97 protein-coding genes and 2 tRNA genes are annotated in these 105,925 nt (G+C 52.7%); 55 read left to right on the top strand and 44 right to left on the bottom strand.

The window, feature by feature from the left end:
- Positions 1-46: 46 nt before the first annotated feature.
- From IEV97_RS04565 to IEV97_RS04555, 3 genes are all read right to left on the bottom strand, one after another.
- Positions 47-538, bottom strand: a complete 492-nt coding sequence (locus tag IEV97_RS04565; protein WP_188500292.1) for a dihydrofolate reductase — start codon at positions 536-538, stop codon at positions 47-49.
- A gap of 116 nt (positions 539-654) precedes the next feature.
- Complete coding sequence (gene fmt / locus IEV97_RS04560; protein ID WP_188500291.1) at positions 655-1,581, bottom strand: methionyl-tRNA formyltransferase; 927 nt, start codon at positions 1,579-1,581, stop codon at positions 655-657.
- A gap of 4 nt (positions 1,582-1,585) precedes the next feature.
- Positions 1,586-2,815, bottom strand: coding sequence for an exo-beta-N-acetylmuramidase NamZ family protein (locus tag IEV97_RS04555; RefSeq protein WP_188500290.1), 1,230 nt, complete (start codon positions 2,813-2,815; stop codon positions 1,586-1,588).
- Between the two features lie 111 nt (positions 2,816-2,926).
- On the opposite strand from IEV97_RS04555, the gene IEV97_RS04550 reads away from it, so the two are divergent.
- Together IEV97_RS04550 and IEV97_RS04545 are read left to right on the top strand one after the other, a co-directional pair.
- A complete protein-coding gene (locus IEV97_RS04550) occupies positions 2,927-4,141 on the top strand; it encodes an ABC transporter permease (RefSeq protein ID WP_188500289.1) in 1,215 nt (404 codons plus the stop codon).
- Positions 4,142-4,159: 18 nt separating this feature from the next.
- Complete coding sequence (locus IEV97_RS04545) at positions 4,160-5,215, top strand: hypothetical protein (protein WP_188500288.1); 1,056 nt, start codon at positions 4,160-4,162, stop codon at positions 5,213-5,215.
- Positions 5,216-5,372: 157 nt separating this feature from the next.
- Here the strand turns inward: IEV97_RS04545 and IEV97_RS04540 are convergent, their stop codons facing one another.
- From IEV97_RS04540 to IEV97_RS04530, 3 genes are all read right to left on the bottom strand, one after another.
- Positions 5,373-6,221, bottom strand: a complete 849-nt coding sequence (locus tag IEV97_RS04540; RefSeq protein ID WP_188500287.1) for a mechanosensitive ion channel family protein — start codon at positions 6,219-6,221, stop codon at positions 5,373-5,375.
- A gap of 91 nt (positions 6,222-6,312) precedes the next feature.
- The gene (locus IEV97_RS04535; RefSeq protein WP_188500286.1) at positions 6,313-7,014 is read right to left on the bottom strand and encodes a peptidoglycan DD-metalloendopeptidase family protein; all 702 of its coding nucleotides are present in this window, start codon (positions 7,012-7,014) and stop codon (positions 6,313-6,315) included.
- 46 nt (positions 7,015-7,060) lie between these two features.
- Positions 7,061-7,615: an HNH endonuclease gene (locus IEV97_RS04530; RefSeq protein WP_116543081.1), complete on the bottom strand. Its 555-nt coding sequence runs from the start codon at positions 7,613-7,615 to the stop codon at positions 7,061-7,063.
- 258 nt (positions 7,616-7,873) lie between these two features.
- On the opposite strand from IEV97_RS04530, the gene IEV97_RS04525 reads away from it, so the two are divergent.
- From IEV97_RS04525 to IEV97_RS04515, 3 genes are all read left to right on the top strand, one after another.
- Positions 7,874-8,959: a ferredoxin--NADP reductase gene (locus IEV97_RS04525; protein WP_188500285.1), complete on the top strand. Its 1,086-nt coding sequence runs from the start codon at positions 7,874-7,876 to the stop codon at positions 8,957-8,959.
- A gap of 131 nt (positions 8,960-9,090) precedes the next feature.
- The gene (locus tag IEV97_RS04520; RefSeq protein WP_229733791.1) at positions 9,091-10,803 is read left to right on the top strand and encodes a M3 family oligoendopeptidase; all 1,713 of its coding nucleotides are present in this window, start codon (positions 9,091-9,093) and stop codon (positions 10,801-10,803) included.
- 188 nt (positions 10,804-10,991) lie between these two features.
- Positions 10,992-12,116, top strand: a complete 1,125-nt coding sequence (locus tag IEV97_RS04515) for an META domain-containing protein (RefSeq protein ID WP_188500283.1) — start codon at positions 10,992-10,994, stop codon at positions 12,114-12,116.
- Between the two features lie 112 nt (positions 12,117-12,228).
- On the opposite strand, the gene paaD is transcribed toward IEV97_RS04515, so the two are convergent.
- The 5 genes from paaD to IEV97_RS04490 all read right to left on the bottom strand — a co-directional run bounded on the left by paaD (position 12,229) and on the right by IEV97_RS04490 (position 15,954).
- Positions 12,229-12,714 (bottom strand): 1,2-phenylacetyl-CoA epoxidase subunit PaaD, encoded by a 486-nt coding sequence (gene paaD, locus IEV97_RS04510; RefSeq protein WP_188500282.1) that lies wholly within the window; start codon positions 12,712-12,714, stop codon positions 12,229-12,231.
- A gap of 112 nt (positions 12,715-12,826) precedes the next feature.
- Entirely contained in the window at positions 12,827-13,582 is a 756-nt protein-coding gene (gene paaC, locus IEV97_RS04505) for a 1,2-phenylacetyl-CoA epoxidase subunit PaaC (protein ID WP_188500281.1), read from the bottom strand.
- Positions 13,579-14,214 carry a phenylacetic acid degradation b gene (locus IEV97_RS04500; RefSeq protein ID WP_188500280.1) on the bottom strand — a complete coding sequence of 212 codons (636 nt, stop codon included), beginning with the start codon at positions 14,212-14,214 and terminating at the stop codon, positions 13,579-13,581. The genes paaC and IEV97_RS04500 overlap by 4 nt, the downstream gene beginning before the upstream one ends.
- 99 nt (positions 14,215-14,313) lie before the next feature.
- On the bottom strand, positions 14,314-15,300 hold the full coding sequence (gene paaA, locus IEV97_RS04495) for a 1,2-phenylacetyl-CoA epoxidase subunit PaaA (RefSeq protein ID WP_188500279.1): 987 nt from the start codon (positions 15,298-15,300) through the stop codon (positions 14,314-14,316).
- An 81-nt stretch (positions 15,301-15,381) separates the two neighbouring features.
- Positions 15,382-15,954 carry a TetR/AcrR family transcriptional regulator gene (locus IEV97_RS04490; protein ID WP_188500278.1) on the bottom strand — a complete coding sequence of 191 codons (573 nt, stop codon included), beginning with the start codon at positions 15,952-15,954 and terminating at the stop codon, positions 15,382-15,384.
- Positions 15,955-16,341: 387 nt separating this feature from the next.
- Here IEV97_RS04490 and IEV97_RS04485 point away from each other — a divergent pair, with 387 nt between their 5' ends.
- From IEV97_RS04485 to IEV97_RS04440, 10 genes are all read left to right on the top strand, one after another.
- A complete protein-coding gene (locus IEV97_RS04485) occupies positions 16,342-17,115 on the top strand; it encodes an enoyl-CoA hydratase/isomerase family protein (protein WP_188500406.1) in 774 nt (257 codons plus the stop codon).
- A 44-nt stretch (positions 17,116-17,159) separates the two neighbouring features.
- Positions 17,160-17,669, top strand: coding sequence for a sterol desaturase family protein (locus IEV97_RS04480; RefSeq protein WP_188500277.1), 510 nt, complete (start codon positions 17,160-17,162; stop codon positions 17,667-17,669).
- Positions 17,642-18,529, top strand: coding sequence for a MerR family transcriptional regulator (locus tag IEV97_RS04475; RefSeq protein WP_188500276.1), 888 nt, complete (start codon positions 17,642-17,644; stop codon positions 18,527-18,529). The genes IEV97_RS04480 and IEV97_RS04475 overlap by 28 nt, the downstream gene beginning before the upstream one ends.
- Positions 18,530-18,738: 209 nt before the next feature.
- Complete coding sequence (locus IEV97_RS04470) at positions 18,739-19,248, top strand: RNA polymerase sigma factor (protein ID WP_188500275.1); 510 nt, start codon at positions 18,739-18,741, stop codon at positions 19,246-19,248.
- A 36-nt stretch (positions 19,249-19,284) separates the two neighbouring features.
- Positions 19,285-20,793 (top strand): bifunctional phytoene desaturase/3,4-desaturase, encoded by a 1,509-nt coding sequence (gene crtID / locus IEV97_RS04465; protein WP_188500274.1) that lies wholly within the window; start codon positions 19,285-19,287, stop codon positions 20,791-20,793.
- A 15-nt stretch (positions 20,794-20,808) separates the two neighbouring features.
- Positions 20,809-21,642 (top strand): phytoene/squalene synthase family protein, encoded by an 834-nt coding sequence (locus IEV97_RS04460; protein WP_188500273.1) that lies wholly within the window; start codon positions 20,809-20,811, stop codon positions 21,640-21,642.
- 4 nt (positions 21,643-21,646) lie between these two features.
- The gene (locus tag IEV97_RS04455) at positions 21,647-22,183 is read left to right on the top strand and encodes a hypothetical protein (protein ID WP_188500272.1); all 537 of its coding nucleotides are present in this window, start codon (positions 21,647-21,649) and stop codon (positions 22,181-22,183) included.
- Between the two features lie 6 nt (positions 22,184-22,189).
- Positions 22,190-22,888, top strand: a complete 699-nt coding sequence (locus IEV97_RS04450) for a lycopene cyclase domain-containing protein (protein WP_188500271.1) — start codon at positions 22,190-22,192, stop codon at positions 22,886-22,888.
- A 6-nt stretch (positions 22,889-22,894) separates the two neighbouring features.
- The gene (locus IEV97_RS04445; RefSeq protein WP_188500270.1) at positions 22,895-23,746 is read left to right on the top strand and encodes a 4-hydroxy-3-methylbut-2-enyl diphosphate reductase; all 852 of its coding nucleotides are present in this window, start codon (positions 22,895-22,897) and stop codon (positions 23,744-23,746) included.
- 133 nt (positions 23,747-23,879) lie between these two features.
- Positions 23,880-24,569: a fatty acid desaturase gene (locus IEV97_RS04440; RefSeq protein WP_188500269.1), complete on the top strand. Its 690-nt coding sequence runs from the start codon at positions 23,880-23,882 to the stop codon at positions 24,567-24,569.
- Between the two features lie 192 nt (positions 24,570-24,761).
- On the opposite strand, the gene IEV97_RS04435 is transcribed toward IEV97_RS04440, so the two are convergent.
- From IEV97_RS04435 to IEV97_RS04425, 3 genes are all read right to left on the bottom strand, one after another.
- Positions 24,762-25,112, bottom strand: coding sequence for a heavy-metal-associated domain-containing protein (locus IEV97_RS04435; RefSeq protein ID WP_188500268.1), 351 nt, complete (start codon positions 25,110-25,112; stop codon positions 24,762-24,764).
- An 86-nt stretch (positions 25,113-25,198) separates the two neighbouring features.
- Positions 25,199-27,421, bottom strand: coding sequence for a TonB-dependent receptor (locus IEV97_RS04430; RefSeq protein WP_188500267.1), 2,223 nt, complete (start codon positions 27,419-27,421; stop codon positions 25,199-25,201).
- Between the two features lie 81 nt (positions 27,422-27,502).
- Entirely contained in the window at positions 27,503-27,922 is a 420-nt protein-coding gene (locus tag IEV97_RS04425; protein WP_229733789.1) for an HYC_CC_PP family protein, read from the bottom strand.
- Positions 27,923-28,315: 393 nt separating this feature from the next.
- Between IEV97_RS04425 and mraZ the strand changes: the two genes are divergently transcribed.
- The 13 genes from mraZ (at position 28,316) to ftsZ (ending at position 43,744) form a co-directional block, all read left to right on the top strand.
- Positions 28,316-28,783 carry a division/cell wall cluster transcriptional repressor MraZ gene (gene mraZ, locus IEV97_RS04420; protein WP_188500266.1) on the top strand — a complete coding sequence of 156 codons (468 nt, stop codon included), beginning with the start codon at positions 28,316-28,318 and terminating at the stop codon, positions 28,781-28,783.
- A complete protein-coding gene (gene rsmH, locus IEV97_RS04415; RefSeq protein ID WP_188500265.1) occupies positions 28,783-29,685 on the top strand; it encodes a 16S rRNA (cytosine(1402)-N(4))-methyltransferase RsmH in 903 nt (300 codons plus the stop codon). Before mraZ ends, rsmH begins: the two co-directional genes overlap by 1 nt.
- Positions 29,686-29,748: 63 nt before the next feature.
- A complete protein-coding gene (locus tag IEV97_RS04410) occupies positions 29,749-30,177 on the top strand; it encodes an FtsL-like putative cell division protein (RefSeq protein ID WP_308419845.1) in 429 nt (142 codons plus the stop codon).
- Positions 30,167-32,266 carry a PASTA domain-containing penicillin-binding protein gene (locus IEV97_RS04405; RefSeq protein ID WP_188500263.1) on the top strand — a complete coding sequence of 700 codons (2,100 nt, stop codon included), beginning with the start codon at positions 30,167-30,169 and terminating at the stop codon, positions 32,264-32,266. The genes IEV97_RS04410 and IEV97_RS04405 overlap by 11 nt, the downstream gene beginning before the upstream one ends.
- Positions 32,266-33,732, top strand: coding sequence for a UDP-N-acetylmuramoyl-L-alanyl-D-glutamate--2,6-diaminopimelate ligase (locus IEV97_RS04400; RefSeq protein ID WP_188500262.1), 1,467 nt, complete (start codon positions 32,266-32,268; stop codon positions 33,730-33,732). The genes IEV97_RS04405 and IEV97_RS04400 overlap by 1 nt, the downstream gene beginning before the upstream one ends.
- A 40-nt stretch (positions 33,733-33,772) precedes the next feature.
- On the top strand, positions 33,773-34,993 hold the full coding sequence (mraY, locus tag IEV97_RS04395) for a phospho-N-acetylmuramoyl-pentapeptide-transferase (RefSeq protein ID WP_188500261.1): 1,221 nt from the start codon (positions 33,773-33,775) through the stop codon (positions 34,991-34,993).
- A gap of 5 nt (positions 34,994-34,998) precedes the next feature.
- Positions 34,999-36,342 (top strand): UDP-N-acetylmuramoyl-L-alanine--D-glutamate ligase, encoded by a 1,344-nt coding sequence (gene murD, locus IEV97_RS04390; protein ID WP_188500260.1) that lies wholly within the window; start codon positions 34,999-35,001, stop codon positions 36,340-36,342.
- A gap of 26 nt (positions 36,343-36,368) precedes the next feature.
- Positions 36,369-37,517, top strand: coding sequence for an FtsW/RodA/SpoVE family cell cycle protein (locus IEV97_RS04385; protein WP_188500259.1), 1,149 nt, complete (start codon positions 36,369-36,371; stop codon positions 37,515-37,517).
- A complete protein-coding gene (murG, locus tag IEV97_RS04380) occupies positions 37,510-38,622 on the top strand; it encodes an undecaprenyldiphospho-muramoylpentapeptide beta-N-acetylglucosaminyltransferase (protein WP_188500258.1) in 1,113 nt (370 codons plus the stop codon). The genes IEV97_RS04385 and murG overlap by 8 nt, the downstream gene beginning before the upstream one ends.
- Positions 38,619-40,013 (top strand): UDP-N-acetylmuramate--L-alanine ligase, encoded by a 1,395-nt coding sequence (gene murC / locus IEV97_RS04375; RefSeq protein ID WP_188500257.1) that lies wholly within the window; start codon positions 38,619-38,621, stop codon positions 40,011-40,013. Before murG ends, murC begins: the two co-directional genes overlap by 4 nt.
- Positions 40,014-40,062: 49 nt before the next feature.
- Positions 40,063-40,776, top strand: a complete 714-nt coding sequence (locus IEV97_RS04370; RefSeq protein ID WP_229733788.1) for a cell division protein FtsQ/DivIB — start codon at positions 40,063-40,065, stop codon at positions 40,774-40,776.
- A 12-nt stretch (positions 40,777-40,788) separates the two neighbouring features.
- A complete protein-coding gene (ftsA, locus tag IEV97_RS04365) occupies positions 40,789-42,081 on the top strand; it encodes a cell division protein FtsA (RefSeq protein ID WP_188500255.1) in 1,293 nt (430 codons plus the stop codon).
- A gap of 46 nt (positions 42,082-42,127) precedes the next feature.
- On the top strand, positions 42,128-43,744 hold the full coding sequence (gene ftsZ / locus IEV97_RS04360; protein ID WP_188500254.1) for a cell division protein FtsZ: 1,617 nt from the start codon (positions 42,128-42,130) through the stop codon (positions 43,742-43,744).
- A 433-nt stretch (positions 43,745-44,177) separates the two neighbouring features.
- On the opposite strand, the gene IEV97_RS04355 is transcribed toward ftsZ, so the two are convergent.
- The 6 genes from IEV97_RS04355 to IEV97_RS04330 form a co-directional block, all read right to left on the bottom strand.
- The gene (locus IEV97_RS04355; protein ID WP_188500253.1) at positions 44,178-44,432 is read right to left on the bottom strand and encodes a hypothetical protein; all 255 of its coding nucleotides are present in this window, start codon (positions 44,430-44,432) and stop codon (positions 44,178-44,180) included.
- Positions 44,433-44,463: 31 nt separating this feature from the next.
- Entirely contained in the window at positions 44,464-44,988 is a 525-nt protein-coding gene (locus tag IEV97_RS04350) for an NADPH-dependent FMN reductase (RefSeq protein ID WP_188500252.1), read from the bottom strand.
- Positions 44,989-45,135: 147 nt separating this feature from the next.
- Positions 45,136-45,888: a succinate dehydrogenase/fumarate reductase iron-sulfur subunit gene (locus tag IEV97_RS04345; protein ID WP_188500251.1), complete on the bottom strand. Its 753-nt coding sequence runs from the start codon at positions 45,886-45,888 to the stop codon at positions 45,136-45,138.
- A gap of 123 nt (positions 45,889-46,011) precedes the next feature.
- A complete protein-coding gene (locus IEV97_RS04340; protein ID WP_188500250.1) occupies positions 46,012-47,946 on the bottom strand; it encodes a fumarate reductase/succinate dehydrogenase flavoprotein subunit in 1,935 nt (644 codons plus the stop codon).
- Between the two features lie 19 nt (positions 47,947-47,965).
- Positions 47,966-48,646: a succinate dehydrogenase cytochrome b subunit gene (locus IEV97_RS04335; protein ID WP_188500249.1), complete on the bottom strand. Its 681-nt coding sequence runs from the start codon at positions 48,644-48,646 to the stop codon at positions 47,966-47,968.
- Between the two features lie 98 nt (positions 48,647-48,744).
- Positions 48,745-48,918 carry a hypothetical protein gene (locus IEV97_RS04330; protein ID WP_188500248.1) on the bottom strand — a complete coding sequence of 58 codons (174 nt, stop codon included), beginning with the start codon at positions 48,916-48,918 and terminating at the stop codon, positions 48,745-48,747.
- Between IEV97_RS04330 and IEV97_RS04325 the strand changes: the two genes are divergently transcribed.
- The 3 genes from IEV97_RS04325 (at position 48,905) to fabD (ending at position 53,220) form a co-directional block, all read left to right on the top strand.
- The gene (locus tag IEV97_RS04325) at positions 48,905-51,637 is read left to right on the top strand and encodes a T9SS type B sorting domain-containing protein (RefSeq protein ID WP_188500247.1); all 2,733 of its coding nucleotides are present in this window, start codon (positions 48,905-48,907) and stop codon (positions 51,635-51,637) included. The two genes, IEV97_RS04330 and IEV97_RS04325, sit on opposite strands and share 14 nt — an antisense overlap.
- On the top strand, positions 51,637-52,065 hold the full coding sequence (locus IEV97_RS04320) for a thiol-disulfide oxidoreductase DCC family protein (protein WP_188500246.1): 429 nt from the start codon (positions 51,637-51,639) through the stop codon (positions 52,063-52,065). Before IEV97_RS04325 ends, IEV97_RS04320 begins: the two co-directional genes overlap by 1 nt.
- Before the next feature lie 273 nt (positions 52,066-52,338).
- Positions 52,339-53,220: an ACP S-malonyltransferase gene (fabD, locus tag IEV97_RS04315; protein ID WP_188500245.1), complete on the top strand. Its 882-nt coding sequence runs from the start codon at positions 52,339-52,341 to the stop codon at positions 53,218-53,220.
- A 127-nt stretch (positions 53,221-53,347) separates the two neighbouring features.
- Here fabD and folK read toward each other — a convergent pair whose 3' ends face one another.
- A complete protein-coding gene (gene folK, locus IEV97_RS04310) occupies positions 53,348-53,842 on the bottom strand; it encodes a 2-amino-4-hydroxy-6-hydroxymethyldihydropteridine diphosphokinase (RefSeq protein WP_188500244.1) in 495 nt (164 codons plus the stop codon).
- Positions 53,835-54,692, bottom strand: a complete 858-nt coding sequence (locus tag IEV97_RS04305; RefSeq protein ID WP_188500243.1) for an alpha/beta hydrolase family protein — start codon at positions 54,690-54,692, stop codon at positions 53,835-53,837. Before IEV97_RS04305 ends, folK begins: the two co-directional genes overlap by 8 nt.
- 179 nt (positions 54,693-54,871) lie before the next feature.
- Here IEV97_RS04305 and IEV97_RS04300 point away from each other — a divergent pair, with 179 nt between their 5' ends.
- Together IEV97_RS04300 and IEV97_RS04295 are read left to right on the top strand one after the other, a co-directional pair.
- On the top strand, positions 54,872-55,852 hold the full coding sequence (locus IEV97_RS04300; protein ID WP_188500242.1) for a polyprenyl synthetase family protein: 981 nt from the start codon (positions 54,872-54,874) through the stop codon (positions 55,850-55,852).
- Between the two features lie 370 nt (positions 55,853-56,222).
- Positions 56,223-56,846, top strand: coding sequence for a class I SAM-dependent methyltransferase (locus IEV97_RS04295; RefSeq protein WP_188500241.1), 624 nt, complete (start codon positions 56,223-56,225; stop codon positions 56,844-56,846).
- A 145-nt stretch (positions 56,847-56,991) separates the two neighbouring features.
- On the opposite strand, the gene IEV97_RS04290 is transcribed toward IEV97_RS04295, so the two are convergent.
- Complete coding sequence (locus tag IEV97_RS04290; protein WP_188500240.1) at positions 56,992-58,170, bottom strand: peroxiredoxin family protein; 1,179 nt, start codon at positions 58,168-58,170, stop codon at positions 56,992-56,994.
- A 257-nt stretch (positions 58,171-58,427) separates the two neighbouring features.
- On the opposite strand from IEV97_RS04290, the gene IEV97_RS04285 reads away from it, so the two are divergent.
- Positions 58,428-60,707, top strand: a complete 2,280-nt coding sequence (locus tag IEV97_RS04285) for an aconitate hydratase (RefSeq protein ID WP_188500239.1) — start codon at positions 58,428-58,430, stop codon at positions 60,705-60,707.
- Positions 60,708-60,816: 109 nt separating this feature from the next.
- Here the strand turns inward: IEV97_RS04285 and IEV97_RS04280 are convergent, their stop codons facing one another.
- Positions 60,817-64,119 carry a S8 family serine peptidase gene (locus IEV97_RS04280; RefSeq protein WP_229733787.1) on the bottom strand — a complete coding sequence of 1,101 codons (3,303 nt, stop codon included), beginning with the start codon at positions 64,117-64,119 and terminating at the stop codon, positions 60,817-60,819.
- A gap of 194 nt (positions 64,120-64,313) precedes the next feature.
- Between IEV97_RS04280 and paaN the strand changes: the two genes are divergently transcribed.
- Positions 64,314-65,987: a phenylacetic acid degradation protein PaaN gene (gene paaN, locus IEV97_RS04275; protein WP_188500238.1), complete on the top strand. Its 1,674-nt coding sequence runs from the start codon at positions 64,314-64,316 to the stop codon at positions 65,985-65,987.
- 62 nt (positions 65,988-66,049) lie between these two features.
- Here paaN and IEV97_RS04270 read toward each other — a convergent pair whose 3' ends face one another.
- On the bottom strand, positions 66,050-66,346 hold the full coding sequence (locus IEV97_RS04270) for a sll1863 family stress response protein (RefSeq protein WP_188500237.1): 297 nt from the start codon (positions 66,344-66,346) through the stop codon (positions 66,050-66,052).
- Between the two features lie 220 nt (positions 66,347-66,566).
- On the opposite strand from IEV97_RS04270, the gene IEV97_RS04265 reads away from it, so the two are divergent.
- The 3 genes from IEV97_RS04265 (at position 66,567) to IEV97_RS04255 (ending at position 70,788) form a co-directional block, all read left to right on the top strand.
- Entirely contained in the window at positions 66,567-68,897 is a 2,331-nt protein-coding gene (locus IEV97_RS04265) for a TonB-dependent receptor (protein WP_188500236.1), read from the top strand.
- A 77-nt stretch (positions 68,898-68,974) separates the two neighbouring features.
- Positions 68,975-70,126: a PepSY-associated TM helix domain-containing protein gene (locus IEV97_RS04260; protein WP_188500235.1), complete on the top strand. Its 1,152-nt coding sequence runs from the start codon at positions 68,975-68,977 to the stop codon at positions 70,124-70,126.
- Between the two features lie 221 nt (positions 70,127-70,347).
- Positions 70,348-70,788, top strand: coding sequence for a response regulator (locus tag IEV97_RS04255; RefSeq protein WP_188500234.1), 441 nt, complete (start codon positions 70,348-70,350; stop codon positions 70,786-70,788).
- A 59-nt stretch (positions 70,789-70,847) separates the two neighbouring features.
- On the opposite strand, the gene IEV97_RS04250 is transcribed toward IEV97_RS04255, so the two are convergent.
- The 5 genes from IEV97_RS04250 to IEV97_RS04230 are packed head-to-tail and all read right to left on the bottom strand — an operon-like array spanning position 70,848 to position 74,927.
- A complete protein-coding gene (locus IEV97_RS04250) occupies positions 70,848-72,218 on the bottom strand; it encodes a sensor histidine kinase (RefSeq protein WP_188500233.1) in 1,371 nt (456 codons plus the stop codon).
- Between the two features lie 3 nt (positions 72,219-72,221).
- Positions 72,222-73,253, bottom strand: coding sequence for a PP2C family protein-serine/threonine phosphatase (locus IEV97_RS04245; protein WP_188500232.1), 1,032 nt, complete (start codon positions 73,251-73,253; stop codon positions 72,222-72,224).
- Positions 73,243-73,647, bottom strand: coding sequence for an anti-sigma regulatory factor (locus IEV97_RS04240; RefSeq protein ID WP_188500403.1), 405 nt, complete (start codon positions 73,645-73,647; stop codon positions 73,243-73,245). Before IEV97_RS04240 ends, IEV97_RS04245 begins: the two co-directional genes overlap by 11 nt.
- Positions 73,640-74,050: an STAS domain-containing protein gene (locus IEV97_RS04235; protein ID WP_188500231.1), complete on the bottom strand. Its 411-nt coding sequence runs from the start codon at positions 74,048-74,050 to the stop codon at positions 73,640-73,642. Before IEV97_RS04235 ends, IEV97_RS04240 begins: the two co-directional genes overlap by 8 nt.
- Before the next feature lie 4 nt (positions 74,051-74,054).
- Positions 74,055-74,927 (bottom strand): STAS domain-containing protein, encoded by an 873-nt coding sequence (locus IEV97_RS04230; RefSeq protein WP_188500230.1) that lies wholly within the window; start codon positions 74,925-74,927, stop codon positions 74,055-74,057.
- 186 nt (positions 74,928-75,113) lie between these two features.
- Here IEV97_RS04230 and IEV97_RS04225 point away from each other — a divergent pair, with 186 nt between their 5' ends.
- On the top strand, positions 75,114-75,665 hold the full coding sequence (locus IEV97_RS04225; RefSeq protein WP_188500229.1) for a DUF4136 domain-containing protein: 552 nt from the start codon (positions 75,114-75,116) through the stop codon (positions 75,663-75,665).
- Positions 75,666-75,721: 56 nt separating this feature from the next.
- Here the strand turns inward: IEV97_RS04225 and IEV97_RS04220 are convergent.
- From IEV97_RS04220 to IEV97_RS04210, 3 genes are all read right to left on the bottom strand, one after another.
- Positions 75,722-75,795 (bottom strand) — tRNA-Pro (locus IEV97_RS04220).
- Positions 75,796-75,908: 113 nt separating this feature from the next.
- Positions 75,909-77,174, bottom strand: coding sequence for an APC family permease (locus IEV97_RS04215; protein ID WP_188500228.1), 1,266 nt, complete (start codon positions 77,172-77,174; stop codon positions 75,909-75,911).
- Positions 77,175-77,318: 144 nt separating this feature from the next.
- Positions 77,319-77,392, bottom strand: a tRNA-Arg gene (locus IEV97_RS04210).
- A 191-nt stretch (positions 77,393-77,583) separates the two neighbouring features.
- On the opposite strand from IEV97_RS04210, the gene IEV97_RS04205 reads away from it, so the two are divergent.
- Positions 77,584-78,000, top strand: coding sequence for an organic hydroperoxide resistance protein (locus IEV97_RS04205; protein WP_188500227.1), 417 nt, complete (start codon positions 77,584-77,586; stop codon positions 77,998-78,000).
- A gap of 127 nt (positions 78,001-78,127) precedes the next feature.
- Here the strand turns inward: IEV97_RS04205 and sucC are convergent, their stop codons facing one another.
- Complete coding sequence (gene sucC / locus IEV97_RS04200) at positions 78,128-79,330, bottom strand: ADP-forming succinate--CoA ligase subunit beta (protein ID WP_188500226.1); 1,203 nt, start codon at positions 79,328-79,330, stop codon at positions 78,128-78,130.
- 226 nt (positions 79,331-79,556) lie between these two features.
- On the opposite strand from sucC, the gene IEV97_RS04195 reads away from it, so the two are divergent.
- The 9 genes from IEV97_RS04195 (at position 79,557) to IEV97_RS04155 (ending at position 90,175) form a co-directional block, all read left to right on the top strand.
- Positions 79,557-80,636 (top strand): AI-2E family transporter, encoded by a 1,080-nt coding sequence (locus IEV97_RS04195; RefSeq protein ID WP_188500225.1) that lies wholly within the window; start codon positions 79,557-79,559, stop codon positions 80,634-80,636.
- Between the two features lie 356 nt (positions 80,637-80,992).
- Entirely contained in the window at positions 80,993-81,694 is a 702-nt protein-coding gene (locus IEV97_RS04190) for a PKD domain-containing protein (protein WP_188500224.1), read from the top strand.
- A gap of 169 nt (positions 81,695-81,863) precedes the next feature.
- Complete coding sequence (locus IEV97_RS04185) at positions 81,864-82,529, top strand: ABC transporter ATP-binding protein (protein ID WP_188500223.1); 666 nt, start codon at positions 81,864-81,866, stop codon at positions 82,527-82,529.
- Between the two features lie 325 nt (positions 82,530-82,854).
- Positions 82,855-83,637, top strand: a complete 783-nt coding sequence (locus IEV97_RS04180; RefSeq protein WP_188500222.1) for a hypothetical protein — start codon at positions 82,855-82,857, stop codon at positions 83,635-83,637.
- A gap of 211 nt (positions 83,638-83,848) precedes the next feature.
- Positions 83,849-84,418: a hypothetical protein gene (locus tag IEV97_RS04175; protein WP_188500221.1), complete on the top strand. Its 570-nt coding sequence runs from the start codon at positions 83,849-83,851 to the stop codon at positions 84,416-84,418.
- Positions 84,419-84,723: 305 nt separating this feature from the next.
- The gene (locus tag IEV97_RS04170; protein ID WP_188500220.1) at positions 84,724-86,643 is read left to right on the top strand and encodes a RecQ family ATP-dependent DNA helicase; all 1,920 of its coding nucleotides are present in this window, start codon (positions 84,724-84,726) and stop codon (positions 86,641-86,643) included.
- Between the two features lie 55 nt (positions 86,644-86,698).
- Entirely contained in the window at positions 86,699-87,691 is a 993-nt protein-coding gene (locus IEV97_RS04165; protein WP_188500219.1) for a 2-hydroxyacid dehydrogenase, read from the top strand.
- Between the two features lie 582 nt (positions 87,692-88,273).
- Positions 88,274-89,026, top strand: a complete 753-nt coding sequence (locus tag IEV97_RS04160) for a helix-turn-helix domain-containing protein (RefSeq protein WP_229733786.1) — start codon at positions 88,274-88,276, stop codon at positions 89,024-89,026.
- A gap of 90 nt (positions 89,027-89,116) precedes the next feature.
- Positions 89,117-90,175, top strand: coding sequence for a class I SAM-dependent methyltransferase (locus IEV97_RS04155; RefSeq protein WP_188500218.1), 1,059 nt, complete (start codon positions 89,117-89,119; stop codon positions 90,173-90,175).
- Between the two features lie 12 nt (positions 90,176-90,187).
- Here IEV97_RS04155 and IEV97_RS04150 read toward each other — a convergent pair whose 3' ends face one another.
- The 4 genes from IEV97_RS04150 to IEV97_RS04135 all read right to left on the bottom strand — a co-directional run bounded on the left by IEV97_RS04150 (position 90,188) and on the right by IEV97_RS04135 (position 92,323).
- Complete coding sequence (locus IEV97_RS04150; protein WP_188500217.1) at positions 90,188-90,649, bottom strand: hypothetical protein; 462 nt, start codon at positions 90,647-90,649, stop codon at positions 90,188-90,190.
- 90 nt (positions 90,650-90,739) lie between these two features.
- The gene (locus tag IEV97_RS04145) at positions 90,740-91,231 is read right to left on the bottom strand and encodes a GNAT family N-acetyltransferase (RefSeq protein ID WP_188500216.1); all 492 of its coding nucleotides are present in this window, start codon (positions 91,229-91,231) and stop codon (positions 90,740-90,742) included.
- Between the two features lie 10 nt (positions 91,232-91,241).
- Positions 91,242-91,871: an HAD family hydrolase gene (locus IEV97_RS04140; protein WP_188500215.1), complete on the bottom strand. Its 630-nt coding sequence runs from the start codon at positions 91,869-91,871 to the stop codon at positions 91,242-91,244.
- A gap of 29 nt (positions 91,872-91,900) precedes the next feature.
- Positions 91,901-92,323: a nuclear transport factor 2 family protein gene (locus tag IEV97_RS04135; RefSeq protein WP_188500214.1), complete on the bottom strand. Its 423-nt coding sequence runs from the start codon at positions 92,321-92,323 to the stop codon at positions 91,901-91,903.
- A gap of 64 nt (positions 92,324-92,387) precedes the next feature.
- Here IEV97_RS04135 and IEV97_RS04130 point away from each other — a divergent pair, with 64 nt between their 5' ends.
- Positions 92,388-93,002: a YdcF family protein gene (locus IEV97_RS04130; RefSeq protein WP_188500213.1), complete on the top strand. Its 615-nt coding sequence runs from the start codon at positions 92,388-92,390 to the stop codon at positions 93,000-93,002.
- 326 nt (positions 93,003-93,328) lie between these two features.
- Here IEV97_RS04130 and IEV97_RS04125 read toward each other — a convergent pair whose 3' ends face one another.
- Entirely contained in the window at positions 93,329-93,625 is a 297-nt protein-coding gene (locus IEV97_RS04125; RefSeq protein ID WP_188500212.1) for a DUF1330 domain-containing protein, read from the bottom strand.
- A 171-nt stretch (positions 93,626-93,796) separates the two neighbouring features.
- Between IEV97_RS04125 and IEV97_RS04120 the strand changes: the two genes are divergently transcribed.
- Positions 93,797-94,339: a DinB family protein gene (locus IEV97_RS04120; RefSeq protein ID WP_188500211.1), complete on the top strand. Its 543-nt coding sequence runs from the start codon at positions 93,797-93,799 to the stop codon at positions 94,337-94,339.
- 28 nt (positions 94,340-94,367) lie between these two features.
- Here the strand turns inward: IEV97_RS04120 and IEV97_RS04115 are convergent, their stop codons facing one another.
- The 5 genes from IEV97_RS04115 to IEV97_RS04095 form a co-directional block, all read right to left on the bottom strand.
- Entirely contained in the window at positions 94,368-95,351 is a 984-nt protein-coding gene (locus IEV97_RS04115; RefSeq protein WP_188500210.1) for an ABC transporter ATP-binding protein, read from the bottom strand.
- Positions 95,352-95,354: 3 nt separating this feature from the next.
- Entirely contained in the window at positions 95,355-95,741 is a 387-nt protein-coding gene (locus tag IEV97_RS04110) for an SRPBCC domain-containing protein (protein ID WP_188500209.1), read from the bottom strand.
- Positions 95,742-95,762: 21 nt separating this feature from the next.
- Positions 95,763-95,984 (bottom strand): VF530 family protein, encoded by a 222-nt coding sequence (locus IEV97_RS04105; protein ID WP_188500208.1) that lies wholly within the window; start codon positions 95,982-95,984, stop codon positions 95,763-95,765.
- 85 nt (positions 95,985-96,069) lie between these two features.
- Complete coding sequence (locus IEV97_RS04100; protein WP_188500207.1) at positions 96,070-97,278, bottom strand: porin; 1,209 nt, start codon at positions 97,276-97,278, stop codon at positions 96,070-96,072.
- Positions 97,279-97,487: 209 nt separating this feature from the next.
- Entirely contained in the window at positions 97,488-98,687 is a 1,200-nt protein-coding gene (locus tag IEV97_RS04095) for a phosphoglycerate kinase (protein ID WP_188500206.1), read from the bottom strand.
- Between the two features lie 1,064 nt (positions 98,688-99,751).
- Here IEV97_RS04095 and IEV97_RS04090 point away from each other — a divergent pair.
- The 4 genes from IEV97_RS04090 to IEV97_RS04075 all read left to right on the top strand — a co-directional run bounded on the left by IEV97_RS04090 (position 99,752) and on the right by IEV97_RS04075 (position 105,677).
- Entirely contained in the window at positions 99,752-102,478 is a 2,727-nt protein-coding gene (locus tag IEV97_RS04090) for a D-alanine--D-alanine ligase family protein (protein WP_188500205.1), read from the top strand.
- Positions 102,479-102,743: 265 nt separating this feature from the next.
- Positions 102,744-103,520 carry a PASTA domain-containing protein gene (locus IEV97_RS04085; protein ID WP_188500204.1) on the top strand — a complete coding sequence of 259 codons (777 nt, stop codon included), beginning with the start codon at positions 102,744-102,746 and terminating at the stop codon, positions 103,518-103,520.
- 46 nt (positions 103,521-103,566) lie between these two features.
- Positions 103,567-105,378 carry a T9SS type A sorting domain-containing protein gene (locus IEV97_RS04080; RefSeq protein ID WP_188500203.1) on the top strand — a complete coding sequence of 604 codons (1,812 nt, stop codon included), beginning with the start codon at positions 103,567-103,569 and terminating at the stop codon, positions 105,376-105,378.
- Positions 105,375-105,677, top strand: a complete 303-nt coding sequence (locus IEV97_RS04075) for a rhodanese-like domain-containing protein (RefSeq protein ID WP_188500202.1) — start codon at positions 105,375-105,377, stop codon at positions 105,675-105,677. The genes IEV97_RS04080 and IEV97_RS04075 overlap by 4 nt, the downstream gene beginning before the upstream one ends.
- Positions 105,678-105,925 lie beyond the last annotated feature (248 nt).

The following is a 105,925-nucleotide window of genomic DNA, read 5'->3' as shown; positions in this document are numbered from 1 at the left end:
CTTGCGGCTATACCTTGCGGCTATACCTTGCGGCTATACCTTGCGGCTATACCTTGCGGCGTAGTTCTTTAAAGGTATAGGCATACTCGTTCTTCTCATCTTGTTGATGACTTTCTGCACTTACTTCCTGCCACTCCTCTTTCTGCAGATCCGGGAAAAAAGTATCCCCATCAAAGGCATAGTGCACCTCGGTTAGGTATAGTGTGTCTACATAAGGCAAGGCTTGTTTGTAGATTTCAGCGCCGCCGACAATGCTTACCTGCTCGCTGTCCAGCTCTTTGCCTTTCGCAATCGCCTCTTCCACCGAGTTCATCACGATGCATCCTTCCGCCTTGTAATCCTCCTGACGCGTCACGATAATAGTCGTGCGGCCAGGGAGGGGCTTGCCGATGGATTCGAACGTTTTGCGGCCCATGATCATGGGGTGGCCCATAGTCTTTTGCTTGAAATGGCGCAGGTCGGCGGGCAGGTGCCAGATCAACTGGTTATCCTTCCCGATGACGTTGTTCTCGGCTATGGCTACGACGATGGCAATCATATGGTAATGTGCTGATTATTTAATGTGAACATGTGCTATCAGGTATAGCCTTTGGTCAAAGTGGAAAAGCCAACTGGTTTTTTATACTTAGGCTATACCTTATAGCTTATCTTTAGCTATACCTCAAACTTATACCCCCTCAACAAATCCTGCACCGGCATGCGCTTTTTGCCCTCCATCTGGAGGTCTAAGATAGCGAGGGCGCCATCGGCGGTCTGCACATGCAAATAAGTTTTGTTGTCGGTCAGAAGCTGGCCTGGCGCTACGGTATAAGCAGTGTTCTCGAGCACTTCCGTCTTGAAAATCTTAAACGTCTTCCCATCGAAACGGGCCCAGGCGGCCGGGTAGGGGGATAGGCCGCGTATAAAATCTCGTACCTGACGGGCAGGCTGATTCCAGTTGATCTCACACGTCTCTTTGAAAATCTTTGGCGCATGCTTCGTCTCAGCAGTAATTTGCTGCGGCTGAGGTTGCACTTCGCCACGCTCAATGGCCTGTACCGTGCGCACGGCCAACTCAGCGCCTGTGTGCTTCAGCTTTTCGTATAGGCTGCCGAAATCGTCTTCCTCCAGAATCGGCACACGCTCCTGGAAAATCAGGTCGCCGGTGTCGATCTCGTGCTTGAGGAAAAAGGAGGTGACGCCCGTTTCTTTCTCGCCGTTGATGATGGCCCAGTTGATAGGCGCCGCGCCACGGTACTGCGGCAGCAAGGAGCCGTGTATGTTGAAAGAGCCCAGTTCCGGCATGGCCCACACCACTTCAGGCAGCATCCGGAAGGCCACGATAATCTGCAGATTTGCCTGATAACTGCGCAGTTCTTCCAGAAAAGCCTCTGACTTCAGGTTGGTCGGCTGCAGCACCGGTATACCTTGCGACACGGCGTACTCCTTCACTGGCGATTGCTGTATCTTCTGGCCGCGACCCGCCGGTTTGTCAGGTGCCGTCACCACAGCTACCACCTTATAGTGATGTTCAACGAGTGCTTGCAGGGTAGGCACCGCAAAATCAGGTGTACCCATGAATATGATGCGAAGGTCCTGCATGGTGTTACTCAAAATCAGGGTATAGCAGATAGTTTTTGCGGAGCACTTTGTAGTCCGACAAGTTTGGCTCCCAGCTCGCTCTGATCTCCGTTTCGGTTTTGCCGGCAATCACTTGCTTGCGCAGTTCCGAAGTGCCCGCCAGTTTCTCGAAGAAGTTGTTGAAAAACTTCTCCTTGTTAGACGAGTTGTTGTACATCTCCAACAGGTACTTCAAGGTAAACGGCTGTGCGTGCGATACGTCAGTCAGATCCATCCCGTAGCACTTGACACCTTTGTGCGGCGGGTCAGTGGCGCCTGGGGTACTCACGGGTGTAAACGAGTAGTCTTTCTTCTGATAGAAAGGCGAGCCGATCACCTGAAACGGAGTAGGCGTACCGCGACCCACACTCACATTTGTACCTTCAAAGAAACAGATCGACGGGTATAGTGCGATGGATTGGGCATTCGGCAGGTTCGGCGAAGGGCGGACCGGCAGATCGTAGGCCATCGTGTGGTCGTAATTCTCCATCTTGATCACAGTCAGGTCGCAGCTTCTCTCGCCTTCCAGCCATTTCTCGCCGTTGATCATTTCGGCCAGTTCGCCCACCGTGAGGCCGTGCACGATCGGAATCGGGTGCATACCCACGAAAGACTTGTGCTCCATCTCCAGCACCGGACCGTCTACGTAGTGACCGTTCGGGTTGGGGCGGTCCAGTACGAGCATCTTTTTGCCGTTTTCAGCACAGGCTTCCATGGCGTAGTGCATGGTGCTGATGTAGGTATAGAAGCGGGTGCCTACATCCTGGATGTCAAACACGAGTACGTCGAGGTTCTGCATTTGGGCCTTCGAAGGCTTCTTGTTGCTGCCGTAAAGCGAGATGATCGGCAGGCCCGTTTTAGTGTCTTTCGCGTCCTTGATGTGCGCACCCGCGTCGGCCTCGCCACGAAAACCATGCTCAGGCGCAAAGATGGTGGTCACTTCCACGCCGCGGCTGATCAGCGTGTCCACGAGGTGGGTTTTGCCAATCACAGAGGTCTGGTTCACGACCATCCCCACACGCTTGCCTTCGAGAAGCTTCAGGTAACGGTCTAGTTGCTCGGCTCCCAGGGCCAGTGGTTTCTGGGCAGGAGCTTGGGTGGTTTCTTCGGTAGCTGGAGCGTTTTGCTCGGCGGTAGTGGCAGGTGCCTGTTTCGGGGTACAGCTGTTGAAGCTCAGCAACAGGGCGCTGCAAAGTATAGCAAATGGTTGTGTCATCAGTGTTGGTTTTTCAAGGTCGGGTTTGGAGATTCGCTTACAAAAACGAAACTTTAACAGGTTCTAAGTCAAAATTCATACCTATCTTTAAGGCAGTTTAGACGCAAGCGAGTGAACGTATCCAAATTCATATCTGATAAGATTTCCGAAGTACAGGCTGGTTCTTTCACCACGTCTGTGACAAAAATAGCAATTATAAGCATAGCTGCAGGCATTGCCATTATGATTGTGTCGTTTGCGATTCTGGAAGGCTTCCGTGACGAGATCAGGAACAAGATTTTCAGCTTCGGGGCGCACCTGCAAATCAGCAAGTACGACACCAACAATTCCTTCGAAGGCGCTCCCATCAGCACGGCCACAGGCGTAAACAGCACCGAAGAAATTGCGGGTATTCAGCACATTCAGGGCTTCGCCCGCAAAACGGCCATCATCAAAACTGACGATGAGGTGCTGGGCGTGGTGATGAAGGGTGTGGGCGAAGACTATGACCTGAGCGCCATGCAGGCTAACCTGGATGAGGGTGGGGTGGTGACGTTCTCGGATACGGCCTCTTCCAAAGATGTCATGCTGAGTCGTAAAATTGCGAACAAACTCAGGCTAAAGGTAGGAGATGAGGCAATCTTTTACTTCATCCAGAATCCGCCCCGGGCCCGAAAACTGAAGGTGGTGGGTGTGTTTAACACCGGTCTAGAGGAGTTTGACGAAGTGTTTGTGATCGGTGACCTGCAACTGATCCGCGAGCTCAACAACTGGCCCGATACTTTGGTGGGCGGCGTGGAGATTTTGCTCAAGGACTTCAATCAGATAGACCAGGTGGCCGACCAGGTGTTCGACCAGATGCACTATGACCTGCAGCTCGAGAAAATTACTGACCGCCATGCCCAGCTCTTTGACTGGCTGCAGCTGTTGCGCAAGAACGTGATCATTTTCCTGGTGCTGATCATCTTTGTGGCGACTTTCAACATGGTGTCCACGGTGTTCATCATGATCATCGAGCGCATCAGCATGATTGGTGTGCTCAAAGCCATCGGGGCCACCGATGCCCAGATACGGAAGATCTTCTACTTCCGCGGCCTCAGCCTGACGCTCAAAGGCATGCTGTGGGGCAACGTCATCGGCCTGGGTTTCTGCGCCATCCAATACTACTTCCAGGTCATCCCGCTCGACCCCGAAAACTACTACATGGACACCGTGCCCATCAGCTGGAACTTCGGCATCATCATCGCCCTCAACGTTATTACCTTGGTGATGACCATGCTCGCGATACTTATACCCGCCGCCATGGTCGCGCGCATTAAACCAGTTCGGGCGATTAAGTTTGATTAGGGGATAGTAACAGATTAAATGAATAAAACCTGTATTTTCTGCGGTCTAACTCCCGAGAATAAAAACAGAGAGCATGTCCTACCCAAATGGCTGTTAGAATTAACAGGCAATCCAAAAAGAACAGTTAAAATAGGTTTTGATTGGTCTTCTAGAAAGGAGCTTTCCTTTTCCTTTGATTCACTTGTTTTCCCATCATGTAAAAGTTGTAATGATAAATATTCTCTATTAGAGGAAAAGGCAAAAGTAATAGTCATAAAAATCTTGCAATATGATTATCTAGATACTGAAGATATTACCATATTATTAGATTGGTTTGATAAAGTAAGAACTGGATTATGGATTGGTTATCAATATTTAAGTAAAAATGCTTTAGGAGTCGATCCCAAATTTTATATTGACCAACGAATTCGTACAAAGGACCGACTCATTTTAATTAATGACTTTAATAATGAAAATGTGGGGTTGACCCTAATAGGAGTAAACACACCATTTTTTCATTGGTATCCTACATGCTTTGGGTTAATAATTAACAATAAAATATTTACTAATGCATCAACAGATTTTCTAGTATCTCATAATTTAGGGCTTCCATTTCCAAAAATTGGATACGTTTCGAGTGAACATAGAATGACTGAGTTTGAAATGTTAGGAGGTAGGCATAAGTTAAACAAAAGAATATTTAGATTCAATTTTTTACGGCCATATACTATACTCGGGCAAGCAATTGCTACACCAGATTTCATTGATAGTAATAGTAATCATTACTCAAATGAATATGTTCACAATTATTGGCAGAATGGAGAAAAAGGTCTTGGGAAAATTTTTTGTGAAACCAATGGTAACTTAGAATGGCTTGATGAAGATGACGAAGTTCAAGTAGATTTAAGACCGTTCATAAAAGAAGGTAAACTCAGAGTTGATATTCAAACATTAAAATTGCAGAACTTCGTGTTTGACAATTTTAATGTTTCAGGAGAAAGGTTGATTCCTGAGCAACAAGAGAATTACAAGAATTATAGTAAATTATTAAAAGAGTTCAATAGAAAGACCCTAGCGATTTTACATTTACAATAAGTATCATCTCACGCGGCTATAACTTTTTTCAGTCTGTTCTTACTAAAGATAAAAGTGTAATACAAATAAGGTATTTACATAGCTATTTAAAAAACGGCAGCCCATATCTGAGCTGCCGTTTCCATTTTCAAAAGTCTATACCTACAAGCTATATCTGCTAAACCGCCTTCGGGACCTGCCCGCCGGCAGTGCTGCCTACCATTTCTCTGCGCGGCACCGGCATTTGTATACCTTCCTGCTCAAAAGCGGCCTTGGCCTTTTCGTTCAGGTCCCAGGAAAGAGGCCAGAAGTTTTCCTTGTTCGCCCATACCCGCACGCTCAGCGTGAGCGCGTGCTCGGCAAAATCCGTTACGACAATGGCGGGCTCCGGCTCAGGCAGTACGCGCTCATCGGCCTTTATCAGGCCTTGCAGAATCTGGCGCACTTTGCCGATGTCGTTGTTCACCGATACCACAAACTTCAACTCCACACGGCGGGTCTTTTCGATGGTATAGTTCACAACCACGCTATTGGCAAGCGGACCGTTAGGTATAAATATCGTCTTGTTGTCGGGTGTTTTCAGTACGGTGTTGAAGATGTTGATCATGTCGACTGTGCCGCCCTGCCCCTGTGCTTCGATGTAGTCGCCCACGCGGAAGGGCTTGATGGTGAGGATCAGCACGCCGCCTGCGAAGTTGGCAAGGCTGCCCTGCAAGGCCAGACCAATGGCAAGACCCGCCGATCCGAGGATGGCAATGAACGAAGTCATCTCGACGCCCAACTGTGCAATTACCAGAATGATCAGCAACACGCGCATGGCAACGGCCAGCACACTCTTCAGGAACGGGCGCAGCGATACGTCCACGTCCTTTTTCACCATTAAATTATACACCAGGCGGTTGAGCCAGTTGATGACCCAAAGGCCAACTAAAAGCGTGATAACGGCCACCACCAGGCGCATCCCATACACCATTACAAAGTTGGTGATGGTGGCGCTGTAAGCTTCAAAATTAAAAAGGTTAGACATACCGGTCAGGTTTGTGATAAAAGCAAAACTCTGGCACCTGTGCGAGGGTACCAGAGTTCAAATTTGGTCAATTTCTATAGAAAAGGCAAAACTAGGCCAGATGGCGGCAGTTCAGAATCAGGTTCGGATTTGGGCAAAGTGCTTCATACGCAGCTTGTTCTGACAGTCGGGCCACACCCGGATAATCGCCCTGTTTTTCGTCCATGGAGCACATTACCTGAAAGTGCAGGTGGGGCGGCCAGTCGCCGTTCTCGGGGTATGGACCTACCTCGGCAATCTTGTCGCCTTTCCGGAATTCCTTGCCAACAGACAGCCCCTCCAGGCAAGCCACATTCAGGTGGCCATACAAGGTATAGAAGGTCACGCCCTCCAGCTCGTGCTCCAGAATGATGGTAGGGCCGTAGTCGCCGAAGTTGGCGTTATCGGCGAAGCTGTGCACCCGGCCGTCGAGCGGGGCGAACACGGCCGTGCCTGCAGGTAGCCACACGTCTATACCCAGGTGCAGGTCGCGGCTCTCTTCGGCCACGTCGAAGTGCTGGCTGCGGCGGTAGATGAAGCGGTTTTCCAGGTAGCCGCCCACGCCAATGGTGGCGTGCTGTTCCTGCAGCATCCGGTTCACGACTTCGTTAAAGGCCACGGTATTGCGCAGGTCGGTTTGCTGCAGCAGCTGGTTGGCTGCCGTAAAATCAAGACGACACACATGTTCGCCGTTCAGGTCCGCATCGAGTACGGGCCCGAAGGCATCAGTGTGCCGTCTTAGAATGTCGCTAAGTTTCTTTTCGGTATTCAGCATGTAGTGGTAAGGCGGGGAGTGTGCCGCCACGCAAGTATAAGAAGAATTATGCTACTTCTTCCACATACTTGGAGAGTGTCTTCAGGCTTTTGGTCTTGCCAAAAAGCTCTTCGGACTTCTTGCTGTAAGCCTGCGCAGCTTCCTGCAGCGTGTCGAAGGTGCCGAGGTTGATGCGTTGCTTGTTATGGTGAATGATGGCGCGGTACTTTTGTGCTTCTTTGTGCACACCACGTACACCCAGTTTGTTTTCCGTTTTTGCTGTGTTGCGAACAATCTTGCAAAGCGGAGCCCACTCCAGGTTTTCGAGGCGACAGTCGAGCTTGTTTCCATTCTTGAAATGCACGTAAAGCTTGATGTTGCTTTCTGGCTTTTCAATCAGCTGTTCGCCAATCATTTTGTGCAGGTAAATGGTTTCGTTGCGGTACTTGCCGTTTTTCAGCGGCCAGTTCTTCTGGAAGAAGGCGTAACCGTTAGAGTGAATGCGCAGGTGCTTCAAAAAATCAATTTGCTGCAGGTAAGCATTGTTTTGAATATACTCGTAGGTGCGGTCGTCCACCACTACAGTTTTTTCACAGTTTTTGAGAGTTAGTTTGTAGAGCATTGGTGTTTTCAGTAATTGTATGGTAAAGAACGGAATGCGGGGGTTGGTTAGTACCCGACTACAGCACTTGTATGTACTATGTTACAAATGTGCAGTTTTTTTTTCATCCTGCGTTCTTTCTGTTAATGATTTGGTTATAATACGTGATTCAGGAAATCGGTTTTAAAAATTACCTGAAATTTTCACTGAACAGGCCAGATTGTCGTAACTTTCAGTCTGAAACCATGTTTCCCCTTAATAGACTAGTATAAAAACGATATGAGTAGCCCTTATTTCATGCTGAAGGTCGTGGAAATAACCCGCGAAACCTCAGATGCGATTACGATTCACTTAGAACATCCCGATAAAAAACCGATTCCATTCAAGGCAGGTCAGTTCCTGACACTTATCCTTCCGATAGACGGAAAGAAAGTCCGCCGTTCATACTCACTGTGTTGCGCCCCGAACGAGGGCAGTAGACTGTCAGTAACTGTTAAACGTGTAGAAGGCGGCCTGGTTTCCAATTATTTGCTTGATAATCTGCAAGTTGGGCAGGAAATTGAAGTAATGGAGCCGCTCGGCAATTTCAACCTGGTGCCGGAGGCCGACAAGAGCCGTCAGATCATCCTTTTCGGCGCCGGCAGCGGCATTACGCCGCTGATGTCGATGCTCAGAGCAGCCCTGCGCGAGGAGCCCAACACGAAGGTGACGCTGCTGTATGGCAACCGCGACGAAGACTCCGTTATCTTCAAGCAGCAGCTGCAGGAGCTGCAGGATGCCAACCCGGAGCGTCTGCGGGTGGACTACATTTACAGCCAGCCCAAGCAGGCCTGCGACTACCGCGGCCGCATGAACCAAAGCGTGATCCTGAAAATACTGGAGCGTCGGCAGCTGTCCAAAGCAACGGATGCGCTCTACTACATGTGCGGACCTGAGGGGATGATGGAGGAGGTGCGTAAGGCCCTGAATGTGCTGCACGTGCCTGCTGACCGCATTTTCCGGGAGAGCTTTGTGAGCAACAAACTGGTGGAGCAACAGGAGCAGGAGCACCACGGCGACGTGTCTTCTTCGGACGATGACGGCGAGATCACGACCCAGACCGTGACCATCATTTACGAAGGAGCCGAGTACAGCGTGGTGGTAGAGCCTGACCAGACCATACTGGAAGCAGCGCTTGACCAGGACGTGGACCTGCCATACTCCTGCCAGGCAGGCTTGTGCACTGCCTGCCGCGGCAAGTGCCTGAGCGGGAAAGTGCACCTGGACGAACGCGAAGGGCTCTCCGACGCCGAACTCGACGAAGGCTACGTGCTCAACTGCGTGGGGCATCCATTGACCTCTAATGTGGTTATCGAAATAGGATAGAAATACTTGTTGTGACTTCATTTTAGCTGCATTATATTTTACATATATAGTGCAGCTTTTTTTTGCACTTTCAGAAGAAGTGTCTATATTACCTTTTCTTTACGGAACCATCTATGAGTAAAACAGAAGCTATGATACAAGTACCCGAACGAAAGAAGCGGGTTTACCTGTCCGAAGACTTTAAAATAGATAATTGGGAAACCATACAGCCATATTTTGAAGAACTGAAAAGCCGCGCCATCAACTCGGTGGAGGAGCTGGAGAAGTGGATGAAAGACCGCAGCGAGCTTGAGAGCGTGCTCTCCGAAGACCTGGGCTGGCGCTACATCCGCATGACCTGCGACACCCAAGACGAGGATATCACGAAGGCTTTCCAGTATTTCGTGTCAGAGATAGAACCCCAAATAGCCCCCTACGACCACGAGCTCAACCTGAAGCTGATGCACTCACCCTACGTGAATGGGCTCGACCAGGACAAGTACCGCATCTACCTGCGCGGCGTGGGGCGTGCGCTGGAGATCTTCCGCGAGGAGAACATTCCGCTCAATACCGAGATCAGCACCAAGCAACAACAGTACGCCGCCGTAACAGGGGCTATGACCGTGACGCTGGACGGGGAGGAGATGACCCTGCAGCGCGCCGCCGACCGCCTGAAGCGCAACGAGCGCGAAGTGCGTGAAGAAGCATGGCGTGCCATACAGGAGCGCCGCACACAGGACCGCCAGAAACTCGACGACCTGTTCGACGAGCTCCTGAAGCTCCGCACGCAGGTGGCCCAAAATGCCGACTTCGACAACTACCGCGACTACATGTTCGCCGCCATGGGCCGCTTCGACTATACCCCGCAGGATTGCTTTGATTTCCACCAGTCCATTGAGGAAACCATCGTGCCTGTACTGACAGGTATAGACCGCGAGCGCAAACAAAAATTAGGTATAGCCGATCTGCGCCCCTGGGACCTCGACGTGGACCCAAGCGGGAAAGCGCCGCTGGAGCCATTCCACTCCGGTGAAGAACTACTGGAGAAGACCATACAGGTATTCTACAACCTGGACACCTACCTGGGCGACTGCCTGGCCACCATGCGCGAAATGGGTCACCTGGATTTGGAATCCAGAAAAGGGAAAGCCCCGGGCGGGTATAACTATCCGCTGGACGAGATTGGCGTGCCGTTCATTTTCATGAATGCCACTTCCAGCCTGCGCGACGTGATCACGATGCTGCACGAAGGGGGCCACGCGGTGCATTCCTTCCTGACCCGCGACCTGACGCTGAGCGCTTTCAAACATCCACCATCCGAAGTAGCCGAACTGGCTTCTATGTCTATGGAGCTGATTTCGATGGACTACTGGGACACCTTCTTCAGCGACGAAGACGAGTTGCGCCGCGCCAAGCGCACGCACCTGGAGAGCGTGCTCGAGACCTTCCCGTGGGTAGCCACCGTGGACAAGTTTCAGCACTGGCTGTATGAACATCCGGAGCACAAACAAGAGGAACGTCATCAGGAGTGGCTCAATATTTTCGGGCGTTTCAACCACCTGGAGGTAAACTGGAGCGGACTCGAGAAGTATAAGCCCTTCATCTGGCAAAAGCAGCTGCACATCTACGAAGTGCCGTTCTACTATGTGGAGTATGCCATGGCGCAATTAGGTGCCATAGCCGTTTGGAAGAACTACAAGGAGAACCCTTCCGAAGGATTGGCTGCCTACAAGCGCGCCCTCAGCCTGGGTTATACCGTTACCATTGGTGAGGTGTATGAAGCCGCTGGCATCAAGTTCGATTTCAGCACCGAGTACATCAAGAGTCTGGTTGACTTTGTGAAAGGCGAGATGGCCAACATTTAAGGTATAGCTACACTGATCACAAGGCCCCGCCGTTACCCGAGAGGTAGCGGCGGGGCTTTTGTATACATATCCGGTTTCCATCAACGGCCTGGCAGGTATAGCTTCCCGACTGTTTCGATTTTTGGAATTCCTACTGCCTGTATCAGGGACTTTATCGTAGAGATTTCTATACCTGTTCACTAAGAAAAATGGATCCGCTCAATCGCTTGCTTCCCATTGGGATTCTCTTGCTTTGCATCGCTGCAGCCTGTTCTACCGCACCAACTTCCGTTTCGCAGTCGGATGCGCCTATGTCGAATGCCGAGGTAGCGCGGTCAGCCGTGGGTACGTGGGTAGGCACCATCCCCTGCGCCGACTGCCCGGGCATAGGCTATACCCTGGAACTTAACCCGGATAGCACTTACCGCGAGCGTATGGTGTACCAGGGCCGCAGCGCAACCCCCTTCGTGCAGTCGGGCACATGGGGTGTGGGCCATGGCAGGGTGCAGCTGAAGAAACAAGGCACCGGCAATAACCAGTTTGCCCTGGACGGCGAAACGCTTGTGATGCTGGATGGCGACGGAAACCGGATTGAATCTGCTCTTGCCGACGCCTATCGCCTGCGTCGAAAGAGCCCCGATGAACCAGAGGACAATCCCAGCCTGTGGCGCGAGAAATACGAGCGCGGTATCGACTTTGCCGCTGTTGGGAATGAGCCGTTCTGGTCGCTGGAGATTGACCTGGAGAAAATGATTGAGTTCCGGCTGCTGGACGAAGAAGATGGCAGCGTGCTGACGCCTATACCTGTCGCTGAAAAACCTGAGGGAGGGGAGGGAGCGGTCTACAGAGTGCAGACCGTTTCAGGGAATCTGGAAATCCGGCTGATGAAAGAGACCTGCGTCAATACCATGTCTGGCCGTGAATTCCCTTATACCGTGACGGTGCTGAAAGACAGTGCAATATACAAAGGCTGCGGCATTTACCTCCGCGACTCCCGCCTAAACGGCACCTGGAACCTGGTGGAGCTGCAAGGCAAAGCCGTCAGCCCAAAGGATTACGAACGGAACCCTCCGTCTCTGGCGATAGCTTTAGCCGAGGGCAGCGTGTCTGGCAGCGCAGGCTGCAACAAAATTACAGGTACGCTCGAACCAATTGGCGACAGAATAAATTTCGGAGCCATTGCCTCCACAAGAATGGCTTGCCCGAATATGGAAGTAGAGAATCAATTCTTGAAGGTATTGAGTAACGAAGAGTTGCGGTATAGAGTGAATGAAGAAAGGTTAGAGTTGATGTTGGGAGGTAGGGCAGTGGCTATTTTTGAGAGAGGGGAGTAGGTGTAGCTCCGACTGACCACGTGATTATGATTGTTCTTTCTTACCTCAAGCAAAGTGATTCAAAAAAAATGCCTGTTGGAAACAACAGGCATTTTTCAATATCAAGGGACTTCTACAAAGGCTTAAACTGCTCGAACATCTGCCGACAGTCGTTGCAGTAGTGCATCGAGCGGCAGAGGGTTGGGCCGAAGGGCGTACGCATGTCCGTGTTTTCGCTGTCGCAGTAGGGGCACTTTACATGCTCCAGAATGTCGAGGTCCAGGATCAGGTCATACTTTGGCGGCGGGGCTAAGCCAAACTCTTTCAAGTGCTGACGGCCTTTCTCTGAGATCTTGTTGCTGTCCCAGGGCTTGTCGAAAGACATAATGACGGTGTGGTCGGTGATGCCGTGCTTGTCCAGCGTGCGCTCCACATCTTTTTTCATATAATCCATTGCGGGGCAGCCGGCAAAGGTAGGCGTCATGTTCACCGTCACGTGGCCTTCGTCAGAAATCTCCACACCCGTGATCACCCCCAGGTCCACCAGCGACAATACCGGTATCTCGGGGTCTTTCACCTCCTCCAACAGGGTCAATATGTTTTCTTTCGTCAGTTCCATGTTTTCGTTTGTGTATCACGTAGCATGTATCAAGTATCACGAATCCCTACTAAAAGAATGCCCGAAGTAAAAAAGTCGTGCTACGTGATACGTGTGTCGTGCTACGAAAAAACTACCACTCCGCCGTCGGGTCGATCTTGAACACCTCGGCCATCTCGTCCAGAAGCGGTTGCAGGTGCTCGGTGTGCTCGCCGTAGCGACCGCCTAGTTTTGGCTCAATTGAGTTAAGGTCAGGTAGCTTCAGGTCTGTTTTTTCAATAACTGCCTGTATGCGCTTCAGCCATTCGGCTTTCACGGCTTCCTCGCCAGCATATACCCCAGCCTCGATCAGTTCTTGCTCGTACTTAGAAGACTCAAACATTCCCAGTGCGTAAGGTATAGCTTCGTTCAGGGAGGCCTGCAAACGCAGGATCGCTTCTTCAGTCGACGAGCCCAGGTTCTTGATCCAGGTGTTGGCGTGCAGCACGTGGTACTTCACTTCCCCTTTCAGTTTGGTGGCGACTTTGGCAATCGGTTCATAGCTCGACTGGCTCAGCATTTCAAAGCGGATGATCTCGGCGTTGTCGTACAGGAAATGACGGATCAGGCTGAAATCATACTCGCCGTTCGGCAGCTCCACCAGCTGGCTGTTGTGGAACTGGTTGGCGTTGCGGGTGAAGGCAACCGTGTCCGGGTCGGCTTCGCCAAGGTCCTGCAGCAAGGTATAGAAGGCCAGGCTGTGGCCGATCTTGTCCTGCGCCATCGAAGAGAAAGCAATGTCCTCCTCCAGTATCGGTCCGAAGCCCGTCCACTCGGAGTTGCGGTGGCCCAGTATCAGTTGGTCGTCGGCCAGTTTGTATAACAGGTCTTTTATCGCGAGCTCGTTCATGAGGAGGCAGTCGTTTTATGTTCTTCTTTATACTTCGTGATTTTGTCCATCACTTTGTAAGCGATGGCTTCGCGGTACTTTTTATCAGGTATGGTCGTCCACATGTCCTTGTCCTCTTCCGCTGACTGCAGCACATGCTTCGACTTTACTACCCACACGTTCACGATCAGGCCTTTTTCGCCGAACTGCTTGCGTGCTTCCTGCAGCGCCTCCTGGTAAGAAGTCGCCATGACACGGCCGGCATGGGTGTGCGCTTTGCCACGCTTTTTCAGATGGAAAATTTCATAAGCCTCGGCTTCCGCGCTACGCTCGCCTGGTTCTTCCATGCGCAGCATGTCGTACACGTTTTCCTGGTCGCCCACATAAGGCGTTACCTGGATGTGTTCGGTGCGCACAATCCAAAGACCCACACAGGCATAGCGGCGGCTGTACTGCTCTTTGGCAAACAGGAAAGCTACGTCCTCGTTGGGCGCATGAACAGGGCCGACATAGGTATAGGCAGCACTTTCTTTTTTCTGATGAAAGGCCTCGTATGTTTCGAACTGATCCAGCTCCGGTTTTGGCTCAATGGCAGGTGCTTCGCCCTCCGGCAGGTTCAGTCGGGTTACTCTCGGGTCAAGTGACTTTAACATGGTTATGTTAGTTAAGAGTTATGAGTTAAGAGTTATGAGTTGAAGGGAAAACCACTTTTAACTCTTAACTCTCAACTTTTAACTGAAACCGTTTCGCCTTTAGGCTAACGGTTTCACGTATTTTGCTTTCGGGTTGAGAAGGGCTCTGCGGACCCAGGCGCCGCGCTCTTCGGCGGTGCGGCGCACGGCCAGGCGCTCGGCATTGCAAGGGCCATCGCCGTTGATCACGCGCTTGAACTCATCCCAGTCCGGCTCGGTGTATTCCCACTGGCCCGTTTCCATGTTCTTCTTCAGGTTCGGATCCGGCACGGTCAGGCCTAGTTCCCAGATCTTCGGCACGTACATGTCGAGGAACTGCTGACGGCACTCGTCGTTGGAGGCCATCTTCACTTTCCAGCGCATGAGCGTTTCGGTGTGCGTGCTCATTTTGTCGGACGGTCCGAAGAACGTCATGATCGGAGGCCACCAGCGGTTCAGGGCAGCCTGAATCATTTCACGCTGCTTCGGGGAACCGGTCGCCATGTGCACCACGGCGTCGTGGCCATACTTCAGGTGGAAAGCCTCTTCGGCACAGATACGCTCCAAAGCACGGGAGTAAGGACCGTACGAACCTTTGGCGTTGGCCATCTGGTTCACGATCGCGCCCGCGTCAATCAGCCAGGAAATGATGTTGGAGTCTGCCCAGGTATAGGCCGGGTAGTTGAACACGTTCGAGTACTTGCTCTTGCCATTGATCAGGTCGGTCAGCATTTGCTCGCGTGTCTTGCCCAGCGTCTCGGCAGCGCTGTATAATAATTGAGCGTGTCCTACTTCGTCCTGCACCTTGGCCATTTGGGCCATTTTGCGGCGGAAGCCCGGCGCACGCGTAATCCAGGTGCCTTCCGGCAGCGCCCCGATGATCTCCGAGTGCGCGTGCTGCTCGATCATGCGAATGAGCTGCTTGCGGTAGAGCTCCGGCATCCAGTCGTTTGGCTCGATCTTCTCGCCACGGGCGATGCGCGCTTCAAATTCGGCCAGCTTTGCAGGGTCTTCGGTCTGCAGGTCGTCGAATTTGGTAGCTTCAAAAACGTTTCCTCCTCCGTACATAATATTTTCAGTTTTAAGGTTCAGTAAAAGGTGCCGGACTGTTAAGGTGGGCAGCCCGGCAAAGGTTAGGTATAGGTCAGTTTAATTAAGGTTAGTCTTTAGTCCGTTCAACAGCATAGCCGACAGGTTCTCTGCAATCTCTGCTGGCTTCATCTTTCCGTCCGGCTTGTACCAGGTATGGATCCAATTCAGGCCGGAAAGTATCGTCAGCACGGCAAACTTCTCGTCCGGCACTTGAAACTCGCCCTTGGCAATACCCTGGCGGATGATCTCGCGGAAGTAACTTTCATAGCGGTCACGCAGGGCCAGAAACTCGGTGTGAAAAGGCTCACTCAGGTGGCGCCACTCCTGCAGGAAAACCGCCGAAGCCTCTGTGTTTCGGGTGAGCACCTGCACGTGGGCCGAAATGGCGCGTTTCAGTTGCTCCGTAGCACTGGCGTTCTCGTCTTTCACAGCTTCAATCGCACCGAAAAACTCCTCGGCCATCCGGAAGCATACCCGCTGCAGAATCTCCTCTTTGGAACGGATATGGGAGTAAATGCTGGCCGCCTCAATACCCAGGGCATTGGCCAGGTCGCGCATGGACGTAGCCGAAAATCCTCGGGTCTTGAATAGGGCCGTAGCCGTTTGCTCTATCTGTTCTTTCCTGCTCACTGTATACTCCTTATATAGCTAACAACAAATGTAAACAACCTAACGTTCGTTAGCAAGTTATTTTTTACGTGTACATTTACTTTGAAGTTGCTGGTGAACTGCATGCTGAAGTGGAATAGATGAGCTTGTGCCGCTGACCGTACATGCTTTGCTGTAGTGGATTTAATTCGGAAACAGGCAGCCTTTGCAACCCTGGATCATTTTTTGTGATCTGATTAGTAGAAGAAATTGCTTTAAAAGCTATAAAATAGCGGACCTTTCCCTATATTAATGGAGCATTACCGATTTGCTCGCGTATACCTGAAACCGGCTTGCCGGTAAGTGAAACCAAAATCTAGAAGACACACTACCATGACTGATACAACACAAACCTCTCTCACGCAAACCATGGATTTCGTGCATTACGAAGTAAAGGAGCGTGTTGGGTACATCACCCTGGCCAGATCCGAAAAGCGCAATGCCCTGAACGCCGAGATGGTAACCGAACTGAAACGCGCTTTTGCCGCTGCAGAAGACGACGAAGCCTGCAAAGTGATTGTGCTGCGCGCCGAAGGCAAGGTGTTCTGCGCCGGCGCCGACCTCGAGTATCTGCAGCGCCTGCAGCAATACGACTACCACGACAACCTCGCCGACTCCACTCACCTGATGGAGCTTTTCCGCCAGATCTATACCTTAAAGAAAGTGGTGATCGCCCAGGTGCACGGCCACGCCATTGCGGGCGGCTGCGGACTGGCCACGATCTGTGATTTTACCTTCACGGTGCCGGAGGCTAAGTTTGGCTATACTGAAGTGAAGATCGGTTTTATACCTGCTATCGTTAAAGTGTTCCTGCTGCGCAAAATAGGAGAGGCCCGCGCCAAGCAATTGCTGCTCACCGGCGACCTGATCTCGTCAGAAGAAGCCCAGACGTACGGTTTGGTAAATTATGTGGTGCCAGCCGAAGAACTGGAAGGCAAGGTATTCGACTTCGCGCAAAAGCTCTGCAAAGAGAACTCTCGCCAGAGCATGGAGGTCACCAAAGAGATGATTGCCCGTGTGCAGGAGATGTCGCTGGAAGATGGACTGCAGTATGCGGCCGAGATGAACGCCGTAGCCCGTGGCAGCGAAGATTGCCAGCGCGGAATTGATGCTTTCCTAAACAAACAAGCACTGACCTGGTAGATTTCTGTTAAACTTTCAAAACCATTTGTTAAACTTGTTGTTTGATGAGTATGCTGATGGGTCTTGGAATCATGCTGATAACGTTTGTAGCCATGGAGGGTGTGGCCTGGGCCATGCACAAGTACGTGCTGCACGGTTTTCTGTGGTTCCTGCACAAGTCCCATCACACGCATCACAAGCACGCCTTTGAGTGGAATGACCTGTTTTTTGCCTATTATGGAACGCTCGCTATGCTGTTCTTTGTCTTCGGTAGCGAGCCCATAGACTATAGGTTCTGGATCGGCGCAGGCATTACGCTGTATGGTGTGGCTTATTTCCTGATTCACGATGTTTTCATCCACAGGCGCATCAGGCTTTTTGGTAATACGTCTAATGTTTACCTCAAAGCCTTAAACATGGCGCACAAGGTGCATCATAAGCACACGGGCCGCGACGGCTCCGAATCTTATGGCATGCTGTGGGTGGCACCAAAGTACTTCAGGTCCGCATACTCAATTTTACAGAAACGACAACAAGGGGAACAGACGTGGCGCAGTACACCATCAAAGAGCTAGAACACCTGTCAGGTATCAAGGCTCACACGATCCGCATCTGGGAACAGCGCTACAATGTGCTTTGTCCCCAGCGCACCGACACCAACATCCGCTACTACAGCGATGCCGACCTAAAGACACTGCTTAACATATCGCTCCTCAACGAGCAGGGGTACAAGATTTCTAAGATCGCCAAGATGACGCCCGAGCAGCTGAAGCTGACGGTGCAACAATTGGCCGAACAGGAAACCACCACCCTCTCGCACCACATCAACAGCATGGTCACGGCCATGATCGATATGGACGAGGAGCGGTTCGACAAGTCTTTCTCCACCGTAACCCTGCAACTGGGCTTTCAGGATGCCATGCTGCAGGTGCTGTACCCTTTCCTGCACAAGATCGGCATTCTGTGGCAGACCAATAACATCAGTCCGGCCCACGAGCACTTTGTGAGCAACCTGGTACGGCAGAAGCTGATCGTGGCGATTGACGGGCAGGTGGTGAAGCGCACAGATGACACGCCTACTTACCTGCTATACCTGCCGGAGGGTGAACTGCACGAAATTGCCTTGCTTTTTATGAATTACCTGATTCGGGCGCGCCATTATCAGGTGATTTACCTGGGTCAGAACCTGCCTTTCGAGGACCTGAAGCGCACGTACGAGCAACTGAAGCCCGACGTTATCTGCACGGTGTTGACGATCGTGCCGGAGCGGGAGTTTGTGCAGGAGTATATCGAGCGGGTGGCATCTTCATTCCCGGAGGCACAGATTTATTTCTATGGCTACCAGGCGCAGCATAGTTTCCTCAACTTCCCCAAAAACACACAGCGCCTCAGTTGCATTGCCGATTTTGAGGCCGTGTTGAAAAAGAATGCATAAAAGTTAAACTGGCCCCGAGACAGGGATAGTTCAACAAAGAAGGTCAAATCCAATTGGGTTTGGCCTTTTTTGTTGCCTAAAGTTCTAAAATGAAGTTTTATATATAGGCTATTTTGTTTAATGGATATAAAAAAACATTAGACAAAATTTGACTTAAATTTTAATACGCCGTATAATTGTTTAGTTATTGACTATAAAAGTTAAACAGTATGACGGCAATAGAATTTTCCAATCACATTCAGATGGCAGCTGGTTCGTTGAAGCCGGTAGCCATGAACCTTACCCGCAATGCGGACGACGCCAAAGACCTGGTGCAGGAAACTTTGCTCAAGGCGCTGGCTAACCGCGAAAAGTTTAATGCCGGCACTAATCTGAAGGCGTGGCTTTATACCATCATGCGGAACACGTTTATCAACAACTATAACAAGATAACCAAGCGCAGCAGCAACATCGACAGCACGGAGTACTTGCAGTACCTAAACACCGACGACAGCTTCGTGACGGTCAATAAAGGAACGGCTGCTTTTGTGATGAGTGATATCAAGGCGGCAATCGCGAAATTAAATGAAGAGCATCGCCGGCCTTTTATGATGTATTACATCGGGTATAAGTACCTGGAAATCGCTGAAAAACTGAATATTCCGATCGGGACGGTGAAAAACCGCATCCACATTGCCCGCAAGGAACTGAAGAAGATGCTGCAGGTTTATGGTGACTAGCTACAACTTAAACCAGATTTTTTAGTAAATTTCTAGATGATGTCAAAAAAAGTAATCGTGATCGGTGCCGGTTTCTCGGGTCTTTCGGCTGCCACCAGCCTGGCTGATCAGGGGTATGAAGTGACGGTGCTCGAGAAGAATGCCACGCCCGGCGGCCGCGCCCGCAGCTTCGAGGCCGAAGGCTATACCTTCGACATGGGCCCGAGCTGGTACTGGATGCCCGACGTGTTTGAGTCGTACTTTAACAAGTTCAACAAAAGCGTCTCCGATTACTATGACCTGGTGCGCCTTGACCCTTCCTATACCGTGGTGTTCGGCGAAGACGACTTCGTGGATTTGCCTGCGTCTTTAGATGAACTGAAGGCCCTGTTCGAGAAATGGGAGCCGGGAAGTGCCGCCCGTCTCGACAAGTTTCTGGAACAGGCTGCTTATAAATACGAGGTAGGTATAAACCAGCTGGTCTATAAGCCCGGCCGTTCGGTGACAGAATTCATGAGCTTGCGTCTGTTGCTGGATGTGCTCCGTATGGATGTGTTTCAGTCCATCCATACGCACATCCGCCGCTTCTTTTCGCACGAGAAAATCATCAAGCTGATGGAGTTCCCGGTGCTGTTCCTCGGAGCGTTGCCGCAAAATACGCCCGCCCTTTATAGTTTGATGAACTATGCCGATATCAGTCTCGGGACCTGGTACCCGATGGGCGGCATGTATAAGATCATTGAAGGGATGGTGCAGTTGGCCGAGGAGAAGGGCGTCTCTTTCCTTTACAACCAGGATGTGCAGGCAATAGAGGTGGAGCAAGGTATAGCCCGCCGCGTACGCACTGCTACCGGTACTTTTAAAGCGGATGTGGTGGTGGCCAGTGCTGATTACCATCATGTGGAGAAGAACCTGTTGGCTCCGGCTTATCAAAACTATACGGACAGCTATTGGGAAAATCGTGTGATGGCGCCTTCCTGCCTGATCTTTTACCTGGGTATAGGCAAGAAACTGGACAACCTGCGCCATCATAACCTGTTCTTTGACGAGGACTTCGGGCCGCATGCGCACGAGATCTATACCGATCCCCAATGGCCTGCCAAACCCCTGTTCTATGTGTCGGCCCCGTCGGTGACGGATGCCAGCGTGGCGCCGGAAGGCTGTGAAAACCTGTTCGTCCTGATGCCGGTGGCGCCGGGGCTGGAAGATACGGAGGAACTGCGGGAACGCTATTACGACCTGATCATGGACCGTCTGGAGCACCTGACCAAACAGGAGGTACGTAGTGCCGTGGTGTTCAAGCGCAGTTACGCCCACCGCGATTTCATATCCGATTACAACGCTTTTAAAGGCAATGCCTATGGCCTGGCCAACACCCTCTTGCAAACCGCTATGCTCAAGCCGAGCCTCAAAAGCAAGAAAGTGAAGAACCTGTATTATGCCGGTCAGCTGACGGTGCCTGGTCCGGGCGTACCGCCCTCCCTGATTTCGGGTCAGGTGGTGGCGAAGGAAGTAGCGAAAGATTATGCGTTGGCGCCGGGTCAGCGATTACCAGTGAGCAATTAACGCCCCAGTAAAACTATGGATTTATTTAAAGACACCTGCCTGAAGTGCAGCAAGCTGATTACGGAGGCGTACAGCACGTCGTTTACGCTCGGTATCAAGACGCTGCACAGCAAATTCCACGACCCGATTTACGCCATCTATGGCTTTGTGCGCTGCGCCGACGAGATAGTGGACACCTTCCATGACTACGACAAGCGCAAGCTGCTCGACCAGTTCAGCCAACAGACCTTTGAGGCCATTGAGCAAGGCATCAGCCTGAACCCGGTGCTGCATGCTTTCCAGTGCGTGGTGAATGAGTACAAGATTGACCGTGCCTACATCGAGGCTTTCCTGAAGAGCATGGCCATGGATCTGGATGACCACGTGTACGACCCGGCCCTGTATAAAGAGTACATTTATGGCTCGGCGGAAGTAGTGGGGCTGATGTGCCTGAAAGTATTCTGCGAAGGCGACGAGGAGCAGTTTGAGCGGCTCAAAAAGCCGGCCTGCAGCCTGGGGGCGGCCTTCCAGAAAGTCAACTTCCTGCGCGACATGCAAAGCGACTTTAAGGACCGTGGCAGGGTGTATTTTCCGGCCGTGGACATCCAAACGTTTAACAATGTGTGCAAAGCGCAGATAGAGGCCGACATCGCCAAGGATTTTGAGGACGCCTACGCCGGCATACTCGCTTTGCCCCGCTCAGCGCGCATGGGCGTATACCTGGCCTATGTCTATTACCAGAAGCTTTTCCGGAAAATCAAAGGACTGCCGGCAACCCATATCTTAAATGAGCGCGTAAGAGTACCTGATAACACAAAGTTTGCCTTACTTTTGGGCTCCTATGTCAGGTACCAACTAAACGCCATTTAACCACGTGAAGAATAGCTTACCAATACTTTTCGTCTTCCTGTTTTTAAGTTTTACGGCGCTGGCCGATAAATCCAAAGATTACAAATTGTCCGTGCTGCGTGTGCAGTTTGTGGAGGCCAGCAAAGACAGCAAGGCCGGTCGCGATTTTCATAAACTGATGAGCAACTACGAGGACAACAATCCCGTGGTGCTGGCTTATAAGGCGGTTTCGGAGGCCATTATGGCCAAACACGTCTGGAATCCTTACATGAAGATGAAGCATCTGCAGAAGTCTTCTGAGATATTTGAAGAGGCGGTGCAGCTCGACGCTACGAGTCCCGAAATACGGTTTCTGCGCTTCACGGTAGAGCATTATGTGCCGCGCTACCTCAACCTAAGCAAAAACCTCGAAGACGACAAGGCCAGGATCATCGCCGGTCTGGAGCGTCACCCGAAATCCGGCCTGTCCAATGACATGGCCCGCGATATCCGGGCTTTTATGCTGACAAAGGACCATTGCACCGAACAAGAAAAACAACGACTCAAACGCATACCGATTTAATCCCAGATGCCACTATACCTGTACCTGAACATTTTCACCATTCTGTTTCCCCTGTTGCTCTCGTTCGACAGGAAAGTGACTTTTTACAAGAACTGGCCCTACCTGTGGCCGGCTATTATCATCAATGCGGTGCTGTTCATGATCTGGGACGAACTCTTCACCCAGGCAGGTATATGGGGCTTTAATCCGGAGTATCTAGTAGGTATCTATGTCTTTAACTTGCCGCTCGAAGAGGTGCTCTTCTTCATCACGGTGCCTTATGCCTGTGTGTTTATCTATGAATGCCTGAACGCTTACATTACCAAAGACCTGTTGCAGCCTTATGCTAAGGGGATCACCTTTGTGCTTATACCTGTGCTTTTGCTGTTGGCGGTCTTCAACCTGGAGAGACTCTATACCTCCATCACCTTTACGCTGCTGGCAGCTATGCTGGGCGTGCACTATTACTATTTCAAAACCCAAAAATTAGGGCGTTTCTATCTGGCCTACATCGTGCACCTGGTGCCGTTCCTGTTGGTGAACGGTGTGCTCACCTACCTGCCGATCGTTTGGTACAACAACAGTCACAACCTGGGTCTGCGAATCGTGTCTATACCTGTGGAGGATTCGATGTACTCCATGCTGATGCTGCTGCTCACGATTTCGATTTACGAGGGTTTAAAACAGCGCTTCGCCGTTAAACAATATCAACGCTTGGCTGTATAAAGGTATATGCGGAACCTTCAAGTCACGATCGATTCTAACTCAGGCTTTTGCTTCGGCGTGGTCTACGCCATCCAGATGGCCGAAGACCTGCTCGACGAGCAGGGGTATCTCTATTGTCTGGGCGATATCGTGCACAACGACGTGGAGGTGGAGCGCCTGCAGCAACGCGGCCTGCGCATCATCGATCACGCCCAGTTGCGGGAGCTGCGCGACGAGGCCGTTTTGATTCGCGCCCACGGCGAACCTCCCGCTACCTATCACGTGGCCATGCAGAATAACCTGACTTTGATTGACGCTTCCTGTCCGGTGGTGCTGAAGCTGCAGAACCGCATCAAGACATCCTACGACAAAGACGAGCGGATCTTCATCTATGGCAAGCACGGACACGCCGAGGTAATGGGCTTGCTGGGGCAGACGAGCAACAAGGCGGTGGTGTTCGAGAACCTGGACGAACTGATGCAGCACGAGCTGCCGTCTAAGATCACGCTCTACAGCCAGACCACCAAAAGCACCAACAGTTTCTACAACATCAAAGACACGCTCGAGCAAAAAGGCTACGAAGTAGACGCCAACGATACCATTTGCCGGCAGGTATCAAACCGTGACAAAGACCTGCGAAAGTTTGCCGCCCAATTCGATAAGATTATCTTCGTGTCGGGCACCAAGTCGAGCAACGGCAAAGTGCTCTACCAGGTATGCAAGGAAACCAATCCGGCCACTTACTTTGTCTCGAAGGTGGAAGAACTGCAGCCTTCGTGGTTTGCCGATGGCGACACGGTAGGGATTTGCGGCGCCACTTCCACGCCGATGTGGCTGATGGAGGAGGTGCGCGATATTCTGCTTCGGGAAGCGGTCTAGGCAGGTATAGCTACAGCGAAAGTTTTATTAGGTATAGCCAAAGCTAATCTGTGAAATGTAGGTATAGGGAAGGTCTATCCTGAGCTAAACCAGCAAGAGTAGGTATAGGCAAGGTATAGCCTTTCGGAAATCTATGGCAAAGACAATCAAACGAGATAACAGAGGTATAGCAGTGGCGGCCATTATCGTGGCCTGCTGGTTTGGCTTGCTCGTATACCTGCTGCGCATTCCAGTAGACTTTGCTTCGCCGCTGCCATACCTGTTCCTGTTGTTGCAAACGCACCTGTACACCGGTCTTTTCATTACCGCCCACGACGCCATGCACGGTGTAGCGGCTCCCGGCAGGCCCAAGCTTAACCGTTTGATCGGCACCGTCACCGCTTTTCTGTTCGCCTACAACTGGTACCCGCGGTTATTGCCGAAGCACCACCAGCACCACCGGCATGTCGCCACCGAGGAAGACCCGGATTATCACCACGGTTCCTTTTTCCCCTGGTACTACAGCTTTTTGAAAAACTACATCACCTGGTGGCAGATCGTACTGATGGCCATTACTTACAACGTGCTGCAGTTGTTTTTCCCGCTCGAGAATGTGGTGATGTTCTGGATGGTGCCCGCCATTTTGGCTACGTTTCAGTTGTTCTATTTCGGTACCTACCTGCCGCACCGCGGGGAACATACGCCTGAGAATAAGCATAAGTCCGGCACGCAGGCCAAGAACCACCTGTGGGCTTTTGTAAGCTGTTACTTCTTCGGCTACCACTACGAGCACCACGACAAACCCTACCTGCCTTGGTGGCAGCTGTATAAGGCGAAATCCTGAAGGATTTTTGACAAAGGACCGTGTGACAAAGGACAATAGACTTGAAAACTGTCAGGAATAAAACGGCCTGCCTCTGAAATTTCAGAGGCAGGCCGTTTTCAATTTCAGGAAAGGGATAGGTTTAGCAAGTCGACGAAAGCCAGGTTAAAAATCCTTTGTCTTTTGTCAAGCGGTCCATTGTCCTGAAGAAGCTTAGTGTGCGCCAGCTTCCTTGCGGCAGCAGTCATCCAGCTTGTTGTAGGCACGCGGCGTGGCGGGCTTGTCGTCCGCGTCGTAACCTGTGTCGTTCACGGCCTTGCGGATCTTGTCTTCGTTGGTTTTTTTCGGGTCATAAGACACGGTCAGCATTTTGGAGTCCACGTCCAGATTGGATTTTTTAACGCCTTTCTCGTATGCCATGGTTTTTTCCAGGCTCTTCTTACACATGCCGCATACGGCCGAGGTCTTGATCTGAACTGTCTTCTCATTGTTGTTCTGGGCTTGCACACTCAGCGTGGTGAAGAACATAACGAGGGCTAATCCAATGTTTCTGCAGGTTTTCATGTTGTAACTAATTGATTGATGAAATTTTATTTAAGTGATTGGGAATTTCTTGTTTAAGCCAAAAGCTTGCTGCAAATAATATACCGCTATTCAATTTTGAAGCGCAACCCGGCATAGATAACTCTGCCCGTGATCGGTCCCCACACCATGCTGGCGTCGAACTCAGAACCGAATGGATTGTCAGCTCCCCTGATGGCGTCCGGCTGGCGGAAGTTCAACAGGTTTTCGCCGCCGACATAGATTTCCCAGCGCTTGAAAGCCCGCGATACCTGCCCGTTCAAGGTATAGAAAGCGTCTGACTTCCGGACATTCGCTGCGCCACCATGGCCTTCCATGTAAGCCAGTGGCATCTGCCCGAAGTACTGCGTCGTCAGGTCGGCGCGCCACTTATCGAATGGGGTGGCAAAGCCGAGGTTCACGAAGAAGCGGTGCTGCGGAATCATAGGGCGTTGCTGCAGGCTACCGTCGTAAGTGGTCTGCACATCGAAGTACTTGTAGGCCGTTTTCACATCAAAGCCTTTCAGCACCTCGTACTGCAACTCCGCCTGGAAACTGCGCGAAAAGGAGCGACCCTGCAGGTTGTAGAAGGCCACCTGGCTGGCGCTGCTATACATGTCGGCTACTACCTGGTTCTGGAACGTAGTATAGTAGTAGTCAGTGATGAAAGCGCCCGGACGTCCGCCCAGCTCAAAGTACTGTGTAAAGGACCCGCCCACATTCCAGGCCTTCTCGGGCTCCAACTCTTCCCGGAAGGTAAAGGCGCGGTTACTAACCAAAGCCGCCGTGTTCTCGGCAATCGGGTTGGCTACCCGGAAGCCCTTGCCAGCCGCCACCCGGAAAATGGTGTTGGGCGTGAGGTCGTACTTCACGTTCAGGCGCGGGGTGAACACCGTGCCGTAGAGGTTATGGAAGTCGGTGCGGGCGCCAGCCACCACGGTCAGGTTGTCGGCGTTGTTGAAGATGTACTCCGCGAAAATACCCGGCACACGTTCTGTGCGTGCCAGCCTGGTTTGCTCCAGTCGCTCGGTATAGTCATCGTACAAAAAGCTGGCGCCCACCTTGTAGGTATGGCCTGTGTGCCCGATGATGGACTGGAAGATAAAGCGCAAATCGCCGGTGTTCTGTTCGCCGTTATACTGCCTGCGGCCATAAAGCGAGTTGAACTTGTGGTGCACGCCCGAAGAGATGAAGCCCAGGCTCTGGTAAGGCCTGCCTGGGAAAGTATAGGAGGTCTTGTTGTAGAAAGACAGGCGCTCTGTCTCAGACTCCGTTCCGTACCGTTGTGTGGGGCTCACGGGCTCATCCTTCGTGTAGTCCATCTGCCCGCCCAGTTTTGTCTCGCGCAGGGCATTGATGCCGAACTCCGACACCCAGGTATCGCCGTGCTTGTACTTCCACTTGTTGTACACGTTGTGGTGCGTGCCCAGTGCCAGGTCCATAAAGCCATCTTTGTTGCGGTCCACGCGGTTGCCCAGGTGATCGGAGTGCAGCATCAGCAGCGTGCTCCACTTCGGGCTCACCTGCGCCGATACGTTCAGGTTGGCATCGAACTTGGCCAGGCTGTTGCCATACACGTTGAAATACAGGCGCTCGGTCTTCTCCGGATCCCGCAGCTTCACGTTCACCTGCCCCGAAATTGACTCATACCCGTTCAGTACCGAGCCCATGCCTTTGATAATATCAATCGACTCGATGTAGGTGCCCGAAAGGTAATTGAGGCGGTAGGGAGTAGAGAGGCCGCGCAGGGCCGGCACATTGTCGGTGGTGAGCAAGGTATAGGAACCGTCCAGCCCCAGCATCTGGATCTGCTTGGCACCCGAAACGGCATCAGTAGTGGACACTTCCACGGAGGCATTGGTTTCAAAGCTTTCCGCCAGGTTGCAGCAGGCCGATTTCTCCAGGTCGCGGGTCGTGATGATCTGGGAGTTGGTAGGCGTGAGGGTGGAGTAGCGCGTCTGCTGGCCTTCGACCACCACCTCCTTAAGGGAGCCGGTGGAGGTTAGCATAACAGTAACAGTAGTTTTGCCGCTCACATCGATGGTGTCGGGCTTATACCCCAGATAGGAGACAATGATCTCAGGAGTGGCGGCATCGGCCAGCTGCAGCGTGAAGTTGCCGGCTGCGTCCGTGGAGGTGCCTTTGGTGGTGCCTTTCCAGACGGCGCTGGCCCCGATCAAGGGGGAGTTGGTGGTCTTGTCTACCACTTTGCCCGACAATTGCTGGGCGGCGGCAGGGTAAAGGATGCTTATAAAGAGCGCGAGCGTGCCGAAGATACGGTAAAACTGCTGCGCAGGTATAGAAAAGTACATAAATCGTAATCGCTTAAATTTTCAGAATGCAGGTATAGGCACAGGTATAAAAACCAGTGCTGGCAGAGGCAAACGGAAAGTCTAGACGATCAGGATGTGCAGGGAATGCAGCAGTTGGCGCCCGTAGAGCGGAGGGGAGCTGTCAGAATAGGTGAGAATGCGCTGGTCGGTGGCGACAGCCGGGGCCCAGGTGGCAAAAAGTGGCGTGAAAGTGACCGCAAAGAAAACTGGAAGCTCGAGCGCAAAACCCTTAAGCGAAGACACGGGCTCCAGCTTTTCGAAGGACAACGCTGTTGTGCAGCAATCGTCTTCATTGCTTTGCTGTTCTTTATGCTCCTGCATACCAGGCTTTTGACAGCAACTACCATCCTGCCCTTGCGCGGCCGTCATCTTCAGGCCGGTCATCAGGCACAGTTGCTCACTCAGGGCCACGCCAAAGGAGCCCAGCAAAATGCTCAGGGTCAGCAGCAGTAAAACCGTATGGCGGATGGTCTGATTCACAGCACAAATATAGGGATAATCCTCCCACTTTTACTACAAACTTTATCCACTCCCGGGATAGTGCCCCACTTTGTCCCACATTCTCCACTTCGTCCCACTTTTGCCAAAACCACGGTGGAGCAGGGCTCGGTTATACCTGTTTTCAAGTTTAAATAACTGTATTTCAGGAAGTTAAAATATAACCACTCTCGTATATTAACGAAAAGGCATATTTCCTGCAAATAAACTTATCCGCAAAATGAAGATCCAAAATGTGGATAATGTGGATAAGTGGGGTGGATAACCATAATTTATCCACAAAGTGGTAAAAAGTGGGAGATTGTGGTTGCGGTCTTTTGGTGAATCGTTACATTTGTATACTCCGAAAACTATACGGACTCAACTGTCATATACATGAACTTCCTGTCTGGCGAATACGAATGCAAGATCGATCCAAAGGGAAGGCTGGTTTTACCTGCAAAGATAAAAACCAACCTGCCGGAGGCGTCTGGCAATCATGTCGTGCTGACAAGAGGCTTTGAACCATGCCTTGTGCTCTACCCGAAATCTGAGTGGAAGACGATTTACGACAAGGTGGCGGGTCTGAACGAGTTCAATGAGGAGTACCGCCAGTTTCAGCGCAACTTCTTCCGTGGTAACACGGAGATCGAGCTGGACGGCACGGGGCGCTTCATTGTGCCCCGCACCATGGCCCGCTTCGCCGATCTGGAGAAAGAGGCAATTGTGGTGGGTCTGGGCAACCGTGTCGAGATCTGGAACCCGGACAGGTATGAAGACTTCCTGATCAAGGACCAGCAGAGTTTCTCGCAGCTGGCCGAGAAGTTTTTAGGAGATAAACCGGCGGAAGCGCCTATGCTATAATGGAGTACCACAAGCCAGTCATGCTGCAGGAATGCATCGACGCGCTGGAAATCAAACCAGACGGCGTGTATGTGGATGTGACGTTTGGAGGCGGCGGTCACTCCAGGGTAATCGCCAGCAAGCTGACAACAGGTCAGCTTTACTCGTTTGACCAGGACCGCGATGCGGAAGAGCAGTCGAAGAAGATCGACAGCCCGGCTTTCACTTTTGTGCGCGCCAATTTCCGGGACCTGAAAAAGTACCTGCGCCTGTACCGTGTGAAAGAAGTGGACGGCATTCTGGCGGATCTGGGTGTGTCATCGCACCAGTTCGACGAAGCCGAGCGCGGTTTTTCGACCCGTTTCGACGGACCGCTGGACATGCGCATGGATCCGGAGTCAGGTATACCGGCCAGTGAGGTGGTGAACACCTACAGCCAGGAGCAGCTGCACAAGATCTTCGGCATCTACGGCGAGGTAAAGAACGCCAAGACGCTGGCCGGCGTGATCGTGTCGCAACGGGCCCGACAGCCGATCGAGACAATCGGGGAGTTTAAACAAGCCATCAGCTCCTGTACCCCGCGTGGGAAGGAGAACAAATACCTGGCGCAAGTGTTTCAGGCGCTTCGCATCGAAGTGAACGACGAGCTGAAGGCGCTTGAGGAAATGCTGGAGCAGGCAGCCGAAGTGCTCAAGCCCGGCGGACGACTGGTGGTGATGTCCTACCACTCGCTCGAAGACCGGCTGGTGAAGAACTTCATCGCCAAGGGCAAGTTCTTCGGGGAGGTGGAGAAGGACCTGTTCGGGAACGAGAAAAAACCGCTCGATGCCGTCAGCCGCAAGCCGATAACAGCCTCCGAACAGGAATTGCTCGAAAACAGCCGCTCACGCAGCGCCAAACTAAGAATCGCAGAGAAGAGATAGCGAATGTGGAAATAGATTTAACAACAGTGTCGTAACCTAAACTTAACTATGGCTCCTAACCTTATGACTAAGACAGCTGCCGCACCCAAAGGCAACACGCTGCGCGTGAAGCACGAGGAGGAGGCAAAGGCAAAGCCGGAGGTAAAGGCTAGAAAGAAGGGGTTCAGCCTGTTCAAGTGGCTGGACAAATACACCAATGTTGATTTTCTGTTTCAGGAGGGCGTGCCAACCAAGTACCTGCCGCACGTGCTTTTCCTGACCGGCATTACGCTCTTTTACATCGGCAACACCCACTACGCCGAGAAGACCATCCGCAAAATAGCTAAGATCAAAGTAGAGACCGAGGACCTTCGGGCGGATTATACCACCCTGAAGTCTGATTATATGGGCGCCAGCAAGCAGTCTGAAGTGGCCCGCAATGTGGCACCGCTGGGCCTTGTTGAAAGTTCATCTCCACCTTATCAAGTAGAAGTAGCGGAAGATGAATATTAAGAAGTCCATCGTACTGCGTGTACGGATCGTGTTTTTGCTGGTATGTCTTTTTGCCTGCGCTATCCTGTACAAAATTGTGCAGATACAGGTGCTGGACGGTACCAAGTGGAAACAGATCTCGAAGGAGCGCCGCATCCGCTACCAGCCGGTGCCGGCTACCCGTGGCAATATCTACTCCGACAACGAGAGCATACTGGCCACGTCGCTGCCGTTTTACCGCGTGGCCTTTGACCCGGCCATTGCCCAGGCAGAGACCTTCAACACAGGTATAGATTCGCTGGCCATGCTGCTGTCGCGCTTCTACAAAGACCAGTCGCCGGAGCACTACCGCCGCAAGATCAAGAACGCACGGCATGCTGGCAGAAGGTATATAAGACTGAACAGCCGCCAGATCAACTACCAGGAAAAGAAGATGATGGCAAACTGGCCGATCTTCCGGGCAGGCAAGAACAAAGGCGGTGTGATTTTCGAGAAAGTAGAGAAGCGCTTCAAACCTTTCGGCATGCTGGCCGAGCGTACGATCGGTTTCATTAACGAGGATAAGAACGGCGCCGGTCTGGAGTTCAGCTTCAACGGCGATCTGGCGGGCACCGATGGGGAGGCCCTTTTCGAGCGTATAGCGGGCGGCAACAAACCGATCTACGATGGAACGGAAGTAGCCCCGCAGAACGGCTACGACATCAAGACCACCATCGACATCAACCTGCAGGATGTGGCGGAGAACGCCCTCTATAAGGCCTTGGTGGAGAAGAACGCCGACTACGGTTGCGTGATCCTGATGGAGGTAAAGACAGGCGAGATCAAGGCGATGGCCAACCTGGGTAAAACCAAGGGCGGTTACATCGAAGACTATAACTACGCGGTTGGTAACCAAGGACGTACGGAACCGGGCTCTACGTTTAAGCTGGCCTCAATGATGGCCCTGTTCGAGCATACCAACCTCGGACTGGCTGATACCGTGGACGCCGGCGACGGCAGGTACCGCATCAAAAACACGACCATGACCGACGTGAAAATCGGCGGGTACGGAAAGATTTCGGTACAGGATGTCTTTGAAAAATCGTCCAACATCGGTGTCGCGAAACTGATACAGGAGAACTTCGGTGACAACCAGCAGGCGTTTGTGGACTACCTGCACAAGTTCGGTTTGAGCAGCACGCTGGGTTTCCAGATGGACGGGGAGGCAAGACCTTACATCAAGAACACCAGCGATAAAACCTGGTACGGCACCACGCTCACCTCCATGTCAATTGGCTACGAGATGAAGCTGGCCCCGCTCCAGACACTGGCACTTTACAATGCCGTGGCAAACAATGGCGTGAAGGTGCAGCCGATTATCGTGAAGGAGATTCGCCGCGCCGACCAGGTCGTGCAAACTTTTCAGACGCGTGTGCTGAACGAGCGCATTGCTTCAGAGGAAACCATCAAAAAAGTGCGCACAATGCTGGAAGGTGTAATACAGAACGGTACCGCCAAAAATCTTCGCAGCGCTGACTATAAAATAGCCGGCAAAACCGGAACGGCGCGCAAAGTGAAGGACGGCAAGTACGTGCGACTGTACTCCACTTCGTTTGCAGGTTATTTCCCGGCCGACAACCCGAAGTACAGCTGCATTGTGATCATTGACAGCCCGCGAGGGGTGAACGTGTACGGCGGCGATGTGGCCGCACCGGTGTTTAAGGAGGTGGCTGACAAGGCCTATGCCCGCGACCTGGCCATGCACCAGCCACTGCGCGCCCGCGTGGTGCCGAACAAAGACAGCTTGCCGCAGGTGAAGGCCGGCAGCCTCGAGGACCTGAGTCTGATTATGAACAGAATCGGTGTCAGCAACCACTCCACGGCCACCAATGACGACGAGTGGGTGCGCGTGACACCGCAAATGCGCTCCCTGAAGTTTGAGCCAAACCCGGTAAGAGGCGGGCAGGTGCCGGATGTAACGGGTATGACGCTGCGCGATGCGCTCTTCATCCTGGGCAACCAGCACCTGAAAGTGAGTGTGGAAGGCACGGGCAAACGTGTAGTGAAGCAGTCAGTGCAGGCAGGTACTGAAATTAATAAAGAGACTAAAATTACGATTGTACTGAGCTAATGCAGCTACTCCAGGACATATTGAAAGACGTCACCGTGCTGGAAAGCCACGGCCCGCTGAACGTACAGGTTGAGTCGATCACGTTTGACTCGCGCCAGGTACGCGAAGGGGTGCTGTTCGTGGCCATGCGCGGCGTGCAGGTGGACGGACACGACTTCATGGCGAAAGCCGCGGAGGCGAAGGCCGTTGCCATTGTGTGCGAAGAGTTACCGGCAGAACGAGCCGGAAATGTTACCTATATCAAAGTTAAAAATAGCGGTCAGGCCCTGGGTTTGATGGCTGCTGCGTTTTACGGCCACCCGTCCAGAAAACTGAAACTGGTGGGCGTAACGGGCACCAACGGCAAGACCACTTCGGTGACTTTGCTGCACAAGCTGTTCCGTGAACTGGGCTACCATGTGGGCATGATCTCCACGGTGCAGAACCAGATTGACGAGGAGGTGATCCCGTCGACACATACCACACCGGATGCCGTGTCGCTGAATGCGCTGCTGGACAAAATGGTGAAGGCGGGTTGCGCTTACGCCTTCATGGAGGTGAGTTCGCATGCCATGGTGCAGCAGCGCGTGGCAGGTATAACATTTGCCGGGGGCGTGTTCACCAATATCACGCACGACCATTTGGACTATCACGGCACCTTCGACGAGTACATCAAAGCCAAGAAATCCTTCTTTGACATGCTGCCGGCCGGTGCTTTCGCGCTGATCAATGCTGACGACAAGCGTGGTCCGGTAATGGTGCAGAACACGAAAGCGGATGTGCGCTATTTCTCGCTTCGCAAGATAACCGATTTCAAGGCACGCCTGATCGATAATACCTTGCAAGGGCTGCATCTGGAGATAGACGGACACGAGATCTGGGCCAAACTGATCGGGGCGTTCAACGCTTACAACTTGCTGGGTGCCTATGGCGTGGCCGTGTTGCTGGAAGAAGATCCAATGGAAGCGCTGACAGTGCTTTCAAGCCTGAATACGGCGGCGGGTCGCTTCGACTACATCGTGTCGGAGACAGAACAGATCACAGGTATAGTGGACTATGCCCACACGCCGGACGCGTTGGAGAACGTGCTGAACACGATCCAGCAAATCCGGACGCCAGTGCAGAAGGTAATCACAGTGGTCGGCTGTGGCGGCAACCGCGACGCTACCAAGCGCCCGGTGATGGCGGACATCGCCTGCCGCCTGAGCGACAAGGTGATCCTGACATCCGACAATCCACGTTTCGAGGAGCCGCAGGCCATATTGGAGGACATGCAGAAAGGTGTGAAACCGTTGGATTTCAAGAAGACGTTGAGCGTGCTGGACAGGAGAGAGGCCATTCGCACGGCCTGCATGCTGGCCGGCAAGGAGGACATCATTCTGGTAGCGGGCAAAGGCCACGAGACTTACCAGGAGATAAAGGGGGTGAAATACCCCTTCGACGATAAACAGGTACTGCAGGGGACCCTGCAACAGCTTGGTAAATAAGCTATAAAGCAAACAAAAACAGGAACAGACGCTAGATTAAATGCTCTACCATCTCTTTACATACCTTGACCGTGAATACGACCTTTTGGGGGCGGGTGTATTCCAGTACATCTCGTTCAGGGCAGGTATGGCGACGCTTACGTCACTACTGATTGCGATGATATTCGGTGGACGACTGATCAACCTCCTGCAGCGCAAGCAGGTAGGCGAAAGCATTCGCGACCTTGGTCTGGAAGGCCAAATGGAGAAGAAAGGCACCCCAACCATGGGCGGCCTGATCATCCTGCTGGCTATCCTGGTGCCGACGCTTCTGTTCGCCCGTCTGGACAACATTTACATCCTGTTGATGATCGTTTCAACGATCTGGCTGGGGCTGATCGGCTTTCTGGACGACTACATCAAGGTGTTCAAAAAGAACAAAGAGGGGCTGGCCGGAAAATTTAAGGTACTGGGTCAGATTGGCTTAGGAATTATTGTGGGTTTGACCCTATACTTTAGTGACGATGTTGTCGTAAGACAGTACATTTTCACCGATGGCTCTACCTCTGCCGTGAACGCCACGAGCAAGTGGGTGGACATCAAATCCATGATTACAACCATTCCTTTCCGCAAAAATAACGAGCTCGACTACTGCAATCTGTTCTCTTTCGCGGGTCCGCTTTTCGCAGGCTGGTCGTGCTACCTGTACATCCCATTTGTGATCCTGGTGATCACGGCCGTATCCAACGGCGCCAACATCACCGACGGCATCGACGGACTGGCGGCCGGTACGTCAGCCATCATCGGGCTGACACTGGCGATCTTTGCGTGGATATCCGGTAACACCATTTTTGCGGACTACCTCGACATCATGTTCATCCCGAACTCAGGTGAGCTGACCATTTTTGCGCTGGCCTTTGTAGGAGCCTGCGTAGGTTTCCTGTGGTATAACTCGTATCCGGCCCAAGTGTTTATGGGCGATACAGGCAGTCTGGCCATTGGCGGAATCATCGCGGTGATGGCCCTGATCGTGCGCAAGGAATTGCTGATACCGATCCTGTGCGGCATTTTCCTGATCGAGAACCTGTCGGTGATGCTGCAGGTGAGCTACTTTAAGTATACCAAAAAGAAATACGGGGAAGGCCGACGCATCTTTAAGATGTCGCCGCTGCACCACCATTACCAGAAAAATGGCTACCACGAGTCCAAGATCGTTTCGCGCTTCTGGATCGTGGGCATCATGCTGGCGATTTTGACATTGGCAACCCTTAAACTGCGATAGGCACTATGAAACTGGCGATACTCGGAGCGGGAGAAAGTGGCGTTGGGGCAGCATTGCTGGCCAAGGCGAAGGGGCTGGACGTGTTCGTCTCGGACATGGGGCAGATCAAGGAGGTATACAAAGCCAAACTGGCAACAGCGGCTATACCTTACGAGGAGGGTACCCATACCTTCGAGCGTATCCTGGAGGCTAACGAGATTGTGAAGAGCCCGGGTATACCGGAGAAGGCGGCCATCATGCAGGAGGCGATCAAGCGCGGGATTCCGGTTATCTCGGAGATCGAGTTTGCCGGCCGCTATACCGATGCGAAGTTCATTTGCATCACGGGCACCAACGGCAAGACCACGACCACCTTGCTGACCTACCACTTGCTGAAAAGCGCAGGTATAAACGTGGGGCTGGCGGGTAACATAGGCGAGAGCCTGGCCGAGAAGGTAATTGACAACAAGCACGCGTACTACGTGGTGGAGCTGAGCAGTTTTCAGCTCGACAACATGTACCAGTTCAAAGCACATATTGGAGTACTGTTAAATATTACGCCAGACCACCTAGACCGGTATGGCTATGACTTAAACAAGTACGCCGCCTCGAAGATGCGCATTGCGCAGAACATGAGCGGCGCGGACTATTTTATCTACAACAACGATGATGATATTATCCGTAATGCGTTCGATTCTGCGTCTTTTGGCGGAACCACAGTCCCATTCTCGCTCCAAGCAAAAGAGGGTGCGAAAGTACTATGTGAAGGGACACATGTTAAAGTAAACGTCAGGTTCTTCGAAGGCGACATCGACGCCTCGCGCTCGGCCCTGATCGGCAAGCACAACCAGTACAACACGATGGCTGCCGTGGCGGTCGCCAAGCTGATGGGGGTAGAGGACAGCCAGATTGAAAAGGGGCTGGAAACCTTCGAGAACGCCGAGCACCGTTTGCAGGTGATCACGGTCTCAAGGGAAGTCACCTACATCAACGACTCGAAAGCGACCAACGTGGAAGCCGTGTACTACGCGCTGGAAGGCATCAAGCAGCCGATCATCTGGATCGCGGGCGGTGTGGACAAAGGCAACGACTACAGCGTGCTGCAGGAACTGGCCAAAGAAAAAGTGAAAGTGCTGGTGTGTCTGGGCAAGGACAACGACAAGCTGAAGGAAGCATTCGGACGCATCGTGCCGGTGGTAGTGGAAACGATCTCTATGGAATATGCCGTTCGCATGGGCAAATTGCTTTCCACGCCCGGTGATGTGGTGCTGTTGTCGCCGGCCTGCGCGAGTTTTGATTTATTCAACAATTACGAGCACCGGGGCCAGCGCTTCAAGGAGGCCGTGGAGAAGATAGTTTTGAAAAAGTAAGTTTTTAATTTTTAGCCAAAGGTATTATGATCAAGCAGTGGTTACAGCGAAACCTGAAAGGGGACGCAGTGCTTTGGGGCATCGTGTTGATGTTCTCGCTTATCAGCGTGGCAGTCGTGTATTCGGCTACCGGTACCTTGGCGTACAAGCAAAAAGACGGCAACACCGAGTACTTCCTCTTCAAGCACTCCTCGCTAATCTTCATCGGTCTGGCCTTTATGTGGCTGGCCCACAAGATCGATTACCGCTACTATTCCCGACTTTCGCTGGTAGCGCTTATCCTGTCTGTGCCACTGTTGCTCTATACCTTCTTCTTCGGTTCGAACATCAACGAAGCGTCCCGCTGGATCACCATCCCGGTGATCAATCAGACCTTCCAGCCTTCGGATTTGGCGAAACTGGCCCTGATCTCATACCTGGCGAGTATGCTCTCCAAGAAGCAAAACAACCTCGACGACTGGAAGCGCAACTTACTGCCGATCTTCGCCTGGACGGGTTTTATCTGCGCCCTGATCGCTTTGACGAACACCTCTACCGCGGTACTGCTGTTCCTGACAAGCCTTTTGCTGATGTTTATCGGTCGCGTGCCGATGAAATCGCTGGCTGTTTTTGTAATAGCGGGTGCTATGCTGGGTGGGGTCGGTTTGGCGGCTGGTCAGCGTCTGGGTACGGCCATCAGCCGTGTAGAGGCTTTCTTCGACGAGTCTGAAACCGCTTTCCAGCTGGAACAGTCCTACATCGCGATCGCAACGGGCGGCGTGGTGGGCAAAGGCCCTGGCAACAGCGACCAGCGCGATATCCTGCCGCACCCTTACTCAGATTTTATCTATGCAATTATACTGGAAGAATACGGCCTGTTGGGTGGAGTGTTGGTGCTCTTCCTATACCTGGCCCTGCTCTACCGGGGCCTGGTCACGGTCACGAAAAGCAACGGCGCCTTCGGTGGTTTGCTGGCAGCCGGTCTGAGTTTCAGTCTGGTCTTGCAAGGGATGATCAATATGGGCGTGGCCGTAGGCTTGGGTCCGATCACAGGTCTGCCACTGCCACTCCTGAGTATGGGGGGTACATCACTGATCTTCACGGGTATCTCGATTGGGATCATCCTGAGTGTGAGCCGCACCGTGAAGGCAGAGGAAACACTGGGTCCAACCGCTAAAGTGACGGCCAATGCCTAATCCGCAGCGTCCATATCGCTTCATCATCAGCGGTGGCGGCACCGGCGGGCACATTTACCCGGCCATTGCCATTGCCAACCAAATCAAGGTGGTACACCCTGATGCGGAAATCCTGTTTGTGGGAGCGATCGGGCGTATGGAAATGACACGCGTACCGGAAGCGGGCTATAAGATTGTCGGTCTCTGGATCAGCGGACTGCAGCGCCGCCTCACACTGGACAACCTCTCATTCCCCTGGAAAGTGATCACCAGCATCCGGATGTCGAACAAGATCATCCGTGATTTTAAACCGGATGCCGTGGTAGGTGTGGGGGGCTATGCGAGTGGTCCGTTGCTGTATGCGGCGACCAGGCAAGGTATACCGGCCCTGATTCAGGAGCAGAACTCTTATGCCGGCATCACCAACAAGCTGTTGGCAAAGCGCGCGCAAAAGATATGCGTGGCTTACAACAACATGGACGCCTTCTTCCCGGCTGAAAAGCTGGTGCTGACAGGAAACCCGGTTCGCAAGGACATCATGGAGCTCGAAGGCAAACGCCGCGAGGCCCTGCTGCACTTCGGACTGACCTCTGAAAAGAAAACCATCCTGGTGATAGGCGGCAGTCTGGGCGCCAGAACCATCAACGAAAGTATAGCCGCCGGGCTGCAGCAGATTGCAGAGGCGGGCTACCAACTGATCTGGCAGACGGGCAGAGCTTTTTACCCGCAGGCACAAGAACTGGAGAAGCCGTTTGCCGACGCAGGTATACGCGCCTTCGATTTCATCCGGCAGATGGACCTGGCCTATGCCGCCGCCGATGTGGTAGTCTCCAGAGCCGGAGCACTTTCGATCTCGGAGCTTTGCTTGGCCGGGAAGCCGAGTATACTGGTCCCTTCGCCCAATGTGGCGGAAGATCACCAGACCAAGAACGCCATGTCGCTGGTGCAGGAGCAGGCCGCCCTGTTGGTGCGCGACGCCGAAGCACAGCAAAAGCTGATACCTGCTGCCTTAGAGCTGGCTGGTAACGAGGTAGAGCAGCACCGGCTGGCGCAGAACATACTGAAACTGGCGCGGCCTAATGCCGCTGTTGATATTGTAAACGAACTGTTAAAGTTGATCAAGTGAGACTGGAAGACTATAGCTATATCTATTTCCTTGGCATCGGCGGCATCGGCATGAGTGCCATCGCCCGCTGGTTCAATGCCCGGAAGCTTCCGGTATGGGGCTACGATAAAACGCGCACCCCACTCACCGAGGCACTGGAGCAGGAAGGTATACGCGTGCATTACACCGACGACGTGAACCAACTGCCGCAGGAAGTACTGGCTAACAAAGAGACGACCCTAGTGGTGCTCACGCCGGCCATACCTGCCGAGCATACCGAATGGGCCTACTTGAAGGAGCAGGGCTATACCATCAAGAAGCGCTCAGAGGTGTTGGGCATTATCACCGGTTCGGCCTATACCGTGGCCGTGGCCGGTACGCATGGCAAGACGACGACTTCTTCCATCGTGACGCATTTGCTGCACGAAGGCGGAGTGGACTGTTCAGCTTTCCTGGGAGGTATCGCCACGAATCTGAATTCGAATCTTTTGATCGGGAAAGGTACGGCGGAGAAGGAGACGATTGTGGTGGAGGCTGACGAGTACGACCGTTCTTTCCTAACACTCTACCCGGATATTGCCATCGTGACCTCGGCTGATCCCGATCACTTGGATATCTATGGCGACAAAGAGGAGATGATCCGAACGTTCCAGAAGTTCATCAGCCAGGTGAAGCCCGGCGGCTATTTGATCTTGCACAGCGCCACCGACCCGCGGTTACTCGAAAAAGTACAGGACGGAGTTAGGGTAATCCGTTACAGTTTGAACGAAGGCGAAGGTCATGTGCAACAGCTTGAGATACAGGGATACAGCTTCTGTTTTGACGCAGAGACACCCTTTGGTAACATAGCCCGTCTGGTGCTTGGTTTACCCGGATATCACAATGTGGAGAACGCGCTGGCCGCACTGGTAGCAGGCCAGATTATGGGCGTATCAGAAGACCGATTGCGCGAGGCGCTGGCAAGTTACAGAGGTGTGAAGCGCCGCTTCGAAGTGGTGTATGAAGGACAGGGCAAGGTATACATCGACGACTATGCGCACCACCCAAAAGAGATCGACGCGTTCATGACATCTTTGCGTGCCATTTACCCGGACAAAAAGCTGACGGTGGTGTTTCAGCCGCATTTGTTCAGCCGCACCCGCGACTTTGCGACCGAATTCGCACTAAGTCTGAGTGCCGCCGACGAGTTGATTATGCTGGACATCTACCCGGCACGGGAAAAGCCAATTGAAGGTGTAACGTCAGAAATGATTTTGGGCTTAGTAAACGGTCCGAAAAAAAGACTTTTACATAAAGAAGATGTGGCAGCTTATTTAGCCGAAAACATTGATTTTGAGGTACTGGCAACAGTAGGAGCCGGTGATATCGATACGTTGGTAAAGCCTATAAAAAATATTTTAGAAAATAACTGAAATGGGCTTGAATAGTAAAATAAAATCTTTAATTTTTGCATGTTGTAGCATGGTCACTATCGCCGCACTAGCAGGGTTCGCTTCCTCTCGCCAAAATGAAAAAAAGTGTGAGAAAGTGTCAATAACAATTGATAATGAGTACAATAATTACTTTATTGGGGAAGAGGAAGTCAGAGACCTGCTGACCCGCGAGGGAGAGCGAAAACTGGAAGGTTTGCCCAACCAGCAAATCGACCTGAAAAACCTCGAAAAGCGCATTGAAGCGCACAGCTTTGTGAAGGAAGCAGAGGTGTTCAAAGGGTTAGACGGCAACATACAAGTAAGCATAAAACAGAACAGGCCTATAGCAAGAATTATACGACCAGATCAGGATGTCTACATCGACGCAGAGGGGAATATGCTGCCCCTTTCCGACAGATACACCGCTCGTGTCATACCTATTACGAAGACCCGGTCCGGCAGACCGTTCGGCCGGGATTTTTTCCAGGATTCTACAGGCCAGGCCTACCTTTCTCTGCTGCGTTTTATTGAAAACGATCAGTTTTGGAAAGCCCAATTAGCCCAAATGCACATTGATGAGAAGGGCAAAGTATCTTTCCTGCCACAGGTAGGGGAGCACACCATTGAGTTTGGAAAACCGGACGAAGCGGAACAGAAATTTAAGAAGTTGATGGTCTTTTATAAAGAAGTACTACCCGTGATGGGCTGGGATAAATATAAGAGAGTCAACGTGGAATACGAAGATCAGATTATTTGTGAATAACATATACAGCATATGCAGAACGACAAAATTGTAGTAGGCTTGGACATCGGCACAACCAAAGTTTGCGCACTTGTTGGTCGGAAGAATGAGTATGGAAAGCTGGAAATTCTTGGGATGGGCAAAGCCATCTCGGAAGGGGTGGTGCGCGGTATTGTCAGCAATATCGACAAAACCGTTGAGGCGATCAGGAAAGCAGTTCAGCAGGCCGAAGATCAGGCGAGCATCAACATCAAGGTAGTGAACGTGGGCATTGCCGGTCAGCACATCAAGAGCCTGCAGCACAATGGCAGCATCACCCGCCAGATGACGGACGATGAGATAACGGTAGACGATGTGAACCGTTTGACAAACGATATGTACCGTTTGGTGACACCTCCCGGCAGCGAGATCATCCATGTGATGCCGCAGGAGTACAAAGTGGACTACGAGGAAGGAATTACGGACCCGGTGGGTATGTCGGGTGTGCGACTGGAGGGCAACTTCCACATCATCACCGCGCAGTCAAACGCGATCAGCAACATCAACAAATGCATCGCCCGTGCCGGACTGGAAATCGACAACCTGATCCTGGAGCCGCTTGCCTCGAGCATGTCGGTGCTCAGCGATGAGGAGAAGGAAGCAGGGGTGGCGCTGGTTGACATTGGCGGCGGCACGACAGATCTTGCCATTTTCAAAGACAATATTATCCGCCATACGGCAGTTCTTCCTTTTGGCGGTAACATCATCACCTCTGACATCAAGCAGGGCTGCATGGTGATGCAGAACCAGGCGGAGCAGCTGAAAGTGAAGTTTGGAAAGGCGATTGCGGACGAGGCTTCAGATAACGAGATCGTTTCCATACCTGGTTTGCGTGACCGTACGCCGAAGGAAATCTCCCTGAAAAACCTGGCCTACATCATTGAGGCGAGAATGGAAGAGATCGTGGAGCTGATCTACTCTGAAATAGTTCGCTCAGGGTATAGCAATAGCCTGGCGGCAGGCATCGTGATCACGGGTGGCGGCGCGCAGCTCCAGAACCTGGTGCAGCTGGTGGAGTACATCACCGGCATGGATACCCGCATTGGCTATCCGAACGAGCACCTGGGCAAGTCGAAGATCGATGCGGTGAAGAGCCCGATGCACGCAACGGGTGTTGGCCTGGTGCTGGCCGGCTACCAGTCGCTCGACCAGCGCGAAGAGAAGCATGTGGAAGTGCAGCAACCGGAAGTATACAATAAAGTAGTAACCAAAGCTGCCAGCAAAGAAGGAAGCAGCAAAAGATTGATCGACAGACTCAAGGGTCTTTTGTCGGACGATATCGATTAGTTAGAAGCATAATTATTAGAAACCCATAATAGCAGGAGATTTTAGCATGACATCAATGTACAGTTTTGACCTACCGGCAAGCGGTAAGTCCATCATTAAGGTGATTGGCGTCGGAGGTGGAGGCAGCAACGCGGTAAACTTCATGTATGGCCAGGGCATCAAGGACGTAGAATTCGTGATTTGCAACACGGATATGCAAGCCTTGAAAAGCAGCAGCGTACCTAACAAACTTCAGATTGGCCTGAACCTGACCGAAGGTCTGGGAGCCGGAGCCAACCCTGAAAAAGGAAAGCACGCCGCCCTTGAAAGTAAGGAGGAAATTCGTGAGCTACTCAGCAACGATACCAAAATGGTATTCATCACTGCTGGTATGGGGGGTGGTACTGGTACAGGTGCTGCACCCGTTATTGCTAAAGTCGCTAAAGAACTGGGTATCCTGACAGTGGGTATTGTGACGGCTCCGTTTGGCTTCGAGGGCAGAAAGAAAAAGATTGCCGCAGAAAACGGCATCAAGGAACTGAGCGAGAACTGCGACACGATCCTCGTTATCCTGAACGACAAGCTTCGCGAGATGTTCGGCAACCTGGCGATCCGGGAGGCTTTCGCGAAGGCCGACAACGTGTTGACCACAGCCGCTAAATCTATTGCTGAAATCATTACCGTAACAGCCGAGATCAACGTCGACTTCGAAGACGTGAAAACGGTTATGAAAGATTCTGGAGCTGCAGTGATGGGTTCTGCAACGACAGAAGGTGAGGGGCGTGCGCTCCGAGCCGCCGAAGAAGCGCTTTCTTCTCCTTTGCTTAACAACACCGATATCCACGGTGCTCAGAAGATCCTTCTTTCTATCATGTCTGGTGACCAGGCTGAACTGGAAATGGATGAGTTGACTGAGATCACAGAATATATCCAGGACAAAGCCGGCCAGGAGGCAGAGGTAATCTTCGGTCACGGAATCGACTCTTCACTGGGTCAGAGCATCCGCGTGACCGTGATCGCCACTGGTTTCGCCAGCAGCGCTGAGGCGATCATCGAGCCAAAAAAAACAGTGTTTGACCTGGAAAGCCAAAAAAAAATAGAAGTAGCTGAGCCAGCCAAACCGGAGCAGCCCAAAATGGTGAACTTCGTACCAGAGCCAGTAGTAGCGCCTGTTGCAACGCCTCAGCCGCCTCAGCCTGTGCAGCAGCAGTTCGAGATCCGTCGTCCGATGGTAGAGCAGCCGCAGCAGCCGGTGCAGCCGCAGGCCCCGCAACAGCAGCAGTACCAGCAGCCGCAGGCGCCTCAACCACAGCAGCCGGCGCAGCAGCAACCGCAGCGCCGCGTTTTTAACCTGGAGGGCTCTACTACACAAGAGTTCGGCAACGGTTTTGGTGCATCGCAGCAGGAAGACTATGCCACTCGCGAAGCGAAACGCCTGGAAGCAGAGCGTGAGCTGATGCGGCAAAAAGCCATCGAGCGCCGTGAGCGCCTGAAAATGCTCAGCACCGACATGACGACGAGCGAAGCCATGAAAGAAAAGATGGATGTGCCTGCTTACCTGCGCCGCAATGTGGCCCTAGATTCAGTGACGCATTCTTCTGAGCGCAACATATCCCGTTTCAACCTCAACGATGACAACGAGATACTGGGCGACAACCGCTTTCTGCATGACAATGTAGACTAATCATTTATCCTGTTTTCTAATAATGTAAAGAGCCCGCCATTATGGTGGGCTCTTTTGCTTTAGACCGGATCTCTTTAATGACTATACCTGTACTACATCTATACCTTCGCTTGTACTGTATCTATACCTATACTATACCTAATACCTGTACTGCATCTATACCTAGCTTATACCTGGTCTCTACAACCGCTATACCTGTTCCATAGCTAGCAGGGCCGTTTCATTTTCTGGGATTATCCCCTTGAGGGGATTATAGGGGTGTAATTTCAGGCCTACAATGTTAACAATTGGCCAGGTTTTATTTACCCTCCAACTTTAAACACCCCTCTGAGAGCTTCGCTCGCAAACTTCGGACTCTCGCACTCACTTGTCCTCAAGGGGAGAATTTATTAGAATGAAACAGCCCTGCCAGGCTTAGCTCTTTATTCCCTGACTAAAATAGGCTCGACACAAAAATGGCCGGTAGAAGCAGCAGCAACAGGAGCTTTACAGCTGTCAGATAGACGATCGATATAGGCTGTCGCATGAGTTTCAGTATCGCCCAAACAGACAGGTTTGCCAGCATAAGCAGGGGGTAAACGAACAGGAATAAAATTGGAGCCTTGTCATTGCTTGTCCATACCTTGTAAACCAGCAGCACAAAAAGGATCAGGTTAACCAGCATTACAAGTAGGAAATGGTAGCGCATGCTTTGCCAGTCACAAGGTATAGCCTGGCGTTTAGAAATGGATAAACTGATCGATCTGCTGATTCAGTAGCTCCAAGTATAGCGGATTGGTGATGGCAGTGCCGTCGTAGTTTTTCTCGAACTGGGCCAGCCGGGGCTTGAGCGCCAGCACGTGCATGCCCAAATAGTTGAAGATATCCGTCAGGTGGCTCATGGCCAGACCGCTGCCCTGCACCCCGGAGGAGAGGCCTACCAGGGCTGCTTTCTTGTTGCGGAAGGTGTTCGGGTAGGAGAGCCCATCGATAAACGCCTTGAGCACGCCTGGGAAAGAGCCGTTGTACTCCGGCACGATGAACACGAACTTCTCTGAATCGCCAATGACAGCGCTTAGCTCGTTAAAGGCCTGGTTGGTGCCAATGTTGTCATAGAGGGCAGAAGCCGTAAAGTCAGCCGGGAGGTCAGCCAGATCCAGTATCTGGTTAGCTATCTGCCGCTCGTCCAGCAGCCTGGCGTATAGGTTGGCTACCGCTCTGGAGTTGGAGGAAGGTCTGTTGGTGCCCGTTATTATGGTGATCATAGTGTCATGAGGTGTTCTTCTGTAAACAGACGCTAAGCTCTACGGTTTGCAGAAAGGTATAGATGTCAGAATATAAATGCGAATATAAAAGCAAAAGGCGAGAACAGTTGCCTGTCTCGCCTTTTGCTTTTATTAGGATCAGGAAAACTATATGTTCTCAGAACTTGCCTTCGCTCCCAGATATTCCATGTTCATCATCGCGATGTTGTCCAGCGAAATACCTACCGGGCATTCAGCAGCACAAGCCCCGGTGTTCGAGCAGGCACCAAAGCCTTCCACGTCCATCTGCGCTACCATGTTCTCAACGCGTGTTTTGCGCTCTACCTTGCCCTGCGGCAGCATAGCCAGCTGCGATACCTTCGCGCTCACGAACAGCATGGCCGAAGCATTCTTACAAGCCGCCACACAAGCACCACAGCCAATACAAGTTGCAGCGTCAAACGCTTTGTCGGCGATTGTCTTAGGTATAGCAATCTCGTTTGCGTCGGGTACGCCACCTGTGTTCACAGACACGTAGCCGCCCGCCTGTTGAATGCGGTCGAAGGCAGAACGGTCTACGATCAGGTCTTTGTGCACCGGGAAAGCGGCTGCTCTCCAGGGCTCGATCGTGATGGTGTCGCCGTGGTTGAAGTGACGCATGTGCAGCTGGCAAGTGGTTGTGCCGCGCTCCGGCCCGTGTGCACGGCCGTTGATGAACAAGCTGCACATACCGCATATACCTTCGCGGCAATCATGGTCGAAGGCAACAGGGTCTTCGCCCTTCACCAGCAGTTCTTCGTTGAGCACGTCCAGCATCTCCAGAAAAGACATATCCGGAGATATGTTCATTAGTGGATAGGTTACCAGCTGACCTGCAGAGTTTTTATCTTTTTGGCGCCAAATCTTCAATGTGAGGTCCATTGGTTTAGCATTTGGATTACTTCCAGCCATTTCTTTATTAATTACGAATTAAGAATCATGAATTAAGAATTATTAACTACCTGGTATCAGGTCCATTATTCATTCCTAATTATTAATTAATCATTACTTGTAGCTGCGCTGCGTCAGCTTCACGTTCTCGAACTTGAGCTCTTCCTTGTGGAGCACAGGCTGGTTGCCAGTACCCGTAAACTCCCAGGCAGCTACATAAGCAAAGTTCTCATCGTCACGCAGGGCCTCGTTCTCCGGCGTCTGGTATTCCTCACGGAAGTGACCGCCGCAAGACTCGTTTCTGTGCAGTGCGTCGTCTACCATCAGTTCGCCCAGTTCCAAGAAGTCAGCCACGCGGTGCGCTTTCTCCAGGGTCTGGTTCAGCTCTTCGTTCACACCGGTCACTTTCACGTTCTGCCAGAACTCGTCGCGCAGCTTGCGGATCTCCTGTTTCGCGAACTGAAGACCTTCCGCATTACGGGCCATACCGCAGTAGTCCCACATGATCTGGCCAAGCGCCTTGTGGAAATCATCCACGGTACGGTTGCCTTTGATAGAAAGAAGACGCTGGGTAATGCCCATCACGTTCTGCTCTGCTTCCTTAAAGGCAGGGTGGTCGGTGCTCACTTTGTCATAAGGCGTTTGCGCCAGGTAGTCACCGATGGTGTAAGGGATCACAAAGTAACCGTCGGCCAGACCCTGCATCAGGGCCGAAGCACCGAGTCGGTTAGCACCGTGGTCAGAGAAGTTACACTCGCCTGTTGCGTACAGACCCGGGATGTTGGTCATCAGGTTGTAATCCACCCACAGGCCACCCATGGTATAGTGTACGGCAGGGTAGATACGCATTGGGCTTTCGTATGGGTTCTCGTCCGTGATTTTGGCATACATCTCGAAGAGGTTACCATACTTGGCAGCAATGGCTGGCTGGCCTTCGCGCTTGATTGCGTCAGCGAAGTCGAGGAACACGGCCAGGCCGGAGGAACCTACGCCACGACCTTCGTCGCACACCAGCTTGGCGTTGCGGGAAGCCACGTCGCGTGGCACGAGGTTACCGAAAGCCGGGTACTTACGCTCCAGGTAATAATCGCGGTCTTCTTCTTTGATATCGTTTATTTTGATCTCACCCTTGCGCAGGCGCTGGGCAATCTCAACCGTTTTTGGCACCCAAACACGGCCATCGTTACGGAGCGACTCTGACATCAGCGTCAGTTTAGACTGATAGTCGCCGGATACAGGTATACAAGTCGGGTGAATCTGGGTGAAGCAAGGGTTAGCGAACAAAGCTCCTTTCTTGTGCGCTCTCCAGGCTGCCGTCGCGTTGGAGCCCATCGCGTTGGTAGAAAGGAAGAATACGTTGCCGTAGCCACCTGTTGCCAGCACCACCGCGTGCGCACTGTGCGACTCGATCTTGCCTGTGATCAGGTTACGCACCACGATGCCACGCGCTTTGCCGTCCACCATCACGAGGTCCAGCATTTCGGTGCGTGGGTACATTTTCACTTTGCCGTAGGCTACCTGACGGTTCAGGGCAGAGTAGGCACCCAGTAACAGCTGCTGTCCGGTTTGGCCACGGGCGTAGAACGTACGCGATACCTGCGCACCACCGAACGAACGGTTGGCCAGCAGACCGCCGTACTCACGCGCGAAAGGAACACCCTGCGCCACGCACTGGTCGATGATGTCAACAGACACCTGCGCCAGGCGGTACACGTTTGCCTCACGAGCGCGGTAGTCACCACCTTTGATGGTGTCGTAGAATAGGCGGAAGATCGAGTCACCGTCGTTCTGGTAGTTTTTAGCGGCGTTGATACCACCCTGTGCAGCAATAGAGTGCGCACGGCGTGGGGAGTCCTGGAAGCAGAACGCTTTTACGTTATAGCCCAGTTCGCCCAGTGTAGCAGCGGCAGAAGCACCGGCAAGACCGGTACCTACTACAATGATGTCGTATTTACGTTTGTTGGCCGGGTTTACCAGCTTCACATTGAATTTATGCTTATCCCACTTTTCAGCTAATGCGCCTTCCGGGATTTTAGAATCTAATATCATAGCAAGTATATTAGCTTAATTACAAGTTAACGAAGAAAAAGAAGTAAAGCGGGATGAGCGCAAAACCCAGGCTAATAAGCACTGAGAAAGCCACACCGAAGGTTTTGATGAACGGCGTATACTTCTTGTGGGTCAGGCCCAGAGACTGGAACGCGCTCTGGAAACCGTGGATCAGGTGATAGGCCAGTGCAATCATCGAGATAACATAAAGGCCTACGTAGATTGGGTTTTTGAATGCTTTTACTACTTCAGCGTACAGGTTTGTGTACTCAGCGTTTGGAACACCCTCGAGCTCTCCGAAGCGGGCCGGTACAAAGAAGTTCCACAAGTGCACCAGCAGGAATACCAGGATAATCGTACCCAGCAGACCCATGTTGCGCGAAGACCAGGTTGAGTTCTCCTGTGGATGATTCTCAGCATAGCCAACAGGACGGGCCGCCTTGTTACGGCGCGTGAGCACGATCGCATCGTAGATGTGGAACAGGAATCCAAGTACCAGTACTATTTCCATCGTGCGGATAACGGGGTTGTTAGCCATGAAATGGGAATAGATGTTGAATGCCTCGCCTCCGTCCTGGTAAAACAGCGTAAGGTTACCCACAAGGTGCACCACCAGGAAGGAGCACAGGAAAAGGCCTGTTACCGACATGATGATCTTACGTCCGATTGTACTGGAAAACGTTTTAGTAAACCAATTCATCTGTATTTGTTAGAAGGTTAAGTAATGAATGCTTTTTAATGCCCAAAGGTACAAGCGGAGCCTGTATAAAACAATTAAATAGCATATTTTGAATCAATCTAAATTGCAATGCGTAGGACTGAAAACCATATATTATAAACCCACTTTTCTTGCTTTTGTTGATAATAAAAAGGTAAAATTTCAGTTTTCATTTTACCTTTGTTCAGCGCCAAATCTAACTCTACGCTTATGCCAAATAGTTTACGCTTGAGCTGTTGCTTGCCTGGCCGCATAGTGCTGTTGGTATTGATGTTGTTGTTGGGGTATGCAAACGTGGCGCAGGCGACGCACATCCGGGCTGGGGACATTACCGCCGTCAGGGATACCGGTCCTAATCCGAACCCCCGGAAGTTCTTTTTCACCATGGTGATGTACACCAAAACCTCCTCCACAGCCGATGACCCCCGCGTGTTCATCTCGATGGGAACCGGGGAGACCGTTACAGTGGAGCGCCTCTCTGTCACCAACATCAAGCCGGACGTAGACCGTGAGGAATTCAAGTGGGAGTATACCTTTCCGGCCAACGGTACCTATACCGTAACATGGGTAGGCGAGAACCGGAACGGGGGCATCCTGAACATGGCCGCTCCAACCGATCAGCTGACCTTTGCCATCTCTACAACGATCTCCATCAACCCGCTCCGTGGCCTGAACAGCACGCCCATATTGCAGGTTGCCCCGATTGACGAAGCTACTGCCGGCGAGCGCTGGGTGCATAACCCGGGAGCGATCGACGCGGACGGCGACAGCCTCGCCTACAAACTGATACAGCCGCAACACCGCAACCAGGCGACTGGCCTGATCACGAACGTGCCCGGCTACCGCGACCCGCATACGGTTGACAACTGCCGCAACTCCACTAACACCGGACCTTCCACCTTCACCCTCGACCCCATTACCGGACAGCTCACCTGGGATGCACCCTGCCGTCTGGGAGAATATAACGTCGCCTTTGTGGTAGAGGAGTGGCGTACAACAGGGGCCGCTCCCGTGCTGATCAGCACCGTGGTGCGCGATATGCAGATTCTGGTAGTGGATGCCCGTAACAAACCGCCGGTGCTGGTGCCCCGCGACACCTGTATCGTGGCCGGCGAAACGCTGCGCACCACCATCACCGCCACCGACCCGGATGGCCATTTGATCAACCTGACCGTACCGGGTACAGGCGGTATTCTGCCTCCGGCTACTTTCAGAGGGACAGTCAATCAACCAGGACGCGCCGCCGGACAGTTGGTCTGGAACACTTCCTGCAACGATGTGCGCGCCAACCCTTACCAATTGATTTTCAGGGCAGAGGATAACCCGCCGCCGCCCGCCAGGCAGCTGGCTGACCTGCAGCCTTATCGCATTACGGTGATAGGGCCGGCTCCACAGAACCTGCTGGCTACCGGCGAGGACCGATCCGTGCGCCTGACCTGGGACAAATACATTTGCCAGAACGCCTCCACCATCCGCATCTACAGGCGGGAGGGACCGTCGGGCTGGCGACCAGGGCCTTGCGAAACCGGCGTGCCGGCCAGTGCGGGTTATACCCTCATTGGTGAGGTGGGCAAAGACAAGACCGAGTTTTTAGACAATAACAACGGACAGGGCCTAACTGCCGGGGCAGAGTACTGCTATGTGATCTACGCCGAGTTCCCACGGCCTGGCGGTGGCCAAAGTATCGCATCGCTGGAAGCCTGCGTCGTGCTGGAGCGTGACATACCTTATATTACCAATGTAACAGTAGACCGCACTGCCACCACCAACGGACAGATCACCGTTCGCTGGACGCAGCCCGGCCCAGGTATAGAGCGCCTGAATCCTCCGTTCGAATACAGGCTGTACCGCAAGGTGGGGCAGGAGCCGGGCGGAGCCTATCAGCAGGTGTTCACTTCGCGCCGACTGAGCGATACGGTATTCGTAAACAGCGGATTGAACACCGAGGCAAATGCGTACAGGTATAAGCTCGAATTCTACAGCACCCGAGCAGCGGGCGGCGCTACTCCGGATATGCTGCGCGACTCCACTTCAGCCTCCAGCGTGCGGCTGGCAGCCGAGGCGCAAAGCACGGGCGATGCATTGGAAGTCTCGCTCAGCTGGACGTACAATGTGCCATGGCGAAATGAAGTGCTCGAACATCAGATCTTCCGGGTAGTAAATGGCGAACTGGTACAAGTTGGCAGCGTGACGGCTACGGCTACAGGAGGTACCTTTGTAGACAAGGGCACGGCCGCAGCGCCACTGGAGCGCGGCCAGACCTACTGCTACGTCGTGCGCACCCAGGGCACTTACCAGATAGAAGGCCTGCCGGAGCCGCTGCAGAACCTGAGCCAGGAAGTATGCGTGGAATTGCCGCTTGTGATCTGTCCGCCGGAGCTGACCCTGGATGTGCTGGACTGCGAGGCTTTCTTTGCAAACCCTACCAAGCCACCTTACCAGAATGTGCTGAACTGGGTACCGAAGATCGGGGATGGCTGTACAGACGAGATCGACTTCTATACCGTATACTTTAGAGGTCCCGGCGAAACGGAGTATCGTGCCATCGCCACTACCAAAGAGACCACCTATACCCATACCGGGCTGGAGTCTTTTGCGGCCTGTTACTACGTGACGGCCACCAGCCTGGCAGGAGAGGAGAGCGAGCCGAGCAACGAGGAGTGTAAGGACAACTGCTTCTTCTTCCAGCTTCCGAATATCATCACGCCGAACGATGACGGAAAGAACGATGTGTTCAGACCGGATCCGAGGGCGGCCTTTATTCGCTCTACTACCTTCAAGGTATTCAACCGTTGGGGCGTGAAGGTATACGAAAGCAGCGCAGACCCGTATATCAATTGGCCAGGCACCGACAACGATGGTAAGCGCCTCACAGATGGGGTTTACTACTACGAGGCCGAGGTTGAGTTTATATCCATTGACCCTGAACGCAGCCGCAGTAAATACAAAGGCTGGGTAGAAATAGTACGCTAATGACAAAAGAGGAACTGGACCGGCTGCAGGATTTGCCCATCGTATTTTACGACGGCACCTGCGGCTTTTGCCAGGCCAGTATACAGATCGCTTTGAAGTACAACACGCGGCAGAACCTGCATTTTGCCGCCTTGCAGTCCGGATTGGTTGAGCAGCTCGTGCCGCAGCAGCTTGTACCTGACCCGCTGCCCGACTCCATTCTTTTTTTTGAAAACGGCCAGCTCTACACCGAGTCAGAAGCCGCCCTTCGCATCGCCCGCCATCTCAATTTTCCATGGTCGGTGCTTTACTATTTCAGGTTTATTCCCTTATCTTTCCGCAATTTTGTATACCGCTTCATCGCGAAACACCGCTACCGCATAGCAGGTCGCAACGAAGCCTGCATGCTGCCCAGCCCCGAAGAAAGGGCCCGGTTTGTGGCGTATTGAATTGTTAAATTATTGATGGTTAAATGGTTGTTGGGCTCTGGCTCGCCGAACAGCTGTCGCCTGTATTGCTGAGTTTTATACCTTAGAGACAGGTATAGACATTGCTATACTTTAGTTCTAGGCTAAATCGAGTCAGTTATAGTAAGGATATCACAGAAAGTGCACTTAGGTTTTCGATCATTCAACAATTCAGCCATCAACAATTTAATCATCAACCATTTAGCCATCAAAAATTTAACAATCGACAACAAACAATCAACAATAAATATCAGCATGAAAAAGGCATACGTTTTCCCGGGACAGGGGTCGCAGTTTGTGGGTATGGGCAAGGACTTGTATGAGCAACACGAAGTTGCGCGTCAGCTGTTCGAACAGGCAAACGAGATCCTGGGTTTTAACATCACAGAGATCATGTTCAACGGCACGGACGAGGAGCTGAAGCAAACCAGGGTAACACAGCCGGCTATTTTCCTGCACTCGGTGGCGCAGGCGGCTGTGGCCCAGGACTTCAACCCCGATATGGTAGCCGGCCACTCGCTTGGTGAGTTTTCGGCGCTGGTGGCCAGCAAGGTGCTGAGCTTTGAAGACGGACTGAGGCTGGTGTATAAGAGAGCGATGGCTATGCAGACAGCCTGCGAGGCGAACCCGTCTACCATGGCGGCAATTCTTGGTCTGGACGATGCGAAGGTAGAAGAAGTGTGTGCCTCCATTGAAGGGGAAGTAGTGGTAGCAGCCAACTACAACTGCCCGGGCCAGCTGGTGATCTCCGGTTCTAACAAAGGGATTGAGATCGCCTGCGAGAAGATGAAGGAAGCCGGTGCCAAGCGTGCCCTGCCATTGCCGGTTGGTGGCGCTTTCCACTCGCCGCTCATGAAGCCGGCAGAAGTGGAACTGGCCAAAGCGATCAACGAAACCACCTTCAGCCAGGGCATCTGCCCGATCTACCAGAACGTGGATGCCATGCCGCACACAGATCCGCAGGAGATCAAGCAGAACCTGATCAGCCAGTTAACGGCTCCCGTACGCTGGACGCAATCGGTGCAGCAAATGGTAGCTGACGGAGCTACGCATTTTGTGGAGTGCGGACCGGGCAAAGTGCTGCAGGGACTGGTAAAAAAGATAGAGCGTACAGCTGAGGTAAGCTCAGTGGCATAATGCTTTGCATAAAATTGAAAAAGACCATTGCGGCGTCTGCTGCAATGGTCTTTTTTATGTAGATTTTGTGTATACGCAGTGCTGCTAAGGTATAGCTTAAGCCGAGAGTTTTTTCTGGGATCACAGATTAGTCAGCGGCCGAAACGAACGGGTAAACGGGGAGTTTATCCGGGCAATCTTGTAGAAGCTGTGTTACATGCTGGTTGAGCACCGGATGTAGCAGCTGCGGGGCAATCTCGCTCAGCGGCATGAGCGTGAACCGACGCAGGTGTAACTGCGGATGGGGGATGGTCAGGCGCTGAGACTGCATGACCAGCTGGTCGTAGAACAGGATATCAATGTCGATGCCGCGGGCTCCCCAGTGCTCGTGACGGATGCGCCCCAGTTCCTGCTCAATCTGGTTTATACCTTGCAACACCTTTTCCGGACTCAATTTAGTTTGGACCTCCAGCACCTGGTTCAGGAAGGCAGGCTGGTCAGTCTTTCCCCAGGCGGCGGTTTCGTAGAGGGAGGAACTTTGCACGATAGGCCCGACTTGTGCGGCGATGCGTTCACGGGCCTGGGACAGGTATAGCGGACGGTCACCGAGGTTACCGCCCAGGAGCAGGTATAGCTTAGGCATGTTTGTTGAAAAAGGCGATACTCAGGTCGGCAGCGGCTTTGGCAGCCGTGGGCAACTCTTCCAGCTCGTACGGGTGCTGCCCCCCGAAAGAGTGATCGGCTCCGGGCAACAGGTGCATCTCAGCGTCCGGTTTCCAGGTATGCAGGTCGTGGGCCATCTGCACGGGCAGGGTTTCATCTTCCTCGCCATGCAGTATGAGCAAAGGCTGCTGCATCTTCTGAATCACTTTCGGGATTTCGAGTCGCTCCACATTGGCCAGGTAGTCTTCCACGATTTGGTAGTAAAGCGGCATGCGTATACCTGTGCGGGCATTCGTCACCCACTGCACGCCCTCTTTCTGCCAGGATTCCTTTTCCAGCTCGTCCCAGCGCTGGTCAAAATTATTCACGGCAGCCCACGTAGCCACGGCCCGCACACGGGTATCTTCAGCAGCTTTTAGTATAACGGATCCGCCTCCGCGGCTGTGGCCAATCAGGTAGATGCGGTCCAGGTCCAGCTCATTTTGCGGCAGCGGTCCCTCTTCGTCATGCACCAGGTCGATGAGCGACTTGAGGTCCTCGAGCTCGATGCTGAAGTTGTTGCGGCCAAAGGCTTCCATGTCGTGCAGGTCTGAATCGTTGTCTACGGTGGTGCCGTTGTGCGAGAAGTTGAACTTGATGAACACAAAGCCGTGCCCGGCGAAATAGTCGGCCAAGAGGTTGAAGTGCCCCCAGTCTTTGAAGCCCTTGAAACCATGGGTATAGAGCACGACTGGCTTCTTGTTGCCGTCCGGGGTATAGGTGGCGTCGGCGGTAAAAGGACGCTCGTGCTCCGGGTATACCACGAAGTCTACTTTGAGTGTGTCTGCCATGGCAAGATGCGCTGTGTTATCAGAAGGCAATATAGTTATTTTCGGCAAGCGGCAAACCAGCACGAGGCTGTGCTGTTGGTAAAGTATACCAGCGCGCTTAACTTCGATTATTTAAACGCTGATATTGCTATACTTGTTTGGAAACGACCCCCACACCTAGTAATATTGCGGAATATCACATGAGCATTAGCCTAAAGGAAATACAAGCGCCCATTGCCCAGGAGATGGAGCTGTTCGAGAAAAAGTTCAGGACTTCGATGAAGTCTAAAGTACTGCTGCTCGACAAGATCATGAGCTACATCGTAAAGCGCAAAGGCAAGCAGATGCGGCCGATGTTCGTGTTCTTCATGGCCAAGCTTTTCCGCGGCGACGCCATCGGCGACGCCACTTACCGCGGGGCCGCCCTTATCGAGCTGTTGCACACGGCCACCCTCGTGCACGACGACGTGGTGGACGAGGCCAACTACCGCCGTGGTTTCTTCTCCGTGAACGCGCTCTGGAAAAACAAGATCGCCGTGCTGGTAGGCGACTACCTGCTCTCAAAAGGCCTGTTGCTCTCCCTGCAAAACGACGACTACGAATTGCTCAAGATCGTATCGAACGCCGTGCGGGAAATGAGCGAAGGGGAGCTGCTGCAGATCGAAAAAGCACGCCGCCTGGACATTGATGAGTCTGTCTATTTCGACATCATCCGCCAGAAAACCGCTTCGCTTATTGCCTCCTGTTGCGCAGTCGGCGCTGCTTCGGCTGGTGCTTCGAAAGAGGACATTGAGAAAGCCCGTTTGTTTGGGGAGAAAGTAGGCATTGCCTTCCAGATCAAAGACGACTTGTTCGACTATGGTACCGCCGAAATCGGCAAGCCCGTAGGTATCGACATCAAGGAAAAGAAGATGACCCTGCCGCTGATCCACGCCCTGCGCGAAGCCGACTGGATGACCCGCCGCCGCGTGATCTACAACGTGAAGAACAACAACGGTAACAACGAGCGCGTGCAGCAGGTGATCGACTATGTGAAAACCTCCGGTGGTATTCAGTACACCATCGAGGTGATGAACCAGTACCACGCAGAGGCCCTCGCTATTCTCCATACCTTCCCGGCCTCCCCATCCCGCACCTCCCTGGAGCAACTGATCGCCTATACCATAGAAAGGGAAAAATAAATTGTTAAATTGTTGATGGTTAAATTGTTTTGACCGTTCAGTTATGACCTTGCGGTGCGCGCAGTTGCCGCGAGTGTCTTGGGTATAAGTGTCTAAGGAGTAAGTTATCCTATACTTAGCTTGGAGAAGTAAACCTACTTCATAACCTGGTTGTCATTTCGACCTCAGGGAGAAATCTGAAATAGTGCCTACACTCCAAAATAATCCAGATCCCTCCATGCTGTTGAGATGACAGGTAAAAAGCCACTATTTCTACCCGCTATACCTATACCTGGTCAAACAGAAATATCTGTAACATCTCCTTTAAAATTTGTAAGCCTGAAAGGTAGGGGCGGAGGTAATTTTGGGAGCACAAAATAACCTATGAAAGATGAGTCTCAACACCAACACCTGGAACCGGCTGCGCTATACCTTCTACTTGCCGGTATATGATCTGATTGCCGATCGTATTTTCCGAAGGTATAGGAAGCGCTCCATCGAGTTGCTAAAAGCCAAGCCTGACGAAGCTATTCTGATCATAGGCGCCGGCACTGGCCTCGACCTGCCATACCTGCAGGGCTATACCCGCATCACCGCCAACGACATCACACCGGGCATGATCACGAAGCTGAAAGCTCGTGCCGAGAAACTAGGTATACCTGTCGATGCCCACGTGATGGACGGTCAGCAACTCAGCTACTCCGACAACAGTTACGACGCCGTGATCCTGCACCTGATCATCGCGGTTATACCTGACCCCATAGCTTGCATCAAGGAAGTGGAGAGGGTGCTGAAGCCGGGCGGCACGGTCATGGTATTCGATAAGTTTTTGCCAGATGGGCAGAAACCTTCGCTCCTCCGCCGCCTCTTCAATCAGGTTGCCAGTACGCTTTTCTCAGATGTGAACCGAAGTATTGGGCACATCGTCAGCCATACCTCGCTGCAGGTGGAGCTGAATGAACCGGCTGCTTTTGGAGGCACGTTCAGGATTGTGCGGCTTAGGAAACCTGTATAAACCCATCAATAGTTTACGAAAGCGAACCCAGCCAATTTTTCATAAAGGATCGACAGGCAATGGTGAAACACAAAGGCCGCTACCTTACTAGTAGCGGCCTTTGCTATACCTGCCGATTCAACAATCAGCAATGAACAATCAACAATTAAATCCCCTCCGCCAGCAACTCGTCCATAGTCTTGTTAAAGTCCGCCAGCCACTCTTCGTAGTACTTGCCGGTGCCGGGGCCCGAGAAGCCGGTGTGGATCTTGCGCACTTTGCCCTGGCGGTCGATGTAGATGGTGGTCGGGAAGGAGAGGACGTGGTTTAGAGCCGGAAGCGCTTGGGCGGCAGCTTCTTTATCGGCCGGACCGGCGTAGAGCAGATCGTACTCGATGTCGAAGCGGTCTTTCATCTTCGTTAGGCGCGGCACGGCTTGTGCGTAGCCCTTGGTGCGCTCAAAGCCCAAGCCGATGATCTCGAGACCACGATCCTTGTTTTTGCTGTAGTAAGGGGCCAGGAACTGGGTTTCGTCCATACAGTTCGGGCACCATGAGCCCAGCAGCTGCACCAGCACCACCTTGCCTTTGTACTTGTCATCCGACAGCGATACCTGCTTGCCTTCCAGATCAGGGAACGTAAACTCCAGCGACTCGTAGCCTGGCTTCAGGAAAGTCAGTTCGTTGGCGTTGGCGAGCTCGGCGTTTTCGTTGCGTTTGGCTACCCAGGTTTCGTGGTGCGAAGGGCCGGAGTAGAAATGGCCGCTCAGGTTGTCGCCGTCAGTCGGTTTGGCAGTGAACAGGTAAGCATGGTTGCCGTCAAACGTCGACACCTTTAGCTCATCGCCTTCCACCTGCCCTTCGAGGTAGCGGTAGTCACCCGTCTCGGTCAGGAAAGTGCCGGTCACGTGGTTGTCTTTCTGCTCAAATACACCAATGGCTGGGTACTGCTTCCCGTCAGGGTCGGTAAAAGTTACCTCCCATTTGCCGGTGTAGGTATAGCTGGCCGGTTCGGGCTTGGCTTCAAAGCGGTTGGCGTCTCCGTGCACTGCCGTAAATGGAACGGAATAGGGTTTGTCTAAATCGTTGCGGGTGAAGCGGCCGGCCATCTTATCGCCGTCGATTTTCGCGATCAGGTCCGCGTCAAAAATGTGCAGCCTGATCCGGAGCGAATCACCCTCCTGGTGAAACTCATCCACCAGAATGCGTTCATCGGCGTTCACCAGGTATAGCACGGTCTTGCCGTTCTGTTCTTCGGCTTCCATGATGAACGGAATCTCCTGGCCCTGGGCCTGCAGCGCAACGCGCCACGGACCCGGTTTGATGGTGTTATCAGTAGATGTCATAGAGCCACAGGAGGTTAATAGCTGCGTGAATGACAAAGCCAACAACAAAATCAGCCTTGCCGGGGTATTAAAACAAGTACGTATCATACGGCAAAATTACGAGAAGGAATCATTAAATGCGAAACATGCGAGTGAATAGCGCAGGCGGTGGTGGAAATGTTATATTCATGACCGCTAATGTTGTGCTTAAACACTCATATTTCGTACATTTGTAAACTTCACAACGAAGCATTAAACATCATAACAATAGCAAAACTATGGCATTTGATTTAGGAATGATCAAGGCAGTGTATGCCGGGATGGCCGAGCGCGTGAATGCTGCCCGTAACGCAGTAGGCAGACCGCTTACCCTGACAGAGAAAATCTTGTACGCACACCTTTTCGATGGCAACGCGACTCAGTCTTTTGAGCGTGGCAAGACCTACGTGGACTTCGCTCCGGACAGGGTGGCTATGCAGGACGCAACGGCACAAATGGCCTTGCTTCAGTTTATGCAGGCTGGCAAGCCGCAGGTGGCTGTGCCTTCTACGGTGCATTGCGATCACCTGATCCAGGCCCGTGTAGGTGCCGACCAGGACTTGCAGGACGCTTATACTGAAAACAAAGAGGTATACGATTTCCTTGCCTCTGTTTCAAATAAATATGGCATCGGCTTCTGGAAGCCAGGTGCCGGTATCATCCACCAGGTGGTACTCGAGAACTACGCCTTCCCGGGCGGTATGATGATCGGTACGGACTCCCACACACCAAACGCCGGTGGTCTGGGTATGGTCGCGATCGGTGTAGGTGGAGCTGACGCCGTTGACGTAATGTCGGGCATGGCCTGGGAGCTTAAATTCCCGAAAGTGATCGGTGTGAAACTGACCGGCAAAATGAGCGGCTGGACTTCACCGAAAGACGTGATCCTGAAAGTGGCCGGTATTCTTACTGTAAAAGGCGGAACGGGCGCTATCGTGGAGTACTTCGGCGATGGTGCCGAGTCTATGTCTTGTACCGGTAAAGGTACCATCTGTAACATGGGTGCTGAGATCGGAGCGACTACATCGGTATTCTCTTACGACGACAGCATGCGTGCCTACCTGCGCGCCACCAACCGCGAAGAAGTAGTAGAAATGGCAGACGAGGTGGCAGCCTACCTGCGTGCCGATGACGAAGTATACGCTAACCCGGCTGCTTTCTACGATCAACTGATCGAGATCGACCTGTCTACACTGGAGCCGCACGTAAACGGTCCGTTTACGCCGGATGCCGCCTGGCCAATCTCTCAGTTCGCCGCTGTGGTGAAAGAGCACAACTGGCCATCTAAACTGGAAGTAGGTCTGATCGGATCCTGCACGAACTCTTCTTACGAAGACCTGACCCGCTCGGCTTCTATCGCGGAGCAGGCGGTTTCCAAGAAACTGGTTGCGCAGGCTGAGTTCACCATCACACCGGGCTCTGAACTGGTGCGCTTCACAACAGCCCGCGATGGTCTGTTGGATACGTTCGCACAGATGGGCGGTGTTGTACTGGCAAACGCCTGCGGACCGTGCATCGGCCAGTGGGCGCGTCACACAGACGACCCAACCCGCAAAAACTCGATCATCACCTCCTTCAACCGTAACTTTGCCAAGCGTAACGACGGTAACCCGAACACACACGCGTTCGTGGCTTCCCCTGAGATCGTAACGGCTTTCGCCATTGCCGGTGACCTGACTTTCAACCCGCTGGTTGACAAGCTGATCAACACAGATGGTGAAGAAGTGATGCTGGACGAGCCAAGAGGCATTGAATTGCCACCGCAAGGCTTCGCCGTGGAAGACGCAGGCTATGTAGCCCCAGCAGAAGACGGTAGCAGCGTAGAAGTCGTAGTAGATCCGAAATCTGACCGTCTGCAGTTACTGGAAGGCTTTAAGCCATGGGAAGGCACTGACCTGAAAGGTCTGAAGCTCCTGATTAAAGCACAGGGCAAGTGTACGACTGACCACATCTCCATGGCGGGGCCGTGGTTGAAGTACCGTGGTCACCTGGACAACATTTCCAACAACATGCTGATCGGTGCCATCAACGCCTTCAACGGTGAGGCCAACAAGGTATACAACGACATGACGCGTGGTTACGACACCGTGCCTGCCACAGCCCGTACTTACAAGGCTGCCGGCATCGGTACCGTAGTGGTAGGTGACGAGAACTATGGCGAAGGTTCATCCCGTGAGCACGCTGCCATGGAGCCGCGCCATCTGGGTGTTCGTGCCGTTATCGTGAAGTCATTCGCGCGTATCCACGAAACCAACCTGAAGAAGCAGGGTATGCTGGGTCTTACGTTCGCCAACAAAGCGGATTATGACTTGATCGAGGAGAACGACACGATCGATATCCTGGGTCTGGAGAACTTTACGCCAGGTGTTCCGCTGAAAGTGGTGCTGACGCACAAAGACGGTTCTCAGGACGCCTTCATGGTAAACCATACCTACAATGAAGGTCAGATCGAGTGGTTCAAGGCTGGTTCAGCCCTCAACCTGATCCGTCTGCAGCAGAAGCAGTCAGCTAACGGTTAATTAGCGACCAGTTCCCAATAATAGTAACGCCCCGCTCGAAAGAACGGGGCGTTTTGCTTTGATGCAGGTATAGGTTTTGTTAAGCTATAGCTCCTGTTAATGGTTCCGGCTATGGCCTGATGATCAGCAGGCGGCTGGTCGTGGTATTTTGCTCGTACGTCAGCTGAACAATGTAAAGCCCTTCTGCCAAACCGTTCAGGTCGTAAATGGCCTTGTGTGGCATACGACTACGTAACTTCGGACTAACCCGGCGACCCATGGCATCCGTCATAAACAGGGTGAGCGGGGCATCCGCTTTCGGCAAGGCAACATGCAGTTCGTGCACAGCCGGGTTAGGGTATACCTGAAAATGGGGAGGAGCTTCCAACGGCGGAACGACGGTTCCGTTTTGCTTGATTTCTATCCGCCGGATGACGGTGTCTTCACCACAATCAGCGGCATTCGAGACAATCAGGGAAACGTCATAGGTGCTAGGCAGTTCGTAGGTATAGCTGGGGTGCTGTTCCGTGGAGGTATCTCCGTTGCCAAAATTCCATCGCCAGCTGTTGCCATGCGCACTTTCATTGCGGAAGTCGATGCTCTTGCCAGGCTCCAGTTGCTCCTGTGGTTGCACAATGCTGAAACCGGCCACGGGGGAATTGGCTACCACCAGTTGGAAAGGTACCAGCGGACTGTCAAATAAAGAGTCGGCATTGCAAACGTAGAGGATAGTGCTGGTGTCGAGTGCGGCGATGTTGAAGTTATTGCCAGCGCCCAGGAGCTTTGTTTTGGCCTCGTCCGCAAAAAACTTAAACTGCTTGCCACCTGCTGGCGCCAGGCTGATCGAAGCGCCCACGCACACCGTGTCGCTGATGGCCAAGGGCGCTGGCCCGGCCTTCATGACCTGGTATTTTGTGAGCGCAGCTCTGGCGTTCTGTCGGAGCTGCTCCAGATCGTCGCCGGCCACAATGGCAAATGAAACCAGTTGGCTCTGTCCCGGTGCTAAACTGTTGGCCGTCGTGCCCACGACATGGGCCACATCATTGCCGTAGCCGCTGCCCCAGGCTTTCTTCCTCGCCACGCCGCCCGTCAGCGCTCTGTATTTCTCCTGCATGCTAAAGCCGTCGGCAATCGCGAAGGTAGAGGAGCCCCCGGACAGGTTATCGATCGCGTAGTAAGATGGCGGGGTGACGGAAAGCAGCCTGATGCCTGCATAAGGCGAAGCCTGCCCCATGTTATAAACGTAGCCCATATTCAGCGTTTCGTCCCAGTCGGCCACATTCAGGTAGGCATCCGTTATATTCCAGTCGGCGAACAGCCCGGCATGCAGGGTTTTGATCGTGTCAGGTGTCACATTCCGAATGCGGTACTCCAGTATAATGTAGTCGGCGTCAGGCGACTCGCTCCAGGCCATCCCCTTGTAGCTTACTTGCACGCCCGCCTGGGCCGGAGCGGGGAATTTGTCGCGCATCACGCCACTGATCTCCTGGTCCGCAACTGCTGTGTTGTGACGCAGTCGGGCAGCGCTCACCGCTACAAAGTCGTTGTCCGTTTGCCAGCTGGCATTGCGCACATTGTCTGAGACACGGTCCGGGGCAGCAGCGACAATGAGCCCACCTTCAAAGATCATGGAGGTGCTGCCCTTGTAGGTGATGCCGACACCCTGCCCGAAATTATACCCGTTATACCCGAGGTTGCCTTTGCTGTTCAGGGTGACGTGCAGGTTGTTAGCGTTCAGCGTCAGGTAATCGGGGTTGACGGGTAGCTGGAAGTATTGGAAGTCCTGGTACGCACCGTCCGCAAAACCGACTCTGAAGGTAGCCTGGGCATTGGGCGGCGCATCCGGGAGCACCACGAACCGGAATGGCTTGCTGTGGTTGTTGCTTGTCGCCAGCGTGCCCATGGCACCGATGTTGAGTTCATTGTCATCCAACACCTTGATGAAAGGTGAAGTGGAGGTGAGGGTCAGCTTCAATGCAGTGGTTGGGTCCAGGTAGTTCATCAGGCTCAGGTGAATCAGCAGCGTGTCGCCAATCTGTGCCACCTTGTTGTCAACGACGCTGAAAGAAGTATAGCGCACCGACTTTGCCTGGGTATCCCGTAGGGCTCGTTTCACATTCAGGCGTCCTTTGCCGAGTAGTTCGTGGTAGGCTGCGTTTTCCGGCAGGTGGTAAATGTCGTCGGCTGTCGCGCGCAGGCGCTGGATCACCTGCACGGCGTTGAGGTGTGGCATCTGGGAGCGAAGGAGCGCGGCGGCACCTGCCACGAGCGGGGACGCCAGCGAAGTGCCGGTGTCGCTACCATAGGAGTTGTCGCGGCTGTAGGTGGTGCTATAGATGCTCTGGCTTGGGGCTGTCAGGCTAATCCTGTAGTTCCAGGTATGGCCGTTTGTCTTTACATCGTTATGCGTGCCGCCCACAGCCAGCACGTTGTCATAGGCCGCCGGATATATGTTTACAAATGCATTGGTGTTGCCAGCTGCTGCCACGATCACCACATCCTTCTCCAGCGCCGCATAGTTGATGATGTCCTGCTCAAACTTCGAAAATCCCGTACCTCCCCAGGACAGGTTGATGATGCTGCAACCCTTGTCTGCCGCATACACAATGGCCTCGTAGCCTCCAAAGCTGCCATACGAAGTAGATGGGAAAACCTTGATCGGCATAAACTTGGTACGGAAGCCCACCCCGGCTATACCTGCGCCGTTGTCGGCCTCGCCGATTGCCACGCCTGCCACCTTCGTGCCGTGGCCTTTGTAGGGAGAGTCATCCGTCAGGATGTTGTCCTTGTCCCCGAAATCCCAGCCGTAGAAATTATCGATCAGTCCGTCACCGTCGTTGTCAATCCCATCGATGGGGTCGTCGTAATTATACCTGATCTTATTCTTGATGTCCTCGTGCGTAAAGCGGAAGCCGGAATCCAGAACACCGATCACGATGTTGGTATCGCCCTTTTGCACGGCCCAGCCGCCATAGGCCTGTATGTTTCTCAGGTATGCCTGCGAGGTTTTTGTCGAGTCGGAGGCAGGGTCGTTGGGCTGGTAAAGGGGTACCCGTTCGTACAGGGGTTCCACATACTCTACCAAGCCGGTTGCCAGTAATGCTTGCTGTACGGCTTCCAGGTTATGCGAAGGGTCGTATTTCAGTTCGTAGATTAGCGAGAGGTCCACGCGGGCTTTCCGGGCGAAAGGGGAGGGCGCTTTGCCCGGGAACTTCTGCTCCACCGATTTGGCACCTACCTTTTGCAAGGCTTTTTGCATGGGGTTTCCGTTAGCCATGCGCAACTGATTGCCGGACGGCGGCTTGAGCTTGTAGACGACGGTATGCGGTTTAGTCGCGGAACCAATACCTGCAGGAGCGGGCAGATGCTGCGCAGCCAGCAGGGACGAACTCAGGACTAGAAACAGGAAAGAAAGTATGCAGCGGTAAACCACTGGCCCTGGGGTAAACATTAAATCATATTAAACTATTAGGTGAATACAACCTCTGCCTGAGTTGGGAGAGGTATAAAGTAAAGCGCATACAGCACGGCGAAATTTAAAGATGCTTCCCGAGCTTAATAAAAAAATACGTAACTTTCCAACAATATGATTCTAATATATGTGTTTAATTATATAAAATAAATACTATGACCTCGGATTTGAAAAATAAACATCTTCCTATTCTAGAAAACGCTGTGAAAGCCTTGCACGAGCGTCGTTTTTTTGCCCAATATCCTGAAAACCCGATGCCTGACATCTATGGCGAAAATGCCGATAAGGAAGGCCGTGAGAGGTATAAGCAGCATCTTAACAACAAGTTTACAGAATTGGTGCACGATGGCGCTGAAAATTGGGCAGGTCAGGAAGAATCGCCTTATGAGCAGCAGCCACTAGGTATCAAGTACCCTTACTTTAGTGCAGAAACGCTGGTGGAGCGTGCCGACGAAGCTTTCCACCAGTGGCGCAAGGTAAAGCCAGTTGACCGCGCTGCCATCCTGGTGGAGTCGCTGGAGCGCATGAAAACCCGTTTCTTCGAAATCGCCTATGCTACGATGCACACAACAGGCCAGGCCTACATGATGTCGTTCCAGGCATCGGGACCGCATGCCGCTGACCGGGCGCTGGAGGCAATCGCGGCCGGTTACGAAGAGCAGACCCGCTTTCCGGAGCACATGGAGTGGGAGAAGCCAATGGGCAAGTATAACCTCAAACTGAACAAGAGCTGGCGCGCCGTGCCGAAAGGCATCGGCCTGGTGATCGGCTGCTCTACCTTCCCGACATGGAACACAGTACCGGGCATGTATGCAAGCCTTGTTACCGGCAACCCGGTTATCGTGAAGCCGCACCCGAAAGCAGTACTGCCTATCGCCATTGTGGTAGCAGAGGTGCAGAAAGTGCTGGTGGAAAATGGCCTGAGCCCTTACATCTGCCAGTTGGGTGTAGACGCGGATGATCGCCTTATCACCAAAGAACTGGCCGAGAACCCGAGGGTAAAACTGATCGACTACACAGGCGGTACGGAGTTCGGTAACTACGTGGAAAGCCTGCCGGGCAAAGTTACTTTCACAGAGAAAACAGGCGTGAACTCGATCATCCTGGATTCGGTGCAGGACATTGACAAAGTGGCCCAAAACCTGGCTTTCTCGCTTAGCCTCTACTCCGGGCAGATGTGTACGGCGCCTCAGAACTTCTTCGTGCCTGAGACAGGCGTGAAAGTGGGTGAGGAGATGATGCCTTACGAAGAAGTGGTAAAAAAACTGGCCGATGCCGTAACGGGTCTGGTGAACAATCCGAAAGCCGGACCGCACATTTTGGGGGCGATCCAGAACCCGGCCACGGCTGCGCGTGTGAAAGAAGCAGCCAGCGTTAAAGGCAGAGAAGTACTGAGCACCTGCGACATCAGCAACCCGATGTTCGAAAATGCCCGTACCTGCTCCCCGGTGATCTATGAAGTAGACGCTACGGAGAAGGAGAGCTTCAGCCGCGAACTGTTTGGCCCGATCGCCCTTATCATCAAAACCAAGGACACGGACCAGTCGATTGAACTGGCAAAAGAGATGGCCATGAATTACGGCGCGATCTCCTGCGGTGCCTATACCACGGATGAAGAGACAAAAGAAAAAATCATGGATGAGATGAGCCTGGCGGGCACGCCGGTGAGCTTTAACCTGACAGGTGGCATTTATGTGAACCAGAATGCGGCTTTCTCTGATTTCCACGTGACGGGCGGCAACCCGGCCGGTAACGCCTCATTCACGAACCCTGAATATGTGATCAAGCGCTTTACCTGGGTAGGCTTCCGTGAGCCGGTGGCTGGCTAATCAGCGGCTGTAACTTAAAAAGAAAGCCCCGACGCTATACCGAGCGCCGGGGCTTTTTGTTTTTATTTGAACAGGTTGTCCATGTCTTTTCTCAGGTTGTCGAGGCCGTCTTTCAGGCCCTGCCATTTGCTTTGGCTGTCCTCCTGGTCGCCCAGTTTGCTGGCGATCAGTTCACGTTTGGCTTCCAGCGCGGCAACATGCTCGTGGTAGGTATGGTTTGAGTCGGCAGCGGTGGCGTTTGCGCGGGCCTTCAGAGTTTTGATCTTGCTGTCAAGCTCTTCCAGGCTTTTCTCGATTTCCTCGCGTGTCAGGTTGTTGGGCGCACGCATGTGTTCGGGTTTCAGGTTGTAAGTATCCATATCTTTTGGTTCTGTTTCATTGTAAAGCGATACCACTCTCTGCTTGCAGGTACCACTCTAGATACTTGAAATGGCTCGAAAAGGATGTATGAAGGCGGGTGTTGATTGGCTATCGATGATTTTTGTCACTTATTTAGAAGATATCTAAATAACTCTTTTCTGTTATGGATATGGTGCTTACTTTTGCATCACTTTTTAGAATTGATCTAATTAAAGATACATGCAACGCGCGCTCACCATCGTATGTACCCTTGTGCTGCTGGCACAACAGGTATTTGCACAAACCACAGGCCGCATCGAAGGCCGCATCCAATCCGAAAGAGGCGAAGGTATAGCCGGCATCAGCGTAGGGCTGGAGGGTACCTCTTACGGCTCCACGACAGATGACGAGGGGAAGTTCCTGATCAAAAACATACCGGCTGGTAACTATACGCTGGTGGCTTCGGGTATAGGCTATACCCTGCAAAAGCAATTGCTGGAGGTAGCAGGCGGGAAGGCGGCCTTTGTCAATGTGGACCTGGCCGTGTCGTCGCATTCGCTAGGCGAGGTTCAGGTGACGGCGCACCGCAGTGGGGAGTATTTACAGCGTACCGCTACCACGGCCACCAAAATGGAGGCACCTATCAAATCGGTGCCGCAATCCGTGCAGGTGGTGTCGCGCCGTGCCCTGGACCAGTTGCAGGTACTGCGTCTCGAGGACGCCATGCGCAACGTGAGCGGGGTGAGCATGGAGACGGGCTTTGGCGGCCGCTCTGACATTTTCCAGATCCGCGGCTTCCGCACCGATATGCAGAGCGTGTTCAAAAACGGCTTCCGCAACACAGTGCGCACTTACCGCGAGAGTGCTAATATCCAGCAGATCGAGGTGATGAAAGGCCCGGCCTCTGTGCTGTACGGCGTGAGCGACCCGGGTGGGATGGTGAACATATCCACCAAAAAGCCAACAGCCCATACCTTCCAGGATATCCAGATCACGGCCAGTAACTTTGGTTTGGTGAGACCTGCCATCGACCTGGGCGGCTCCTTTAACGAGTCCAAGACTTTTAAATACAGACTTAACGCTGCGTATGAGCGTGCTGACAGCTACCGCGACTTCGTAAAGACCAAGCGTATTTTCGTGGCTCCGGCCATCACCTACGATTTCTCTGACAAGACCTCTCTGACCGTGGAGACCGAGTTCCTGAACCACGACCAGCCATCTGACCGCGGCATTTTCTCGGTTAACGGCCAGATTGCTCCCGTACCAAGAAGCCGTGTGGTGTTTGAGCCGAGCAATACAGGGGAGTTTACCAACCGCATGGCGCAGTACAACCTGCAGCACAAGTTCTCAGAAGCATTGAGCTTCCGCCACGCCTTCAACTACAACTACGCCACCGAAACGCGCGATGTGGTGGAGCAAACCACCGTCCTGAAAGACGGTTCGTTCCGCATCAACCGACAGCACCAGGACCAGGACACCTACGACCGCAACATCGCTACCCAGAATGAGCTGTACGCCAACTTCAACACCGGCGCACTGGTGGAGCACAAGGCCGTGGGTGGTATAGAGATTTCGCGTTCTGTGTTTGACATCTGGGTGAAGCGTGCCCCTTACGACGTGTTTGACATCCTGAATCCACAGTATAACCCGAAGCCCAAGGACTATTCGCTGCTAACCTACTCACAGGACTACCAGGACCGTGTGGATGTGCTGGGCTTCTACCTGCAGGACTTCATCACCATTAACCAGCGCCTGAAAGTCCTGCTGGGCGGCCGCTACGACTTCTGGGAACAGGAGAAAGAGAACCGCATGAAAGACGAAACGACCAAACAAAGTAACAAGGCCTTTAACCCGAGGCTGGGTGTGCTGTACGAGGTATACGGTCCGGTTTCTGTTTATGCGAACTACTCCAAAGGCTTCCAGCCAGGTATAGGACAGACGCTGGAGGGCGAGGCCTTCAAGCCAATCACCTCGGTGCAGTACGAAGCCGGTACGAAAATCGGTTTGCTGAACGACCGCGTGAACCTGACGGCCGCTTACTTCGACATCACGCGCCAGAATGTGGTGGTGCCTCACCCGACGCAGAGCGGTGCCAGTGTGCAGTTAGGCGAGGTGCAGAGCAAGGGTATAGAAACCGATATCACAGGGGAGGTGTTGCCTGGCCTGAATGTGATCGCCACCTATACCTACACCGACGCCCGCGTGACGAAGGATGCCCTTAGTGGAGACGATCCGAAACGCACAGTGGGCCGTCGCTTCAGAGGCGTGGGGTATAACAACAGCAGCCTTTGGACAACTTACGAACTACAGGATGGCCTGTTGAAGGGACTGGGTATCGGCGGTGGCTTTACGTATGTGGAAGATCGTCCGGTGGATGATGCCAACAGCTTTATGCTGCCAGGCTACACCCGCTACGACGCGACCATGTTCTACAACAGCAAGCGCTTCCATGCGGCCCTGAACGTGAAGAACCTGACTAACGTGAAGTACTACGAAGGCTCACAGTCGGTAACCGTGATCATGCCAGGTGCGCCTACTACCGTGCAGGGCACCGTCGGGGTGAGGTTTTAAGAGAGCTGATCAGAGATCAATAGTATCGGCGGCATTGTCCTGACAGGGGCGGTGTCGCCGATTTCAAATTCAGGTATATGCGCAAAATCCTTCTTCAGTTGCATCTCTGGGTCGGCCTGACGGCGGGCGCCGTGCTAGCCTTCATGGGCTTAACGGGCTCGCTTTATGTGTTTCAGCCCGAGCTGACGGTGGCGCTATACCCCGAGTACTACAAAAGCGCTGAGCCGGAAGCAGCCCCCGTGGATGTGCGCCTTGTCGTCAAAAATGCTGAAGAGCAGTTCGGTGGCCCGGTGACGAACATCTTTTTTCCGGTGCGTGAACTGGAGAACTACATTGTCAAGGTAAAGGGCAATAAGCACTTTCTCTTTTTTGACGCGGCAACCGGTAGCTATGTCGGCCAGTTGGAGAAGCGGAGAGGCGTGATGGACACTGTGCTGGACCTGCACCGCCACCTGGCCATGGGTGATACCGGTGCCCTGATCACGGGAACAAGTGCGCTTTTGCTGGCCTTTGTGCTGCTTTCGACGGGGCTATACCTGTGGTTCCCCCGTAAGCGGCGGCAGCTGAAAGACGGTTTGCGCCTCAAGCCTAAGGCCTCGTTCAAGCGCCGGAATTTCGACCTGCACAATGTATTCGGGTTTTACTTTAGCATACCGCTGTTCCTGGCCGCCGTCACAGGAGTATACTTTGGCTTTCAGGAGCAGACGCAGGCGGTAGTTGATAAGCTGACGCTGGCCAAAGAACCGACACCTTACGTCAAATCGCTGCGGTCTTCTTATCAGGAGGGAGTGGGACCGCTCACCGTGTACCAGGCACTCGACCGGATGGATGCGCTATACCCCGGATACGTCCGGCGCACCCTTGTCATGGCCCCCGATAGTGTTGCAACGCTCAACCTGACCTTCCTGGCATCATCCGAACTGGAGGCTGGCCCGCAGTACCGGCCGATGGTATACCTGGACCAATACACCGGCGGCATCGTGTATGATTACAACCCACACACGGCTCCAACCGGCACGCAGCTTACCCGTAACTGGTTCGTGCCGACGCACTTCGGGGAGCTGGGAGGCTGGGTGACACGCATGCTTTGGTTCTCTCTGGGCCTGGTGCCCGCCACGCTGTGGGTGACAGGCATTGTGATGTGGCGGGGCAAAAGTAAAAAGAAGAAAAAGAAAGCCGGCGTAAAAGCAGGAGAAGGTATAGTTGCCAGAAAAACTTATACAAGATAGCCCTTGGATTAGCTTTAATTATTACGTCCAAAAGTGTACTTTTGTGGTGCTGTAGGGTAGCTGTTCTGAGTTGCCTGTATAATAATGCGATATAAGTACACAAAAAGTCGCAGTATTGAACATTAATTGTTTACGATATGTTAGTGGCACAACCGGGTAGAAGAGCATCTAAGGGTGTAATTGTGCCATACCGTTGATTTAGGAGAGATAAAGAACTAACTATGAAGGAAGCATCTGAAATGCTTGACCTAGTGCTGTTGGTAGACGACGACGATACCACCAATTATCTGAACAAGCGCCTGTTGACCGACATGAAAGTAGCAAGAGAGATCCTGGTGCTGAAGAACGGTAGAGAAGCAATCGATTATCTGAGCAAAGCCTGTGGCGAGAAGCCGGATGATGCTCTTAAATGCCCTGACCTGATCTTCCTGGATATCAAGATGCCCATGATGGACGGCTTCGAGTTTCTTGAGGAATACCAGCGCAAAGGCCTGGATGCCGGCGACCATGTGATCATTTTGATGCTGACTTCCTCAGCGAGCTTTTATGACCTGGAGCGCATCAAAAGCTTTAAGAAAGTGAAGAAGCACTTCTCCAAGGCGCTCACCAACCACGATGTAAAAGAAATACTGGCCGAGTTTTTCCAGAAACGAACAAACTAGAGGAAGCCATATGATAAAGAACAAAGCCTGTACACCGCAAGGTATACAGGCTTTGTTGTTTACTCATTCTCCTCTGGTTCGGCTACTACTTCGCTGGCAGGCCACGAAAACACGAAGCACGTGCCGCGCCCTGCTGACTCCACCCAAACATCCCCCTGCTTTTCCTCGAGTATGCGTTTCACGATTGCTAGGCCCAGGCCTGAGCTATCAGAGCGTGTCAGGTTGTGACCCAGCGCTTCGTATTTACTGAAGATCTGCTCCTGGTCCTCGGGGGCTATTCCCGGGCCATTGTCTTGCACTGTAAACAAGATTTGGTCAGACTCAAAACTGAACGCTACTTCAATCACGGCCTCTTCCGGCCTGTCATGATACTTTACCGCGTTGCCGAGCAGGTTGCTGAAAATCTGGTAAAAGTAGATTTCCTGGGTATAGAGGGTGGGCATGTCATCCGGCAAAATGATCTTGAATGACGCCGGTATGTAGAGCGACTCCAGCACTTTCTGCAGTACGACCCGAACGGACACGATCTGGCGGTGCAGGCTGTGGTGCCCGGCAAGCGAGTAGGCCAGTATACCTGTGATCAGCTTGTCCATCTTGCTGGCCTGCTCCCGCAGCATCGGCAGGAGGGAGACCGCATCTTCGGTGTTTCCGGTTTGCAAACTGCCTTCCAGAAAATTGAGGATACCGCCGATGTTTTGAAGCGGAGACCGCAGATCGTGCGAAACGGTGTGCGCAAAGGCGTCCAGGTCTGCGTTCACCTTCTGGAGCTCCAGGTTGCGGCGCTCACGCTCTTCGGAGAGATTCTGTATCTCAAAGTTGGATTGCTGGAGTTGCAGGTTCAGCCTCCTGATCTCCTGCAGTTGCTGTTCTGCCTCCAGGTTGCGCAGCCGCAGCTTCTCGAGCAGTTCGAGCTGCTGCATGTTCTGCTTTTTGATCTCCGCATACGGCGATATTCCTTCTTCATCTTTAAACTCCTGTAGCCAAACCTCCTTCAGGCTTTTGGTGAAAACAGGAGACTGCGTAGGTATACGCTTGCGGAGGGTCACGGCAGTGCCCTGCTCGTGCTCGGTCCTGATCTCAAAGAAATCGACCAGCTTGCGGGAGTTGACAATGCCCATGCCACGCGATGTGGCGCTGCTGACATACCTGGCCCGTTCATATATCTGATCGAGGTTGCCAATGCCGCGACCGCGGTCCGATACCGTGGCCTCCAGGTAGTTGTGGCCGCTCTCCTGCACAATGCCAAACTGAATGGTGCCATTGCCTACATGCTCCACCACGTTGCGGCATATCTCTGACACGGCCGTTGCGAACTTGGTTTGGTTAGCCTGCGCCATCCCTGTTTTTTCCGACAGCTGCATAGCCCGCCTGTAAGCCAGCACCACGTCCAGCTCGTTGGCGATGTTTATTTTGAGAAGACTCCTGGGCATGGATTACGGTTTAGCTTTGCATACAAGTACGAGCGTGTCATCTGTCTGGCGGCTGTGGTCTTTGTAAAGAACTGCTGCGATGGTGGTGGGTAAGTGACCTTGCAGGTTCGGGTAGCGGCTCAGGTCCCAGCGCGATTTCAGTCCGTCGCTGTGCACAATCAGCACCTTGTTACGGTTCCAGTCCAGGCTCTGGTTGTTGAAAGTGCCCGGAACATTATGCCCGAGTATGCCATTGTAGGAAATCACATTCTTGTAAGACATACTGCCTAGCGAACTTTCCATTGAGAAAAGCTTGCCGGCAATGTTGCCAATGCCACAGTAGGTGAATTTGTTCTGGGTGATGTCGATGCTGGCCGCAAAGCCCACTGCGCCGCGTGTACGGCGAATGCTGTTGTGGATGACTTGCAGTGCCAGGGCTGGGTCATGTACAGGATCTTCGCAAAAGGTTTTGACAGCAAGCTGTGCTGCTTCCTGCGCGTGTGTGCCATGCCCGAGTCCATCCAGGGCGAGCAGATAAGCGCCCCGTTCGTGGTGAATGACAGCATACCCGTCGCCACAGTCCACCTCTTTCGGTTTGGGGACCATGACGCTGCCAATTTCGTAGCGCCGGGCCGTAGGTATAGACTTAGCCGATTTGTACACCCGGGTCACGATCACGGTGCCTACCTGGGGCAGTGAGTAAAGGTCGAAGACATCGGACTGCCGCTTGATCGCGCCGAGGCCTTCGCCGGCAGAGCCGAAAGTGGATACGCCATCCTCCAGCATGCGATCAGGATCGGTCATGCCGGGGCCGTTGTCAAGGCTGATGATCTCTATCCCTTTAATGGGTTTGCCAATGGCCTTCACCAGCAGCTCGCCACCCTTTGTTGTGTGCTTCTCCAGGTTGGTGAGCATCTCCGACACGATGATATTGACTTTGCCCACGGCACCCTCCGACAGGGCGAAGCTCTCGGCAAGGCGCGTAATATCTTTTTTGGTGAGGCTGGCGTAGCTCCGGTCCGGTACTAAGAAGCGGTAATGCTGATTAACGTCCATTTTTCCAGTGGATGACAGTAACGGTTGTGCCTTCTCCCGGATTACTTTTGAGGTCGAATTCGTTGACTAATCGCTTAGCGCCGGGCAGACCAAGACCAAGGCTTCGGCCGGTAGAGAATCCATCGCGCATGGCCATGGCGACATCCGCTATACCTGGACCTTGGTCTTTGAAGGTTAGTCTTACGCCGGTTTTGGCATTATTGCTGATAATTTCGAGTATTACTTTGCCGCCGTTGGCGTACTTGAGCATGTTTCGCACGAGTTCGCTGGCCGCCGTAATCAGCTTGGTCTGGTTCACCAAACTCATACCTATTCGGGTGCCAAATTCGCGCACGCGGTTGCGGAAGGGTACCACATCCTGTTCGCGCACGATCTCCATCGTGTCTTTAGTCATTACGATCATCCTGGTCTTCCTCCTCGTCGTCGTCTAGTTCCAGGTTATCGCCTAGTTTTGTGTTAAGTAATTCCATACCCTTTTCAACATTCAGGGCAGTGTATACACCTTGCAGCGTTAGGCCAAGCTCCACAAGTGTAATAGCCACAGCGGGCTGCATTCCTACTACCACGGTTTCGGCATCCATAATGCGCGACATGGAGGCAATGTTGCCTAAAATGCGGCCCATAAATGAATCTACGATGCTTACCGTGGAAATATCAATCAACACGCCTCGCGCTCCGGTCTGGCTTACCATGTTGATCAGGTCGTTCTCAAGGGTAAGGGCTAATCTGTCGTAAAGGTCAATCTGAATGGTAACCAGCAGAAAAGGCCCCATTTTTAAAATCGGTATCCTTTCCATCGTACTAGCGCGTTAGTTTTGGTGCCTTGCTTCGCTCTGTGCGGCGTACCTCCAGGTTGGTCATGCTGAAGGCAAGGTGCAGTGCACTGGCCAGACTGGCCTTGGTCTTGATGTTGGACAGGTCGATGCCCAGGTGCACGATGGTCTGCGCGATCTCGGCACGAATGCCGCTGATAATACACTCGGCACCCATCAGGCGGGTGGCACTTACGGTTTTGATCAGGTGCTGGGCTACCAGTGAGTCTACGGCAGGTACGCCGGAAATATCCAGAATAGCGATGTTGCTACCAGTGTTCACGATCTCCTGCAGCAGGTTTTCCATGACAACCTGTGTACGGGCACTGTCCAGGGTGCCAATAATTGGCAGGGCAAGTATACCGTCCCATACACGGATCACCGGCGTGGAAATCTCACTGATCTCGTCGGTCTGACGCAAAATCACTTCCTCACGACCCTTGATGAAAGTTTCGAACGTGAGAATACTCAGGTTGTCGAGCAGGTTGTTGAGCTGCATGATTTCCTGGTAGAGCATGCTCGTGTCATCCTTCCGCTGTTCAACCAATACCTCAATCACGGATTGCTTCAGGCTTAGCACATACGCGCCGGTTTCGCGCGGACTGAAGCCCTGTCTTGCTCTGGTGATGGAAATGTCGCGAAGCGTATCCGTTACCTGCTCAAACTCGGTGTCGTAGATGTTGTCGTAATTGCCTTTGGCAACAGCTCGGAGCAGTCCGTCCAGCATTTCTCTTGATTGACGCTGCAATTCATCAGTTGTCATGAGGTCATCACGGAGTGAGGCGTCAGACAGCTGATTTTGCATCCACTTTTCGAGGATGCGCTCTTTGTTTTTCTCTAGTACTTGTGCTGTTGTGTTCATGGTAGGGCAAAACGTAGCTTATGGACGTATGGTTTAGACGATGCGTAAATTTTACATCGCAGAAAGGATCCTGGTGTAGGATAGGTGCTAAGTTAGGTATAATAATTGCAATCGAAGCATACATTCCCGGATTACAGCGTACGTATATACAATTATTTTTGTGTAAAGACTCAAGGAATTTCGGATATGAGAAACCTGTTGTTTAGTACTGCATTGCTGTTACTCTTGCTGCTGTCGGCCTGCACTCCTGCTACGAGCATTCAGTCTGAGCCCGCGCCCGGCTTTACGCTGGCAACTTACCGTCAGTTCGCTTTCATGGAGGTGGATACTGACGCCGAAAAGATGGGCCCTGATTTTGAGGGGCATGTGCATTTTCTGAAACAGGAGCTCGCCCGTCAGCTGGAGCAACGCGGTCTGAAACAGGCACCGTCCGTGGACGAAGCCGATCTGCTGATCAACCTGGGCATCGTAGTGGACAGGAAGGTGCAGACGCGGGAAACCAATATCATAACGGACCCGCCCCGCTACATCGGACAGCGCCGCTATACCTGGAAGAGCGAAGAAGTGGAGGTGGGGCGCTATAGCGTAGGCACGGTGTCGGTGCACCTGGTAGATCCGGTGCAGAACGAGTTGATGTGGCAAGGCACGGCAGAGCGCATTATTTCCGATAAGCCCGAAAAGCTGCGCGAGCAAATAGAGAAAGGTATAGAGCAGCTGGTGGAGGAGATGCCGTCGTAAGGAAGTATGACTTTTAACAAGAAAGGCCTTACAGCAATTTGTAAGGCCTTTCTTAGTCGGAGTGGCGGGATTCGAACCCACGACCTCCAGCACCCCATGCTGGCGCGATACCAGGCTACGCTACACCCCGAAAACTTTCGCAACATAGCAAAAACGTTCTTTCATAGCAAGACTAAGCCTGCATCTATACCTTAAATTATTTACGGGTATAGTGCCTGATCAGCTTAAGGGGTTCGGAGTAAATCATTTGTCGTATACCTTATGAAACAGCAATCGCAGTACGAACCCGATCGCCAGCAGACCAAGTCCGGAAAGAATGACCTGCAGCGGAAGTGACACAGACATGGCCAGGCAGCCAATAAGGCCTAGTACAGGTATAAACTTGCCGTAGAGCTGCTCCGATTCTGGTTGCTTTAATGCCGCTATGTTAGTGATGCTGTAGTAGAGCAAAATTGTGAAAGAGGCGGAGCGCAGGATGAATTCGAAGGAGCCCGCCAAAACCAGCAGCTGAACGATTGCTCCCGTAAGGAGAATGCCTACATGCGGTACCCTGAAACGGCGGTGCACCCGCTTAAATAAGGGGGGCAGATCGTGTCGTCTTCCCATGGCCAGCAACATGCGGCTAATCCCCAAAATCTGACTCAAGAGCACCCCAAGCATCGCGGTAGACGCGCCAATCGTGATCACAGTCCGGATGGCGGGCGTGCTCAGCGCAGCTGCCACAACCTGCAAAGGCGATCTGCTGTCGGCCATCCGCTCCGTGCCGATCACACCCACTGCTACCAGTGAAACGGCTGCGTACAGCACAATGGCCGACACGATAGTGATGATGACAGCACGGGGAATCGTTTTGTGGGGTTCACGGACTTCCTCGGCCAGCGTAGCAATGCGGGCATACCCTGTGAAAGCGAAAAACAGCAAGGCCGCAGCCTCCGCTATACCTGCCATTCCAAAGGGTGCAAAGGGTTGAAAATTTTCCTGTTTAACAGCAGGTATACCGCTGAACACCAGGTATAGCAGCGAAATAAGTGTCACTGAAACAATAACGAGATTGAGCATCCCGGCCTTTTTGATGCCGAAGTAATTGGCCAACGTCAACAGGAGCACAGCCAGCACCGAGAGGACCAAAGGAGAAAAGACAGGTATAAGCTGGTAGAAGTAACTCCCAAAACCAATGGCGACAACACCCGCTGCGGAGAGTTTGCTTATCAGGAACATCCAGCCCGCCGAGAAACCGAGCGTGGAGTTCAGTAACCGGTAGCCATACTCATAAGTGCCTCCGGAATGTGGGTATACGGCAGCCAGTTGTGCGGACGACAGCGCATTGAAAGCCGCAATCATACCTGCGAAGAGCAACCCGATCAGAAAAGCCGGACCCGCCAGACCAGCTGCTACGCCAGTCACTACAAATATACCTGCCCCAATAATGGCACCCAGGCCAACGCCCACCGCATCCTTTAAAGTAAGTACACGGAGCAGTTCGTGTTGCTGCGTTTTCGGTCTCTCCATTTTCGTCTATAGTTTTGAGGGCATCCGGCACTCTGGCGTCATCATCCAAAGATATAGAAATACCGGCAAGTCAGGCAGGGGAGTGGGAAATTGCGTGGAGAAGTGTATAAAAAAAGCCCTACATTGCTGTAAGGCTTCTTGATGTGCACCCGAGAGGATTCGAACCCCTAACCCTCGGAGCCGAAATCCGATATTCTATCCAATTGAACTACGGGTGCTTACCGTGTTGCAAAAATAGAAACAATGCGCTAAAAAGGAAATTTTAGAGGCGATAATTATAATGCTGAAATGTATAGTGGGCAGGTATAGACAGATAATGCGCGCTTAATCGCTTCATACCTAAAACAATAAGCAGAATTTGAGAGTTAATAAATAATATTTCAAATCAAGCAAACGAAATCAGGAAGCTATGGAAAAAGTGTATACGGCAGAGGTTACTGCCACAGGAGGCCGCCGAGGTCATGTTGTGTCATCAGATGGCGTACTCGATATGCCACTCTCGTTGCCCGAGGGACTGGGAGGGGAGAAGGGGAAATCTAACCCCGAGCAGCTGTTCGCCGCAGGGTATGCGGCCTGCTTTCAGAGTGCTTTGCTGCTGGTAGCTGGTAAGCAGCATATCCGGTTAAATCCGGAGTCTACTGTAAAGGCGCATGTGGATCTGCTCAAGTCCGAAGACGGAAAATACGGGTTGGGCGTGAAGCTGGAGGTGCACCTACAGGGACTCGACAAAGAAAAAGCAGAGCAGTTGGTGAATGAAGCGCACGAGGTGTGCCCTTACTCCATCGGCACGCGGGGCAATATCAATGTGGAACTGGACGTGGTTTGAGTTTAGGAGTTAGAGAGTTGAAGAGTTTGGGAGTTAAGGAAAGCTTTTTATCAGTCCTCAAGCTACATGAAACAGAAAGGGGCTGCCATCACTGGCAGCCCCTTTCTGTTTTATAGGGTATTTGGAATTAAGCTCCTACTTCAGCTAATACCTGCTCTACTTTCTCAGCGGCTTCTTTCAGCGCTACGGCAGAGTATACCTTCAGGCCAGACTCGTCGATTATGCGGGCACCTTCTTCGGCGTTTGTTCCCTGCAGACGAACGATGATCGGCACCTTGATGTCACCGATGTTCTTGTAAGCCTCTACCACACCATTGGCAACACGGTCGCAACGAACGATACCGCCGAAGATGTTGATCAGGATCGCCTTCACGTTCGGGTCTTTGAGGATGATACGGAAACCAGCTTCAACCGTCTGTGCGTTTGCCCCACCCCCTACGTCCAGGAAGTTAGCAGGCTCGCCGCCAGAAAGCTTGATGATGTCCATGGTGGCCATCGCAAGACCGGCACCGTTTACCATACAGCCTACGTTGCCATCCAGCTTCACGTAGTTCAGGTTCGATGCGCTTGCTTCCACTTCCAACGGATCTTCTTCCGAAGTATCGCGCAGGGCAGCCAGGTTTTTGTGACGGAACAGGGCGTTGTCGTCCAGGTCCACTTTGGCGTCTACTGCCAGAATTTTGTTGTCAGAAGTCTTCAGAACCGGGTTGATCTCGAACATGGAAGAGTCGGTCTCCACATAGGCTTTGTAAAGGTTCATGATGAATTTCACCATTTCCTTGAATGCCTCGCCCTGCAGTCCGAATGCGAACGCGATTTTGTTCGCCTGGAACGGACGCAGGCCCACAGCCGGGTCGATCCACTCTTTGATGATCTTCTCAGGCGTTTTCTCAGCCACTTCCTCGATGTCCATACCACCTTCAGTAGATGCCATGATCACGTTGCGGCCTTTGGCGCGGTCCAGCAGGATGCTCAGGTAGTACTCCTTCGGATCGGATTCGCCAGGGTAGTATACGTCCTGCGCTACCAGTACTTTCTGTACCAGTTTGCCTTCAGGACCAGTCTGGTGCGTTACCAGCGTCATGCCCAGGATGTCGTTAGCGATCTGCTTCACCTGATCCAGGTTTTTGGCCAGCTTCACGCCACCGCCTTTACCACGGCCACCCGCATGAATTTGCGCTTTGATCACGTGCCAGCCTGTGCCGGTTTCCTCGGTCAGTTTCATAGCCGCTTTTACAGCCTGGTCTGGCGTTTCCGCCACGATGCCTTCCTGTATGCGAACGCCGTAGCTTTTCAGAATCTCTTTAGCCTGATATTCGTGTATGTTCATGCTTTCAGTTTTATTGGACGCACGAAAGTAAGCCTTTATCGGCTTAAATTCAAGAAATAGGTTTTTAAAATATTGGGGATTCGTCGCCTGCAGCCTGCCACGGCCGGTGTTTCTCCTCAGATCGGGCATTCGGCCCCCTGTGCGCATGAAAAGTAACTGTAGAACATAGATTTTAGTAAGTGTACCTAATACGTGCGTTATAATTGAACTTGTAAAAAAGCGGACTATGCCCCCTAAACATTCATTTGCCAAAAGTGTGGCACTGGCCGCTTTCATCGTGCTGCTGATAGCCTCCGGGTTTTACCTGCTGGCTGCGGCAGCCTACTTTTTCCTGTTGGTTTTTGCCGGTATCTTGCTGGCCGTGCTCTTTTGCGGACTCACCGACTGGGTGGTGCGGTACCTGGGCCTGAAGCGCTGGCTGAGTTTACTACTGGTAACGTTGCTGGTCTTTGGTCTTTTGATAGGGTCTTTTGTGCTGGTGGCGCCCACCCTCTATGAACAAGCCGACCAGATGCGCGAAAAGATTCCGCAGGCTTTCAGCAGTCTGAAGGAATGGCTGAGCCAGTATAACTGGGGGCAACGTTTGGTGGAGGAGCTACCCGAGGACTACAAGCGGATGATGCCGGAGCAAAAGGAGATACTGCAGCGCATTACGGGTGCTTTCTCTTCCACGCTCAGCATTCTGGCGGATTTTTTCATTGTGGTGATCACGGCCCTCTTTTTTGCGTCAAACCCAACGCTCTATACCCACGGCTTCGTGAAGCTATTCCCCGAACACCGGCGCACCCGCATGCTGGAAGTGCTGCACGCCTGCTACTATACCTTGAAGATGTGGCTGCTAGGTATGCTATCGGCCATGGCCATTATTGGTGTCAGCACGGCCATAGCGTATTTGATCATTGGCCTGCCCCTGGCACTCGCATTGGGTCTGATTGCCTTTTTCCTCGCCTTTATACCTAACATCGGTCCCTGGTTGGCCGGTATACCTGCCGTGCTGGTCGGCCTTACGGTCAGCCCCGATATGGCGCTCCTTGTCATCATCGTGTACGGCGGCATTCAGATGGTGGAGTCATACGTTATCACGCCCATCATCTTCCAAAAAACAGTGGATCTGCCGCCTGCCTTGCTACTCTTTTTTCAGGTGCTGCTGGGTATACTGCAAGGCGGATTAGGCTTGCTGATGTCGGCCCCCATACTGGCTGTGCTGATTGTCGTGATAAACGAACTGTATGTAAAGGACGTGCTGGAAAGCAAAAAAGGCAACGAAGATGAGACGGTGCAGGCAGGTGAGAGTGCAGAGCGCTGATCTCTCAGATTAGCGCCTCGTGGTGGGCCTAATTTTTAAGCGGCCTTTATCGGTTTGTAGCGTTGGCAGACCGATCCCTGATCTACAGATAATGCTCAAAAGGGACAGGTGACAGGACTCTTTACGCATCTGATAAAACCAGCTCCTGGGTCTGGTTTTATTAGGTACAAGATTTGGCGACTTTACCTGAGATTGAAGTGGCTTAACCAAATATATAAACTCCAGATACTCTTAATAAACAAGGACTTCGTATATCATAGAGTGGTAGCTACACAGAACTCAATCAATTGAAAATCAATTATTTGTATTTGAAAATGGATGGTATATGATAAGCATTAGTTTTAAAAATAATGGACATGAAAAGGTACTTCTACTCGTCCAGAAACGTAATATTTACGCTCCTCCTGCTATGCATCGCCTGTAACAAAGAAGACGATTCTGTATCCCCTGACATTCCTGCCCAACCCATCGCCCCAATTGCACGTGCCGGAAATGATACAACCATGTATCATCCCTATAAAGAGTACGTTTTAAACAGCAGCGCCAGTACAGATCCGGATTCTAATATAGTCTCCTATCAGTGGAGATTAATGGCAGGGCCTTCCGCTGTCAATATCAAACAACACCATTTCTCTGATGTTAAAGCGTATGCAAGCGGGCTTACTGTGGCTGGCAATTATGATTTTGAGTTAACTGTGACCGACGCGGATAAGCTGTCTGCAAAAGATACGGTGACAGTTACCATCATTGTTCCGACAGAAGAACCAGTTTGCTCTGATCCAAAGGAATTCATTTTCAAAGATCTTACCTGGGACTATTCCTGGATCATGGAGATCGATATTTACAATTTCTATTCAAACCTTCCAGCCAACAGCCAGATTCAGAATATCTACATAAAAAGAGACAATTCCGAGGAATGGGAACCCGTTGTATACCTGCCTGAATCTTCGGGTTATAGCTTGCACACATGGGATTATGGGAATGGAGTATTCGTGATTTTCCCAAATCAGAATATGGAAGATGATACCCCTGATGTGAAAATCGAGTATTGCGAGTAAGTACGCCTGACACCAGGTATTTTCACTATAACAGGAGCTAACACTTCGCCCGATAGTCTAGCCCGGAGCTGAGGGTGCTGCTAAATTTCGGAAGGCAGGTACCTCACTTATACCTTTTGTTTTGTAGCTTTGACACATCATTCATTGTCAAACACATTACCGCCAGATCGTGCTGCAAGTCGTTAACGTTCACAAGAAATACGGTTCATTGGAAGTGCTCAAAGGGATAGACCTGACCATCCATGCCGGCGAAGTTGTTTCCATTGTAGGCGCTTCGGGCGCTGGCAAAAGCACACTGCTGCACATTTTGGGTACGCTAGACTCGGCCGATACCGGCGATGTGCTGTTTGACGATAAGAACATTTCCCGCCTCAACGCGTCTGAACTGGCGCGTTTCCGTAACCGGCACATCGGTTTCATTTTTCAGTTTCACAACCTGTTGCCAGAGTTCACGGCCCTCGAAAACGCCTGCCTGCCTGGCTTCCTGGCCGGACGCCCGGAGCTGGAGGTAACCGAGCGCGCCGCCGAATTGCTCAGCATGCTTAACCTGGGCCACCGCATGCACCACAAGCCTTCCGAGATGTCGGGTGGTGAGCAGCAGCGCACGGCCGTGGCGCGCGCCCTGATCAACTCGCCGCGCATCATTTTCGCTGACGAGCCCAGCGGTAACCTCGACTCCAAAAATGCACAGGAGTTGCACGAGATCTTCTTTAAGTTGCGCGACGAGTTTAACCAGACCTTCGTGATCGTAACGCACAACGAGCAGCTGGCCACCATGGCCGACCGCAAGCTGGTCATGAAAGACGGACTGATCGTGCAGGAGGTGAAAGCCTAAGCTATACCTGTTCCTATACCTATACCTCTTATTCCTGAGCGCTACCTGGCCATCCTTTGGCGGGGTTTTGAACTGTGTCCGTTCCCGAGGTTCTCGTCTTTATTTCATGCACATACCTCAATTGTAATTTTCACGTACAATATATCCCCCTTTGCTTTTTTGTGCTAAATCGGCGGCTATTGGGAGGGGAAACATATTTTTCTGAAATTAATTTATAAACATCTGATAATCAGATGTTTATAATGAATTTTTTTTGTGATTTTTTGCACCATTTCAGGAGGAGGTATGTTTGATATATGTACTAAAACATGAAAACTAACGAGATATGAGTCAAGTGAATAAAGAGACAAAAGTGGAGAGGAAGCCGAAGGTAGAAAGCTATGACATAGCGAAATCTGATGAGACGCTTCACTTAGCTGTTGACCTGGCTAAGTTTATAAAAGAGAATAGGTTATATCAAAATATACAAGGTAAAGAGTACGTGAACGTGGAAGGCTGGCAGTATGCCGGCTCGCGTCTGGGCATCTTGCCGGTGGTGGAGCATGTGGTCAACATCAGCACCGACGACGAGATCAAGTACCAGGCGAAGGTGAACCTGCTCGACCTGCGCAGTCAGCAGGTGGTGGGCGCCGGCTTTGCGATCTGCTCCAACAAAGAGCAGGGCAAGAAGTACTACCAGGAGTTCGCGATTGCCTCCATGGCGCAGACCCGTGCCATTGGCAAGGCCTACCGCAACATTCTGGCCTGGATCATCCGGGCGGCTGGCTACGAGCCAACTCCGGTAGAGGAGATGGACTATGCAGGCAATGAAACTTCGAAGCCTGCCGTGCCAACTGAGAAGAAAGCAACGATGAAGGCTGCCCCTGCCACAGCGGCGGCTGAAGCCGCGGCCGCAGACGCTGAACCTACTCCAGGTATACGCTACGCATCGGCCAAGCAGAAAGAGGAGATCATCCGTCTGCTGAACAATCCGGTGATCACGCGCCAAGAAAAGACCAAGATGTTGCTCAACATCAACCGTTTTGACGAGGAGCGTGCCGCGCAGGCGATCGAGAAGCTGAAGAAGGTGATCGAGGACCGGGAAGATGGTCAGTCTGCTGCTGCATAATTCCTGTTGATTAGAAGTTAAAAACCTGCCTCTTTCGAGGCAGGTTTTTTTGTTTTTCTACTCTGGTAGTCTTTAGTATCGGATTGGGGGTGTCCTGCAAAATTCACTTCGACTGATCTGGGAGGTATTTGAAGCTGTCAGGGATTCATTTTTTAATATATAGATTTCACTATATATTTGCTTGTATTAGTCATTTAAATTTTAACATCTTATGAAAGCAAAATTACTTTTAACTTTTGCCTGCTGCCTGATGATGCAGTGTTTGTTCGCTCAGAAGAAGGCCTATGAGCAGGGCGATCTTTTTATTCATGCGGGAACATCGCTGGGCTACTATGGCTATGGGTTTGCAGGTAGCCGCTCAGGTGCGTTTATCCCCGTTACTGCCTCCATCGAGAAAGGAATTCACGAAAGTATAAGTGTAGGTCCTTACGTTGGCTACGCCAGCTGGAAGTACAGCCACTATGGCTATGACTACAAATGGAACTTCACCTCAGTCGGTGCCAGAGCTACATACCACGCGGTTCCTCTAATAAACGAAGCCCTGGGAGCGAGTATCAGCGAAGAGAAGCTGGACTTGTACGGCACGCTGCTGGTGGGACTCGAATTCAGGACTTTTTCCGGAGACGAAGACTTTCCGGGGTCCTATGCCAACGGGACAAACTTTTTTATCGGACCGGTACTAGGCGTAAAATATAAGTTCAACGAGACAATAGGTGTCTACTTTGAAGGTGGCCGCGGCGCATTTGGCTTTGGTACGCTGGGCGTGTCGGTAAATCTGTAATTAATTTGCCACAGCAAAAAAGCCTTCCGTAGTTAGCTCCGGAAGGCTTTTTTTATGTCCGTTCTCCTTTGCATTATTCTCCTGCCGTCGTTATGCCGGGAGTTATTTCGGTGCATGATAGTCTTTCCCATACCCTTCAGCCAGGTATAGGACACAAGCTTATCCCTTACACCAGCGCTGTCGAATGCTCCGCCAAACGCCAGATCAGGATTCCTCTCTCGAAATGGAAATGAAGGGGTGCGGAGCGAAAAATTCTGACTTCTGTCTTCTATACTTTATCTTCGCTATCCCAAACCCGAACTCCTTTGCAAGACATCCACCACATATTGCGCACCTATTGGGGCTATGACCAGTTCCGGCCTTTGCAGGAGGATATCATCCGTTCGGTGCTGGCGGGTCAGGACACGCTGGCGCTGTTGCCGACAGGTGGGGGTAAGTCGATCTGCTTTCAGGTGCCGGCCATGGCTATGGAGGGGATTTGCCTGGTGATCACGCCGTTGATTGCGCTGATGAAGGACCAGGTGGAGCAACTCAAGAAACGGGGTATACCTGCCGTGGCCATCTTCTCGGGTATGAACCGCCGCGAGATCGACATCGCGATGGACAACTGCGTGTATGGCAACGTCAAGTTCCTATACCTGTCGCCGGAGCGTTTGCAGACCGATTTGTTCCAGGAGCGGGTGAAGCGCATGAAAGTGAGTTTGCTGGCCGTGGACGAGGCGCACTGTATCTCGCAATGGGGCTACGACTTCCGGCCACCCTACCTGGAACTGGCCGCCCTGCGCGAAACACTGCCCGCTATACCTGTGCTGGCCCTCACGGCCACGGCCACCGAGCAGGTGCGCGTCGATATTCAGGAAAAACTGGCTTTCAAAAAGCAGAACGTGTTTGTCAAGAGCTTTGCCCGGGCCAACCTTTCTTACTCCTGCCTTTATACCGAAGACAAAGTGGGCCGCCTGCTCGAGATCCTGAACCGTATGCCGGGGCAGTCCATTGTGTATGTGCGCAGCCGACGGCAGACCGTGGAGATAGCCCGGTTCCTGCAGAGCCGGCGTATACCGGCAGCGGCCTATCATGCGGGTCTCAAGTTTGAAGAGCGCAACAAGACACAGCAGGCCTGGATCGATGACAAGGTGCGCGTGATCGTGGCAACCAACGCCTTTGGCATGGGCATCGACAAACCCGATGTACGGCTGGTCGTGCACCTCGATCTGCCGGAGAGCCTGGAAGCCTATTACCAGGAGGCAGGCCGTGCCGGGCGTGACGAGAAGTACGCCTATGCCACGCTGCTCTACGGCCCCAGCGACACCAAAGACCTGCTGCAGAAAGTAGCAGAGGCGCATCCACCGCTGGAGCTGATCCGGCGGGTATACCAGTGCCTGGCCAATTACTACCAGATCGCGGTGGGCAGCGGCTTGATGGGCAGCTTCGATTTTGACCTGGCTGCTTTTTCCAAGAACTACAAGCTGTCTGCACTCGAAACCCACCACGCCATCAAACGGCTGGAAGGAGAGGGCTACGTGCAACTCAACGAGGCTTACTACAGTCCCTCGCGGCTATACCTGCTCCTCGACAACATGGCGCTTTATGAGTTTCAGGTGGCCAATGCCGAGCACGACGCCTTGCTGCGTCTGATCCTGCGCATGTATGGCGGCGAGGCTTTTACGGGCTTTGTGAAGATATCGGAACGTAAACTGTCCGAGCAACTCAGGAAGCCGGAGCAGGAGGTGCGCCGCAAACTCGAGTACCTGCACAAGCTGCAGGTGCTGGTATACGAGCCACAGCACGATGCCCCCCAGTTGGTCTTCACCGCTCCCCGTCTGGACGCCGCCAACCTGCCGCTGAACCACAAAAAGCTGGACCAGCTGCGCGACCGTGCCCTGAAGCAGGCCAAAGAAATGGCCCATTATGTCGAGACCACCAACCGATGCCGCACGCAACTGCTGCTGGAGTACTTCGCCGAAGTCAGTGACAAGAGCTGCCGCATCTGCGACTACTGTCTGGCGCAGCGCAAAAAGGAGCGGGCAGGGCAGGAGCAGCAAGCGCTGCGACAGCAACTGCTGCAGGCAGTGCAGACTAAAAACCTGCTGCCCAAAGAGCTTGTGCAACAGTTCGACCCCAAACATACCGAAACCGTAACAGAGCTCCTGCGCGAAATGGTGGACACCGGCATCATCAAGTACGCCGAAAGCGGCAAGCTATACCTGGCGACAGAACAGGTGTAGCTTGCCGGTTGATTCTCGTATAGCCTTTATACCTGAACAACAAAACCGCCTTGTTATGAACGTCCTCTTTTTTAGCGCCAAGGTATACGACAGAACATTTTTTGATGCCGCCAATTCCACTTTCCAGCATAAACTCGACTACCTGGAAGTGCCGCTTAACTGCAACACCGCCGTACTGGCCAAAGGCTACGAAGCCGTCTGTATTTTCGTGAACGACAGGGCCGATGCGGAAGTGTTGCAGTTGCTGGCGGAACAGGGGGTAAAACTGATTGCCTTACGCTGCGCAGGGTTTAACAACGTTAACCTCGAAGCGGCGGCTGCCCTTGGCATGAAGGCAGTGCGGGTGCCGGCTTACTCGCCCTACTCGGTAGCCGAGCATACGCTGGCGCTCATCCTGACGCTTAACCGCAAAACCCACCGCGCCTACAACCGCGTGAAAGAAGGCAACTTCGCGCTAAATGGCCTGATGGGCTTTGACCTGCATGGCAAAACTGTAGGCCTGATCGGACTCGGAAAGATAGGGCTTGTGACAGCAAAGATTCTCAAAGGCTTTGGCTGCCGCGTGCTGGGCCATGATATTGAGAAGCGGGACGAATTTGACAGGGTTGGAATTGAGTTCTCTGACTTAGCCTCACTTTACGCTCAATCTGACATCATCTCGCTGCACTGCCCGCTCACCCCAAAAACCCACCACCTGATCAATAGGAAAACGATCGCCCAGATGAAGACTGGTGTGATGCTCATCAACACCAGCCGTGGAGCGCTCGTTGATACCAAGGCGGTCATCGCCGGACTAAAGAGCGGCCATATCAAATACCTGGGCATCGACGTGTATGAGGAGGAGGCTGATCTGTTCTTTGAAGACCTGTCAGACCGCGTAATACAGGACGACGTGTTCATGCGCCTGCTTTCGTTCAACAATGTGCTGATAACGGGGCATCAGGCTTTTTTCACGAGTAACGCCCTGGAAAGCATAGCGGCCATTACCCTGCAGAACATCGCAGATTTTGAACAGGGACTCCAACTGGAAAACGAAGTGAAAGCCTAAGCTATACCTTCGCTACAGACCGAACAGGCCTACAACCAACTGCGTCCTGTAGGTTAACGATTTTTCGTTCCTTACAAAGTGCTAAAGTTCGTATTTTAGGGAGACAGGCTTTGGCTTATTTTGATCATATTGTGATACAATAATTCCTCTGCTGACCATGCCACAGTTCCGTATTTGCTTACGCATGAAGTCCTTCCATCGCCGGTAGGTATAATTTCACCAAAAACTTGTTTTTAACTTTAATTAAACGGTTTAAAAATGATACTTTTTTTGGTGAAACTGTGTTGTGTTTAGTAGAGAAACCCTGCAAGTTTCGGGAATGATCAGCTCAAGTAGTCATTAGTGATTTCCTGCAGGAAGAGCATCATTCACATTACGGGCGAGATAGAGGACGGACGGTATGCAAGGAAATTTAACTGAAAATTTGTGCCCAGAAATGAAATATTGACCTTTGAAACAATTGCTGCCTTTGAAAGAAAAATAAACCACGATACACGGCCCTATGACCCGGGCCTTCAGCTCCTGCCAGGGCGTCTGGAGGAGAGGCACCAACATGTTGACCCAAAGCTGGGGATTCCAGCCTTGCGAAGAAACTTTAACCTGATCTACCTCCTGCTTGACGGCCTGCACGATATCCGGCTTGATGACAGGCACCGCTGGTTGATGCCGCACGACCTGGTGATCGTTCCGGCCAATGTGCTCTATGCTTCTGCCAATATAAAGGAATGCAAAGGCTACTGCATAGAGTTCACAACGGCATTTATGGAGCCCGTTCTGCAGGGGGCGCTGTCAGCCCAATTCCCTTTCTTTGATCTGGAAGCCGAGCACGTCATCAGCCTCACCCCCAACGAGAGCAACCTGGTGCAGCGGTCCTTCGAGCATATCCTGGAGGTAGACAGTGGCCACTCAAGGGAGAAAACGCAACTGCTCCGCGATTACGTTCACATCTTGCTCCTCCTCATCCGCGATTGCTACAAAGCCAGGTATACTGTCTACATCAAAGAGAAAGCAACCCGTGCCGTGCAACTGACAAGCGCTTACCAGCACTTGGTCGATGAGCACTTCCGCGAAATGCACGAGGTGCAGCAGTATGCCAGCCTGCTCAACATCACGCCCAAGCACCTGTCCGATGTGGTGAAGAGCACTACCGGAAAACCCCCGCACGAAATGATCCAAAACCGACTGCTGCAGGAGGCCCGCACGCTGCTTAGCAACACAGCCATGAGCATGGCTGAGATCGCCTATTTGCTTCATTTTGAGGATCAATCCCATTTCAGCCACTTCATAAAGCGCAAGACCGGCCATACGCCTTTAGAAATACGAAAGGGCTTCTAGTCTGCACAAATTATTCCGAAATTTATACAATACTTTACATGGTAAGTGTTTTAATTTTAGGTTGTTATCACCACACTAAACACTACCGCCATGAAAGAGAATACAATTCAACGAAAAAGAGGCCGTCCGGAAAGGGTGGAAGATTTTGCCCACCACGTACTGGACGACCTGAGTGCTGCCGAGCGGGTGAGAATGTCTTTCCTGGGCAGCCAATTGGGGCTATTTAAAGCAATGGCGAACGCCGGGCCCATGACGGTGGGCCAGATAGCCCGGAACTCCGGAGCCAGCACCAAACTGGTGAAGCATTGGGCCGACAGTCTGGCCGCAGACGGTTACCTGGTGCACGAGGAAGAGACTGATACCTTCTGCCTCCCTGAAGCACACGCCATCGCCATGACGGACCCCACCAGCCCTTACTACGTTGGCAACCGCTTTATGAAAGCAAACGGTAACCAGCTCATCAAACCGATGGAATTGACGCACGCGCTGCCATCTAACTATGTAAAACGTAGCCTGCTGCCTCCAGATGTGTCCGGACGGTTTTTCAGTGAGGAATACCTCTCCAGTCTGCTGCACAGCTGGATACCCGGTATAGAAGGGCTCGCAGCGAAACTTGAATCCGGTGTACTGGTAGCAGACCTGGGCAGCGGTCGCCACGGGGCTTCTACGCTGGTAATGGCAGGCCTCTTCCCCAATTCGACCTTCCTTGGTTTCGACAGGTATGTCTCCTCAGTGGAGCGGGCCAACCTGCTGGCCAGGCAAAAGCACATCCCGAACGCGCACTTCGAATGGGCTACGGATGAGCACGTGTACGCCTACCAGTACGACCTGATCACCCTGATCGAAAGCGCGCACCACATGGGAACCAATCTGCAGGACTTGTTAGCTGAATGCAAAAAGGTGCTTAAAACGGATGGGGTGCTGGTGGTGGCAGAAGCAAAAGACGGCAACATCGTCAGCGAAGAGCAGTACCAGCGCCTGCGCTCTACCAGGGTTATACCTACCGTGTCAGAGCACGTTTACCGGGTGGAGCGCGGCATTGACGGGCACGAGCACGAACTGCAGAAAGCGGCCACGGCAGCCGGCTTTTCGGTTTTCCGCAAAGTGGCCGAGACCTGGTACGACAAGGTATACGAGTTGCGCCCTTAGCCTGTGGGTAGGTTAGAGTTTCACCTCAACGGTTTCCTGCCGTTTGTCATGGTCCAGCGACTGGTTGTACCGGAACACCGTTTCGTACCCGTTAATGGATACGATCTTGGTAACGTCCAGCACAAGCTGATCCTGTTCCCTGTGAATCCCCTGCAGTTGCTTGTCCAGCTGCAGGGGGGCACCCTTGAGCGGGAGCTCCTGAAAAGGCATCCAGCCGAAGGTGGTATCCAGCACGATCACTTCTTTGGGCAGGTTTGTACTGATGCGGCGCAGCCTGAGGTTCAGTTTCAGTTTGGAATCCTGCCAGCGTGCCTCGCTGTAATCGGTTTCCGTGAAAATCCTGAAGGCGACCTCTTTGTTGTAAACCGGCGAATCGGGGAGAGGCGATACTTCTTCGTTTTCTTTGTCGCAGCCGGATGTGAGCAGCAACAAAAGCGCCAGAAGGGGCGCAAGGGTGCGTATAGTTAGAGCCATGGTATGCGTAAGTAGAAGCTGTTGGGGAATGGCAACATAAGGCGTTGCTTATATAGCGTTACGCATCACCGAAGCTTCTGTTTACGCTTTTCACTTTGTTTTTTTCGAATTTCCCGGCTCCCGCAGGGGTAGCACCATGTGTTGCGTGGAGGGCGTAAAACCCAGCGATTCCCAGAAGCGGATGCCTCCCGGGTTGTGCACCGATACCTGCAGTTCCAGGTGGTCGGCACCCTGGTCGCTCAGCCATTTGCGGGCAGCTTCAAACAGCTCCTTGCCGATGCCTTTGCCCCTGAACTTGTCCCGCACCACCGTTTCGCCAATGTAGCCTTTTTTGGAAAGCTTGAAGCCCGCAGAGCCGGGCCGCAAGCTGGCCACCAGCATACCTGCCCAAACTTCATCAGCCTCGTACACAAACACCCGCGTGCTTTTGTCTTTGAGTCGGTTGAGCAGCTCTGCCTTTAAGGTCTGGTCGCTGCCCGGCTTATACCTGAACACGACATGATAGGCCTGTTGCATATCGAGCAGCAGGCGCCAGAGCTCATACAGCTCATCAATATCATCAGGCTGCGCTTCGAAGATCATAGCGGAGATGTTAGAAAAGCGTGGTCAGGTCACCGATGCGCTCGAGGCGGTGCTCGTACTCACTTACGTCCCGGTAGCCGTAGCCGGCATGAATAAACGGAACGCCCGCTTTCTGGCTCGCCTCCAGATCGCCGGGGGTGTCGCCCACGTACACGGGCGCCAGCAGGTTGTTGCGCTCCACAATGGCTTTCAGGTTGATGTCTTTGGAGTCGCCGGTGCGGCCTGAGCACTCGAAGTCACCGAAATATTTGCCCAGTTCGTGCCGCTCCAGAAAGGCCTCGATATAGCCGTCCTGGCAATTGCTCACGATAAAGAGGGAGTACTTGCCGTGCAGGTATTCCAGTGTTTCTTCCAGTCCTTCGTACAGGTTGCCGCCGTGCTTCCGGATATGGGCCATTTCTTCTTGGCCGCTCACCTCCATCAGTTCCTGGCGCTGTGCCGGATTCAGCTGCGGGAAGAGCTTGTCGAAGATCAGGTTGTGCTGGGTGCCCGCAATGGAGCGGACCTTTTCGGGGGTGATCTCCTGTATCTGGAAGTCAACTTTCTCCCGGGCAGCCCTCCAGGCTTTGGCCACGGTTTCGGCGGCATCCCATAGGGTGCCATCTAGGTCGAATATGATGCTGTCTATTTGGTTCGTCATGTGCTAGGTATAGGTATAGCAGTTTTAGGTTATTGGTTGTGAGGCGGTATAAACGTCACTTCTACGATCAAGCCATCCTTCACGCGGTACACGGCGATCGCGTCGGTGCGCGGTTCCCCTTTTTTGCGCTGCACCTTCTCCTGGTCGATCACCACATCGCCTGCCACAATGCGGTTCACGATCTCGCAATGCAGGTCCGGGGTGCTGGCGAACATGGCGCCGTAGCGCTTGTGCAGCTCATCGCGGCCCTGGTAGGTGAGCACGCCCGGCTGGCGGTATACCTTCACGGTGTCGCTGAAGGCGCTGGCAAACAGGTCGATGTCGCGGCTGTTATAGGCTTTCAGCTGCAGTTCCACCGGTTTTACAACGGCGGGCGCTTCGGGTTTGCTTTGGCTCATGGCAGGCAGGCTACTAAATAAAAGGATGGATGGGAGTAGCAGGTAGTTGATCATGCACAAAATTAGGCAATTTTGCGGGCATATACCTTGCGCATTTCTGTTGCGTATAAGCGGAGCTATGCTAGAAGAACTCATCATTCGCGCCCTGTGCGATACAATACCTGACAAGCCGGTGGACGGCTTGTTTTTGTTCGGCCAGACCGAAGATAACCAACAGGCGGCCTTCGAAACGGCCTGCCAGTTTTTGCAGAGCGGCCATACCGACAAAGTGCTCTGCCTCGGCACCAATGCCATGAGTGGCTATCCAGGGTTTGAGGTATGGAAAGAGGAAATGAAAAAGCTAGGTATAGGAGAGGAGCAAATTATACCTGTTCCGCCCGTGCCCGCCGATACCGATCTGCTGCATACACTGATTGAGGCGACATCGGCAGTGCGCTATGCAAAAGAGCAGGGTTTCAAAAGTCTGGTCGTGACAGCATCCCCCTTCCAGCAGCCGCGCGCTTTTATGACGGCCATTACCGCAGCCCTTCGGGAGTACCCGGAGCTATACTTGTACAGCCTGCCCGGCAAGGCGATGCCCTGGCAGGAGGAAGTGACGCACTCGCAAGGCAAACTCGAAGACACCCGCGCCGGACTCATCGCCGGCGAGATGGAGCGCATCCGCTGTTACCACGAGCAAAAAGATCTGATCTCTGTGAAAGAGGCGCTCGGCTACCTGAACAGGAGAGGGTGATGTTAGATTGTTAAATTGTTGATGGTTAAATTGTTGTTCTTGAACGAGTAGCCTGCCGCTCCGAAGAGGGGGTATTTCATTCCTCGGATTCTCCCCTTGACGACAAGTGAGAACGAGAGTTCGAAGCCCTCAGAGGGGTGTCTACTACTGTGGGTGAATTAGTATCCCGTAGTAGCCCGGCCTCGAGTTAACACCCCTATGATCCCCTCAAGGGGATAGTTTTTAGGGGAATGACACGGACCTGCTCTCGGAGGGGCAGGGGTGGTTAATCATACACCAATCGTGCACCCAAGCATCAACAATTTAACCATCAACAATTTAACTATTTAACCATCAGCACAACCCTCCACTGCGATCATTTGGGTGCTGGAGGCGCTTTGGCGCAGGGCTTTGGCTGGGGCGTACTCATCAGAAGAGTGCCAGGCTTTGGCTTGCTCCATGGTCGGGAATTCGAGCACTACGATGCGGGTTGGGCTCCAGTCGCCTTCAAGATTTTGCGGATTACCGCCTCGCACGATGAATTTACCATCAAAAGGCTGCAGCGAGCCGGGCGTCAGTTTTTTGTATTCTTCGTACGTAGCGGCGTCAGTTACGTCTATGTCTAAAATAATGTAAGCTGGCATAAAATCAGGTATAGGTTATACAATAGGATGGCTGCATATTAGGTATAATCCGTGGATGGAGCAAACCGAAAATGGAGTGGCGTAGCGATCTTTTGGATTTTAAAAAATCATAATAGATAGGCTCTTTATCTCCTGATTGCGTACATCGCTCATATACAAGCCCTTCAACTTATGACACAAACCAAAAACCTCGAAGTATGGCTGCGTGGACCGCTGCCTGATGTGCCTGCCATGCTGCAACCAGCAGCCCACGCACTGCTGCAGGCCCGCGAAGAAGTCGGAAACTTTATGCAGGATTTTCCGGACGAACTGCTCTGGGAGCGACCTGCCGGTGTGGCCTCAGTGGGCTACCACCTGCAGCACCTCACCGGCATACTGGAGCGCCTCTTTACCTATGCCCGCGGCGAGCAATTGAACGAACAGCAATTGGCCTATCTGTACGCCGAAGGCAAACCGGTGGGGGAGGACAGACTGTCCGAAACGCTGGTGCAGAAGTTTAACGAGCAGGTGGAGAAGGCCATGGAGCAGTTGCGGCAGACAGACGAAAGTAGCCTGACCGAAACCAGAAGGGTAGGACGGGCGCAGGTGGAGTCCACGGTGATAGGCCTGCTCTTTCATGCCGCCGAGCACAGCATGCGCCACGTAGGGCAGCTGCTCGTCACGGCACGGGTGCTACGCGAGCGGGAAACGTCGAATGGCAATATGGTGGACTAGGCGTGCTTAGCGCCTAAAGCTAAAAATTCTAAATCAAGGTAATGTCATCTGCCTGAACTGTCAGGTATACCGTTTCGCCGGTACTGGCAGGTATAGCCTGTGTTCTGGCTGTGACGCTGATGCCGGGTAGTTGCACCTGCACGTCATAGAATCCGCCATAGAATATTGCTTTTTGCACCGTGCCCGTCAGTGTGGCTATACCTTTATCCACGAACTTTAAATGCTCCGGGCGTACCAGCAGATCGCGGCCAGAGGCTGGTATACCTGTCCTGGCCGTGAATTCCGACGCAACGGCAGCAGGTATGAGGTTAAAGCTGCCGAACAGGCCAGCGGTATACGCATCCACCGGGTGGCGGTATACCTGTTCGGGTGTGCCTTGCTGCACAAGGCGGCCTCCCTCAATCACCAAAATGCGGTCGGCCCAGGAAAGGGTATCGTGCGGATCGTGGGAGATAAGGATACAGGTGATGGCAAGCCGCTCCGTGATGTCGTGAATAACCTCTTTCAGTAACTCCTTGTGGCCTTTGTCGAGGTTGGAGTAAGGCTCGTCGAGCAACAGCAGGTCTGGCCAGGTGCTAAGCAGGCGGGCCAGGGCAATGCGCTGGCGTTCCCCACCCGAAAGCTGGTTGGTTTTACGCTGCTTCAGATGACTGATGCGGCATACCTCGTACAGCGTTTCGGCCTCGTCGCCCTGCAGCGTGTTGGCATAGCGGAGCACCTGCTCCACCCGCAGGAACTGGGGTAAATCGTAGTGCTGCGACAGGTAGGCAATTCCTTCGTGGCCCGGCACCAGTTTGTCGTGCGGACCGATCACGCGTTTGCCCTCGAAAGTGATCTGTCCGGCACTGGGCTGTACTAGTCCGGCAATGGCCTGCAGCAGGGTGCTTTTGCCAGAGCCTGTTTCGCCCGCTATCGCCAGTTTCTCATACTCGCCCTGCGCAAAGCTGATGTTGTGCAGCACAGTATGACCGTCTTCCTGCACCTGTAGGCCGGATACTTCTAGAAAGCTCAAAGCCTAAAACTCGTCTTCGTAAAACTCGATCAGGGCACCGAAATAAGCTTCGTTCCAGCCCTCCACAATGTCTTCGTAGGCCTCGTCGGGTATGTTGAGGTGGCGCAGCTCGGCGGAGGTGCCATGCTTGTGCGGATGCAGTTTGATGGTGACGATGGATTTAGCCTCCTGCTCACCGAAATACCACTGCTGCACGAGCATCTTGCCCTCCTCAAACTCCAGGTTCTTGCCGACGATGTTCCCCTCAAAAAGCGAAAACTCTGAACCCGGTTGCGTCGACATCTCCGCCGGATCGCCTGACCAAAGCTGGATCGTGTTGGGGTTGGTCAGAGCCGCGTATACCTCTTCAGGATGGGCAGGCACGATAAAGTATTTTTTGTAATCTTTCATATCTGGTCTGTTGAGAGGCACCTATTTGTTGGCAAAGGTTCTGATGTAGAGCTCTTCTACCTTCTGCCTTGCCCAGGGTGTTTTGCGCAAAAACTTGAGGCTGGAGTTGATGCTTGGGTTACTGTTGAAACTGTTGATGTTGATCTTATACCCCAGTTCCTCCCAGCCATAGTAGTCTACGAGCTGCACCAGGATGCGCTCAAGCGTTTTGCCGTGCAGGGGGTTGTTCTTCTGTTCTTCCATACGCAGGTGTTAGGGCTTGCAAGTTCCGTACATTATCGGGAATACGCAATTTAATTAGCGGAGGGATGCTATACCTGTTGCCGCTCTATATCCCAAGCTCAATCTGCACACCGGCCGTCCAGTGGTAGTCGTTGTTGACTGGCATAAAAGGATTTTGGGAGTGATAGCCCACATTTGCCTGCAGCTTGAGTCGGTGAGCACGGAGGTATTTGGTTGTGCCTAACAAGAAAGCTTCTTCGGTGTTTTCGAAGGATCGCACTTCACTGTTTGGGGTGATGCGGGAATAGCGGCCGGCAAGCTCCACATTATTCGGGAAAATGTAGCTCAGCTGGTAGTTCTGACCATGACCGGTCAGGACGTGACGACGCTCGCCTGCTGCGTTCATAGTGATCGGGTTGTCCGCCTCACGGGCCATGTACTCGGCGTACAGGGCTACCCCTCTGTATTTAAGCAGGCCGTCAAAAATGTAGGACTGGATGTCGGTTTTATCGTACAGGTCACGGCCCACCTGGCCACCGGTGCGGCGGGCATCTTCGTTGTGGCTCATGCCACCGGCCAGCGACAGTTTCGGGGTGGGTTCGCGCTCCAGATCTCCTTCAAAGTAATCGCCTCCGTTGGTGAATTTGCCAAGCGGTAGAATCTCCAAACGTCCGGTATACGCCAGGCCCTTGTCCGTGCTGAACACATTGCGGCCCTCTCCGGAAGTAAGCGCTCCTTTTATCAGGTAGTGGAAGTTGCCAATGCCGTTGTTGTACACCGCCTGGAAGCCAAAGTCACGGTCAATGTTGAAGCCCACATTCACAATAGAACGGTCAATGAACTGCTGCTCCCCGGAAGAAACCACACGCTGGCGGTTGCCCGGCAGTTTGGTCTGTCCGAAGCCAAACTGCCATCTGTCGTTCGGTTTGTAATACACCACGGCATCGCGCACCACGTTGGGGCTGTTGTTGATGTTGGACTGGTCGCGCATGCTCCAGTCCATATCGCCGCGCGAAAAGGAGAGCTGGATGTTATAAGTGAGCTTTGGTGAGTACATAAAACCCTCGAAGCGCAGGCGCAATCGACGCACCCGCATTTCGTACTCCGACACCCCAAAGTCGTCTTCGGAAATCGAGTTATACATCGCCCGGTTCTGCATGCGGAAGCGCATGTTGACAGAAAAAGAACTATCGGGCGTCACGATGCCAACACCGCGTTTGAAATTGAAAAGCGGCGGATTTCCATCCGGCGTTTGTGCTGATGCCGCAAAAGGACAAGCCAGCAAAAGCGCCAGCAGCAGGGTATAGATTTTCATGTTTTCTCTTGCTCTTGTAAAGTTTATTCGGCCTTCAGAGCTAAAAAGTACCGGTTTGATCAGGTGTTGTCTGGACAAAAGTAATGGGTGAAAGCTATTAGTTTCTGTTGTTTAGTAAAATCCCCCGCTACTGGAGAGCAGCGGGGGATTTGTATTTGGGTTCTATAGCGCGAGCGAGGACACGCGCGCCATTGCCGTAGCTTTAAAGGTTAATAGTCATCCCGCTCGATAGCAGCTACACCCGGAAGCGTTTTACCCTCCATGTACTCGAGCAGCGCACCGCCACCGGTTGACACATAAGACACGCGGTCGGCATAACCCAGCTGGTTGACAGCAGCAGCAGAGTCACCACCACCGATCAGCGAGTAAGCACCGCGACGGGTGGCATCCACAACGGCTTCGGCAACGGCTTCTGTACCTACCGAGAAGTTCGACATTTCAAACACACCCATCGGACCGTTCCACAGGATAGTCTTTGAGTTACGGATTACGTCAGCGTACATTTCGCGGGCGTTCGGTCCGATGTCGAGGCCCATCCAGAGCGGCTTGATGTGATGGCTGAGTGCCGTGTCCACATTGGCGTCGTTGCTGAACTCGTCTGCTATAATGGAGTCAACCGGTATCATCAGGTTCACGCCTTTTTCTCTAGCCATCGCGATCAGGCGGCTTGCCAGTTCTACTTTGTCTTCTTCCACTAGCGAAGAACCGATCTGTCCGCCGTCCGCCTTCACGAAGGTATAGCTCATGCCCCCGCCGATCAGCAGGTTGTCCACGCGATCCATTAGTTTTTCAATGATCAGGATCTTGTCCGATATCTTGGCACCACCCATGATGGCGGTATAGGGGCGCTCGGCGTTGTCCATCACGCGACGGGCGTTGTCAAGTTCGGCGTGCATCACGTAGCCCATTACCTTGTCGTTCGGGAAATAGCGGGCAATCACGGCTGTAGAAGCGTGCTCGCGGTGCGCAGTACCGAAGGCGTCGTTCACGTACACATCACCCAATGTGGAGAGCGCTCTGGCAAATTCCGCGTCGCCTTTCTCTTCGGCTTTGTGGAAGCGCAGGTTTTCCAGCAGCAGGATCTCGCCCGGCTGCAGGTCTTGCGCCAGCTTTACCGCTTCGGGGCCTACACAGTCATCAGCGAACTTTACCGTGGTGTTGAATTCTTTGGAGAGGCGGTCTACCAAGTGGCGAAGCGAGTATTTCTCTTCCGGACCGGCTTTCGGGCGACCGAGGTGCGACATCAGAATCACAGCACCGCCATCATTCAATATTTTCTGGATAGTCGGCACGGCCGCACGGATGCGGGTGTCGTCGGTGATGCGGTAGTCAGCATCGAGTGGCACGTTGAAGTCCACCCGGACCAAAGCTTTCTTGCCGGCAAAGTTATACGCGTCTACAGTTCTCATGTACTTGTCTTTTTCGTTAGTCTTACTGGTTTTTCGTTTTTGCGGAGTTTTTGTTTCCGGTATGCGTAAATGGTTGTACAAATATAGGGAAAAGGGTATAATTTACCCCACCCCAGCCCTCCCCTAAGAACAGGGGAGGGAGTTGTGCATGATTATAAAGGGTACCCCTTAGGGGACACATCCCCTCTTGAGAGGGGCAGGGGTGAGTAAGAACAGTTGAAGCTCGGGAGACAGGTGCTACGAAGCTTGAAACTGGTAAATAATAGTAGCAGAAAGTCCCCTTTGGAGGGGGTAGGGGGAGGACAGTAGGATAGGAAGAGCTTGCTTATCAATACCGGGTTCGGTCTTTATATTTTCTTAAGGGAGGGCACGATTATACCCACCCCTTCCCCTCTCGAGAGGGGGTTTAGTCTTTGCCTTTCTACAGGTATAAGCACTGTAGTTACAGCAGTTTCATTGCAGTACCGGGTCCAACCACCCCTGCCCCTCCTTGTCTAAGGCGGGGAGCCTGTAACTACTACTTTACAGGTATAAACTTCGTCGTTATTGCCACAGTCTACTTGCACGTATCGAAAGACTAACTTGCCCCTTGGGCTACATAGCCAATAGCCCTGCCAAGTGCACCACCGACGATTTTGTGTTTGAGCGGTCAGCGAGTTTAAAATCGTCTTGACTTTTTTGCTTACTTTTTGTGTCAAGACAAAAAGTGAGTGCCCGCCGCACAGGCGAAGCTATAAAACAATATTAGGTTGCTATACCTGCAACAGCCGTAACTACAAAGCAACGCAAGCTATACCTAGGCCAGAGGCCCCACCATAGCAGACACGAGCGAGGACGCTCGCGCCATTAGTGAAGGACAGCTATACCTTCATGAGGCTCTACTACTCCATTCATTGACAGCCCGTCAAACTAATTTCCCCTTGGTTAAACATTGAATTTTCCCTACGCCTTAGCGTTATACTCATAACGAACTATCATAAATCCCGAATTTGCTATGTATTTCCAAAAGCATCCTGTATCTTTTGCGCCTTAAATACAGCGTGTATTTGTTACCTTTGCATACCATGAGAGTAGGAATAATATTTGGCGGACCGTCACGTGAGCGTGAGATCTCTTTTGCGGGCGGCCGTACTGTGTACGACAACTTAGACAAAGCCCTTTTTGAGGCTGTGCCGGTGTTTGCCGATAGCCTTGGCAACTTCATTCTGCTGGACTGGCAGTATATCTACAAAGGCACCATCCGCGACTTCTATCCGCCGGTGGAAGCCCTGCCGGAGAGCGAGCACGGACTGCAGATCTACCTGGAGTCGCTGGGCGAGCTGAGCATCGAGGAGCAGGACCGCATCATTGCTAAAGCCGGCAAGCGCCTGTTGCCGCACGAATTCCGCAACCACTTCGACTTCGCTTTTCTGGCCCTGCACGGACCATACGGCGAAGATGGCAGCATTCAGGGCTTGCTCGAATGGTACCACATTCCGTACTCCGGATCAGGTATTTTGCCATCCGCTATAGGTATAGACAAAGCCGCGCAGAAGGAGATGCTCAAGCAGCACGGTTTCCCGACGCCCGATTACCGCAAAGTGCAGTACGCTGAGTGGAAGGACGTAAGCAACCGTAAGCAGCTGTTCGAGTCGCTGGTAGCGGAGCTGGGCTTGCCGCTGGTGTTGAAGGCGCCGCATCAGGGTTCTTCGATTGGCGTTTCCATTGTAAAGGAGCACAATTATGACCTGTTCGAGCAAGGCATGGACCGCAGTTTCTTTACCAAGAATATTTACAAGGCGCAATGGCAGGCGCTGGGTGAGGAGAAGCAGGTGGCCAGCATGAAGCAGCTGGTCGACATCCGCGAGGGCATCGGTATGCCGGTAGTGCTCGAAGATGGCGCGATCCTGTATCACCCGGAAGAACTGCTGAACCACATCAACCATACCTTTGCTACCACCGACACTGAAACCATCGTGCTCACCAGTGTGGAGCACGAGCAGCAGGTGTTGGTCGAGGCCTTCATCAAAGGACGTGAGTTCTCCTGCATCGTAGTGCAGGACGAGGCCGGTCAGCCGATTGCGCTGCCGCCAACGGAGATCGTGAAGGGCAACGAGGTGTTTGATTACCGCTCCAAGTACCTGCCGGGGTTGGCGCGTAAGATCACGCCGATCAATTTGCCAAGTGAGCAGATTCAGGAGATCCGCAAGAACTGCAGCAAGCTGTTCGTAGACCTGGTCTTCAACGTATACGCCCGTCTCGACGGTTTCATAACCAATGAAGGAAACATCTTCCTGAACGACCCGAATACGACTTCAGGCATGCTGCCGTCTTCGTTCTTCTTCCACCAGGCAGCGGAGATCGGCCTGAACCCATCACAGTTCCTGACCTACATCATCCGTACCTCGGTAGCTGAGCGCCTCAAGTCGGGTAAGGATACTGTGTCGCTGACCAGGCTATTGAACAAGCTTGACAATGCCATCCGCGAGGAGAACGCCCACCGTCACGACAAGATCCGGGTAGGGGTGATCATGGGTGGTTATTCCTCTGAAAGACACATTTCGGTAGAGAGCGGACGTAACATTTACGAGAAGCTTTCTTCCTCAACCAAATACGAGCCGCTTCCGATCTTCCTGACAGGTAGCAACGAGGCGCATCGTCTGTACAGCATTCCGATCAACATCATGCTGAAGGACAATGCCGACGATATCAAAGAGAAGATCCATCATTTTGAGGAAGGTGGCAAACCACACCCGGTGTTGCAGGAGATCATCAATGAAGCTGAAGGCATCACGCGCAAGTATACCGGTAAGAGCCTGGATGAGCCGAGCCGTCTGACCTATAGCCAGTTGCAGAACATGGTTGATGCGGTGTTCATCGCCCTCCATGGTCGTCCGGGTGAGGACGGTGCCTTGCAGCAGGAACTCGAGAAGCTGTCTATACCTTACAACGGTTCCGGCATCAGCTCTTCGCAGATCACCATCAACAAATACGACACCAACGAGATTCTTGCCAAGCATGGCGTGCCGGTGGCGCACCACCGCATGGCCTGGAAAGAGGACTGGCTGAAAGACAAAGAAGCCTTCTACCAGAGCCTTGAAACCGAGTTTCGCTATCCGTTCATCGCCAAGCCGGCTGATGACGGCTGTAGCTCCGCTGTGAAAAAGATCAAGAACCGCGCGGAACTGGACGCCTTTACGACCCTGATCTTCCGCGAAATGGAAGAGCTGGACACGGAATGCGCCAAAACGCTTTCGCTGGGTTTCAAAGAAGAATTCCCGAACAAGCAGGGCTACCTGGTGGAGACGCTTATTAGCCGGAACGGCGCGAAGCACTTCCTCGAGATCACCGGCGGCCTGCTGACTAGGTATGCACCGGATGGCACCGTAGAGTACGAGGTGTTCGAAGCTTCCGAAGCACTGGCGGAAGGAGAGGTATTGTCGCTGGAAGAGAAGTTCCTGGCAGGGGAGGGGCAGAACATCACACCGGCCCGTTATGCACAGGACCCGGAGCGTCGCCAGAAGATCTCTGACCAGGTGAAGGAAGACCTGAAGCGCGTGGCCCAGATCCTGAACATAGAAGGCTACGCCCGTATCGACGCCTTTGTGCGCGTGCTGGAAAATGACGAGGTGGAGACCATCATCATCGAGGTGAACTCCCTGCCAGGTATGACACCGGCAACTTGCATCTTCCACCAGACTGCAATCAACGGCTATAAGCCTTACGAGTTCATCGACCGCATCCTGACCTTCGGTGTGGAAAGAAACGAGCGAGCTAAAGAGCTGGAAGGGTATAAGTCGAGGAGTAATTAAATTGTTAAATTGTTGAATGGTTAAATGGTTGGGTGCACGATTGGTGCATGCTTAACCCACCCCTGCCCCTCCCAAGAGGGGATTTGGTGCACGATTATCACACTTAATTCCCATGCGGACTATTCTGCAGGATAGTTCCCCTCCTCGGAGGGGCAGGGGTGGGTCAATCGTTCAAGGACAGCAATTAAACAATCTAGCCATTTAACAATTCATCCATCAACAAAACAAAAGCCCCGCAAGGGCAAACAATTAGCAATCAAAATAAATGTTAAAGACGAATTCATTTGTGGGTGTGCTGGTGCACCTGGCTTTGATGGGAGTGATCGTGGCCGGGCTGATCTTCGGATTCTTCTACCTATACCTGCCCTCGGCTACCAACCATGGCGAGACTATTTCGGTGCCGAAAATTACAGGTATGCAACTGCCGGATGCGGAGCCATTTCTGGAGGAACAGAACTTGCGCTATTTCGTAAACGACTCCAGCTATCACCCAGAGTACAAGCCTTTTGAGATACTGACGCAAGACCCCTCGCCGGGCTCCAAAGTGAAGGAGAACCGCAAAATCTACATCAGCGTCAACATGAAAAACCCGCCGATGATCAAGATGCCCAAGCTGATCGACGGTTCGGTGAAGAATGCGGAGCTTATCCTTAAAAGCTACAACCTGCGTCGTGGAAAGATCACCAATGTGCCTGATCTGCAGCATGGGGCCGTGCTGAAGCAGTTTGTGAACGGGAAGGAAATACAGCCGGGCGATCCGGTGCCGAAAGGCGCTATCGTAGACCTGCATGTGGGCGATGGACTGGGCAACACCGAGTTTGAAGTGCCCGATGTGGTAGGCATGCCGCTCGACGAGGCTTCGGTGCTGCTGGTAGGCCAGAAACTCCAGTTGGGCAATATCATTTACGTGGCAGGCAGCGGTAAGCCGGACGGCACGATTGTGCGTCAGCGTCCGATCGCCGATGTAAAAGCTAAGATACGAACAGGTGAGTTGGTAGACCTTTGGGTGGCCGGCGAAGAGCCTGTGCAAGGTATAGACTAACAAATGCGCCCGCTGCTAACCGTGGCGGGCGCATTTAATATAAGCTATGGGTATAAAACAGTTTCTGTTGACGATGGTACTGCTCTGCTGCGGCTCATTTGCCTCGGCCCAGGGCGTCCTGATGCCCTTGCAGCAGGACCCGCAGCGTATACCTGCCAGCAGCTCCTACCAACTTCGAACAGAGAACAACCCGCTTTCCCTACCGTTTTTCGACGATTTTTCCGGTGCCACCATCGCCCCCGATCCGGCATACTGGATCAATGGCGGCACTTATGTAAACAACCGCTTTTCCCTACGTCCAATCACCCGCAACGTGGTCACCTTCGACGGACTCAATGCGCAGGGCGAACCTTATGGCAGCAACCTCGCCGGACCAACCGACACGCTTACCTCGCAACCCATCCGGTTAGGGGGGCTCACACCGGCCGATTCGGTATACCTGAGTTTTTACTGGCAATCTGGTGGGCAGGGGAGTGCGCCGGAGCGAAATAATAACAACCCGCGTTTTTTGCGCCTGGAGTTCAAAGATGCCGATGGTAATTGGGTGCAGGTCTGGCAGCAGACCGCGCCCGGGCTGGTAACAGAGTTTGCCCAGGTATGGGTGGACGTACGGGAGCAGCGCTTTCTGCATGATGCGTTTCAGTTCCGGTTCCGCAGCGAAGGCACCCGCAACGCCATGCGCGACGTCTGGAATCTCGACTACGTGGAGTTGGACCGCAACCGTCGGCGCAATCAGAACACCACCCGAGACATCGGCATCAGCGAAAGTGTGTCGCCTCTAATGGACTACAGCGCCGTGCCTGCCCGTCAGTTCGTGGCCAACCCCGAGCTATACCTGCGCGACGAGATTTCTGGTAGCCTCAACAACCTGGGTGATCTGCCTGGTGCCATCGCCTGGCGTGCCTTTATCCGGCAGGTCGGCACCGCACCGGCCGATACCTTTCTGCGCGATGAAGCCCTTATACCTGGCCAGGCACGGCAGCGTCGCATCACCGCCACACCGCGCATCAGCAACCTCAACCTCAATCCGGAAAGCTTTGTGCTAGAGCATGGTTTCTGGCTCGATACCAAAGAACAGAACGCCCGCCAACGCGCCAATGATAGCACCCTGCAACACACCACCTTCAGCGATTACTTTGCCCTGGATGATGGCACAGCCGAGGCCGGTTACAGCAGCCTCTATACCTATGGCAATACCCAGGTGGCACAGCGTTTCGTACTGGCCGCTCCAGATCAGGTGCGCGCCTTCCGGGTGCATTTCCCGCAGGTAGGCGTGCGGCATAACAACGTATCCATCGTCTTCAGAATATGGGCAGACGACAACGGTCGCCCGGGGCGCACACTGCACGAACAGTCCTTTCCGGTGCAGCAGAACGCGGGGCTCAATACGTTCTATGAGGTGGAGCTGAACCAGCCGGTTCCGGTGGAGGGTACTTTTTATGTGGGCTTCAGTCAACCTGCCACGCTATACCTGAACATCGGCTTTGACCGCAATGCCGGAGCTACCGGCCGCCTGTTCTACAATACCGTAGTAAGCGGCTGGCAACAGGACTCTGTCAACGCTGGTGCTGTGATGCTACGCCCTGTGATGGCAGGGCAGGCGCTGGGGCTGGAAGAGGAAGCAATTGAGGCAAGCTTTAAGGTATACCCCAACCCCAATACCGGTATTTTACATTTTTCAGATTCTTACCGATCTTTTTCGCTCTACGACGTAACCGGTCGCGAGATTCTGCGTCATAATGCAACAGTCTGGCAGGAACCAGTACGCCTCCCGAGACTTTCACCAGGCTTATACACCATCCGAATTGAAACCGATCATCATACATTCACTACCAAACGCATCCTACTAAAATTATGATCACAACAGACATTACAGCCGAGGAACTCAAGGAACGACTCGCCAAGGGCGAAACGCCCATCATCATCGACGTCCGTGAAGACTGGGAGCACCAGGAAAGCAAAATAGAAGGCGCTCAGAACATCCCGCTCGGCGCGCTGCCGCAGCGCCTCGATGACATAGAAGACTACAAGGACCTGGAAGTGATCGTGCACTGCAAGTCCGGTATGCGATCTGCCTCCGCCAAAGCGTTTCTGCAGCAGCAGGGGTTCAAGCAAGTAAGGAATTTGCTTGGTGGGATTACGGGTTACCAAGGGTAATTTAGTTTTGTCCATGGCGCGAGCGTCTTCGCTGGTGTCTACTATAAAGGGGCCTCTGGCCCCTTTTTCTATTAGGTGATATTCTAGTAAAGTTGCGGTTTTGCAGGTATAGCTCAGCATACCGCCAGTTTAGCGTTAGCGCAACTTGTGGTGGCACATGGAGCCAGTTCGCAACTGGCGGAGCTAACGTTATCGGTATAATAACCTACTTTGTTTTCATAGCTTGCCCTGGCCGGGCGGGCCTTACT

It is taken from the genome of Pontibacter amylolyticus, assembly GCF_014638845.1.
GTDB classification, from domain to species: domain Bacteria; phylum Bacteroidota; class Bacteroidia; order Cytophagales; family Hymenobacteraceae; genus Pontibacter; species Pontibacter amylolyticus.
This window is presented reverse-complemented; position numbering and strand designations above follow the sequence as displayed.

What these genes read in the sequence shown, in the direction of transcription:
- IEV97_RS04565 (WP_188500292.1), bottom strand. Translation starts at nt 538, where the DNA reads ATGATTGCCATCGTCGTAGCCATAGCCGAGAACAACGTCATCGGGAAG.
- fmt (WP_188500291.1), bottom strand. Translation starts at nt 1,581, where the DNA reads ATGCAGGACCTTCGCATCATATTCATGGGTACACCTGATTTTGCGGTG.
- IEV97_RS04555 (WP_188500290.1), bottom strand. Translation starts at nt 2,815, where the DNA reads ATGACACAACCATTTGCTATACTTTGCAGCGCCCTGTTGCTGAGCTTC.
- IEV97_RS04545 (WP_188500288.1), top strand. Translation starts at nt 4,160, where the DNA reads ATGAATAAAACCTGTATTTTCTGCGGTCTAACTCCCGAGAATAAAAAC.
- IEV97_RS04540 (WP_188500287.1), bottom strand. Translation starts at nt 6,221, where the DNA reads ATGTCTAACCTTTTTAATTTTGAAGCTTACAGCGCCACCATCACCAAC.
- IEV97_RS04535 (WP_188500286.1), bottom strand. Translation starts at nt 7,014, where the DNA reads ATGCTGAATACCGAAAAGAAACTTAGCGACATTCTAAGACGGCACACT.
- IEV97_RS04530 (WP_116543081.1), bottom strand. Translation starts at nt 7,615, where the DNA reads ATGCTCTACAAACTAACTCTCAAAAACTGTGAAAAAACTGTAGTGGTG.
- IEV97_RS04525 (WP_188500285.1), top strand. Translation starts at nt 7,874, where the DNA reads ATGAGTAGCCCTTATTTCATGCTGAAGGTCGTGGAAATAACCCGCGAA.
- IEV97_RS04520 (WP_229733791.1), top strand. Translation starts at nt 9,091, where the DNA reads ATGATACAAGTACCCGAACGAAAGAAGCGGGTTTACCTGTCCGAAGAC.
- IEV97_RS04515 (WP_188500283.1), top strand. Translation starts at nt 10,992, where the DNA reads ATGGATCCGCTCAATCGCTTGCTTCCCATTGGGATTCTCTTGCTTTGC.
- paaD (WP_188500282.1), bottom strand. Translation starts at nt 12,714, where the DNA reads ATGGAACTGACGAAAGAAAACATATTGACCCTGTTGGAGGAGGTGAAA.
- paaC (WP_188500281.1), bottom strand. Translation starts at nt 13,582, where the DNA reads ATGAACGAGCTCGCGATAAAAGACCTGTTATACAAACTGGCCGACGAC.
- IEV97_RS04500 (WP_188500280.1), bottom strand. Translation starts at nt 14,214, where the DNA reads ATGTTAAAGTCACTTGACCCGAGAGTAACCCGACTGAACCTGCCGGAG.
- paaA (WP_188500279.1), bottom strand. Translation starts at nt 15,300, where the DNA reads ATGTACGGAGGAGGAAACGTTTTTGAAGCTACCAAATTCGACGACCTG.
- IEV97_RS04485 (WP_188500406.1), top strand. Translation starts at nt 16,342, where the DNA reads ATGGATTTCGTGCATTACGAAGTAAAGGAGCGTGTTGGGTACATCACC.
- IEV97_RS04480 (WP_188500277.1), top strand. Translation starts at nt 17,160, where the DNA reads ATGAGTATGCTGATGGGTCTTGGAATCATGCTGATAACGTTTGTAGCC.
- IEV97_RS04470 (WP_188500275.1), top strand. Translation starts at nt 18,739, where the DNA reads ATGACGGCAATAGAATTTTCCAATCACATTCAGATGGCAGCTGGTTCG.
- crtID (WP_188500274.1), top strand. Translation starts at nt 19,285, where the DNA reads ATGATGTCAAAAAAAGTAATCGTGATCGGTGCCGGTTTCTCGGGTCTT.
- IEV97_RS04460 (WP_188500273.1), top strand. Translation starts at nt 20,809, where the DNA reads ATGGATTTATTTAAAGACACCTGCCTGAAGTGCAGCAAGCTGATTACG.
- IEV97_RS04450 (WP_188500271.1), top strand. Translation starts at nt 22,190, where the DNA reads ATGCCACTATACCTGTACCTGAACATTTTCACCATTCTGTTTCCCCTG.
- IEV97_RS04445 (WP_188500270.1), top strand. Translation starts at nt 22,895, where the DNA reads ATGCGGAACCTTCAAGTCACGATCGATTCTAACTCAGGCTTTTGCTTC.
- IEV97_RS04440 (WP_188500269.1), top strand. Translation starts at nt 23,880, where the DNA reads ATGGCAAAGACAATCAAACGAGATAACAGAGGTATAGCAGTGGCGGCC.
- IEV97_RS04435 (WP_188500268.1), bottom strand. Translation starts at nt 25,112, where the DNA reads ATGAAAACCTGCAGAAACATTGGATTAGCCCTCGTTATGTTCTTCACC.
- IEV97_RS04430 (WP_188500267.1), bottom strand. Translation starts at nt 27,421, where the DNA reads ATGTACTTTTCTATACCTGCGCAGCAGTTTTACCGTATCTTCGGCACG.
- mraZ (WP_188500266.1), top strand. Translation starts at nt 28,316, where the DNA reads ATGAACTTCCTGTCTGGCGAATACGAATGCAAGATCGATCCAAAGGGA.
- rsmH (WP_188500265.1), top strand. Translation starts at nt 28,783, where the DNA reads ATGGAGTACCACAAGCCAGTCATGCTGCAGGAATGCATCGACGCGCTG.
- IEV97_RS04410 (WP_308419845.1), top strand. Translation starts at nt 29,749, where the DNA reads ATGACTAAGACAGCTGCCGCACCCAAAGGCAACACGCTGCGCGTGAAG.
- IEV97_RS04405 (WP_188500263.1), top strand. Translation starts at nt 30,167, where the DNA reads ATGAATATTAAGAAGTCCATCGTACTGCGTGTACGGATCGTGTTTTTG.
- IEV97_RS04400 (WP_188500262.1), top strand. Translation starts at nt 32,266, where the DNA reads ATGCAGCTACTCCAGGACATATTGAAAGACGTCACCGTGCTGGAAAGC.
- mraY (WP_188500261.1), top strand. Translation starts at nt 33,773, where the DNA reads ATGCTCTACCATCTCTTTACATACCTTGACCGTGAATACGACCTTTTG.
- murD (WP_188500260.1), top strand. Translation starts at nt 34,999, where the DNA reads ATGAAACTGGCGATACTCGGAGCGGGAGAAAGTGGCGTTGGGGCAGCA.
- IEV97_RS04385 (WP_188500259.1), top strand. Translation starts at nt 36,369, where the DNA reads ATGATCAAGCAGTGGTTACAGCGAAACCTGAAAGGGGACGCAGTGCTT.
- murG (WP_188500258.1), top strand. Translation starts at nt 37,510, where the DNA reads ATGCCTAATCCGCAGCGTCCATATCGCTTCATCATCAGCGGTGGCGGC.
- IEV97_RS04370 (WP_229733788.1), top strand. Translation starts at nt 40,063, where the DNA reads ATGGTCACTATCGCCGCACTAGCAGGGTTCGCTTCCTCTCGCCAAAAT.
- ftsA (WP_188500255.1), top strand. Translation starts at nt 40,789, where the DNA reads ATGCAGAACGACAAAATTGTAGTAGGCTTGGACATCGGCACAACCAAA.
- ftsZ (WP_188500254.1), top strand. Translation starts at nt 42,128, where the DNA reads ATGACATCAATGTACAGTTTTGACCTACCGGCAAGCGGTAAGTCCATC.
- IEV97_RS04355 (WP_188500253.1), bottom strand. Translation starts at nt 44,432, where the DNA reads ATGCGCTACCATTTCCTACTTGTAATGCTGGTTAACCTGATCCTTTTT.
- IEV97_RS04350 (WP_188500252.1), bottom strand. Translation starts at nt 44,988, where the DNA reads ATGATCACCATAATAACGGGCACCAACAGACCTTCCTCCAACTCCAGA.
- IEV97_RS04345 (WP_188500251.1), bottom strand. Translation starts at nt 45,888, where the DNA reads ATGGACCTCACATTGAAGATTTGGCGCCAAAAAGATAAAAACTCTGCA.
- IEV97_RS04340 (WP_188500250.1), bottom strand. Translation starts at nt 47,946, where the DNA reads ATGATATTAGATTCTAAAATCCCGGAAGGCGCATTAGCTGAAAAGTGG.
- IEV97_RS04335 (WP_188500249.1), bottom strand. Translation starts at nt 48,646, where the DNA reads ATGAATTGGTTTACTAAAACGTTTTCCAGTACAATCGGACGTAAGATC.
- IEV97_RS04330 (WP_188500248.1), bottom strand. Translation starts at nt 48,918, where the DNA reads ATGCGGCCAGGCAAGCAACAGCTCAAGCGTAAACTATTTGGCATAAGC.
- IEV97_RS04320 (WP_188500246.1), top strand. Translation starts at nt 51,637, where the DNA reads ATGACAAAAGAGGAACTGGACCGGCTGCAGGATTTGCCCATCGTATTT.
- fabD (WP_188500245.1), top strand. Translation starts at nt 52,339, where the DNA reads ATGAAAAAGGCATACGTTTTCCCGGGACAGGGGTCGCAGTTTGTGGGT.
- folK (WP_188500244.1), bottom strand. Translation starts at nt 53,842, where the DNA reads ATGCCTAAGCTATACCTGCTCCTGGGCGGTAACCTCGGTGACCGTCCG.
- IEV97_RS04305 (WP_188500243.1), bottom strand. Translation starts at nt 54,692, where the DNA reads ATGGCAGACACACTCAAAGTAGACTTCGTGGTATACCCGGAGCACGAG.
- IEV97_RS04300 (WP_188500242.1), top strand. Translation starts at nt 54,872, where the DNA reads ATGAGCATTAGCCTAAAGGAAATACAAGCGCCCATTGCCCAGGAGATG.
- IEV97_RS04295 (WP_188500241.1), top strand. Translation starts at nt 56,223, where the DNA reads ATGAGTCTCAACACCAACACCTGGAACCGGCTGCGCTATACCTTCTAC.
- IEV97_RS04290 (WP_188500240.1), bottom strand. Translation starts at nt 58,170, where the DNA reads ATGACATCTACTGATAACACCATCAAACCGGGTCCGTGGCGCGTTGCG.
- IEV97_RS04285 (WP_188500239.1), top strand. Translation starts at nt 58,428, where the DNA reads ATGGCATTTGATTTAGGAATGATCAAGGCAGTGTATGCCGGGATGGCC.
- paaN (WP_188500238.1), top strand. Translation starts at nt 64,314, where the DNA reads ATGACCTCGGATTTGAAAAATAAACATCTTCCTATTCTAGAAAACGCT.
- IEV97_RS04270 (WP_188500237.1), bottom strand. Translation starts at nt 66,346, where the DNA reads ATGGATACTTACAACCTGAAACCCGAACACATGCGTGCGCCCAACAAC.
- IEV97_RS04265 (WP_188500236.1), top strand. Translation starts at nt 66,567, where the DNA reads ATGCAACGCGCGCTCACCATCGTATGTACCCTTGTGCTGCTGGCACAA.
- IEV97_RS04260 (WP_188500235.1), top strand. Translation starts at nt 68,975, where the DNA reads ATGCGCAAAATCCTTCTTCAGTTGCATCTCTGGGTCGGCCTGACGGCG.
- IEV97_RS04255 (WP_188500234.1), top strand. Translation starts at nt 70,348, where the DNA reads ATGAAGGAAGCATCTGAAATGCTTGACCTAGTGCTGTTGGTAGACGAC.
- IEV97_RS04250 (WP_188500233.1), bottom strand. Translation starts at nt 72,218, where the DNA reads ATGCCCAGGAGTCTTCTCAAAATAAACATCGCCAACGAGCTGGACGTG.
- IEV97_RS04245 (WP_188500232.1), bottom strand. Translation starts at nt 73,253, where the DNA reads ATGGACGTTAATCAGCATTACCGCTTCTTAGTACCGGACCGGAGCTAC.
- IEV97_RS04240 (WP_188500403.1), bottom strand. Translation starts at nt 73,647, where the DNA reads ATGACTAAAGACACGATGGAGATCGTGCGCGAACAGGATGTGGTACCC.
- IEV97_RS04235 (WP_188500231.1), bottom strand. Translation starts at nt 74,050, where the DNA reads ATGGAAAGGATACCGATTTTAAAAATGGGGCCTTTTCTGCTGGTTACC.
- IEV97_RS04230 (WP_188500230.1), bottom strand. Translation starts at nt 74,927, where the DNA reads ATGAACACAACAGCACAAGTACTAGAGAAAAACAAAGAGCGCATCCTC.
- IEV97_RS04225 (WP_188500229.1), top strand. Translation starts at nt 75,114, where the DNA reads ATGAGAAACCTGTTGTTTAGTACTGCATTGCTGTTACTCTTGCTGCTG.
- IEV97_RS04215 (WP_188500228.1), bottom strand. Translation starts at nt 77,174, where the DNA reads ATGGAGAGACCGAAAACGCAGCAACACGAACTGCTCCGTGTACTTACT.
- IEV97_RS04205 (WP_188500227.1), top strand. Translation starts at nt 77,584, where the DNA reads ATGGAAAAAGTGTATACGGCAGAGGTTACTGCCACAGGAGGCCGCCGA.
- sucC (WP_188500226.1), bottom strand. Translation starts at nt 79,330, where the DNA reads ATGAACATACACGAATATCAGGCTAAAGAGATTCTGAAAAGCTACGGC.
- IEV97_RS04195 (WP_188500225.1), top strand. Translation starts at nt 79,557, where the DNA reads ATGCCCCCTAAACATTCATTTGCCAAAAGTGTGGCACTGGCCGCTTTC.
- IEV97_RS04190 (WP_188500224.1), top strand. Translation starts at nt 80,993, where the DNA reads ATGAAAAGGTACTTCTACTCGTCCAGAAACGTAATATTTACGCTCCTC.
- IEV97_RS04180 (WP_188500222.1), top strand. Translation starts at nt 82,855, where the DNA reads ATGAGTCAAGTGAATAAAGAGACAAAAGTGGAGAGGAAGCCGAAGGTA.
- IEV97_RS04175 (WP_188500221.1), top strand. Translation starts at nt 83,849, where the DNA reads ATGAAAGCAAAATTACTTTTAACTTTTGCCTGCTGCCTGATGATGCAG.
- IEV97_RS04165 (WP_188500219.1), top strand. Translation starts at nt 86,699, where the DNA reads ATGAACGTCCTCTTTTTTAGCGCCAAGGTATACGACAGAACATTTTTT.
- IEV97_RS04155 (WP_188500218.1), top strand. Translation starts at nt 89,117, where the DNA reads ATGAAAGAGAATACAATTCAACGAAAAAGAGGCCGTCCGGAAAGGGTG.
- IEV97_RS04150 (WP_188500217.1), bottom strand. Translation starts at nt 90,649, where the DNA reads ATGGCTCTAACTATACGCACCCTTGCGCCCCTTCTGGCGCTTTTGTTG.
- IEV97_RS04145 (WP_188500216.1), bottom strand. Translation starts at nt 91,231, where the DNA reads ATGATCTTCGAAGCGCAGCCTGATGATATTGATGAGCTGTATGAGCTC.
- IEV97_RS04140 (WP_188500215.1), bottom strand. Translation starts at nt 91,871, where the DNA reads ATGACGAACCAAATAGACAGCATCATATTCGACCTAGATGGCACCCTA.
- IEV97_RS04135 (WP_188500214.1), bottom strand. Translation starts at nt 92,323, where the DNA reads ATGATCAACTACCTGCTACTCCCATCCATCCTTTTATTTAGTAGCCTG.
- IEV97_RS04130 (WP_188500213.1), top strand. Translation starts at nt 92,388, where the DNA reads ATGCTAGAAGAACTCATCATTCGCGCCCTGTGCGATACAATACCTGAC.
- IEV97_RS04125 (WP_188500212.1), bottom strand. Translation starts at nt 93,625, where the DNA reads ATGCCAGCTTACATTATTTTAGACATAGACGTAACTGACGCCGCTACG.
- IEV97_RS04120 (WP_188500211.1), top strand. Translation starts at nt 93,797, where the DNA reads ATGACACAAACCAAAAACCTCGAAGTATGGCTGCGTGGACCGCTGCCT.
- IEV97_RS04110 (WP_188500209.1), bottom strand. Translation starts at nt 95,741, where the DNA reads ATGAAAGATTACAAAAAATACTTTATCGTGCCTGCCCATCCTGAAGAG.
- IEV97_RS04105 (WP_188500208.1), bottom strand. Translation starts at nt 95,984, where the DNA reads ATGGAAGAACAGAAGAACAACCCCCTGCACGGCAAAACGCTTGAGCGC.
- IEV97_RS04100 (WP_188500207.1), bottom strand. Translation starts at nt 97,278, where the DNA reads ATGAAAATCTATACCCTGCTGCTGGCGCTTTTGCTGGCTTGTCCTTTT.
- IEV97_RS04095 (WP_188500206.1), bottom strand. Translation starts at nt 98,687, where the DNA reads ATGAGAACTGTAGACGCGTATAACTTTGCCGGCAAGAAAGCTTTGGTC.
- IEV97_RS04090 (WP_188500205.1), top strand. Translation starts at nt 99,752, where the DNA reads ATGAGAGTAGGAATAATATTTGGCGGACCGTCACGTGAGCGTGAGATC.
- IEV97_RS04085 (WP_188500204.1), top strand. Translation starts at nt 102,744, where the DNA reads ATGTTAAAGACGAATTCATTTGTGGGTGTGCTGGTGCACCTGGCTTTG.
- IEV97_RS04080 (WP_188500203.1), top strand. Translation starts at nt 103,567, where the DNA reads ATGGGTATAAAACAGTTTCTGTTGACGATGGTACTGCTCTGCTGCGGC.
- IEV97_RS04075 (WP_188500202.1), top strand. Translation starts at nt 105,375, where the DNA reads ATGATCACAACAGACATTACAGCCGAGGAACTCAAGGAACGACTCGCC.